Genomic DNA, 115,343 nt, shown 5'->3' with positions numbered 1-115,343 from the left:
TGATCAAATCAAAACAACCATCCTCCAAACCAAACAGACTCGGATCTTCGTTGATGTTATAGAACTGAAAATCAATGAATGGATAGTCAGCAAATTTATCCCTGGCATGGGCAAAGAAATAATCAGACAAATCGGTATATACATACTGACAATTATCCGCAGGTAATCGAGGTAGCACCTGACGCGCAGCACTGCCTATCCCTGCACCAAACTCCAGCACACGGAACGTTGTACCTTCACACTTGGCATTGGCCAGTGCCTCAACCGCATCAGCAGCCACGCGGTTAAAGTGCTGCGATACCGGATTGTCTTCATACCAGCTTTCAACAAAATCAGTTTGGCCTTGCTCAAACATCAGATCGAGCGGGTTGAAATGTCCCTGAAGAAGCTCTTCAATTCGATCAACACAACCCAGATACAATCGCCAGAACTTCTGTTGATAAGGTTTTCCTTTGACGATATCAGAAGCAATCTTTTCCCTCAGGCCGTTGAGTTCTTCAGCCTTAAATGGTTCTAGACAGACGATATTTTCACCCTCAAGAGTAAAATAACCGTCCTGACAAAGTACCGAGAGCCAGCTTTGCAAGATCTTCAAATATTTGTCGCAAACATTCAGTTCGCTGACCAAATCAGCCAGACGACAACTCTGTCCCTTTCGCTCAAACAGACCACTTTGATGTAATGCATAACGCATAACCAAAGTACTCAACAGCTCCATCTCTTGATAATGCTGTTCATAGCTCTGTGGAACAAAATCATCAGCTATCACCTGGCAAGAAACTTGTCCACCCAACTCTAAAGCTTGCCACTCTGCATCAACTTGCTGACAACAAACGTCATTTATTCTCAGCAATTCACTATCAGCTAAAGAGCTTTGCTCGGTATCTCGCACACTCTCTTGTGACCGCGTAACAAAGCCATGCAAACGATCATTGTGAGTTAAGACAACCGCCTGATTAACCAAAGGATGCTTCTCGAGAGTGCTCTCAATTTCTCCCGGCTCAATACGAACCCCGTTAATCTTCACCTGGTTATCCATTCGGCCAAGCAGTGTCATCACACCGTCTTGATCCAGAACCGCCAAATCGCCAGTGTGATAGAGTGTACGCCCAGAATAAGGATCAACACGGTACTTTTTCGCTGTCATCTCTGGGTCGTTGAGGTAGCCCTGAGACATAGCCAGCCCCCCCATGCAAATTTCTCCTACCACACCGACTGGCACCGGTTGTCCGGCGGTATTCAATAGTTCAAGGTGTTGGTTCGGCAGCGGTCTGCCATAAGGAATGCTTTCCCACTCTTTATCAACAGATTCAATGTGATACCAACTGGATACCACAGCAGTTTCTGTTGGGCCACCAATACTGTAAATATCGCAGTTCGGTGCAAGCGATTTAATTCGATCCGGCAAAGTCAGCGGGATCCAGTCTCCGCCAAGCATGATCTTGCTCAACCTTGACAAGTGTTCTTTACCTTGTTCGTCGCTTTCTGCGGCTTCAACAAGCAACTGCATCAAGGCCGGAACGCTATTGATGACAGTCGCTTTATGCATACTCATCAAAGATAACCAATGAGATGCAAAATGCTGTTTTGCATCCGGCATCACTACAGCGCCGCCAGAAATCAGCATGCCAAAAATATCGTACACCGACATATCATGATGTAACGCACACAGTGATAACGTTCTTTGACTGCTACCAACAGCAAAGACATGGTTCATCGACAACAAGGTATTAAGTGGACAACGATGATCTAGGAGAACGCCTTTTGGTGTTCCGGTACTTCCCGAGGTAAAAATGATATAGGCAAGATCATCGGGTGAAACAACCGGCAACGCTGTACTGATTAACTCACCGCTATCAAGGAGTTTTTCTAAGGAGCAGCACTCTGCGTTAGTGAGTTCAACCAAGCGACCGGACATTGACTCTGAACACAGGATCAAAACCGGATCGACCTCAGCCAACACGTGCTGTAGACGCATATCGTCATAATCCGGGTTTACCGGCACATATACACAGCCCGCCATCATGGCACCTAATGCTGCGATCACCGCTTGGTCTCCTTTAGGAAGCAAGACAACGACATTCTTTGCATTTACTGTTTTGTGCTGCTGTATGGCACGCGCGGCAATTTGACTCTTTTCCGCTAACTGCCGGTAAGTAAGCTCACTTGTCGGTGTAAGTACTGCCGGAGCTTCGGGTGTTAATTCCACCTGTTTTAAGAAACAGTCATGCAATGTCGACTCAGGATATGGTTGCTGCCAATCGTTAACATTGGCCAACAGTTGCCTGTCTTTTTCATCCCGGGAATCACTATTTAAGCTATCCCAGCATTCAGGTTCTCGAGCCAGTTTTTCTAATTGACTTGTATATGCCGCAAATAATCCTTCAATCAGACGGGCTTCGAAGATCTCATCAACAATAAACCAACGGTTAACCAAAGCACCGCCATATTCGGTTGCCTGATAATCCAGCCATACCTGAGGTGTTTGGTTAATTTGAAACACCTGCTTACTCATCAGCTCCCAATCCGGTTGGGATGGATCGTCAAAGTCCATTCCAATCATGCTGGTGAATACTACTGGCATGTTGATTTGGTCTGCTGCCGCGGAGTTGACTCGCCCCATATCCCGCATGACCTGAATACCGCTGTAATCGCGATGCTCCAGAGCATCCCACAAATCCTGCTGAGTACGTTGCGCTGCTTCTGTGAATTGTTCGTCGCCATCAAACTCAACCGGAAGCAACATTAGTGAAGTAAAATCACCACACACAGACATCACCTGAGGGTGGACATTCTTTCGGTTGAAATACGTGATATTTAACGTAAACGCAGACGATTTACACCACTGGGCCAACACTTGGGTAAATACAGTAAGCATCACAGCACTCGGCGTTAAACCATGAGCTTTTGCCTGTTGCTGAAAACGCTCCCAAAGCATTGGAGACAAACGGTGATCCAACGTTCTGAAAGTCGGTTTAGCTAATAACTCAGCATCACAACGCAATGGCAGTTGCGGTGCACCAGGCATTATCTCGACTTTATCCTTCCAGAATGACTGCGATTGCATATACGCAGTAGTTGTTCGCTGACGAGATTCCGCCAACACGTAATCTCGGAAAGAAAGCTCCAGCGGTGGTAGCTCAGCCATAGGGTCTTTCAGTAATTGATTGAGCTCGCCATAAATAATCCGAAAACTCTGAACATCAAATACCAGCAGATCCATATCTAAGTGAATACGAGTGATTCCCCCAGGCAGCAAAGAAGCTCTCAGCTCAAACAACGGCCACTGAGAAGGGTCCATCACCTGATAACTCATCCTTTCCCGAATAGCGCTCAATTGCTGTTCAGACTCATCATCTGGTAAGTGACGCATATCACTGACTGATACCTGATAATGCGGAACCTGCTGCAAAATTTGTTGCTGGCCGGACTCTAAAATAATGCAGCGCATCATTTCATGACGCTGAATTAGTCGATTCCACGCCAGTTCTAATCGCTCCGGATGTAAATTATCAAGCTCGATTTCGATATACTGATGACATGCAACGTTACCGAGCTCCAGGCTGTCGTTACGTCCAATCCAAAATGCCTGCTGCAGATCTGTTAGCGGAAATGGCGCATAGCGATTTTCAATATCCAGTTCTATCATCGCAGTACTGCTTTGCTGCGCGGCAGAGAAAGCGATATCGCCACGTTTCTGGCACTGCTTCTGTAAATAAGCGCTCAAAGCAGCAACGCTGTCATACTGAAATGCATCCCGCACCGAGATTTCAAACCCACACTGGTTTCGTAACGTTGAAGTCAATTCGATCAAAAGCAATGAATCCAGACCTAAACTCGGAAATGCCTGTTCTGGTGCTGGTGCATCGATTTTTAGCAATTGCCCAACTAAATCGCTTACCATTGCCCGTAGCTTTTCTTGCTGTTCTTCTAGCGGTAAATCAGCCAGTTGGCTCAGTGTCAGTACGCCACTATCCACTGTTCTTATGAAGTCTTTATTCGCTGTCTTTGCGATGCCGTGTTCAATACAACGAGCAAACATCGGCGAGCTTGCAACCAATTTTTCTAACGCCCGGCTAAACTCAGGCTCACGGTTCTCGAACACCATAAGTCCATGAGCATTAGTCATTCCTAATACATTTAGTGCTGTATCAGGATTTAATAAACTCAGTCCGCTAGCCTCAATTTGATCGACAATTTGTTTTTTCTGGGTTAGACCGCAATCCCATGGGCCCCAAAGAACAGTAACGGCAGGCAAGCCTTTCGCCTGTAGCGCCATTGCTGCATGCTCCTGCCAACGGTTCGCAGCTGCATATGCTGATGTGAATGGGCTATTCAACCAGCTGACAATCGATCCAAACAAACAAAACTGTTTGAGCGAACACTCTTCTGTCGCTTCTGCTAACGCCATAACACCATGAGTTTTGACTCGTAACGTCTCATTAAAGGCTTCTTCTTCAGCATCAAAAACAGAAAAGTCTTGTCCGGAGTGGGCGGTATGGTAAACCAGTGTCGGGCTAATATTGTGATTATTCAAAGCCAGCTTTAGTGCTTGTGGCTCACAAATATCAGCCACAATCACCTGAACTTCTGCTCCCCTGTCACGTAACGTTTCAATTTCTTTCTGCTGCTCAACCGAACAAGGGCGGCGGAGCAATAAACCAAAGCGTCTAATGCCTTGTTCTGAAAGCCATTTTGCGACTAACTGACCAAGCCCACCGTAGCCGGCAATTAATGCTGTATCCTTGTCTGTCATCGCCATCGGCGTAAGAGATGAAGCATTAGTAGACTCAACAACAGGCTCAAAAAACTCGGTTCCGCGCAATGCCAAAACAGGGCCAGAACCTGGCAATTGATTTAACATTCCACAAGCTGTGGCAATAGACTCTTCAGAGTCGATATCCAAGCACAGGTAACGTTTAGATTGCTCTTCATTGCACGCTGCCTGATAGAGAGAAGTTAACGCAGCATATGTCCAGTTATTTTCACTGGAACCACCATTCACTGACAACGTTCTCGGCAGGATAGAAATAAGTGGCAATGACGCGTGAAGATGCACCCTGTGTAGCAACTGTAAGTGCTCTTTCGTAGCAACATCAAAGCTAGCAGCCAACTGCGTGTTGTCAGAGACAGGTGATTGCAGATAAATCACCAAATCAAAGCCAGATAAGTCCTTCTCTTCATGCAAATCAGACATGCTGGTTGTTTGAAAATCGAAAGACGATAGATGTTCTAACCAGGCATCACGCTGATACTCACCAATGAGCAAGATACGTAAACCATCAACCGTTTTACTTGCCTGACGTATGCTAGATAGCAGTGATGATTGCGGTTTCCAACAAACACGCTTAAGCGATGGCAGCACAAGCTCATCTGTCTCAGGCCAAACACGAGAAGCTTCAAATTGTTTGGCCGGGATCCTGACCCAAGGTGCCGAGTGCTGGCTGTAATGCTCCTTCAAGGGTTCATCAATACCACATCGCGTAACGAGCTCTAATAAAGAAGCAAACTCTTTATCGCCTTTCTGAATTCCCAAGAATTGTACGTCATCACTAAATAATCCTTGATGACGGGCAAGGCGCGCGAAACTGCCATCCGGGCCCAAATCGACAATCACTTCAGGTGCAAATGTCTCTGCACTCTTCAGCGCTTGAGCAAACAGAACCGGCTGGCGCAACTGATGCCACCAGTATTCCTTATCCATCTCGCTGACGCTTAATGGCTGCCCGGTTAAAGTCGATATAAATTCAATAGAAGTTTCTGTCGTTGGGGGATTATTTTCCTCAAGCGATAATAAAAATTCAGCTTTAATCGGCTCCATACTTTGTGAGTGGAATGCTTTTGAGACAGACAACATCTTGGCTTTGTCTGCATAAACACCAACAAACTCACTTACTGAAGCCCTATCTCCACTGATAGTAATACGTTCCGGGTGATTAACAGCAGCAATTGATACCCCCGGCCAGTTCGCCCCTATAGCGTCAAACTCAATTGGCGACATATTCACAGCCGCCATTGCGCCGTCTTCTGTTCGGCTCTGCATCAGTTGCCCACGACGGGCAACAATTGCCACCGCCGCTTCTAAAGTCAGGAAGCCCGCCACAACTGCAGCCGCGAACTCACCAATGGAATGGCCTAACACCGCTTTAGGTTTCAATCCCCATGTTCGCAACTGTTGTGCCAGGGCATATTGATAAGTAAACAAAGCTGGTTGAGTGATGTCTGTTTGATCCAGGGCGGAATTATCAGATGATGCAAACATCTCCCCTTTTATATTCGCCACACCATGCTGAGTAAACAGTTCGCAGCAACTGTCAGCAACACGACGAAATTCAGCACATTGGCTATATAAACGCTTACCCATTCCAGCAACCTGGCTTCCCTGGCCGCTGAATATCCAAAGTCCGTGATTATCTTCCGGAGCTTTGCTTATCTCGGCATGCGCCAGTGCTTCACGTAATTCTTCACTGTTTTTGCCACTAACGACCACACGGAAGCACTCAGGAGTACGACGTAATACTGCCGTTCGGGCAACAGAGTCTGCACTTTCACGACTTAATGTCTCACTATAAAGCTGGCGCCCTTTTTCCAACGTCTCATTGGAATGCGACTGAACCAACAATGTGTGTATTTCATCATCAATTTGCTGACCACCAGATGAGCTGGCTGGCGGTTGAGCAATAATCATGTGACAATTTGTACCGCCAATCCCAAATGAACTAACAGCGGCCAACCGTCGCCCTGGTTGCTTCCAAGGTTGGGTGTCATTAATGATAAAGAATGGAGTATCTTGCAGTTTTAAATGAGGGTTAGGCGGTGTTGCTCCCAAGGAGGCAGGTAAAACAGCATCCCGTACACTAAGTGTTGCCTTAACAAGGCTGGCAATACCAGCTGCAGATTCTAGGTGCCCCAAATTTCCTTTAACGGAGCCAATGCCACAATACTGGTTTCGCTGAGTTTCTTCACGATAAACACTAGTCAACGAGTTGATTTCGACAGGGTCACCAATTAAAGTTCCGGTACCATGAGCTTCTATTAAACCGATTTCATCAGCTGATACATCCGCAGCTGTTAGCGCTTGGCGAATTACATCTTGTTGCCCCAAACCACTGGGTGCTGTAAAACCGACTTTGTCGTTGCCGTCATTGCCGACCGCAGAGCCGAGAATTACACCATGGATTTGATCATTATCAGCAATTGCATCTTCTAATCGCTTAAGAAGAACCACGGCTAAACCATTGCCTGTCACAATGCCACTTGCTTTTTCACCAAACGGTCGGCAACAGCCATCATCGGCAAAAATAGAACCTTCCTGACGATAGTAACCCAACCCTTGAGGGAAAGAGATACCAACTCCGCCCGCCAAAGCCATATCACACTCATCATTTTGAAGGCTGCGACACGCATAATGAACGGCCACAAGAGAGCTTGAACATGCTGTTTGAACCGTTAAAGCGGGGCCTGTCAGACCAAGCTTATAAGACACCCGAGTCGCCAAATAGTCCTTGTCATTACCAAGCAATTGCAACATCGTTGTTGGCGTGGTGACTTGTTCGGCATATGCTGTTGGCAGGTATTTTTCATAGCTGCTTTGGCGTGTTGCGCCAAAAATGCCAACGCATGCTTGTTGCCACTTGGGTAATAAAGCGTAAGGATAGTTGCCGTCTTCCAAAGCTTGAACACAAGCCTCTAGAAATAAACGCTGTTGGGGATCGATCAATTCAGCTTCGTGGTACGAATATTGAAAAAATTGATGATCAAAATTTGCAACCCCATCAACCTTAGTTCCTGCCCTCACAAAGTCAGGAGAACGCCAGACTGTAGGGTCAATCTGCTCACCAAGGAAATCTTGCTGAGAGTAATCCTGAATCGCACTAGTTCCATTTCTGATATTTTCCCAAAATTGAGAGATATCATTAGCTTCAGGGAAACGGCAGCTCATGCCGATGATGGCGATGGGGTTATATGACATACACACTTCCTAAGTCAGTTAAGGCGAGGAATAGTACGTCAACAAATTACTGAACAATGCCAGTTAACGGAGCATTTTCACGGCAAAACGGATTTTTGAATGAGATTTATTTACATTACTGAGGCTTTACGCTTAAACCTGAGGAGCCACCTGTACAGAATACCAACATCGGACAGCCCTAACTTGCCATCAGTTCTCTACAAGTTGCTCCACAAGCATAGACGTAAAAACATGCTCTCCAACCACTTGATAGCCAACATTTAAAATATCACCAGCCTTCCACTTCACCGAAAGATCTTTCGTTAAAACAAACAACATACAATGATGATTAAACTCAATCATCATTGCGGCATCAAAACCAAATATATAACCAACGTCTTTATATATCGCTTTAAAAATCGATTCTTTTGCTGAAAAAGCTAACGTTACAAATAGCTCTTTTGGCAAAGCCTTCTCTTTCAATAAATACAGCTCTTTAGTAGTTAAAATTTCAGATGCAATGCTGGCACATACTTCACGACTTAAAATACTTTCGGTATCTATTCCAATATTAGAATGTGTTTCTGTACTTGCGATACAGGCAGCAGCCACCGATGATGTATGTGTTATAGAGCCAATAATGCCACGTGGCCAACAAGGACTTCGGTCTGAATCAATACCTACATCAAAACATAAAGAAGAGTCATGTTGATTCAAAGCTATCTGAGCACAAATTCTTCCTGCTAAAAACTCACACCTCCTCTTCGCCACCATTTTTGAAAAAGCAGGTGGTAAAGCTATCCGATGATAGAAAAAATCATATTCATCTATATCCATTATGTTAAAATTTATTTGAGAACATAATACGCTTCTACTGACAATGGGAAAGCATGGTTGACGATATGAATATTGAAAATTACTTGATATAGAATGCATTACAATAAACCAGGGCTAACATTAACTCAGAATATGAATTTTGTGAACTAAACGAAGATTCCATGCTCAAACATTTCGACTAAGAATGAATAATCATGGATGAATATTTTAAAACAAATTAATAGAGTTATCTTTTTATGTCGAGAACATTTACAATTTCTCATCCTTACATCAAAATCACAGTCATACTCCATTCGGCAGTTGGCGCAAAAACCAAAGCGAACTCACGAATCACTTGCGCACATAAAACCAAAAAATCAATTAGTTACCACCAAGACAACGAGAGCCGTATGTATTTTACATATTGAACACTTCACTTTGTAAAAGTCATCAACTTTCATTCATTATTTGATCTTATCACCACCTTTACTAAGTAATATGACTTTTCGATATTAACGAATTCTATTTATCTTAAATCAATTTAAAAAATAAAGAATGGCACACCGTATAAGAAGATGGTTCTAATATTGCAATTGCACAAGATGTTTAATTAAAGAACAAACAACTCCGAATATATAGCAATTAACAGGCCACTTATTCTAGAAACTTGCTTTATTAGCCAAAGCAATGCTTTTGAAGCAAGTAGTATTCAATCAACAACTGCAAAAAACACAGAAAGCATAGTAAAGCTCGAACATACAAAGTGCGTAGAAAAACCATCTTGAGGCTGTTTAAAATATAACCGAAGAATTTATAACCAAGCTAGGTCATCAAGATGATCCGACAGGAATGATAGACATAATGAGAAGTACGATAATGAGCAATCTTGAAGGCTCAATAAGTGTCATTGAAGCCAATTGGAGAAACCATCCTTGATGGGCCAACTTCGATACGCCTAACAGCCGAGTCAGTATTGATAAACCGGATACCCGATGCTTGTCGGTCATTTAACGAATGTTACTGATTGCCGATATGACAACAAAAGCAATAAGCGGTGCCCTGAGGTTCTACATTGAATAAGAGCACAAATCACTGCGTCGACGAACAAAGCGGCTTAACTTACCTCATTCGCCACTAGCAATTTGTGTTCTTAACCTTATCAATGTAACCACCAATGCATATTGGCAATTATGTGCTCGCTTTTTAAAGTCCTAGAAACACAATGGCAAAAATATTTCCTACCAACACCGGCGACCAGATAAAGCCGCTAAGAAGAGGAATAAAGGCAAACACCAATACTTTCCGTAAGCTTTCCCCTTTTCGATAACTGCGCCAACTTAAAATCAGCCCTAACAGATAGTAAATCGGATAGGCCACTATCGAGGTATCTATATACTGAGTCACGATATTTTGAATGATTGATGCAGTAACTTCAGGTTCATCTAATCGAAGCAGCATCACTATGGCTACCGGAAACCAAGCGACAAGCAATGCACCAAATATGATGTTAGGAACCCAAAAACTTATGGGTGAAGTAGGTCGATTCAACAAACTATCCCTTTCAGGTTGGTAAAGCTTTTCATACGCATAGTCTAAAAGTACATCTATAGCTTAATGGTTATAATTTCAATTCATTAGCTTCTGTTGAAACCATTTGGCTGATAACCCAAGCCAGAACAAAACCGCAAATCAGGCCACCGGTATTGGCTGCCATATCCAGCCATTCACCATAACGGTTAACATAGGGTTGTATAAGCTCAATCATCCCGCTCCAGCCAATAAATAACAATCCGAACAGCGGCCATTTTTTCGGTTTTCTAAAAGCAACCGGAAACATTAATGCGGCATAAGCGATGAAATGGTGAGTTTTGTCAGTACCCGGAACTTCAGGCAATTCAGCCATTGGCGTCAATGATAAAAACGTAATGGAAAACAGGATGAGCAGTGTTATCGCAGCCCAGTATTTATGGATAAATCGGATCAAAAAAGTCATTTAATCGCCAATTAAATATGAATGAAATCGCCACCAGCAGAGGTGCGAGACTCATGGTAGGAGTTAGCGCAAACAGTTACAAGTTGGAGGCGATAGAAATTTCACAGCATTCCAATCTGTTGCAAGGATCACGTATTATGCTTATAAAAATGACTCAAGATACTTGAGTTACCAACAATCATTCAGCCTGAGATTTTAACTAAGATGGATTTTTTCCCAGCCTTTTTGCGCCTGACAGACAGGCAAGTGCTCGTTGTCGGCGGTGGCGATGTAGCCTGCCGAAAGGTCGATTTATTACTTCGCGCTAACGCCAACGTTACTGTGCTCTCCCCAGAGCTACATCCGTTTCTTGCCAATTATGCTGATAAAGGCAGGCTGGCTTATCTCTGCAAAAACTATGAAGAAGGCGATCTGGCAGGCTTTGATCAGATATGGGCAACAACAGACCAAAGGAAATTAAATCATCAGGTATATAGTGACGCCACAGCTCGTGGTTTATGGGTAAATGTGGTTGATGATCCAAATTTCTGTCATTTTATTACACCTTCCATGGTGGATCGTTCCCCGATCCAGGTCGCCATTTCCAGTGGAGGCGCTTCCCCGGTTTTAGTCCGTTACCTGCGTGAACGTTTTGAAACCATGCTGCCTCAGAATCTGGCTATGCTTGCAAATTATGCAGGAAAACAACGAGATCGCATTAAAGAGCACTTTAATACCGTTGATGAACGAAGAAAATTCTGGGAGCGTTTTTTCCGACTGCCGGAAGTTGAACACGCCAAACAAGTGGAAGAGCTTGAAAGCGCCTTCAGCCGTTTGCTTGCATCACCGGAAGCAACAAACCAGACAATCACCATTGTCCACATCGGCCGTGATCCGGAGCTACTGACATTAAAAGCACTGCGTCTGATGCAGCAGGCAGAGTATGTTCTCTACAGCCATGACTGCCCTGATATTTTTGTCGATCTATGCCGTCGTGATGCCGAGCGTGAGTTAGTGCAAACGCATGAACTGATTGAAAAAGCGGTAGACCTTGCCAAACAGGATATCAGAGCCTGTGTACTCACTTCAGCCCTTCCAACGAAAGAAATGATGCAGGCAGCATCGCAGTTATCCAATAAGCCGATTTTTGTATCGGCAAGCGATACCAAAGCCTAAATCGCGCATTGAGTTAAACAGGTGAAAAGCTGTTATTTTTAGCCTGTTTATTCCTTTACAACGTCTGCCAGATCAACCATTTGTTAACAAACACCTTCAAAATCATACAACTACCCCTTTAGGGTAGTATTTATCTGTAATTGATTTACATCATGTATTAACTTTCCTTCACAACTGAAAATCTCTGACAGTTTTTTGCTTTCGGTCAGGATTTTCTATGAGTAGCAAGATGAAGTTGGTCATCATCGGAAACGGTATGGTTGGCCATCGTTATATCGAAGATTTAGTCGAGAAAACGGATGTCTCAAATTTCGAGATCACCGTATTTTGTGAAGAGCCACGGGTCGCCTACGACCGCGTTCACCTCTCTTCCTATTTCTCCCACCATACCGCTGATGAGCTCTCTCTTGTCAAAACCGGTTTCTATGAAAAGCACGGTATCAACGTTTTAATCGGCGAGCGTGCTATCAACATCAACCGCAAAAATCGCATCGTTTATTCCAACTCAGGTCGTGAAATCGCCTACGACAAGTTGATCCTGGCAACAGGTTCTTACCCTTGGGTTCCGCCAATCAAAGGTTCTGAAAACAAAGACTGTTTTGTTTACCGCACCATTGAAGATCTTAAAGCCATTGAAAATACTGCGAAGAAAAGCAAGAGCGGCGTTGTTGTCGGCGGCGGCCTGCTAGGTCTTGAAGCCGCAGGTGCACTGAAAGCACTGGGTGTTGAAACTCACGTTATCGAATTTGCACCAGTGCTGATGGCTGAGCAGCTTGACCTTCACGGCGGCCTGCAACTGCGTAACAAAATTGAGCGTATGGGCGTTCAGGTTCACACCAGCAAGAACACGCAGGAAATTGTTGCAGAGGGAACCTCGGCCCGAAACACCATGAAGTTTGCCGACGATACTGAACTGGAAGTTGACTTCATCGTGTTCTCAACCGGTATCCGCCCGCAGGATAAACTGGCTCGTCAGGCCCAGCTCGACATCGCGCCTCGCGGCGGTATTGCCATTAATGACCACTGTCTGACTTCCGATGAAAACATTTACGCAATCGGTGAGTGTGCTTCATGGAATGAAACCTTCTTCGGCCTAGTTGCGCCGGGCTACAAAATGGCGACCGTTGCCGTCGACCACCTGCTGGGCAATGAAAGTCAGTTTGAAGGGGCTGATATGAGCGCCAAGCTGAAACTGCTAGGTGTAAAAGTCGGCAGTATCGGTGATGCCAATGGCCGCACTCCGGGCTGTAAGAGCTATGTCTACCTCAATGAGGAAGAAGATGTTTACAAACGCCTGATTGTTTCTGAAGACGGTAAGAAACTGCTGGGTGCCGTCTTAGTCGGTGACACCTCTGACTATGGCGACCTGCTGCAACTGAAGCTGAATGAAATCGATCTGCCTGAACATCCGGATGCGCTGATCCTGCCAGCTCACGCAGGTGCCGAAAAGCCGTCGCTGGGTGCTGATTCCCTGCCGGAATCTGCGGTGATCTGTTCTTGTTTTGATGTCACCAAAGGCAAAATTGCTCAGGCTGTTGCCGACGGTCACCACACGCTGGCAGATATCAAAGCCGCGACAGGTGCAGGTACCGGCTGTGGCGGTTGTATTCCGCTGGTAACTTCCGTGCTGAATGCCGAGCTGGAGAAAGCCGGTGTCGAAGTCAGCAACGATATCTGTGAACACTTCGCTTATTCCCGCCAGGAGTTGTTCCACCTGATCCGCATTGAAGGCATCAAGAGCTTCGATGAGATGCTGGAAAAACACGGTAAAGGTTACGGCTGTGAAGTCTGTAAACCGGCTATCGGTTCTGTTCTGGCATCATGCTGGGGTGACCATGTCCTGAAACCGCAACATGTCAGCCTTCAGGACACCAACGATAACTTCCTCGGCAACATGCAAAAAGACGGCACTTACTCAGTGATCCCTCGTATGGCCGGTGGTGAGGTAACACCGCAGGCACTGGGAGCACTGGCGAAAGTAGCCGAAGAATACAACCTATATACCAAGGTCACCGGTGCTCAGCGTATCGGCCTGTTTGGTGCACAGAAAGATGACCTGCCTGCTATCTGGAAAAAACTGATTGCTGCCGGTTTCGAATCCGGTCAGGCCTACGCCAAAGCACTGCGTATGGCTAAAACCTGTGTCGGCAGCACCTGGTGCCGCTACGGTGTTCAGGACAGTGTAGGCCTCGGCGCAATGATCGAGAATCGCTACAAAGGCATCCGTACCCCGCACAAGATGAAGTTCGGTGTTTCCGGCTGTACCCGCGAGTGTGCCGAAGCACAAGGTAAAGATCTGGGTATTATCGCCACCGATGCAGGCTGGAACATGTACGTTTGTGGTAACGGCGGAATGAAACCTCGCCATGCCGATCTGCTGGCCTCGGATCTGGATCAGGAGACTCTGCTTAAGTACATCGACCGCTTCATGATGTTCTACATCCGCACCGCCGACAAGCTACAGCGTACCTCTGTCTGGCTGGACAATATGGAAGGCGGCGTCGACTACCTGCGAGAAGTCATTGTTGATAACAAGCTGGGTATCAATGAACAGCTTGAAGCCGATATCAGTAATCTTATCGACAATTACAGCTGCGAGTGGAATGACACCATCAAAGACGAAGATCAACTGAAGCGCTTTGCCCACTTCATTAACAGTGATCAGCGAGACGATAACGTGGTGTTCGTACCTGAACGTGAACAACACCGTCCGGCAACTTTCACAGAGAAACACCCTGCCGCCAAAGGCGACATTCTGCACGTAGAACTGGAGAACTGATGATGAGCAAATGGCAAACAATCTGCACGCTGGAAGACATTATTCCCGGTACCGGCGTCTGCGCGTTAGTTAATGGTGAGCAAATAGCCCTGTTCCGCCCTAACAAAGATGAGCAAGTTTTCGCTATTCACAACATGGATCCGTTCGCTAAATCTAACGTGCTGTCTCGCGGCCTGATTTGCGAACACCAAGGTGAACTCTGGGTCGCCAGCCCGCTAAAAAAACAGCGCTTCAACCTGAAAGACGGCCGCTGCCTTGAGGATGAACGCTTCAGCGTGAAAGCCTTCGAGGTTCGCATCCATCAGGGCATGGTTGAAATGCCGGCGGTATAAATCGCCTGTTGCCCCCCTCTTTCGGGGGCAACACCTTCAGCGACAAGCACCAAAGTTAAAACATCAATAGAGGTTTCCGGATCATCGCCGGAAGCAAGCCCTTATTCATGTCTTAATTTCACTGTTTTAAGGAAATAACAATGTTTGCAGATCCAATTAAAAAATGTGGGGACACCGCAGCACGTATTAAGCGGTTAGCTGAAGATAATCCTGTAGGATTCTGGATTAGTTCAGCCATGGCAGGAGCTTATGTCGGACTGGGTATCATTTTAATCTTCACTTTTGGCAACCTGGTTGATCCGTCAATTCGCCCTATCGTTATGGGTTCCACATTCGGTGTTGCACTGACCTTGGTGATCATGGCGGGCTCTGAGCTTTATACCGGTCACACCATGTTCCTGGCTTTCGGCGCAAAAACAGGTCAGATCACCTGGATGGATAACCTGAAAATCCTTCCGCAAACCTGGCTTGGCAACCTACTTGGCTCGATTGCTGTTGCTGCGCTGTTCATGTATGCCGGTGGCGGTAAGCTGCTTCCAGATGCCACCAGCCTAGTTCACAAAGTAGCATTGGCGAAAACCTCTGCTCCGGCAATGGTGCTTTTCTTTAAAGGCATTCTGTGTAACTGGCTGGTTTGTCTGGCTATCTGGATGTGTCAGCGCGTTGAAGGTACCGGTCGTTTTATCGCTATCTGGTGGTGTCTGCTGGCGTTCATCGGCTGCGGCTATGAACACTCCATTGCCAATATGACTATCTTTGCCCTGTCCTGGTTCGGTAACAGCACTGAGGCTTATACCCTGGGCGGTATTGGCCACAACCTGCTTTGGGTTTCTCTGGGTAACGCCGTTTCCGGCGCGGTATTTATGGGGCTGGGTTACTGGTACTCAACACCAAAAGCTGAACGCCCTGTGGTAAACAGCCAAACTTCAGAAGCGACTACAGCAGCTGCAGTTAACGCCTGATCCGTCAAGAAAAACTAACGAAGAGTGGAGCAAATCAATGTCACCGTTTTTGTCATCCGAACATATTGATATCGACACCAAAAAGCAGGGATTTGTTTCACTGGTTGGCGCAGGTCCGGGCGATCCAGACCTGCTCACCGTCAAGGCATTTCGCTTGATCCAGCAAGCTGATGTCGTGGTGTACGACCGATTGGTTTCAGATGAAATCATGGCTCTGGTTAACGCTGATGCCAAACGCATTTACGTCGGCAAACAGCTGGATTACCACTGTGTACCGCAAGAGCAGATAAATCAGATCCTAGCGGAACAAGCCGAACAAGGTAAGCATGTTGTGCGCCTTAAAGGCGGCGACCCTTTTATCTTTGGCCGCGGCGGTGAAGAGCTTGAGCTGCTGGCTGAACGCAATATCAATTATGAAGTCGTGCCGGGAATAACCGCCGCTGCCGGGTGTACTGCCTATTCAGGGATCCCCCTGACGCACAGGGAGCACTCGCAGAGCGTGCAGTTCATTACCGGTCATGTAAAAAAAGATGGCGAGAATATCAACTGGGCATCTCTGGCAAAAGCAAACCATACTCTGGTGTTTTATATGGGGTTAAAGCAGTCGTCAGTTATCAGCCAAAAGCTGTTAGAGCATGGCCTCGATGCCAGTACAGCTTGCGCCATTATTGAGAAAGGAACCACGCCGGAACAGCGTGTATTCACCTCATCACTGGCTGAGTTACCAGCGGTTGCCAAGGATGCAGTCAGCCCGTCGCTTATTGTTATTGGCAGTGTCACCTCTCTTCACCATAAGCTGAGCTGGTTTAATCAATAACGTTTTCGCTTCATTGAACCAAAGAGCCACTTTCAGTATTAAGACTAAAAGTGGCTCTTTTTATTATCTAACTCTCATTTAGAAATGATATTAAATTTAGCAAACCAGCCCCAATAACTAAATTCAACTCGCTAAAGTTGATTTAAATATACACCATTCGATTTAAGCTAATACTCTAAAAATCACACCCATGAGAGTAACTTGAAAATCATTCTTCATAAGTTTTAAAACAACAGAATAATATTTTAATCAATTGTCATCCGACCATGCACCAGCAATAGATGCGTTATAATGCTTTCATTAATTCCAACAAAACATAACAAAATCACAAAGCATGCTTAAATGGGCTTTACTTGTTTGTATCTTTTTTGCACTAGGCTACAAAGCAATCAAACACCATTACATCGATTACTCATTATCGCTTAACACGGATTTATCAGAAGGGGTTGTAACATCGTCGATTGACGATCATGATGAGTCACACCGCCATAACTGGTGTGCGGACGTTCACCGCCGCGCAGTAGTCGCAATGAACCAACCTTAAGATGTTCACATGATTAGCCGGAATTTCTGGCAGTTTACAGATGATCTCAAGAGTCGTTCTGAAGAAAAGTAAGCTGACAACTATTCCGGCAGTTATCAGCAATCGCCATCAAAAAGCTATGTATTTGATGTTTTACCGACGCTGGCACGAAGTACACCCACGGCAAGCCGAACGAGTGTGGCGATCCAAACGGCTACGCTGTACTTTGCAATACGCATTTTTAAGCGCACGGCGAGCAGAAAACCAGTCATCCGGCTTTGAAATCAACAAATAACCGTTAAAGCGTTTCACTAACTGTGTACGGTATTCATCAATAAATTTACTGTCGAAGTCTATTTCAAAATAGTCCAACGCCTGCTCTATTGAAGTAAAACTCGCGATAGTTTGTTGAATATCGTTTTGGCTCATAATCTAATCTGACGGTACTCTTTCCGGCAGTTTACCAAAGCGCGAGAAGTCTATCATTATGTAACACGTGATTTGCCCATGTCTTTTCAGGCTGATGAAGAGCACTGGCGCAAAGATACCTTTATGTGTTCTCTTCTAGCCCACTATTATTATTTGCTATTCAGCGCAGTTTGGGGCATATGTGAATTAGTATTAATATTCAACTCACCGAATTTGGGGTGTTAATTGAGCCCAACGTATTACGATTAAATTTTCATACAAACACACACCAGTATCCCCTCCAACTCCCCCCCCTTTTGGAACTTTGAGTATTTCTGCATTGATTTTGTGAATAAAGGGGGAGAGTTTTGTATCGTGCAGTAAGTTCTGTCCTAAACAATACGCACGACTATCGCATTTAATCATTTTAATTTGTTTTAAATAACCCCAGTTGTCCTACGATGTTGTCTGTAACTTCACTAAGGTAGTGCCCTTGTTGTTCAAGCTCAGCACAATCATTAGCATTAGAACTAGAGAGCGTTTTTAATGCTTCAATCTCTTTACTGATATCTCTGACCAACTTGTGAATATAAAGAATATCAACACTATCACTTTCACTATCTTGTCCAATAAGGGTCAAGATTTCATTAATATTTTCACAAGCCACATCGAGCCCTGATTGGCTGGATGTCGTGTAGTGAGACAATGATGCTATCGCCGCCGACTGAGATTTCATCTGCTCACCAGCGTCAAGAACCGCTTCAGATATCCCAGCAATTATCTGGTTGATCTCATCCAGGCTTTCCTGAGTAGATTTAGCTAAGTTTCTTACTTCATCCGCCACTACAGCAAACCCTCTTCCATGCTCCCCCGCTCTGGCAGCTTCTATTGCTGCGTTTAAAGCCAAAAGGTTCGTCTGATCTGCCAGGTTATTGATGACCAATACTACTTTTTCAATAGATTGCGTTTGCTTAGATAGAAGGTGAAATTTGTTATGAAGCGCATCATTGTTTTGAATGTAAGTACCTATCTCCTTTACCATCATTCCCATAGTGCTGTTTGAATTAAGTAAGTCATCCCGAGTCAGTTCGACTTTTAAGCGCGTTTCTTCTGCTTTGGATTGAAGGGATAGTGATGTCTTATCCAGAGTCTCAACTTGATTTGTTATAAAGCTGACTCGATTGTCTTGTTCCTGAATCCGGACTGAAATGTTCTGTGCTTTGACTTTGAGTAAATCGGATATTTCGTCAGAAGTACTGGCCTGTTGTTGTATATCTACCAGAGCACTTTTCACATTCTCTCTGAAAGTATTGATGACATCGAGCACATTGCCCATTTCGCTGTTGTACTTGCTGTTTATTTCGCAAGGCACAGAAAGGTCTTTTCTTTCGAAATTCTTCATATAGTTTGTGATATTTTTCAAAGAGTCGACACCCCAAAACTTTTCATCGATGTCATGAACAATCAAAAATACAACCACAATATATTGAATAATTTGTGAAAATAACACATCAGTGAAAAATGTAGCATTAGCCAAAAGTGCAATCGCACCTAACCAGTGAATGAACCTCATTCGAATAAAGAGTGAACGCATATACAGCCCCATTGTAAGTAGTGTTCTTTTTATTAGGGAATTCGGCATCTCTACTGGCTTTTATCCATTGTTAAGCTTGTGTGCTTGTCCTTTTTTCAGCGTGTATTGAGATGTTAGCCGCCTCCATATCGCGAAACATGTTATATAACATGCATTAAGGATGCAAGTTATAGTTGGCGCACATCAGGCACGACAAAAAGTATGGGGTAGGTCTTGCCTTTTGTTCCACAAATTAGCTTATCTATAGGAAAGGCCAAATGTTCAGAATGCGTATAAGTTTTCACCCTTACAAGCTTGGTGCATAAGCGAGATAGGACTTAAAACAATTACCTAACCATCTACGATACACCGAAAAAGCTTCTTTCACCTTTGCCACTATGTATCGAAATTTCATAAAACCTAAAACAAAAGGAAGACAAAAATGAGGGGATTGCTCGTCATGAAAATATTAACCTTCAGCTTGTTGTTCATTCACTTCCACCACGCAAATCGGGTAATTCCCCGGGTTTTGCCCACCGCCAAGATCTAAACACTTATCGAGATATAAAAACTGTTCAAACTTCATACCGGCATAAAAAGCACAGACGACCAAAATAAAAGTAAATAAAATCCGCTTAGACTTAACCATTAATATTCCCTGCTGAGTTCATTATTAACTGCATTGTTATTTTGAATCACATCTCAATCAACTTGAGATTATCATCACAATTCAGCTGGGCGAAGCGCGCTACCCTATTCGCCCCCTTTAATAGCTTATTTGTCAGTTAGTTATGGACAAAGTATCTGAGCATCCACAACAATTTGATGCCACTCATTTTCGTCACCATCTTCACCAGCACCCAGAGCTGTCATTGCATGAAGCTGACACCTCAGCTCTGATCACTAAACAGTTACACACCTTTGGCCTGGAGCCAAAAACCGCTATCGGTGGACATGGTATTGTCTGCACCATCGACAGTGGTAATCCCGGCGTCACTACTCTGTTTCGTGCCGACTTCGATGCATTACCTATCCACGAAAAGAACAACCATAGTCACTGTTCAAAGCATGACGGTGTGATGCACGCCTGCGGTCATGACGGCCATACAGCGAGCCTGATGGCTGTTGCTGAACAGCTATCTTTGCATCCACCAGCATCAGGTAAAGTCCTGTTGCTGTTCCAGCCCGCGGAAGAAATTGGAACCGGCGCTGCCAGTATGCTTGATAACAGCTGGCTGTCAGAGCAGAATATCGATCAGGTATTCGCCTACCATAACCTTCCTGGTTATCCGCTCAATTCTGTCATCATCAAACCCGGCACCTTTGCCTGTGCTTCAACCGGTGTAACCATTGAGTTAGAAGGCAAAACCTCCCATGCAGCCAGACCGGAAAACGGCATCAGCCCAACCACAGCTATGCTGGAGATCATTCGCCACCTGCAAGCCATGCCTGAAAGGCATACTGAAGCATTCACTTTAGTCACGGTGATCCACGCAACATTAGGCGAAGAAGCATTTGGCACCTCACCGGGCTATGCAAAAATCCTCGCTACCCTGCGAAGCGATAACAATAATGTCTTCAACAATATGAAGCAGGACTTATGCGAAACGGTTTCAGCTATTTCGGCCAAAGAAGGGCTTGAGTGTGGCGTCAGCTGGCAAGAGTCATTTAATGCCGTCGTTAATGCAACAGAACCATACGAAATCGTCTGCCAACAAGCTGAACACATTGGCCTTGATATAGAGAACATTGATGCGCCTATGCGCTGGTCGGAAGATGTCGCCGAATTTCTTCTGAAATGGCCCGGTGCCCTGTTCTGTCTCGGCAGTGGGGAAGACCACCCTGAACTACATAACCCCGACTACGACTTCCCTGATGAACTCATCGCAACCGCCAGTAAGTTGTTTCTGAGTATTATTCGTCGTCTGCATGGTGAATAAGAACACGGTACTAATCCACGGGTTAGTACCAATCCCCCAGCTGAAAACGCACACAATAAATACACTCGATCACACTTTTCCTCTGCGTAATCTATCTTTTCAACCGGTAATTGGCCTGTAACTCTGCTGCGCTTCCGCGTACAATCCCAGCCCGTTTTTCCTGACGATCCATTCGAGGCAAGCTGTGTATACCGAACAACTGATGATGCTGCTGGCTGTATTTGAGCGGGCGGCATTATTGCTGATGGCTCTTTTCCTGCTCACCCTGACCCACCCTTTCCAGCACATAGTGAAAAAGCGCCACCGCCGTCCGGTCGAAATCGCGATGATTTCAGTGCTGTTTATACTGTTTGCCGTTTTCAGTACTTATACGGGTATCAAGGTTGACGGTTCCTTGGTGAACGTTCGGATCATTGCCGTTTTATCCGGTGGCATCTTATTTGGCCCCTGGACTGGTATCTCTGCCGGGCTTATTGCCGGTGTCCACCGTTACCTGATTGATGTCGACGGTCCGACCTCAGTTGCCTGTCTGATCACCAGTATTATTGCCGGTCTGCTGGCAACCTGGATCCACAGAAAATGCCCTAAAAAAAACTATGCCCGCCTCGGCATCATGGCCGGCGTTTTCTGTGAAATGCTGACCATGGTACTGATCGTTGCACTGTCTGAAGATAAAACGCAGGCCTATAACATTGTCTCCCATATCAGTATGCCGATGATTTCCGGCGCGGTATGTATCGGTCTGATCATCCGCCTTGTTCAGGGGCTGGAGAAAGAAAAAGATCTTGTCGCAGCAGAACAGGCAAAACTGGCACTGGATATTGCCAACCGAACCCTGCCACATTTTCGTAAGAACAGCCGAGAGTCGCTGGCAACTGTCTGTAATATTATCCGGGAAGAAACCAAAGCAGATGCCGTTGCCATCACCGATACTAATGATGTGCTGGCTTATGTCGGTGCCGGACAGGAAAACTATCTTGAAGCGCATCAAATCAGCGATATGACCCAACAGGCGGTTCGCACCGGACAGCAGATCATCAGCAACAGCCTTAATGTCCATGACTTCCATTCCCTGCTGATCATTCCGCTGTGGGAGAATGGCAAAGTCAGCGGCACCTTGAAGATTTTCTACCACCAGCCTCACCGAATTCGCCCGTCACTACGGGAAATGGCGATTGGTCTTTCACACCTGATTTCCACTCAGATGGAAGTGTCGCGGGTTGAACACCTCAAGACAATGGCAAGCAAGGCAGAATATTCAGCCTTGCAGAGCAGAATCAATCCACATTTTTTGTTCAACGCCTTAAATGCGATTTCAACCCTGATCCGGATCCGTCCGGATCAGGCCCGTCAGCTGATTGCCAAGCTGGCTGATATTCTGCGCTATAACCTTGAGCGCACAGAGGAATTAATCGACATCCATGTTGCCCTGCAACAAGTCAGGGACTATGTCGCCATTGAACAAGCCCGCTTCGGCAACAAACTGACCGTTGAATTCGATATTGATGACGTCCATTCTATGATCCCTTGCCTGCTGATACAGCCACTGGTTGAAAATGCAATTCTGCACGGCATCCAACCTTCGCGTACACCGGGTAAAGTCTTTATCACGGTCAGGCAGGCAGAAGAGCGAGTAAAAGTCATTATTCACGATACGGGTGTAGGGATCAGCCAAGAAGTGATCAACAAACTTTACAGCGGTACCATGGACTCCCGTCATATCGGCCTGACCAATGTGCACCAACGCCTGACCATGCTGTATGGGGAAGGCCTAAATATTAAGCGCCTTGAACAAGGCACCGAAATGTCGTTTTACATTAATGAATCAAACAAGCAGGAACAACAATGCTAAAAGCGCTGATCGTCGAAGATGAGTATCTGGCAAAGGAAGAACTGACCTACCTGATCGAAACCTACAGCAATATAAAAATTGTCGCGGCTTTCGAAGACGGTCTGGACGCCTTTAAGTACCTGCAAAGTAATAAGGTTGATATTGCGTTCCTGGATATCCAAATCCCGTCTATTGACGGCATGTTGCTGGCGCGAAACATCCACCAGTTTGCACAAAAACCGCATATTGTTTTCACTACGGCTTATAAAGAGTTTGCTGTGGATGCTTTTGAGCTTGAGGCGTTCGACTACATCCTTAAGCCACTTAATGAGCAACGGGTGATCGGACTGCTCAACAAGCTGGAAGCCGCTCATCAGAGCCAGACGTCAGTGGGACAGGAAACAACGCGACAGGAAACAACGCGACCGAAAACAGTCAATCTGACCAAAAACAACCGCATCCGGATAACACCGGTAGATGAAATTTACTACGCCGAAGCCTGTGAGAAAGTCACCAATGTCTACACCACTGACGGTGTATTCATCGCGCCATACAGTATCAGTGAACTGATGGAGCGCCTGCCGGAAGAGCGCTTTTTCCGTTCTCATCGCTCCTACTGCGTCCAGCTGGAAAAAATAAAAGAAATAATCCCTTGGATGAATAGCACCTATATGCTTAAAATGTGCGACCTTGACGGGGAAGTCCCTGTCAGCCGGAGTAATATCAAGCGTTTCCGTGAACTGATGCAATTGTAATTCATGCCGATATATTGCATTTCATTCCGCTATTGATACATCTCATTTTATAGTTTTTGCAACCTATTGTTATCGCCAACGAGCCCCGTATTTTGGAGGCATAAAGGGATGGCCAATGCGCCATCTTAAAGATTTTTAATTCGTTGGAGATTAACCTTATGGCCAATCCGGTAGCTAGCCGAACTCGTGCCTTTACCCTGCTGGGAACCATTATTACCCAGTTCGCTCTGGGCTCTGTGTACACATGGAGCCTGTTCAATGCTCAACTTGCCGACAAACTTTCTGAGCCGGTAAGCCGTGTTGCTTTCTCATTTGGTATTCTGAGTCTGGCACTGGCGGTGGCTTCTTCCCTTTCAGGCAAAATGCAGGAACGTTTTGGTATCCGTAAAGTGACTATCGCTTCAGGTCTGATGATTGGTATCAGCCTGTATCTGACAGGTCACGCAACCAACCTGATCATGCTGTATATCTTCGCCGGCCTGCTGGTAGGTTTCGCCGACGGTACAGGCTACCTGATGGTGCTATCGAACTGTGTGAAATTCTTCCCAGAGCGCAAGGGCCTGGCTTCAGCCTGTGCTATCGGTGCTTACGGACTTGGCGCACTCGCTTTCAAATACATCCTGATGTACCTGCTGACCACTACCGGCCTGGAAATGACCTTCGAAATCTGGGGCTTCATTTGTATGGTGATGGTGATCATCGGCGGCATGATGATGACAGATGCGCCTAAGCAGGAAGTTAAAAACAACAATGCCGCAGGCAGTCGTGATTACACCCTTGCTGAAGCGATGAAATGCCCTCAGTTCTGGATGCTGGCAGTAATGTTCCTGACGGTATGTATGAGTGGCCTGTACGTAATTGGTGTTGCAAAAGATATCGGTGAAAACTATGTTCACCTATCAATGACAACAGCTGCAGCGTCTGTTGCGATTATCGCAGTGGGTAACCTGGGTGGCCGTCTGGTACTTGGCGTACTGTCTGACCGTATCGCCCGAACCAAAGCAATCGCCCTTGCTCTGTTTGTCTGCCTGCTTGGCGTTTGCGCCCTGCTGTTTGCTCCGGCAAGTGCAATGAGCTTCTACTTTGCTGTAGCCTGCATCGCTTTCTGTTTCGGCGGCACAATCACGGTTTACCCGTCACTGGTAAGTGATTTCTTCGGCCTGAACAACCTGACCAAAAACTATGGTTTCATTTACCTGAACTTCGGTATCGGCAGCTTCATCGGTTCGATTGTTGCTTCTCTGTTCGGCGGCTTTGCAGCAACCTTCTACCTGATGCTGGGCCTGCTGATTGTGTCACTGGCTATCTCACTGACGGTGAAAGCTCCGGGTACAGAACAAGACGATTTTACTGCCGAGCCGCTGGCAGTAAATTAAGGGGAGTCCCAACCCCTTAGCGGCAAACTCAAAAAACTGATAATGCTAAGACCAAAGGCCCGGGAAACCGGGCTTTTTTTATGAGCTTTTTCTTATACATTGCTCGCAGAATAAGTCACCACCTGATTTACAGGCTTCCTGCTCTTCTTTTCTAACTTCATCTGATAAAGCGACGCATCAGCTCGGGATATCCCTTCTCTCAGCTCACGCCTGTCGACATTTCGAGCAATACCATAACTGTACTTTATTTTTGTCGCTTCCAGCTCTTTCGATATCTGTTTAAGAAACTCTTCAGTTCTTGATGGCCTTAGAACAGCAATAAATTCATCGCCACCAAACCGGATAATCATTTCATTATTTACACATTGCTTATTGAGATGATGACTGAATAAAATCAATACACTGTCACCAAACTTATGTCCCTGATTATCATTCAGCCTTTTGAAATCATCCAAATCAAAAAACACCAAATCAAAACGCATCATTTTGATTTTATTAAACGCTTTACGATTAAAAACCGTGGTCAGCTCATCAATACATTCCGACATTTCATAAAAATGAAGAATGTGTTTTACCCCAACAGCAAGAAACACAATACCCAGCAGTAATGAACCGTCATCAATCAGCACCAGAAAAAGCTCAGGCAAGGATTCTACTTTTTCCCGAACAACTTTCACTTCCACAAGCGCGCGATAAGACTTTTGAAATATAAACAATGACATACCAGCCAAAGCAAACGGTTCCAACCGAAACACTGAATAGCTAGCAATGGCTATAGCGCTAATCACTACGACACTGGTGAGCTCATAGTAAAATTCCATTGATGAATAAAATATAGATTTATCTAAATAAAGATAAGCACTGATTATCAACAGCATTGAAAATAGTAAAAAAAACAATACTGGCTTTATATTCAATAAATTTAACTCGGGCAAACGCATCAGAATCTCCGACAATAAAAAGGCGAAAGATCAAGTTTATATTAGCAAGCCGTCTAAACTGGATGAAATCTATTTATGTGATGAGTTTCAAGAATAAAAAAGTATAGATTGTCAATCAAAAATAATGCGGGTGAAAATTAACTGTTTTTATTGAGCCTAAATATTAAGTATATTCGTACCGTAAAAAAGCCGGGTATAACCCGGCTTAATATAGAGCAAATTATCAATTGAACTGATGTTTATACTTTGCTTTTGGCAATAGAAACGGCTTTTTCCAGATCCGGAATTGTTGTCAGTTCCGGAACACGCTGGATGTGAACAATCTTATTGTTCTTATCAACAACGATGATGCTTCGTGCCAGCAGACCCAACTCACGGATCTGAACGCCAGTCTTCTTGCCAAATTCATGATTAATGGAATCTGACAGGAATAGGAAGTTCTTTTCCAGATTTTCCTGCTGGCGGAAACGCATTTGGGCAAAAGCCGTATCTGCACTGATTGCAAGCATCTCAATGCCGGCAAGCTCTTCATTGTGCTGCGCAATGTACTGGCTCAGATCTTTTACCTGCTGAACACAAACAGGTGTATCAACCGAAGCAAGAACGTTATATACCCTTACCTTGCCCGCATTTTTTGAAGTATCAAAATTTGCCAGTGATTCATCCATCAGCATCATTGACGGAAAATAATCACCAACTTTCACCTCATGCCCACTCAAGTTGAATGTGTTTTCCTTATTCAGGGTAATCACATTTCCCTCACCCAACGCAGAGTTTGCCTGAGTAGTTGCAAAGTCACGAGCCATTGAAGTATTCGCCGCCAGCATGATAGCCGCTGCAACAAGTAGTTTTTTCATCGTTGTTACTTCCTTAAACAGACCGATTACGAAATTGCAGCCAGCGCAGCGTTGTAATTTGGCTCATCAGTGATTTCTGCAACCAGTTCGCTGTGCAGAACAACACCGCTTTCATCCAGGCAGACAACAGCGCGAGTCGTCAGGCCTTTTAGTGCGCCTTTAGGGATTGCAACACCGTAAGCTTCAGCAAACTCAGGAGAACGGAACGTTGATGCATGCTGAACATTGGCAATATTTTCGATTTCGCAGAAACGACCAGTCGCAAAAGGCAGGTCAGCAGAAATACAAACCACAACCACATTATCAAGCTCAGCCGCTTTCTGGTTGAAAGTGCGAACACTTTGCGCACACACTGGCGTATCGATGCTTGGGAAGATATTCAGTACAACTTTCTTGCCTGCCAGAGATGACAATTCAAGCGCAGAAAGATCGCCAGCAGTCAGAGAGAAGCTCGGAGCAATAGAACCAGCTACAGGTAGCTGTCCAGAAATGGCAACAGGATTTCCTTGGAATGTTACTTGAGACATGACTTATTTCCTCTTGTTATTTGTTATATCCACTTTATGTGGTGAGGGAATAATATTGAAATAAATTTACAAAACCACTCCGACCAGTTCACAACTATAACCAAAAAAAGCGATTTTGTTTCAATCGCAATTTCGCAACTGTAAATTTGTTACAAACCATTTCGACAAGAGAAATAAAAAACACGGGTGGAAACATTTAAACACCTCCACTCCGTGTCTATTTTTCTAGATGTTAAACTGGGCTAAAGTCACCCTGAAATTTACCACTCAAGAACAAGCTTACCCTTCGCTTTTTGTGACTCAATATGCTCGTGGGCACAGCGCAAGTTTTCGGCATTCAGCTTTCCATAGTGATTGCCAAGGGTGGTTTTGATGACACCAGCATCTATCAGTTTTGCTACTTCATTAAGCAAGTAATGCTGTCCAATCATATCTTCAGTCTGGTATAGCGAGCGGGTATACATAAACTCCCAGTGAAGAGAAATACTCTTTCTCTTCAATCCCATAACATCCAACTGCGACGGATCATCAATCAAACCAAATTTGCCCTGAGGCGCCAGCGATTCCACTATTTCCCCGAAATGTTCTTCGGTATTATTCAGGCTGACCAGATGTGTCACTTCTTCTACCCCAATTCGTTTCAGTTCCTGACTTAACGGCTTGCTATGATTAATCACTGCGTGAACACCTAGCTCTTTCAGCCAGGCTTGAGTTTCAGGACGAGAGGCTGTACCGATAACTTTCATTCCTGTCAGGCGTCTGGCCAGTTGAACCATCACAGAGCCGACACCACCAGCCGCACCAACAACCAGCAATGTATCTTTTGTTGCGTGCTTACCCGGTTTCACCTGTAGCCTTTCAAACAGCATTTCCCAGGCAGTAATCGCCGTCAGAGGCATCGCGGCCGCTTCAGCAAAACTCAGCGATTCAGGCATACTACCGACAATACGCTCATCCACTAACTGATACTCAGCATTACTACCCGAACGAGAGATATCGCCTGCATACCAAACCCGATCACCCGGTTTAAACAGGGTGACTTCAGGGCCGACAGATTCAACCACACCGGCGGCATCCCAACCGATCACTTTCCACTCATCATTTTCTGCAGAAACATTGGCGCGAATTTTCGTATCAACCGGGTTAACCGATACCGCTTTTACATTAACTAATACGTCACGGCCTGTTGCTTGCGGAATTGGCAACTCAATATCCTGTAATGATGCCGGCTCGGTAATCGCTAGTGCCTGCTTATAACCAATCGCTTTCATTACTTAATCTCCCCAAATATTCATTAATCTGTTGTCTGTTCGATTATTCACTCGCAGGCGCTTTAACTACCGCTGCTCTGGCTACCGATATAGGCCGGATAATCGCTGTAGCCTTTTTCAGTGCCGCCAAAAAGGGTCGTGCCATCAAATTGGCTCAATGGGTAGTTGTGCCTGATTCGCTCCGGAAAGTCCGGGTTAGCGATAAACGGCCTGCCGAAGGCAATCAAATCGGCATAATCTTCAGCCAGGATCTGATTGGCTTTTTCTTTGTCATAACGGCCTGCAACAATCAGAGTGCCGGAAAAGTGCGCCCTCAGCTGACTACGGAAATGAAGCGGCACTTGTGGAGCATCATCCCAATCGGCTTCAGATAAATGCAGATAGCCGACACCCTGCTCATCCAGTTCATTAGCACAATGCAAAATCGTCGGGATGATTTCCGGGCAATTCATACCACGGGCTGTAATATAGGGAGCCAGACGCACGCCGGTACGCTCCGCACCAATTGCTTCACAAACCGCCTTGGCTACTTGAATCAGTAAGCGAGAGCGATTTTCGATGCTACCGCCATATTGATCGGTACGAATGTTAGAAGTAGAGCGCAGAAACTGATCCAGCAGATAACCGTTAGCGGCATGGATTTCCACCCCGTCAAAACCAGCTTCCATGGCATTGATGGCAGCCTGGCGATAATCTTCAATAATGTCTTCGATTTCTTCCAGGGTCAGTGCTCGTGGCATTGGGCAATCCACCATGGAACCATTGCCGGACTCATCCGCTACCCAAACTTGTGCCTGAGGCAAAATGGCAGAAGGAGCTACCGGGACTTCACCTCCGTGGAATGAAGAATGGGACATTCGACCGACATGCCAGAGCTGAAGATAGATCACTCCACCTTTTTGATGGACAGCATCAGTAACCAATTTCCAACCTTCTATTTGTGCCTGGGTATGAATGCCTGGGGTAAAACTGTATCCCTGTCCCTGAGGGGAAATCTGTGTTGCTTCGGTAATGATCATCCCGGCACCTGCGCGCTGGACGTAGTACTCCGCCATCATTTGATTAGGAATATTGCCTGGTTGAGTTGTACGGCTGCGTGTCATCGGCGCCATCACAATGCGATTATCCAACTTGTGATCGGCTAATTGATAAGTGTTGAGCAAATCCATTTTTAGTCCCTTCAATGACTGTTTTAAGAATGAGCTCAGTCTATTTGACGGCTACCGTTTGAAAAACTAGGATTGACAAAAATTACTTTCAAAAAAATTTTGAAAATGAAAGCACTTCAAGACTTCAGGATTTTCATTAAAACAGCCCGGCTTGGCAGCCTTTCAGAAACTGCACGCCAGATGGACTTAACACCGGCCGCCACCAGCGCAGCAGTGAAACGACTGGAAGCCGAAGTCGGCACCGCGCTGTTTATCCGTTCAACCCGAAATCTGCGGCTGACACCGCACGGTGAGCTTTTTCTCTCCCACTGCGAACAGGCCGTTGAAGCTATTGAAGACGGTTTTGCTTCAGTAAAAAGCGGTCAGTCAGAACTTACTGGATTACTGCAAATCGCTCTGCCCTCAGATTTGGGGCGACGACTGATGCTCAGGTGGATAGATGAGTTTATTGAACAAAACCCGAAACTCTCAGTACGGTTGCACCTATCAGACAGTATTGCAGATATGTACCGACAACCTGTCGATATAGCACTGCGTTACGGCAATCCGCCGGATTCCAGCCTGATAGCCTTACCTGTTGCCGCAAAAAACCAGCGAGTATTGTGCGCTTCCCCTGAATACCTTGAGAAATTCGGTGCTCCGACGCATCCCGGCCAGCTGACCCGACACAACTGTTTGTGCTTCGCCTTAAGCGACAGTCTTCATGCCCGCTGGCACTTTTATCGGGATACTATTGAAGAGTCTGTTCATGTATCCGGTAACAGAATGGCCAATGATGGTGATGCCGTTAGACGCTGGGCAATCGCCGGACATGGCATTGCCTATAAGTCATTACTTGATATTGCTGAAGATCTGGAAGAAGGAAAGCTTGTTCGGGTATGTCCTGAATGGCAGGGAGAAACCGCCCCCCTCAATCTGATTTGTGCCAGCAGAAGACAATTAAGTCCTGCAATTCAGGCTCTTAGGGAGCACCTGAGCAGCAAAGCTAATACGCTTTTGCACAGCTTAAATTAGAAATCATATTCAGACCTGTTGAAATCCTGTTTTTGTACTCATGCCCTCCTCTGTAACGAATTGCGGCGGTCAATTGACCGCCGACTGCCTTTCGTAAGTTGTTCTTTTCTTTGAAATCTTAGATTTATCAAGATTTTTATCAATTTGAACACTGCGTCACAATTCTCTCCCGCACCCAGCAATATCATCCGATCGCTCTGCTTTAAGCCAGATAAACAAAACATATCACTGGCAAAACTTTGCTCACCCAATATAAACATTCAATCAATTGTTCTTTCTTGGTCATTCTTAATGTCGAGGTAACATGCTATCTATATTAATTGCTCTGGTGGTCACCATTTTTGTCGCCAGATTTGTCCTTAAAGGCTACAAAGCACAGGCTGTCCTTTTGGCCGGTGGTATCGTTCTGATGATTGCCGCTATCCTGATCGGTCAGGATCTTCCGCTGCCGGAAGCATCTTCAACCGGTTCAAAATGGCTGGATATTTTCCAGTTCATTAAGAACACCTTCTCCAGCCAAAGCGCCGGTCTGGGCCTGAAGATCATGGCCATAGCAGGCTTTGCGGTTTACATGCATGAAATCGGTGCTTCTGAAGCTCTGGTAAAAGTATTAACCCGTCCGCTGGCGCGAATCAAACACATGCCTTACATGTTCATGGCAATGTGTTTCATCATTGGCGAATTCCTGTCAATTTTCATCACCAGCGCTTCCGGGTTGGGTGTATTGCTGATGGTTACCTTGTACCCACTGATGCGCAGCGTCGGCCTGAGCCGTCTTTCTGCCTGTGCGCCAATTGCAACCGCCGTGGCTGTTGAAATGGGACCGGGCCAGGGTAACGTTAACTTTGCTGCCGATATCATCGGCATTGATGTTGTCGACTATGTGGTTGACTATCAAATCTATGTCGCGCTGGCAGCACTGGCTGTGGTAGCAATTCTACACATTATCATCCAGAAACATTTCGACTTGAAAAACGGCCATATTGCCAGTGAACACCGCCACTTAGGCGAATCAGAAGAAATGAAGATCAACTCGGATGAAACTAAAGAAGAAGCTCCGGCCATTTACGCCATTCTTCCGGTTATCCCGCTGGTGCTGATTTTTACCTTCAGTAAGTTAGTGATCACCTCGATTAAGATGGACGTTACCACAGCGATGTTTGTCTCTCTGGTTATCACTCTGGTATTCGAATTTTTCCGACGACATAGTGCAATGGCTGTCGTTGACTCCATCCAGCACTTCTTCGATGGTATGGGCCGTCAGTTTGCCAACGTCGTCACCTTTATTGTTGCCGGCCAAACGTTCGCTCAGGGGCTGAAAGCCATCGGTGCGATCAATGTCATTGTTATTGCTGCCGAAAATGCCGGATTCAGCCCAGTTCTGATGACCATAGTTATGGTATTGATCATCATGACTTCTGCGATCCTGATGGGTTCGGGCAACGCTGCCTTCTTCTCGTTCGCCAACCTGGTGCCTGATATTGCGGGCAAAATGGGCATCGCCCCAGTAATGATGCTGTTACCGATGCAGTTCGTGGCAGGTATGAGCCGTAACATCTCGCCAATTGCGCCAAACATGGTAGCAATTGCCGGTGTGGCTGATACCTCACCGTTTGATCTAGCCAAACGCACTGCCATCCCGATGCTGGGCGGGATCGTGATCTCCGTTATCGTCAGCATCATGAGTTTTTGATTTATAAAACGTTCACAACGTTTTACGTACTGAAGTACGTCTTGTTAATTAACCAATCCATGTGATTTAGCACATGCAAAGGAGTATTGTTCATGGACATTATGCTGTTTAGTAATGGTCAGCTACCTGGAAACACCAAACCGTTAGAATACGGCCTTGATTGGATTGAAGGGGTGGTTGAGCGCACCGGCGTGAAAAAGCTGGTCTTCATTCCATATGCAGTGATCCGTGCAAGCCATGACGATCGAACCAAAATGGTACAAGAAAGCCTGGGCCGCTTCGGCTGTGAAGTTGTGGGTATCCATCAGGCTGAAGATCCAGTTAAAGCCATTGAAGAAGCGGACGGCATTCTGGTCAGCGGCGGCAACACCTGGGTACTGAACAAAACCCTGCACGACAAAGGGCTGATCGGTCCGATTCGTAAAGCCGTACTGAAACAGAACAAACTGTATATTGGCTGGAGCGCCGGTACCAACATCGGTTCACCAACTATCCGCACGACTAACGACATGCCGATTGTTACTGCCGCGGTTCTGCCTTCACTGAACCTGATCCCGTTCCAGATCAATCCGCATTACATCGAAGCGTCGATTGATGGTCATATGGGTGAAACCCGTGATGAACGCATTGAAGAGTTCCTGTTAGTTAACCCTCACGAAATTGTGGTGGGTATTCCAGAAGGTACAATGCTGCACGTACATGACGGCCACCTCCACTACTACACAGCCAACGGCAAACCACTGAAGCTGTTCCGCAACCAGCAGGAAGCAGAGTACTTCAATGCCGATGATGATATTCAGTTCTTAATGGAGCACAGCTGCTAAGTTCATAGCACAATATGGGGAGAGTCAAATCTCCCCAAACCTTACAGAAAAAGTTAGAGTAAAATAATCTAAAAAATAATCCCACGCCAAACTTTTAACACTTCATTAAAAATCAACCACTTCCTTTTCAGTCCGCATTTTTACTGACATTCACAACATCCGACCACGCATTTTTTTGTCACAAAACGGTCAAAAGTCACAATTCTGTAACCTGGTTTTGAGTATTCTTCGGACAGAGAATTATTCACATTCCAAATAAAATAATCATTATATGCAAACCAGGTAGTATAAAGTATGAGCCTTACTATTCGTAACCGACTATATGTGCTGTCGATCGTCCCCTTATTAGTTGTGGCCTTGGGTATGATGTTCTTCACTTACTCAGAGTCGCATAAGCTAAACCAAGAGCAGATGAACACCACTCGCTCCAGCATGATGGAGATGAAACGCGCTGAGCTTAAATCTTATATGCAGATTGCTGAGTCAGCACTGAAGCCATTAATGCAATCAAACGCCCCTTTAGGAGAAGCATTAAACACCCTCAGCCAGATTAAGTTTGGTACCAGTGGGTATATTTTCGGTTACAGCTCTGACGGTACCCGACTGGTGATGGGCCAGAATACCAATGGAATAGGTAAAAACTACTGGAACCTTCAGGATAGCCACGGCAATTACCTGATCCAGGATCTAGTCAATAATGCCAAAACCGGTGATTTCACGACCTATTATTTTCCCAAACCGGGAGAGAGTAACCCTCAGCCAAAACTAAGCTACTCTGTATACCTGCCACAGTGGGATCTGATGATAGGTACCGGTTTTTACACCGATGATGTCGATGCGGTGATTGCTCAAATGGAAGATCACTCCGCTGACATGTTGAGTCAGAGCCTTACTACCATTGCTATTATCTTCCTGATTATCACAACGGTTGTCGTTGCCTTTGGTGTACTTGTCAGCCGTAGCATCATGCGCCCGCTGGATGTATTTGATGCTTCTATTCGTTCCTTTGCCAACGGCGACGCCGATCTGACTGCGCGAATGGAAAAATTCAGCGTGCCTGAATTTGCGAAACTCAGCGACAACTTCAATACCTTTGTAGCCAGCCTGCAGAACATCATCCAAAATGTCAGCCAGGTGGGTCGTCAGGTCGTCGATGAAACCAACAACATGTCTCAACGCACCATGCGTGTAGATAAGCTGGCTTCGGGTCAGCGTGAAGAAACCGATCAGGTTGCCACTGCAATGACCGAAATGACCACTACGGCAAATGAGATCTCCAACAACGCCAGCCAGGCGGCACAAGCAGCGAAAGAAGCCGATGACAATGCCAAAGACGCACACGGTATTGTATCCTCTGCCGCAGACTCAGTAACTGCACTGGCTAATGAAGTAGCCGAAGCGAACGAAGTTATCTCGAAACTGGAAGGTGATGTGAAGAATATCTCTTCGTCACTGGAAGTAATTCAGGACATTGCCGAGCAAACCAACCTGCTGGCACTGAACGCAGCCATTGAAGCAGCGCGAGCCGGTGAACAAGGTCGCGGGTTTGCTGTTGTTGCCGATGAAGTTCGCCAGCTGGCAAGCCGCACTCAGGCCAGCACCGGTGACATTCACAAAATGATTAATCAACTGAAATCTGCATCAGATGAAGCGGTCAACGCCATGAACTCCAGCCAGGAGAGAAGCGTCAGCACGGTAGAAGAAGCCAACGCAGCCAGTGAGGCACTGATCCAGATTCAGGAGTCAATCAATACCATCATGGACATGAACTCACTGATCGCAACTGCAACAGAAGAACAGAGCATTGTCGGCCAGGAAATATCCCAGCGTATCGTGGTTATATCCGATCAAAGCAACCAGTCAGCTCAGCTTGCCAACGAAAACCGCGCAGGAAGCCAAGAGCTCAACCGCAGTGCCAATGAGCTTTATACCCTAGTCGACAGGTTTACAGTCTAAAAAGGTCCATTAAAAATCTAATGATTGGGCAGTGGCAGCGTAGTTCGTTGTCTCTGCCCATTTATTGCTTGAACCTTACCCGAATAAAGCCTACAGATATTTCTTTTTATAATCCGCAGCCTTAGCAAAAAGGCCAAACGGTAATATCGGCAGTATCATTCCACCAACAAACCCGACGTCCTCGGTTTCCAGCAATAAATAACTGCTAACAACCATGGTTAGAGAAAAAGTAAGAATAAACATCCAATGTAATATAGGGTGTTTATTTGAGAAGACAGCGTACTGCTTGACCATAAGCACAATCCCAAACAACTTTTAAACACCAATAAGCGAAATATCAATAATCGCCAACAAGTGAAACACTATGATTCCGTTTCAGAAATAATACAACTCAAATCAAATATCTAAAATTTAAAATACGAAGCAGATCAATAAACTAAGCGCAATGAAATGCAAAACAACTTTCATATAACCAAAAACAAAAAAGCGACCGACTCATCGATCGCCAACATGTTGATTAAACTAGAGGAAAGGCATTAGCTATACCACAGGTGCTCTCTTCCTGCTCCTCTCCTTGCCAGAAAATCATTAATCATTTTCTCGGCAATATGCTCTACTCTGAACTGACGTGTTAATCGTTGTTTATTCTTGCGGCTCCAATGTCGCATGACTTTCATAACCCCCTGCTATGCTTTTTCACTCCTCCTCGATGAGGAGCCTTTCACAGCAAACCCCCCTTTGGTATCCGTTGCGCCTTCATATCACTCAACAACAACCAACGGAGATGTTTAGACATCAATATTAATTGTAGCTTCCCGACACCAGCCAAGATGACTTTTCTGTTTAATTTTGATTTCTGTCAACTAGTACATGTGTCATTGAATAACCCATAAAAAATGTATTTTCCCGACTAAATTCACAAGCCACAAAGAATCACAAAAATGTAACAAAGCATAACAAATTGCTCTGATGCAGAAGTTGTAATTATGCAAAAGTCGACCTATGTTTTTGCAGACATGGGGAAAAAGTAAGTGAGTGTTCCAAATGGAATTTCTAACCAGCCTGATTACAACAATTAACACCCAAGTATGGGGCGTTCCCATGCTGATAATGATCCTTGGTGTCGGCTTATTTTTGACTGTCGGTCTCAAACTTATGCCGATCGTCAAACTTGGAGCCGGTTTCAGGTTGCTTTGGTCGGGCCGTATTCCGGAGAAAGACGAAGATATCCAGGGTGAAATCAGCCCATTCAACGCCCTGATGACCTCACTGTCTGCCACTATCGGCACAGGTAATATTGCCGGAGTCGCCACAGCAATCTTTCTCGGCGGACCGGGGGCTCTGTTCTGGATGTGGTGTACAGCTCTGGTTGGCATGGCAACAAAATATGCCGAAGCGGTCTGCGCAGTGAAATACCGGGAAACTGACGAGAAAGGCAACCATGTTGGCGGCCCCATGTATTACATCAAAAACGGCCTCAGCCATAAATGGGCTTGGCTCGGCACTGCCTTTGCCATCTTCGGCGCTATTGCTGGTTTTGGTATTGGTAATACCGTCCAGTCCAATTCTGTATCAGCAGCCATGGAGTCTAGTTTTGGCCTACCACCAATGGCAACCGGACTCATCATGATGATTCTTGTCGGGCTGGTTCTGATGGGTGGGATCAAACGAATTGCCGATGTCGCCGGTAAGCTGGTACCACTCATGGCAGCTTTCTATATTGCATCGGGTCTGCTGGTACTGGGCGTCAATATTAGCGAAATACCAACAGCCTTTAGTTTAATCGTCACCAGTGCCTTTACACCGGTAGCTGCCCAAGGCGGTTTTGCCGGTGCCGCAGTGTGGGCCGCTATTCGATTCGGTGTCGCGCGCGGCATTTTTTCCAACGAAGCCGGTCTTGGCAGTGCCCCTATCGCCCATGCCGCAGCGCAAACCAAAAACCCCGTAGCCCAAGGGTTGGTTGCCATGCTGGGAACATTTATCGATACAATTATCGTTTGTAGCATTACCGGACTGGCGATTGTCGTTTCTGGAGCCTGGCAAAGCGGTGAGACTGGCGCGACATTAACTTCTGCCGCCTTTGCCTCTGTTTTACCCGGCTTAGGAAACTATGTTGTTGCGATAGCGCTGTCTATATTTGCTTTCACCACAGTGCTAGGCTGGAGTTTTTACAGCGAGAAATGTATCCAGTACCTGTTCGGTGTCAAAGCCATTATCCCCTTCCGTGTACTCTGGATTATTGCTGTTCCGATTGGTGCCACCAGCTCACTGGAGTTTATCTGGCTACTGGCCGATACCTTAAATGCCATGATGGCAATCCCGAATCTGATTGCCCTGGTGTTACTCAGCCCGGTTGTATTTAAGCTGACCAGTGAGTATTTTGCGCAGCAGAAGAATCAGAACAACAAAAGATAAATAAACACAAAAGGTCGGCAAAAAAGCCGACCTTCTATATTTGAATTCGATAAACGTTGAGAGCTTTAAGCTCTTTTTATTCTTTACCCAAACCAACCATTGGTGAACCGTCATCACCGTAGCTGAGTTCACTCTTCACGACTTCGCCCTGAAATTCCACATGGGTATAACCGCCCTGCGCGTATTTTTTCGCTGCCGCCGGAGTCAGCCAGTCACCGTAACCGCAAACATCTGCCCATCCAATTTGCATCACTTTCATAATCATTCCTTATTATGTGAATTGTATGATAAACCATTCACACTAAGTATAGTTCTCGCCAAAGCCCGATATTCTACAAAGCTCACAATTATAACCAATCCTGAAAAACGTCTGAAATTTCTATATTTGCGTTTTCCAATAACAGGCTTCGAATACAGGTTGTATCCCGTACCAACTGCTTTTTTTCCGCGCCAACTAGACTGATTGCCAACACGCTTCGCTGCCATTTATCGCGATACCCGACCTCTGCCACAGAAGCGTTAAACCTGTGTCTGATCTTCTGTATCAGACTCTGTATCTCACGCCGCTTTTCTTTAAGAGACTGAGCCGAAGGGATCACCAGTTCCACTGTAAGGACTGTAATAAAGAAGGACTGTTCACTCATAAACTAAGCATATATCACCGTCCATCAAAACGACTTACACCTCATACACTGACTGATAATGAAGGGAATCATCTACTCCAGACAGTCTTAGCTAGGTCATTACTCAAACTGATCAATAAAGGCTTTAAGATTGTCCATCTCAACAATCCGGATCTCATTACCCTGCTTTTCAATCAATCCTTTATCAACCAATTCTTTGACCGCACGGCGGTACACTCTGCTTGAAGTACCGAAACGTTCAGCCTCCTGCCCGGCTTTACCGAATGAGCCCAGCATGACTTGCTCCTGGTTTCGGTGCCACAGGTCATAAGCAATATTGTAAGTGATGGGATGCAGCAAACGATAAGTGTAGATATCCAGCGAATCCTGATAGTCATAAGCCAGCGCGCTGGCAAAAAACAAGGTAAATTCAGGCCGTTCAAGTAACAAATCTGCGACTGCTTTCAGGCAGATGACGTCGACTTCGATCTGCTCTTCGGCAACCACATTCCACTGGCAAAACGTATCATTAAAGAACTCCATCTCACCGAAGATATGGTGATCACAGTCGACCTCTCCCAGTTGAAAACGACGCCCGTTAACAGCCGAGATATTCATTGATACCCGACCCACGGAGACCAGATAAAGATGGTCAACCACCTGCCCCTGACGCAATATTTCTTCTCCGGCCTGAAAGAACTTGCTGTGAAGCTGACACTGATAAAACGCCTGACGAAATTCTTCATACAAGGCATTAAGATGCGCAGTGAACCGGCCGGTCTGATAAGGTTTTAATTGCATAAAAGAGTCAATAGCAGTCTGGTAAGTGGCAAATCCTAGCTAAACACTGCTCGCAGAACAACATCCAGCAATAAACAGAAGTCACAAATAGTACAAAGCCCGGCCAAAGCCGGGCTTAGATACAAGTAAAACAGTACTTATACTGCTATCAAATATTGCTACGGTTGAATACAAAGAGCATGAAGCGCCGCTTTGGCCGCAGTGATCTCACCCTGCATCATGACATCATCTGCATTGACGTACTGGTTAACACCGTCCTGAACATCCTGCTGGTACAGCACAACGTTATTCAGCACCGATGCCACTTTAACGCCACGCAACTTACCGACAGTCAGCAGCGCAGAAGTTTCCATATCGGCACCCAGTACACCTTTCTTATTCCAGTACTGACAGAGCTGATCTTCTTCATCGGTATAGAAGCTATCATGAGAGCGAACAATACCGTAGTGAGCCGGATAATTGTGCTCATTCAGGTAAGCTTCCATACCAGCCACCAGCTGATGATTCGCTACCGCAGGGAAAGCTGTTTCAACATAAGCTTTCGAGCCGCCCTCATCGCGCACTGCCGCCTCAGCTACAATTAGCTCACCCAGAGCAACTTCTGCCTGAAGTGCACCGGCAGAGCCGACACGTACCATGTATTTAGCACCACACTGTGCCAGTTCTTCCAAGGCAATGATCGCCGATGGTGAACCGATACCGGTACTGCAAACAGTGATTTCCTTGTCGTGGAAGCGGCCGCGCATTACACGGTATTCACGGTTATCAGCTAAAAGCTCAGGTTGTTCCAGCAGAGCAGCAATGCGGTTTACACGATCAGGCTCACCACAAACAATCACTCGCTCCGTAACTTGTTCAGCACTGACCGCAATGTGAGGCTGCTTGTTCATACCGTCACCACTCATGCTGTTACCTCTTCAGCAGTTACGTCAGCCTGGCTCTGCTTTGCTTTGTTGCTCTTGGCTGTGTTCATCCACTGACGTGTACCGTTAGCAGCAATGAACAGCAGAATTGCATACTCGATAGAAAGCGCATACACGCCCTGCGCAGCATAAACACCGACACTGATTACATTAATAACAACCCAAAGAATCCAGTTTTCTACATATTTACGGGTCATCAGGATCTGAGCAACCACAGACAATACCGTCATTGTTGAATCCCAGAACGGGAATGCATCCGGTTCAAGTGCAGGGCTTGCCAGCTCGGCTCCGAACATATTCAGACCATCAACGGCAATATTCGCCAGAGCAAAGAAGAACGGGTCGATGTAGATTGTCATCAGGCCGATTGCCAACACACTGACAGCAGCGGTGAACGCCAGCTTCTGCTTATTTAGCCAGCGCACTTCAAGCATATCGCCCGAGTCCGATGTCGGCCGTGTCCAGGCGTACCAGCCATAAACGTTAGCGCAGAAGAAGAACAGCTGCAGCAACAGCAGACCGTACAGCTGGATCTGGAAGAAGATCACAGCAAACAGCGTGACGTTAATCAGGCCGAACAGATAGTTAATTGTTTTTTCCTGGCTGGCATACCAGATACACAGTAAGCCAAACGCAGTACCGATAGCCTCGATCCACGACATTGCGTAACCGTCGCCGATCGGAATATTTACCAGGGTGTTGTTGATATCAAACCAAGCTGCAAAGTCCATCCCGTTGTCCTTTTCTTGTAGTTGTTGACATGATTGCCAGAAGTTGCAGCCATTGTAAGAAAAGCCACAAGGCACCAATGAGGACATTTGTCCCATCAGATTTGGCGACGGTCATAGTTTAAGGATTAATGTTCACTTTATTACTAATCAGCAAGCACCTGACATGTCCCTGAGCCACTCAACAAACACTTTCACCCTCGGGTTATAGTCCCGGTTTGGTGTGACCAGATAGTAATTATGCTGGCAATCTATCTCCAGCTCAGGGAAAGGCTTCACCAACTCCCCGCTCTGTAGCCGCTTACCGATCAATGTGCTTCGCCCCATAGCAACACCTGCATGATGAATAGCAGCTACGATAGACAGATCTGAACGATCAAACCCGATCCCGGCATGGCATTCCATGTTCTCCAGTCCGAATGCTCTGAACCAGAACTGCCATTCGTCAAAACCAGAGCGATAATCCCATGCCTGCTTATCGTGCAGCAAAGTGCAATTTTGCAGTGCGGAAGGGTTATCAAACAACTCATGCTGCTCGGCATATTCTCGGCTGCATACCGGCACAATGGATTCACTCATCAAAGGCTCACAATTCAGACCTTCCGGAGGCTGGTTATCGTAGTAAATCGCGAGATCGATATTGTAGTTACTAAAGTTGATGTTCTCGTTCCCAGTCAGTATATCCAGGGTGATCGAGGGATGGCGACGATGAAAATCAGCCAGCTTGGGTACCAACCAGCATTGAGCTATAGAAGGACGGGAATACACCGTCAAAGCACCGGAGATCTCATTGTTGCGGATCTCAGCAACTTCCTGATTGATCAATGCCAGCGATGACTGCAATGCGGTGTAAATCCGTTCTCCTTCACTAGTCAGCTTTATTCGACGATGAAAGCGTTCAAACAGCTTAAAACCGAGCTCCTCTTCAAGCCCGGCGATCCTATGGCTGATAGCGCTTGGACTTAATGACAACTCTTCTGCCGCCATTGAAAAAGAAAGGTAGCGAGCCGCAACTTCAAAGGTATGCAACTTAGATAATTGGTAGCCGTTTAACAGCATATTTCCTGTTAAAGGGAGGTTTTTCGTATACATGGTATTAACAATCAGGCCCTGTTAAGTGGCACTAACAGTACGTCCTACATCAATCTCTGTCGCGGTTTCATATTTATTTGTGTGAAGCATATCGTCACAAACACCCCATTTTTGAATCTCATCACCTTTTTGTATGAACTGAGCTCAACCAAGAGCTGAATATTGATCGTTTGTCAGTCATTTACCCGCCGGATTTAATAGCAACCGAAACAAGAGCCAGAAACAAAAGCTACAAGACAGACAAGGACAAGTATATGTACTCAGACATGTGGATATTCGGCACATTAATCAGCTCGATTGCATTAATTGTGTTCACCATAATCAAACTCAAAATTCACCCTTTCCTGGCGTTACTCTTCTCCAGTTTTTTTGTCGGCAGTGTGATGGGAATGAACCCCGTCGAAATGATCAATGCTGTTGAAAGCGGAGTTGGCGGTACGTTGGGCTTCCTTGCCATCGTTATTGGTCTCGGGACTATCCTGGGTAAAATGATGGAAATCTCCGGTGCCGCCGAACGGATCGGTATTGCCCTGCAGCGCCTTCCTTATGTATCGGCAGATGTGGTCATGGTGCTGATAGGCCTGGTTTGCGGTATCACCCTTTTTGTTGAAGTCGGTGTGGTTCTGCTGATCCCTCTTGCTTTCTCTATCGCCAAGAAAACCAATACCTCACTACTGAAGCTGGCAATCCCACTGGGAACCGCACTAATGACGGTTCACTGCATCATGCCTCCGCACCCTGCTGCGCTGTATGTCACCAATGCCCTGGGGGCTGATGTAGGTACAGTTATCCTTTACGGCTTCCTGCTTGGCCTGCCAACCGCACTGATTGGCGGCCCACTGTTTCTCAAGTTTGTCGGTAACCGCCTGCCGTTTACTGAAGTTCCGGCCGAACTGGCATCAAACAACGAAATCGACGAAAAAGATCTACCGTCGCTGGGTGCAACCCTGTTCACCATTTTGCTGCCTATTGCACTGATGCTGCTGAAAACCGGTGCAGAACTACGACTGGAAGAAGGCACTACGCTGTATACAGTTATCGAATTTATCGGTAACCCAATTACTGCGATGTTCATTGCCGCGCTGAACGCCTATTACCTATTGGGCCTGAAGCAAAATATGAAGATGACTCAGTTGCTGGATAAAACTGAAAACTGTTTCTCATCAATTGCCAATATCCTGCTGATCATCGGCGCGGGCGGTGCGTTTAACGGCGTGCTGAATGCAAGCGGACTGGGTGATGGCCTGGCAACTATTCTGGCGGGCTGGCACATGCATCCGATTCTTTTGGCATGGCTGGTTGCCCTGGTAATGCACGCAGCAGTCGGTTCAGCCACAGTAGCCATGATGGGCTCAACTGCCATCGTGTCACCAATGCTGGCTCTGTACCCGGACGTATCCCCGGAAATTATTACTCTTGCCATCGGCTCCGGTGCAATTGGCTGTACAATCGTGACTGATTCGCTGTTCTGGCTGGTCAAACAGTATTCCGGAGCGAGCCTGAATGACACGTTCAAATATTACACAACAGCAACCGCCATCGCCTCCGTTATCGCTCTGGGCGGAACATTCCTGCTGTCTTACATCATCTGATTAGAAAAAGAGAAATACTGTGAATAAAGAACAAATCGCCAAACTCATCGAACAATACCCCCTGGTTCAACAGCTGATCGATTTAAAAGAGCTGGTATGGTTTAACCCGAACATCACCACACTCGAAGAAGGTCTGCCATATGTCGGCCTGACGGCTGAGGATATTAAAGATGCCAGTGACCGTCTGAAGCGTTTCGCACCTTACCTGTGCAAAGCATTCCCGGAAACGGCGGTATCAAAAGGGATCATTGAATCTGAAATCCAGCCAATCCCGACCATGCAGGCAGAGCTAGGTGCTCGTTACAACACAGATATCAAAGGCAAAATGCTGCTGAAAAAAGACAGCCACCTGCCAATTTCAGGCTCAATTAAAGCTCGTGGCGGGATCTACGAAGTGCTCAAACATGCTGAAAAACTGGCGCTGGATGCCGGCCTGCTGTCTGAAGACGACAACTATGAAAAGCTGAGCTCAGACGAATTTAAACAGTTCTTCAGCCAGTACAGTATCGCTGTCGGCTCAACCGGTAACCTTGGCATGTCGATTGGCATCATGAGCGCCAAGCTGGGCTTTAACGTCAGTGTTCACATGTCGGCCGATGCCCGTGAGTGGAAGAAAAACAAACTACGCTCCCACGGCGTTAACGTCATTGAATACCAGTCGGACTATGGTGTCGCCGTTGAGAAAGGCCGCGAGGAAGCTGCTCACGATCCTATGTGCTTCTTTATCGATGATGAAAACTCGAAGAACCTGTTCCTGGGCTATTCCGTTGCCGGAGAGCGACTGAAAAAGCAATTTGCTGATATGAACATCACAGTCGACAATGACAACCCACTGTTTGTTTACCTGCCTTGCGGTGTCGGCGGTGGTCCGGGCGGTGTGGCCTTTGGCCTAAAACTGGCTTTTGGTGATAACGTTCATTGTATCTTTGCCGAACCGACACATTCACCTTGCATGATGCTGGGTGTGTACACTGGCCTGCACGATAAGATTGCGGTACAGGATCTGGGTATCGACAACATTACCGCTGCTGACGGTCTGGCAGTAGGACGAGCTTCCGGTTTTGTCGGCCGGGCAATGGAGCGTCTGCTGGACGGTTATTACTCTATTGAAGATCAGGAAATGTACAACCTGCTGGGGCTGCTGAGCAAAACTGAAGATGTTCAGCTTGAGCCGTCAGCACTGGCCGGAATGGTTGGCGCGGTACATGTTGAACAAAACAGCGAATACCTTACACGCATGGATCTGACACCAGAGAAATTGCGAAATGCCACGCACCTGGTTTGGGCTACCGGGGGCGGCATGGTTCCGGCGGCCGAGATGGAGAAATACCTGGCAACAGCCGAGTAAATCATCGGTTAATTCCCTAAATCGATTCCGTTCAAAACTAAAAAAGGCTGCAAAAATGCAGCCTTTTCAATGAAATAAATCAAATTGTTCTGTTATATAAATCTGGCCGGGCTCAACGCAAAAATCATTACACCGAACATACTGACAAGAATAACCGACGTCGATATTGCACATGTCAGTGCCGGCTTTATTCTCATTACACGACGCTCTAATTCACCGTGATAACCATTAAATAACTGCCAGCTAATAAATACCGCCAGTAAGAACATACAGCTAAAAGCACCAAACTTTTCACCGGCGATGAAAAAATTAAAACCGGAAGCTATAAAGTTATATATTAATACCGAAAACCAACATACCGCTTCCACTGCAAGGCGCTTGAAGGTGAACTTCACCCGGGAGAACAGATAAAAGTAAATCAGTACGCCCTGTGAAATCAGCACCAGCGGTATAGATACAGTATCGAAGGCATATGGAAAATCCAATATGGCGCCTAAGATAATATAAATAACCGGAGTGACCAGCAGGCCCATAATGATTGCAGTGAGTAACCTTGCACTCCATTCATTGATTAGCGTCTTCATATCATTAACTGTATCAGTGGAAAGTAATATTAAGGACAATAGCATGACAGACTGTAGCTATTAGTTAATTACAGCCGTATTTTTTTAGGATCAAAATCGCAAAAAATAAAATACCAATCGATTAGAATAATAGCAAGTGTGACATTCCTTCATATTCTCCCACCATTTAATATCAGTCAGATAGCTCACCAATTGCCGCTATTTTATAAATAAGTACCGCTTTTATTATTTCCGATTAGCCCACCTGTTATTACTGAACAAGCATCACAAGACGCAGAAGTATTCGTTGTACAAATACAACCCCGGTGAGATAAATATTACAAATGCAAAAAGTTGCTATGCATTGATTTAATATTAATAACAATAAGGATTTAGGTATGAATAAAATTCTACCTCTGGCAGTGGCGATGGGAATGCTTGCGGTTCCTTGTGCTCAGGCCGCCCCGGAAACAGCTGTTAATACTTCATTTGATAACACAAGCTACAGCACTCATTCTTCTCAATTTTCTACTGCTGAAGCCAAACGGGACCTCGCTTATAAACTCAGCGGTCAATACAAACAGTTGGCACCATTACTGCACCAACAAATCGACCAGTATCAGTTAAATGCGCCACTGAAAACCCTGAAGCGCAGCAAGCGCTCTGCAGCCTTCGCCCGCAACATGATGGAAACTGACATGGTGCTGCGGGACAAAAAAGGCATCACAGATTACACCAATGAAATCATGGAACTGCGCCTGGCAGATCCTCAGATGCTAGCTCGCTGGCAGGCTGGTCAGTCACCACTGTTTGCCTGGGAACCGGACGGCAATGATGAAGACTGGCAATACATCGAAGCCTACGACGTTGATGGTAATATTCACCTGCTAGATGTTTACGAAGCACCGGATCGTCCGGTACTGGTTGTCGACACTAACAGCCGTGAAGAACTTAAAGCCGGTATCAAAGCCATGAATGACGAAATCAAGCGTCTTCAGGGCGAACAACCAGAAGCAGCTCCTGCACCACGTGCGATGGCAATGACCATGGATGCAGCAACACCTTCAATCTCAACGACTGTACTTAAGAAGATCCGCCTGAAAGATGATCACGAGCCATGGATCTCAGGCAAAGCGGAAATTTATGCCATCGTTACCGGTGTGAATCCAAGCCGTGACGAACCAGTACTTGATATTGTCGACATGCCTTATCTTGATTACAGCGAAACCGACTACAGCCCAGAACAAATCATGATTTACTGGGATCGCTACCGCTGGTCTGCGGCAGATGTACTGCTAATGGAAAAAGACGACGGCACTAACTACAAAGAGCTGGCCAGCACCCTGTTGGATGTTGCTAAAGCAGCACTGAGTGCTTACCCGGATCCTGAAGTAAAAGCCTATGCCATCATTCCTGAGCTGACTAACAAGGTACTTGCAGCAATCCCAGATAGCTGGATGACCAACGATGACGACTTTGTTGATGTTTACTACACCATTCGTCAGGGTAAACGCTATAAAGATCGTCAGGGTGCCAACAACAATGCACAGGCAACGTTCGCACCGCTGACCATTGATCCTACTAAATAAAACCCTTTTTCATTGTCACACCGATCGTGTGACATATTGAAAATGACATAAAAGAAAAGACGCTACTTCAGGTAGCGTCTTTTTGTATTACCACACTGATCACTCGATCGTGATCCGTTTATGAGCAATGCCGGTATGGCAGTTGATACAGGTCTCCCCGCGGCTTTCCATCAGCTCATGGTTCAGGCGAGCCCGCTGCGGCTGGCGACTTAAGTCGAAATTATCACCGACGTGACAAGTCCGGCAGGCTTCCGAGTCATTCGCCACCATGTCGTCCCACACCATTTTTGCCAGTCGCGGACGATGCTGTTCGAAATTCTCCTTGGTTATCGTTCCTTTGAACATATGATAGATATCTGCTGTAGCCGCAATCTTCACTTTCATCTTATCGACAAAGCCCTGGGGCACATGGCAGTCTGCGCAAGTAGCCAATACCTCATCATCACTGATGTAGTGCGGCGAAGCCTTGTATTCCTGGACAATGGTATCCATGGCCAGGTGGCAACTGAAACAGAATGAATTTTGATTGGACGCAACCATCACACCCTGAAATGCTCCCACCATCAACACCGCCACGAAGACCCCGATCGGGATCCCCCATAACAGTGGCTTCTTCAGCCATCGCCACAAGCGTTGCGTCCGAGATAATTTTTCTCCCATAGTTCCTCACTCAGGAGTCAGGCCGGTTTCCCGGCCTCCCCGGATATCATTCCTTACTTTCGCTCAAATAGCGGGCCTTGAATTCAGCCTGAGCTTTCTTACGGGCTTCTTTCACCGACTCAGGCTCTTTACCGGTAAACCAGGCATGTTCAGGCCTGTCGAGAATTTCCTGCAGCACCTTACGGGCACGCTCTGCTCCCTCTTTATTGCCTTTATGCTCTGCTTTTTCCACCAGCTCCAGGTACTGAGGCACCATTTCGATATAGAAGCGTTCAGCAACTTCATACATACCATGCCACTGGACATAATCCGGCGCCTGCATGGCTGCACCGTGGCGGGCCCGACGGCCTTCATGGTGCCAGAGATAGAACCAGGTCCATTCAATCTCTTCATCAAAACCGGTTTCAGTGATCATGCCCTCTTTGCTCAGGGTGGTCATCAGTGCCTTACCCGGACGGGCAAACTTATCGTTGTAGAGCTCAACCAATGAATCAAACTGGATATAAAAACTGTCGATCATTGACTTGGTATGACAGGCCTGACATACATTGCGCATATCTTTACGGCGATCCTGCCAGCTTTTTGTCTTTTTACCCATGGCGATATCTTTGGCGTCAATTTTCTCAGAGATAGCCGGGCGCAGAGTCCATGAAATCCGATCCCCCACATCATGGGTTACCGGCAGCTCACGGGTTGCTGACATATGACAGGTTGCACAGGTAGGAGCGGCATCGTAATCCTCACCGACGATCCACTTCGCTGAATCCATGTTCATCCGATCAACATGGGCATAGAAATTAATGCCATGCTTCGATTCTTCATAGATTTCTTTTTGCGGATGGTCTGGTCCAAGATGACATTTACCACAAGCTTCAGGACGGCGAGCCTGCACCATATCGAATTCATGCCGCTGGTGACAGGCGCTACAGGCACCAACAGAACCGTCAGGGTTAATCCGGCCAATACCGGTATTTGGCCAGGTGGTCGGATCCAAATCACCGTTTTCCATCACTTTGACCTCTGAACCGTGGCACTGCCAGCAACCGTTAACCGCTGCCGGTGACTCTCCATTCAGGGTTAAAGCCCCTTCTACCACCTCCGCAAGAAAATTATCCAGTGAACCGATAATCTGCCCGGCTTTGGCGTGGTGGCTCTTGGCAAACTCATCCACTTCCTGATTGTGGCACTGACCACAATCCTTCGGCGAAACGATTACTGCAATATGATGGCCTTCGTGTTTAATTGCATCTTTATCGCCAGGATCAGCTTTGTGGCATTCATAACACCCGACGTTGGCACCATAATGTTTCGAACGCCCCCATTGGGCGTAGATAGACGGATTATTTTTTTTATGACAGGCTGCACACTCCTTACTTTGTTCACTCAACTGTTTGAATGGTTTCATTATTAACGCTTTGGGCTCAGCATTTACGGTAGCCGACCAGAAAAAACCAACGATCAGCACCATCACCGACAGGATCCAAAGCCAGTATCGTATAGCCAACTTTTCATTGTCCATAACCAACCCTCATCCACGTACATTGCTTTTGTTTATTTGCTTCTTTGCTCCGTTACATGACAGCTAACTATGTAACCCATTATTTTCGTATCAAGCTTAGATGAGGAATTGATACCCATGTTCTGTTTATGGGATTTTTGTCCAAAAAAGAGACCCAGGTTAAATAAACCACATAAAAGTAGAGGCTATATCGAAACTAACCCGCGGTTATCAAGAGCATGTGATTGCAAATAGCAATGTGGCATATGCAATTTCATTTTCATTTTGGAACCGCTCTTGTTCCGGTACTGAGAATTATCCTTACTTTCAGCACACTAGGCTCAATTCTAAGAAGTGGTCGCACTTTTGCTATGTCATTTCCATAGCGACAAGGAGAGTGGCATGGAAAAAATAATATCTATCAGCAAAGCTATCGGCATCTGTACTGGGTTATGTACAGGAATAACCGGGTGCCAATCCACCCAACATACGGTGCATACCTTCAATGACCCGGCCGCAATCCATGGTTATCAGTTGCCGGTTTTTCCTGATGGTGTCGAAATTAAAGCCAGTTACAAACAACAACGTAATCAGCAAGTCTGGTTCTGGTCTGAGTTAGAAAACAACACCTATCACAGTGGTGAAAATGTCATAGTTCAAATTGTGAGTAACACCCCTGTTGAGACTCCACCTTCTTTGTTTTCATTTTCGCTTCCTCAAACACAAGGGGAGAAAACCCACAATGCTATCGGTCCCTACACCCGCTGGGTATCACCGGAAGCTAATGGCGAATCGTGCGTCTATGCCCGCCAATACACCCGCAAAGAAGACAAATGGCTTTCCGTTTTTGCCCAGTACTGCACACCGGAAACTAAACCAGAACACTATGCCTGGTTAGATGCACTTAAGCCCAGCTTCTATCTAGAGGAACTCTGAAATGGAAAAAACAAGTTCAATGAAATGGGTAAAAGTGCTGGCTGTGCTCTGTATTATTGCTGCCATCGGTTTTCTGGCGACACTGAAAGTCACGGTAGAAGCCCATCTATGGCTATCCGGCAGTGCCTTACTGATTGCTTTAGTCGCCATGACGTCAGGTGAAAGAAAACTTCTTCACCTTGTTATGTTGATCACCGGTGCTGTTATTTCCTTACGCTACCTTTGGTGGCGATTTACTGAAACCCTGCCAGTCGAAAGCAGTATGGACATGCCTTTTGCCATCGCGCTACTTGTCACAGAATGCTATGGCATCACCATTTCCTTGCTGGGTATGTTCATTAATGTCAGGAAACGAAACCGAGATGTAGTACCAATTGACACCACACTCCCGGTTCCCACTATTGATGTCTTCATTCCGACCTATGATGAATCTATCAAGGTTGTTTCGCCGACCATCTCTGCCGCGATACAAATGGACTACCCCGGAACAGTCAATGTCTGGGTGCTGGACGATGGCGGAACACAGCAAAAACTCAATGACAATGATCCAGTGAAAGCACAGCAGGCAAAACAAAGAGCTGACAGCCTGAAAGTACTATGCCGCGAACTCGGCGCCAATTACCTGACCCGCCCGGCTAACATCAGCGCCAAAGCAGGTAATATCAATCATGCCCTTGAGCACAGCAATGGTGAATTAATTCTTATCCTGGACGCTGACCATGTGCCATCACGAGACTTCCTGTTAAACACAGTCGGCATGTTCCAACAGCAACCCAAACTTGGATTTGTTCAAACACCGCACTTCTTCGTCACTCCCGGACCGATTGAGCGAAACCTCGGCCTGGAAGACAAAATGCCGTCTGAGAACGAGATGTTCTACAACCGTATTCTGTCAGGGATGGATTTCTGGAATGCTAGCTTCTTCTGCGGTTCCGCCGCTGTAATGCGAAGAACCGCTCTGCTGGATGTCGGAGGGATTGCAACCCGAACCATAACTGAAGACGCTGACACCGCACTGGATATGCATGCCAAAGGTTGGAACAGCGCCTACTTCAACCGTGCGATGATTGCCGGTCTGTCACCAGACACCTTCGGCGCTTATGTCACCCAACGATCACGCTGGGCACAGGGAATGGTACAGATATTCCTGCTCAACAATCCATTGTTCAAACGCGGGTTAAGCTGGCCACAAAAGTTCAGCTACCTGAACTCCACCCTGTTCTGGTTTTTCCCGCTATTCAGAATGATGTACCTGTTAGCTCCACTTTGTTATTTGCTGTTCGATCTGCAAATTTTCGTCGGTAATGCCAATGACTTCCTGGTCTATGCCATACCGCACTTGCTCATCAGTATGTTGGTTACCCAGCACCTGTTCGGGAAAACCCGCCACACCCTGTTTTCAGAGTTCTATGAGACGGTACTTTCAATCTTCCTTTTCATCCCTGTACTCTCAGTTCTCGTCAGCCCGAAAAAGCCCAGCTTTGCAGTCACACCGAAAGGGGAAACCACCGACCATACCCACTTTTCAACCTTAGCTCCGGTGATGTTCGTCCTGTTCGGACTTATAGCTACAGCTGAAGTCTGGGGCATTTACCGGATGATCAACTATCCAATCGAACAGGGACAGCTTGCGGTCGTACTAGGATTCAACACCCTCAACTTGCTGCTTTGCGCAACCAGCCTGGGAGCGGTTCTTGAGAAAATCCAACGCCGTTCTGAGCCCCGTATTCGCTGCGACATACCGGCGCTTTTAACAGCAGGAGAAGAAAAATTGCAGGCTAAAGTTCATGATGCCTCCATTCACGGTGCCCGCATAACAGTCAGCCGCAACATGCCCGCACTGAAACCTGATCAGGCAATCAAGCTGACCTGTTTTATCGACCCAAATCCCGGCAACTCAAACAGCAAACCCAAACTTAAACCACATACCTTTACGATGAAAGTGCGTAATAGTCAGCCAACCACTGAAGGCCTGTCTGTCAGTTGCACACTTCTGAACACAGATAGCAAAGCACTTAGCACCTTCACCGGAATTGTGTTTGCCCACAGTGAACGATGGCTGCAAAGACGAAACTTTGAAGAGTCACAACGCAAAGGGATTTTGGGTTCACTGATGCATTTTTGCCGCGTGGCTACGTCCAGCGTAACGAATGCCCTTGGTGCGATTCACACGCTCAAAACAAAAAAACACCACGCAAACCAACCTCAAGCTGCAAAGGAGCTGAGCTTATGAAACAGTTAATCCTGATATTACTCAGCTTTTTGATTGCCTTTCAGGTGCAAGCGGAAACTATCAAAGTCCCGCTGTCATATCTGCTGCCCGATGATCGTAAACCGGTATTACGCGGGCAGTGGGACAAAATTAGTTTTCCGCTTACGGTATTGGATAACCAACAAGCTGAAAACATCCGTATAGCCCTCACGCTTGAACAGTCCATGAACATGCGCCAGGCAACCCTGTTGCTTCACATTGGCAACAAGCCTCTGGCTACTGTCCAATTTGATTCCAGCCAATCTCAGAAACAAGTGATTGCAGAGCTGACACCTGATCACCTTGTCCAATACGGCAATCAATTAACTATTTCAGTAAACCATTTGCTGCCATCAACTATGGCGGTATCCGAGCAAAAGATCGAAGCCTCAGAAGCCACAACCGAAATTCTTACAGACAAATCCTACTTTGAACTTACATACAGCCCAAAACCTTATGATCCAAACTTGTCCGGCTTCAGCAAACTTATTAAAAGTGGTCAGTTCCACCAGCACCCTATCAGGCTGGAAAGTGCGTCTCCGGGCTACAGTGATGCCTCGCTTTCTGTCGCCAGCTTGCTGGTACAAGGGTGGACACTTCGCAGCCATTCAGACAAATATAAGTTCAGCTATTTTCCGCTCAGTACAGGCTCACCAGTTTCAAAGTCCGATGTACGCCTGATTTACGGCACCCAGACACAACTTCTTTCCATCCCGTCATTACCGGCTCAGTTGCTAAACGAAATTCAAGGTCCATTCCTTGGTATCCACCATGATGTCAAACAGAAAAGCAGAGTACTCATTGTCTCGGGTCGTGATGAAAATGAGCTGCTTCATGCAGCACAACATTTCGCTGCACCGAATTTCGAGTTACCAGCTCAAACCTACACATTAGTCGGGCATTACCAACCGATTCAAAAAGCCAAACTGATCAGTAACCATAAATACCCAATCGAACATTTCACGAACCAGCTGCAATTTGGCGGCACACCATTAACTATACCCCTGATGATACCGGCTAATATTCTGGTCAATAAGGAGGAAACAGCCCAGATAAACCTACTGTTAAACCACCCTCACATCAAACCTGGTGAAGCTGCGATGGTTGTCAGGATCAATGGTGAATACGCCAACAGCACACCGTTACGAACCAGCTACTGGCGTGATTCTCAACACTACCGCCTGACATTTCCGATGAACAAATTACGTCCCGGGCTGAACACACTAAACATTGAGCTTTATGGCCCAGCTCAAAAACATCACCATAAAGAGGGAGTCAGCTTCCATCCCTTTACTGCATCCATCTCTCCGACATCCAATGTAAAGCTCGGTGCCTGGGTGACCTATCTGCCGGCAGACAAAAGACAAACTATGGCGAAAGAGCTACTGGTCATCGCAGCACATAACGGCAGCCGTTCACAACTGACAATAAACTACCCAGAGCCTTCAACGTTATCTGAAATCTGGCAGCTAATCAGCTTTATCAGCCTGAAGGCTCGTGAGCCTATGCCTGGATTACTGCTGACCACGAACCCGACTCAATCCCGACCACTTAATCTCAGTTTTACTGTCGGTGCCTATCAACAACAGGCTACTGTCAATCTAAACGAGGAAGCCGGATACCTGAATCAATTAAGACGCTATTTATTGTCAAAAATGAGTGATGCTGACAGGCCTGAGTCCCCTGTAAATAACGACTTTGTGTCGCCTTTTTTTCAGTTTGAAAACAACACATACAGCCATGCAAACTCTTTAAATTTGTTCGGGCAGCTATCTGCTTTGGATGAATCAGGCTGGAGCCGGATCAGCTTTAACGCTCAATCCAACACGGAAATGAAAAATAAGTTAGACAGCTACCTCAATAAAGATGAAAACGCTAAAAACGGAGCCATACGTCAGGCAGTACCGAATTATCGTGACGACATCCAACTCGCTCGGGCCGGATTCATTTACCACCCTTACCTGCTTCCCTTGCTGATATTCGGGCTGATTATTCCTCTGGCCATTTTTATACAGCGACAATTAGGAAAGAAATCATGAAAAAAGGTTTAGTCCCCCTGATACTCATTGTCTTTTGCTGTATGCCCGTTGATATCGAGGCAGCTGTCACGGCCAAAGTACAAGGCTGTGATACCCGCAGTGATGACAAACTATGGTCATTTTACAAACGGCAGTTTGTCAGTTCCGACGGGCGAGTAGTCGACAACGGCAATGAAAATATCAGCCACAGCGAAAGCCAGGGTTATGGCATGTTAATGGCTGTTTTTTTCAACGATCACTATTCCTTTCGCCAACTCTGGAAATGGACGAAAACCAAGCTGCAAAGACAAAGTGATCCTCTTTTTTCGTGGAAATGGCAACAAAAAACGCCTCATATACCAGATCCGAACAATGCTAGTGACGGTGACATTTTTATTGCCTGGGCCTTACTGAAAGCAGAGCAAAAATGGCCGGGGAATCACTATGCAAAGGAAGCAAAATCCATCATCAGAGAGCTGTCCGACACTCATATCATTAAGGTTGATCAAGAATATGCGCTGTTACCAGCCAGCTATGGCTTTAAACAATCAGAATCCACAATCATCAATCCGGCCTATTGGGTTTACCCGGCTTTCAATGACTTCGCTCTCCACAATCCAGTCTGGGCAAAGCTGAACCAAAGCGGGCAGTCAATTCTGAATAAAAGCCGCTTCGGTGAATATAAGCTGCCGTCAGACTGGCTTGAGTTCAACAACACACAGTGGCACCCGGCAAAGCAGTTTCCCGCCCGATTCAGCTATTCCAGCTACCGTATTCCCCTGTATCTGATCTGGGGGGGATACGATAACGGAGTCAACCGTAATTTCAACTCATGGTTACAGGGTAACAACTCCGCATGGATTAATGTCACTAACAATGATATGGCCAGCTACAACCCTCCGACCGGAGCTCATGCTGTTGCTGCCCTTATCCAACTCAGTCAGCAAACCTACAAATACCGTAGCGCCCTACCTCATCCGGATTTCAAAGACGACTATTACTCAGCCAGCCTAATCCTGTTCTCACACATTGCCTTTCATGAGAGGTACTGCCAATGAAAACCTTCTATTTTGCCCTGCTCGGAGCACTGCCTGCCGTAGCCAGTGAAACACCAAATGACAACTCTAACATTCAAGTACTTGAGCAAGGCGTCACAATAAAAGTACAGTCTGCCAACCGCGGGCATTTTGATGAAACACCAATCTGGCAGATCCTCGAAAAACAAGGCTGGAAAGCCGCTCAACAAGCAGCAAAACACAAGCCTATTTCGGAAAACCTCGCAGGAGAACTGCAATACCAGTCCCAACTGGCGGCACTAAGCTCGGCGATGAAGAAGCGAAACTATCAAACCGCAGGAAACTTATTAAACAAACACCCGAACTGGAGCAACTGTCAGCGAATCCAATGGACCTGGCTTGATCTCAAACATGAAACCCGAACAGGATTTGGCCCTGAGGCTCAAAAGAAATACCAGAACATTGCCAATAACTGCTCGCAATATGGCTTCAGTACAACACAAAAAGTTATGTCGTGGACCGCAAAATCAACCTGGCCCGCTGTTCTGGATCAATATCGCCAAAGCAAGGCGTATAAAGCTTCCGGCTATTCAAGCCTCGCCTATCAGCTTCATCTGGAACAATTGTCAGACAACAGTAACGATCCCAAACTGCAACAGCAGGTAGCAAAGCAAGCCAAGAAGGTTCACTGCCCGCTCGGCTCAGAACTGTTAGGCTGGCAATATCTTGAAAAAGAAGATTACGATGCCGCCCTGTTGTGGTTTGATCGCACTGTGAACTGGTCGCGTAAACCCAGTCAGAAGCAAATTGAAGGAAAACTGCTTAGCCTGAATGGCCTCAACCGAACTGAAGAGTATGATGCCGTCTATAACCAATGGGTGAAACGCTATCCGGGACTGAAAAAGCACACACCAGATGCGCAATCCAAGCAACTGGCAAGCACTTGTGAGTCACAGCCTGTGGCCTGCCTTAAGCTGCTGGAACAGCAAAAAAGCATGACTGCGGAACAACACGCACTTGCAGGCTGGCAATGGTATAAGCTCAAACGTCCGCTCACAGCGAAGCGTGATTTTGAAAAAGCACTTCAGGGGTTAAAAGCAGACACAGAGGAATATGAGAATGCATTGTTCGGTTATTCACTGTCACTAAACCGAGCCGGCTTTCAACAACAGGCAGAAACCTCAGCGGAAAAACTACAACAGCCGGAAAATAAAGCCTTGTTTGCCAAACAGCGCGCCTCTCAGAACATACTGAACGCATACGAGCGACAGGATTATCAGTTCGTCATCGAACAGAGTAAGAATTTCGAGCAACAGTTTGGCCCGGAAATCGGTATGACCGAGATGAAAGGCTGGGCGTACTACAACCAAAAACAAAACACCCGGGCAGTAGAAACCTTCCAACAATTGGTTGACGCCTACCCTTACGATGAAAACTACAAAGAGGCGCTGAAAACAGCGCAATGTGCACAGAAAAAATCCTATAAACAATGTAACTAAAACCAATTACGCAGAGGTCATTCAGGTATCAGAGTATATCTGCGTGACCTCTGGTGTTTAGGGATTAAATCCCTGACAACAGTCTCAAATACACAGTGCAATCTGTCGTTTTCAAAAAAAACTACTATTAATAGTGGTATATAGCTAATTTTCGGCAAAACTTAGTAATAACAATGCCATTCACTGTGGAGATTGACATGTCATATCAACGCCTGCTATTTCCAATCGCCCCAAAGCAGACTGTCAGCACAGCCTTCCACCAGGCCTTTTTGTTCGCCGACAAGCAAAAAGCAACCGTCACACTTTTTACCGTCATAGCCGAACTGACTGAAATGAAAGAGCTCAGTAAGTATTCGGTATCGACACTGAATCTGCTTGATCACGAAACCAACCAATGTGAGCGACAACTGGAAGACTATGTAACGGAACTAAAAAGCCAGTACCCTCATATCACCTTTGAAACCAAAGTAATCGTCGGTATTCCATTTATCGAGATCATCAAAGAGGCAGCCAGCAGCAACACTGATCTGATTGTTATTGATGCTCATAGAGATAACAAAGAAACAGCCTGTAAATGGGGTACGACAACTCGTCACCTGATGCGCAAATCACCAACCCCAATCTGGGCTATCCGTTCATTACCGGACAAAAAAGCGGAAATCAAAAAAGTTGCCGCCTCTATTGATGTGACCGATGCTGAATGCGCCGAACTCAATAAAAGGATCCTTCAGGTTGGCCATGACTTTGCCGCAATCAATAATGCAGCACTCTACCCTTGTCATGCATGGCGACTGGAAAGTGAAGGTTACCTGCGCGAGTGGAACCGCAGTACAGATCTTGAAATCGCAGTTATTGCAAAACAAATGCGCGACGACCGCACTGTCCGAATGGAAGCATTGACAACACCCTATGAAAGTTCAGAAACCCCAATTGAAATCACGTTGCTTGAGGGGAATGCCAAACGAGTACTGCCTGATTACATCAACAGTCATGACATTGACCTTGTCATCATGGGGACGGTATCCCGAACCGGTATCGCCGGCTTCCTGATGGGTAATACCTCAGAATATATGCTGGATAAAATCCAATGCTCGGTTCTTACCCTGAAACCGGAAGAATTTGAGTCGCCGGTACTGAAAAAATAATTAGCTTGTAGAAACAACAAAGGCCTCAGATGAGGCCTTTGTTTTAACATTGAGAAATATTTCCGCCTAAGGCACACCGTGACCTTTAGAAGCACCCCAGACTCGGAACCACTGCTCACGAGTAAGTTCAATATCCAGCGCATTTACCGCAGCCTGCACCCGCTCAATCTTTCCTGAACCAATAATTGGAAGCGGCTTTGACGGCAGACGGCGAACCCAGGCATAAATCACCTGATCAATACTTTCAGCGCCGACTTCCTCACGAATCAACTCCAACTCATTCCTCACCCGAACCTGTTGCTCAGACTGACCGGAAAAAATATCTCCGCCCGCCAGACATGACCACGCCATCGGCTTAATGCGTTTCATCTGCAACAGATCCAGCGTTCCGTCATGGGCCACCTCAAAATTCAGCGGGTTGATCTCAACCTGATTCGTCACCAAAGGCGCGTCAAGGCGAGATTGCAACAAATCAAACTGTGCCGGTGAAAAGTTCGAAACCCCGAAATCATTCACTTTCCCCTGTTGCTTCAGCGTTGCAAACGCCTCAGCCACTTCATCGGCATCCATCAACACATCTGGACGGTGGATCAGTAACACATCAATGTTTTCAACATTCAAACGGGACAGCGAGTTGTTCACCGACTCGATGATATGTTCTTTGCTAGTATCGTAATGATTGATTCTACGCAGCGGGAACGTTGAAGAACACAGCTTGATATCACACTTGGTGACGATCTCAATCTGATCGCGCAAACTCGGCTCTAATGCTAAAGCTTCTCCAAACAGAGCTTCACAATGGTAATCACCATAAATATCGGCGTGATCAACGGTTGTGATCCCCATTTCAATATGCTGCTTTAAGAAAACAAGCCGTTCTGCCGGGGTCATATCCCAATCAGCAAGGCGCCAGTAACCCTGAACTAATTCAGAAAACTGCGGCCCCTTAGGCACTATCTCAACTTTGCTTACCATCTTGGTCAGGCTCCATCTAGCAACTATCGATGGCGATCATCGTAGGCTTGTTAACCTACCGGCGCAATGCTATAACCCAATAGCCTCGAACCGGAGTACGAACTATGTCATTTGCACAACGCCTTAAATCACTAATTGGGGAAGAGAGTATCAGTGGCTTTGCCCGCCGCGTTGATATCAGTGAAGCTCTGCTGCGCAAATACCTCAAAGGCAGCGAACCCAGCCTGAACAAAGCCAACCAGATTGCGATGAAAGCTAACTGCTCGCTTGAATGGCTGGCAACCGGGTGTGGCTACCTGTATCGACAAGCAGAAGTGGTTGACCGAATGGCGCTGAACTCAGCTTATGAGCATGTCAGTGGCCACAAAGCCGATGAGGCAACATCAGAGAAGATGGTAAAGATAGTTTCCGGTTACCAATATCTCAGAACCCATAAGAAAGCAGACGGATATCTGGATATCAGTGGAATGGCAAGCTTCCTGTCACTGGCTCAAAAAGATGAACCCGAAAAAAATAATAGCTAACCATTGGGCGGAAAATAACAAAGCCAGCATCAGTGCTGGCTTTATTGAATGTAGCTAATCTGTCAGAGCAAACTTACTCTTGCGATTCCTCTGACGTCATAAACATGGTTTTGGCAAGACGAGCCAAATTATAGGCATCATCGTAACCCGAGTGCTGGCGACCTTCCCATCCAATACCGGCCATTTCCATTGCTGCACGCTGACCACAACGCTTGTTGTTAACATGACGCTGCAAACGGAACAGAGTCGCCAGATTCAGATACTCTGTAAAAGGAACCTTAATGCCTTTTTCTTCACATTCAGCCTGCAGGATTTGATCATCGCGGCCCCAGGCAGCATAAATCTTATGTCGACCACCGAATTTCTTTTCAATAGATTTAAGAATGGTTGCCAATGGCTTACCGTTTTTCTTAATCACTTCCGGCTTAATGCCTGTCAGCTCGGTACAAAACGGTGAAACTTCATCATGCTCCGGCTTCACAAAATGTTGTGCACGCCGCACTATCTCACCACTGACCAAATCAAGCTCGGCGACTCCGATCTCGATAATTTCACCGGTTCTCGACTCACGACCATCATTCCAACAACACATTTCGAGGTCAAAGCAGACAATACGATTAAAATTCATTACTTTTCCGGGCACAACGCTAAAACTGGGCACGAAGGATACCATTTCGTGACCGGATAGCCAAAGCGGGGGAAGCCGGAAAAACGCGTTCAGGCTGCTGATGACAAGACAACTTGCTGTAATTAGCAGGGCGATAACCATGATTCAGCAAAACGAAAGTCCGGTACTGTGTCATTGAAAACAAGCCAGCGATACAGAGCCGTGGGAAATGCCGATTACCTGAAGCAAAGACTGGTTGATGGCATTAGAAGTTACAAAGACTTTGATGATATTCGGATGACATCTCGCCTCATCGCCAGTAGTGAACTAAGTAGCGAGCGAGAACAACATCACTGGTTTGCATCTGGAGACCAGTGTATAAACCTTAACACTCCATCTCCGCAACGATACGCCCCAGGCAGTGATTCCCCTTTCGCAAATACCCAACTAGGAATTGAAGCGATTTCAGAGCCATTACAGGATGCCGCATATCCAAGCTTTTGCATCTCAGAAAAGTCGATTTAAAACAAACGAACAGAGGAAACTGGGATATCTTTATCCATGAAGATTTCGATGGAAACTCCGTTAAAAACTCCAACTCCATCCGTGATGTGCCGCTTATAGGCGGAGCCTATGGTTTTGACCATCAATCCTTCTTAGCGGAAGTGGTAGAAAAACTCGACAGCGATCTTAAACTTGCTAATACGCGCTTCTACTCAACCCTTTAAAATACGACGTTCATTTTAATTAAGGTGTATTTAACGATGATTTAATTAACGAACATTTCAGCAGAAATTTTAATTACATCGCATACAATCACCATTCAATTAAACATCTACGGATGTGATATAAATCCACACCGTTTTAAAAAGGGAAACTGGATATAAAAACAATAGAAAATGTACACATGATTTCTTATGGCAAATTCTATTGCGTACATCAAAGTTACAAAAATAAAAAACTACAAAGGATTGCACCAATCCCCCTAGCAATGAGAAACACTTAATACCTAAAGCGCCAACAAAATCCCAACATAGCATATCAACAAGAACCATGAAAAGCGCCATCATCAATCATGCTCAAGCACACAAAACACGCCAATAGTTTGACCCTCATTCCAAAATAACACCAAGATCCAAATTATCTCTTGACAAACACACGCCGCACAATGTGACAAGGATCACAAAAGCAACAGAAGGCGACTGTATTTTGACGAATGTACAGACAAATAGCTGACGCTCATCTAGATATGCTAAATGTAATCAGTAATATTTATAACTATCTATACAACAAGAGTGAACAGCCAGTTCACCATTATAAATTCAGCCGTATTTGCGAAGCCTGCTGACAAAAAATTAAAAAAACAATTTGGCTAGAGTTATACCCAAAGAGAATACAATGATATTTAATAGAAAGTGTCCAGCATGTACACATATCACGAACTACACTCAAGTACATAGAACATTTATAGAAAAACATATAACACGTAGAGACTGGGGTAAGCATATTTGTTGCAATTGTAATTCAGTTGTTTACGCTCACAAGAGCAAAAAAGTTCCTTTAGAAGTGAACAAAAGCAAGCATTATGAAATGACTGAATAAAACAATTTATCGATAAATAATTGTAGAATATGGATTACATTACACTTAAAAACCTGCGTTATTTTAAAATAATAAATGATGAACAACTAAAACCTCTTTATCTAGAAGTAAAAAAGAACACAAAAACAGAGCGCTACTTTCCATTAACACTTCAGATGAAATAAACTAAATTATTATTAAACAATGATTGTTTAACCAGATTTATATTTATTGCATGATAATCATCTAGCAAAAAAGTAAAAGGCGAATCAATGAGTTCGCCTTTAAACTATCAAATCATCTTTCAAATTTATTAGCACTGTTCTGTTCTCATCCTAGAAATAGTCGACTCACACTTGTTGATGATTTGCTACACAAATGCTTGCCCAAGGTTAGCAATTAAAAGAATGTTCACAACTTCATCTGTATCAAGTACAAAGAAATAAGATGATATAAGTCTACCTTGCCAGTAAAATTGCTCGTATCCTCTATATATCCATTCACTATTCAAGCAAGTCAAACATGATTAGAACAAACTCAGTTTTCTAAATCTTCAAATACAGAATAAACCTTACTTATCAAAAACCTAAGAAGTAACTCTGAAAATCGGCACCAAGAACACCACACAATTAAAATTCATTTTTTTTCCTGGGACAACGCTAAAATTGGGCATGAGGTATACCATTTCGTGACCGGATAGCCAAAGCTGGAGGAGTGAAGCATCTACAAAGGGCACAAACCCATACTTATGGAGACAATGGCTAAGCGTCCCAATAAAAAACGACTTCTATACTTAACCCTAAACTCACCAATGATAACAGCCAGTTATCATTTGATTGGATTTTTCGATTAGAGCCATCAGTTTTTTCATCATTTTTTCCCCGCTTAGCCAGAATAATCAGATGTATATTTTACTTGTATCCTTAACATAATGGGTGAAACTATGTTTAAGCAGACAATCCCTCTATTTGCTGCTTTGGCTATTTTCCTGTCACCAGTACTTCTGACCAATGATGCAAATGCTCAGGCCCAAGCAAAGTCTAATCAATTTTGGTGGCCTGAAAAACTCAACCTCAATCCTCTCCGACAGCACTCGGCAGCCTCAAACCCGATGGGCGAAAACTTCAACTACGCAGAAGAATTTGAGAGCCTAAATCTGAATGAGGTAAAAAAAGATCTGGAAGTTCTGATGAAAACATCTCAGGACTGGTGGCCAGCAGACTATGGCCATTATGGACCACTTTTCATTCGAATGGCCTGGCATAGTGCCGGTACCTACCGTATCAGCGACGGACGGGGTGGTGCCTATGGAGGAATGCAGCGGTTTGCCCCTCTTAATAGCTGGCCCGACAACACAAACCTTGATAAAGCCCAGCGTTTGCTTTGGCCAATTAAACAAAAATATGGACGGAAAATGTCCTGGGGGGATCTGATGATCCTTGCCGGTACCGTTGCAATGGAATCAATGGGTTTCAAAACCTTGGGCTTTGCCGGTGGTCGTGAAGATGCCTGGGAACCAGATATGGTTTACTGGGGACCTGAAAACAAATTCTTAGCCGACGAGCGCTACAGTGGAGACAGAGATCTGGCGCAACCACTTGCCGCCGTTCAAATGGGGTTAATTTATGTGAACCCTGAAGGGCCCAATGGTAATCCAGATCCAATAGCGGCAGCAAAAGACATTCGCGAAACATTCGGCCGAATGGCTATGAATGATGAAGAAACTGTTGCACTGATTGCAGGAGGGCACACATTTGGTAAAGCTCACGGTGCCGCCGCTCCATCCAAACATGTAGGTCCTGAACCAGAAGCCGCCAGCATTGAAGAACAAGGACTGGGCTGGAAGAACAATTACGAGACCGGTAAGGGAGCAGATACCATCACTAGTGGCCTCGAAGGCGCATGGACTGTCAACCCAGTTCAATGGACCCACAGCTACCTACAAAACTTATTTGCCTTCGACTGGGTTCAAACCAAGAGCCCGGCAGGAGCCATTCAGTGGATTCCTGATGATAATAATGCATCGCAAATGGTGCCTGATGCTCACGATCCGTCGAAAAGACACGCTCCAATCATGTTTACAACGGATCTTTCGCTCAAATTTGATCCGATATATCAGAAAATTGCCAAGCGTTTTCTCGACAATCCCAAAGAGTTTGAACTTGCTTTTGCCAAAGCCTGGTTCAAGTTAACTCATCGTGACATGGGGCCTAGGGCGCGCTATCTGGGTGACCTTGTTCCGAAAGAAGAAATGCTATGGCAAGACCCTATTCCGGCTGTTGACCATCCTCTGATTGATGATAAGGACGTTGCAAGCCTCAAAAAGACAATTCTTGCTTCAGATCTCTCTGTTCCTGAGTTAGTCAAAACCGCATGGGCATCTGCATCAACATTCCGCAGCACTGACATGCGAGGAGGTGCAAATGGGGCTCGTATAAGTCTTGAACCTCAAATTAACTGGGCAGCCAATAACCCCAAAGAGCTGAGCAAAGTATTAAAGGAACTAAAAACAATTCAAAATGACTTCAACAACAAGCAGCCCGGAGAGAAGAAAGTCTCACTCGCTGATCTCATTGTTCTTGGTGGTGCAGCAGCAATTGAACAAGCGGCTAAACAAGCAGGACATCAAATCCAGGTTCCGTTTACACCAGGCCGTATGGATGCGGCACAAGAACAGACAGACGTAAACTCATTTGCCGTACTGGAGCCAACCGCAGATGGCTTTCGCAACTACTTTGCCAGCGATAATCAACGCTCGCCAGCTGAAAGCCTTGTTGATAAAGCTGATTTATTAACACTGACAGTGCCCGAAATGACGGTCCTTGTTGGAGGAATGCGTGTGTTGAATGCAAATAGCGAACAGTCACCACATGGAGTATTAACAAGCAAACCAGGGACACTGAGTAATGATTTCTTTGTAAATCTACTCGATATGTCAACACAGTGGCGAAAGTCATCTAAATCAGAAGGCATATACGAAGGTGTAGACCGAGAGAAAGGCAATACAAAGTGGACCGCTACATCGGTTGATCTCATTTTCGGAGCGAATTCTGAGTTACGTGCTGTTGCAGAAGTCTATGCAGCCAATGATGCACAAAAGAAATTTATGGAAGATTTTGTAAGTGCCTGGACGAAAGTCATGAACCTGGATCGCTTCTAATTAACTGAAGTGGATCACAGCGCATCAATAAACCACCTTCTTTTCAGAAGGTGGTTTATTGAATTATTGGTTTAGAAACTTCCACAATGAACATCATTTCGCCCAACCGTTCAACCAATAACCGTCAATTCAAATAGAAATCAAGCATCAACAGCATAAGTTAATATGCAACCAACTTGATTGGATTTTAAGCAACTCGTTTTATAGAAATCAGATTGCATTATTGATAGTCAAACGTGTTTTTTCTGCATTCTTATTCCAGCAAAGAGCATAAAAGGGGATATTTTATTCTCAGCAAGCCATATGGATAATATTTCATTCACTATTCATAGCTGATGGCAAAATATACACTCATACAAAATGAGGTATTGATCACTTTATTGATGAAATTAATAGTCGAAGATATATATAGATTTTGAGATACATCACTAAAGAGTACCTTTTATATGCCTTACCTACATTTTATCTTTGGCCTGGCTGTTGTCGGCGCTTTAGCATTATTAGCCAGCAAAGACAGAAAGAGCATAAAAATCCGTTATATTATTCAGCTTCTCGTTATTGAAATGGGCCTTGCGTATTTCTTATTAAACTCTTCTGCCGGTACAGGTATCGTCACCCAATTTTCTGATGCCTTTAACAACCTAATGAAGTTCGCAGCACAAGGTACAAATTTCGTATTCAGTGGCGTAGTTAATATCGACCAGTTTGATTTCTTTATGCAGGTATTAATGCCGATTGTATTTATCTCTGCATTAATCGGTATTCTTCAGCACATTAAAGTTCTTCCTGTCGTAATTCAGTTTATTGGTTTTGTTCTCTCTAAAATTAACGGCATGGGCAAACTGGAATCCTTTAATGCTATTAGTGCATTGATGGTAGGCCAATCTGAAAACTTTATTACTTATAAAGATATTCTTGGCAAAATGTCTGAGCGCCGTATGTATACACTGGCAGCAACAGCAATGTCGACAGTATCTATGTCTATTGTTGGCTCATACATGCAGCTGATTGCACCAAAATATGTGGTTGCCGCACTTATTCTTAATATGTTCAGCACCTTTATTATTCTGTCACTAATTAACCCTTATGATCATGACTCAGAAGTCAATTTCGATGACATGATGAAAAGTTCAAGTGAAGAAAAGCTGAGCTTCTTTGAAATGCTGGGTGAATACATCATCACAGGCTTTAAAGTTGCAGTAATTGTTGCAGCAATGCTGATTGGTTTCATTTCACTTATTGCGATGATCAACCAAATCTTTACGTCTGCATTTGGTATCAGCTTCCAGGATGCAATTGGCTACCTGTTCTACCCTATTGCCTGGCTAATGGGTATCCCTGCTGGTGAAGCACTGCAAGCAGGCAGCATTATGGCAACCAAGCTTGTTTCTAACGAGTTCGTAGCAATGATGGCTCTGCAAGACAAGATGGCAACTATGTCCGCACAAACTGTTGGCACGCTGTCTATCTTCCTGGTTTCTTTCGCAAACTTCAGTTCTATCGGTATTATTGCAGGTGCAGTTAAAGGTGTGAACGAAGAAAAAGGTAACATGGTTGCACGTTTCGGCCTGCGCCTGCTGTATGGTGCAACACTGGTTAGTGTTCTGTCTGCAATGATCGCAAACCTTATGCTTGCTTAAGAACAAATAAAACTCAGTTATTCCCCCTTTCAAAAATGCTGGTTTAAATACCAGCATTTTTATTTTGGGTAGAATATATACCTTTAAAATACCCCAATAGCATATACGCTATAACATTAACCAACTAATAATTAAAACAATAAAGATTCAATACACCCATGATAGTATCCTCTGCCTTATTTATCTCAGAGGTACAAAATGAAAAAAGGTCTATTTCGCCTTTGTATGGCTGTTTCACTATTTCCTGTAGTTGTGAATGCTCAAGCTTTCGACAATTATTATTTCGGCATTTCAGCAGGTAAAGCTGAGTTAGACGCAAACGCTTCATCTAACCACAACGATATTAAGCCTGAAGGATTTTATGATATTACTATTGATGATAGTGATACAGCCTTCAAAATTTTTGGCGGTGCTGAAATCAACGACAACATATCTCTGGAAGCTTTTTATACAAACTTAGGTCAGTACACAGTAAACGCTGATTTTACTAAACAAAATATTACGGCTAATACTGATATTCGATATGACATTGAATCAGTTGGTATTGACCTAGTTGGCTCGTTTCCCCTTTCTGAAACTTTCAACATATTTGGTAAAATCGGAATGCAGTATTGGTATGTAGATTCCATTGTGGATGTTTCATCAAACACTTCTGCCTATTATATTAAACACCAAAGTGACCTTGAGACAGGTTTTGATCCAACTTACGGCATTGGGATCGCTATGAACATTCACCAATTCTCTGTCCGCGCTGAATATGAAGTTTATAAAATTGATGAAGAAGACATTAATATGATGTCTGTGGGTGTTGCTTACCATTTCTAATCGATAACTCGTAAATATCAGGAAAATACATCCTTACTCGCTTTACCGAATGAGTTGCCTCAGCATAACGGTTTGGATCCTTCAATCCCAAACAGCTCCAAACCGTACTCACATCCTGTTTATATTTAGCACTCTCATTTATCCGATCGTCCTCAACAAAATACATTGAATATATTGCTAGCCTGATTGTTGTGACAAAAACAATAATGGTAGTACACGTTACTTTAAGATAGCTGGCTGTAAGACAGAGAAGAACATGGCGATTTTCTGAGTTTTGATCAGGGAGAGGCAATGAGTACATTTTCTGAGTTACAAATCGATCTTCGACAGATGATCATTGCAATCGAAACCGCAGTATCACTGGTTGGTATGAATGACACCAATCACGGCAAGCGTGTTGGCTACATTGCCAGCCAACTGGGACAACGGCTCGGGTTTAGCGAACAAGACATTCAGTTCGCCTTTGATTTAGGGCTGCTGCACGATTGCGGCGTTTCAACAGAACAAATGCATTCCAATCTGGTAAATCACTTTGACTGGCAGGATTCACATATCCACTGTCAGATTGGTTACAACCTGCTGAATAACTTTGCCCCTCTCTCGGCATTTGCTATTCCGGTTCTTCACCACCACACACCATGGGAAAAACTACAAGACATCAATATCAGCATGCAAAACGCGCGCATGGCCAACCTCATCTTTCTGGCAGACCGTATTGATGTGCTCGCTGCTCCCCATTACGAATCAGACATCTTGCTGGCTCGCAAAGAAATAGTCGAAAGCCTGCTGAAACACTCTGGCAGTTACTTCGATCCAACTCTTGTCGAAGCGTTTGTAGAAGCAGAAAAATGTGAATCCTTCTGGATAGCACTGGAAGATCGCCATGTAACCCGTTTTACCTGGGATATGGGAAAGTACAAGAGCGAACGACCACTGACGATTCCCCAGCTCAAACAGCTGTCGATGATCATGGCATACATCGTTGACCAGAAAAGTCCATTTACGGCTCAGCACTCTCTCAGAGTCGCCAATTTAGCAAAATACCTTGGTATAAGTTACGGCTTATCACATCTGCAATGTGACAAAATTGAAATCGCCGGCTTGCTGCATGACCTAGGAAAACTACACACACCGGATCATATTCTGGACAAACCGGGGCCACTCAACAATATTGAGCGCTCAATCATGAACCAGCATAGTTATGAGACCTACGAAATCCTCCGGCATATACAAGGAATGGATGAAATAGCCCGCTGGGCTGCTTACCACCATGAAGGGTTGAACGGCGCAGGATACCCGTTCCATCCGAACGAAAAAGATCTCAGCATTGAAGCCAGAATCATAGCCGTCGCTGACATTTTTCAGGCTTTAGTGCAGGATCGTCCTTATCGAAAAGGAATGTCACCGGATGGTATTACTGCCATACTTGATAACTTTGTGCAAAGTGGAAAACTTGATGCGAACATTGTCAATCTAGCTAAAGAACATCAAATGAAGTGCTTTGAAATTGCCCGGGGAAATATGAGTGAAAACAGCATAACGGCAGAGAGATCTCATTAAAACTATAGGCTTGTGGTATCAACGGCCACAAGGCTACTGCTGGCAAATAGTATCCATAATAGCCAGCCAATTCAGTCAGATACCACGAGGCAATAAGGCGCATTTAAAATGTACTTTTTGCTTTAACCTAGCAATATCTATGCTACGATATTAGTATCAATAGTAGTTGCAGGTGCTTTCATGGGTAAGATCTCTAAGTACAGTTTACAGCTTTCCGTTATGCTTTTAGCATCAGCGCTTACCGTTTATATATCTGCAGCTTACCCTTCTCATGGACAAATTGAATATATAGAGATCTTCACAGAAGGAGGAATCGCATCAGGATGCCTTTTCCTTATGTTCTGGATTGAACGCCTGAATACTGATTGCTTCAGGAATATCTACCGCCTACTACTACTCTCTACCTGCTTCCTCTTCCTTGGTCACCTACTTGATGCCATTGACGAAATTACTGTTGAGCTTGCCGTTATCGACTTAATGGAAGATATCTTTACTCCTATCGGCTTCATCGTCTTCATTTTCGCCAATTTTCGCTGGGTGAAGCACCATGAAGAGCAAGCAAATATAATGAAAAAACTGGCCAAGACCGATCCGTTAACTGGCTTGTTAAACCGACGAGCATTTACGGAGAAAGGCAACGCCATCCTGAGGCAGAGTGCTGATGACTCAGGAAAAAAGATCAGCATCATCATTATGGATATTGATTACTTCAAACAAGTTAATGACAGATATGGTCACCAATTTGGCGACCAAGTGCTGATAAAAATAACATGTAAAATCAAATCAATACTGCGCAAACATGATTATATTGCCCGACTGGGCGGTGAAGAATTCATCGTGCTATTACACGACACAAATGAAAACGAAACTAAACTTGTAGCTGAAAAAATCCGAGCCTGTGTTGAGAGCCTATACATCTCTCACAAACATGAAAAAGTCAGGTGCACCATAAGCCTTGGCGCAGCAATCGAACACGCCCAAACAAGCAATTTAGACAAGCTCATCGGACAGGCAGATACTGCACTTTATAAAGCCAAAGCAAATGGCCGAAACTGCTGGGAGTTAGCCACGGATCCTATCTGAGATCACTAGTAACACAACGAATCATGACGGTTTACTCAAGGTACCAATTCTTTGCCCCTGATGCACTTTTACCCCCTCAAACACGCCCGGCTCAAACAAAAGAATATTGAGTGAGCCACCATATTTGAAATGCCCGAGCTGCTCACCTTTATAAACCATAAGCGGATTATGCTCGTCGATCTTTTTGTATTTATTTACCGTGTTTATCGAGCTCATGTCCGCGCCGATTTTACTTATGGTGTTCAGCCCAACAGCCACCATTGCGACCTGCCCGAACTGCTCTGTCTGAAAGACAAAGATAGCCCGATGGAATTGTTCAAAAGCACTGAATTTTGCATCGCTGGCACCAACATTGCCGTCATGGAACCAGGATGGCGCCTCTTCCAGTCCGAAATACACCTTTCCTGCTTCTTCATAATGAACCAGCTTTCCTGTTACCGGAGAATGATAATGATGGTAATCAGAAGGTAACAGCACACAAGACAGTGCTGTTCCACCGATAAAACGGTCCCAACTGTAATAGCCATTCAGCAATTGTTTTACATTCAGATGGCGGTACCCTTTTGTCGGGATTTCGGTCTCATCTGTCAACTCTGAATCAATCATATTGAGCTCACTGTCCGCCGGAGCAACGATAACGGAATCATCATCAGGAGCACAAACAGGTCTTGCGCCAGGCTTTAACTCACGGGTAAAAAATTCATTAAATGTTCGATATCCGTCAGCTGGCATCTGAAAGTCTTCAATATGCGTGTCAGGTTCACTCACCCACTCGTTTATCACCTGCCGGACTTCCTGACCAGGAGTATCCATAAACTTGCCACGCTCAGTGATAAACTTTACTGTCCAGTCGTAAATTACCGGCCGACCATCCAATTCAAAGTTGTTAAGGAAATAAGCGGCTTTCTCATTGTTGTAGTAAAACTCCGTGAAATGCATGATAAAGCCAAGTCCCGAAGCTGACGGTGAGGCAAGGTAGTGAAACCAATTATTAAAATAATCACAAAATGCCAAATAATCCTTACCTGACCAGATATTTTCTTTTGGCTTGAGAGGCGGTTCATCTGGGAAGTCTTTTACATGACTGATCGCTTCATCGAATGCCGACAGCACTTCCGGGTTATCTTCGAAAAGGCCTTTGAGCTCTTCCACAATCGGACATAAAGGCTTCTTTTCAAACAACAGCATTTCATCTCTTGTCATCAGTGACGTCCTCACTTTAACTTTCGACACACGCCAATTTTAGAGTATATTCAAACTATCGTTATTGCTTAAAACTAATTACTTACGTTTCGTGCAATTATAGCAACCCATATTAAACACCCCCCTCGAAGATAAAGCTATTCTGTACTGTTACCCTAGCAGATATCATCATACAAAAAGCTATTTTCGCTAATAACAGGATGCTTTTTACGTGTCACACATCAAAGCATTATTATTATTATTATTTTTAATTCTTGTCTCATCACAGGCTTAAGCCAAACCAAATGACATTTATGACCCGACAAGGATTGCAATTGACGACTATTACAATGCATTATCTACAGCAGCAACCAAACATAAAAATATCTTTGTAATTGCTGAAGAAAACTGGTGTAACTGGTGTTATAAGTTCGAAAAATATTCACATAAATTAGGGTATGATAAAACCATTAAGAGTAAGTTTGTTTTCATGAAGGCAAACTGGAGTGAGGAAAATGAGAATGAAGAATTTTTCAACTTATTCTCTAAGTTTAATACCTTCCCTCACATTATGATTATTTCCAATCCTGGTAAGTTGCTTGAGTCGCGCCCTGTAAACTTTAGCGAAAAAGAATTTGTGGCAATTCAGAATAAATTCTCTGATGCTACATAATCAACAATTCCAGAGAAATACATGGCGAAAACACCTCACCATGCACAACTTAACGTTGAACAACTTCATCTTATATCAACGCATGAATTCAATCGTCAAAAAAATGCCGCAAAGACCTGGCAGTGACAAAATAAAATCAAATTAGAAAATAAAACCTACTAAAGAAGAGCAACATCAAAAAATAAATGTATATTCAGTGACAAATAGATTTCAAAAGCGCATTTTATACATGCATCTTAAGCATGAACAATTAATAACAGTTCTAACATTTATGGCGAAAGCCATTTTTACTCTAACCATGGCAAGAAGGTGATCTTTGTGAATATTTCCTCAAAAACATAAGCGGATATTTCTTACTTCAGAATGTTTGCCTATTAAATTCGTCGTGACAGTTAAAGGATAAATCAACAGTTATCACTTACTGTGATTATTGTTAGTAACATTTATTTTATCAGGGATATTGCACAATGAAGTTTTCCCACAAACTAATAATTTCAAGCACCTTGATCGCAACCGGTGCTATTGCTGCTCTTTCTGCAATTCTTTATTACAACTCATACAAAGACATTACCGATAATGTAACCAATAAAATGGAAACTTATTCAGTCTCCATGGCTAACCATATTGGTACCTGGTTACAGGGAAAAGAAAAACAGATCCGAATGCTGCGCCAGGGAATATCTCAGGCTACAAGCGATAACGACATACAAAGGCTGATAGACCTACCAATTCTTAAACAAGAGTTTTCGGTAGCCTATGTCGGTTTGGAAGACAGACCAAATCTCATCATCAACCATCCGTTTAATGACAAAACCTACGATGCCCGTAAACGCTCATGGTACAAAGAGGCCAGAGCAAAAGGTGATATCAATATCAAAAAACCATATACGGACACCAAAACACAAAAGCTGATGATTGCAATCGGTGCCCCTCTGACTGACGCGCGTGGCATTCATGGTGTTGTAAACGGCAAAATTGAACTTGATGCCCTGCTTGATATTCTGCGGCACCATCCACTTGGAAGCGGCGGCTACGCATTCCTTGTCGGCAATGACGGTGTCATCATCAGTCACCCGAATCCGGACTTCAATGGCAAACCGCTGTCACAACTGTTCGATCGCGTACCGACACTGACTAACCAATTACAACCTGCATCCATTAATGGTCAAAAACAATTGCTGTCATTTGCGCCTGTTGCAATTAACGGTGCCAAATGGAAAGTCGGCTTAGTCCTCAACTATGAGGCCGCATATGCCTCTGTTAACCAGATGCAAACTTTCATAGTGGTATTTACTTTGGGTACAGCGCTGCTGTGCTGTTTCTTCTATAGCCTGATAATTAGCCGTCTGCTTAAACCAATGCAGTTAATCGGTAAAGCCATGCGACAAATTGCCAGTGGTAAAGCCAATCTTGGCCAGCGTATTGATTCAAGCAGCAATGATGAATTCCAGGAGTTAGCCGAAAACTTCAATCACTTCATGGCGTCGCTGCAAAAGCTGATCCTTGATATCCAGAACATTGGCGGCTACCTGCTGGAAACCAGCAAAACAGCACAAACCAATGCTGGTGATTCAGCTAGACACATAGCGGGCCAACAACAAGAAATTGATCAACTGGCCGCTTCAATCAACGAGATGGCCATGACTTCTCATGAAGTTGCTAATAATGCCCAGCAAGTAGCGCATCACACTGAAGATGCCAGCAGCGCCACCATTGAAGGTAACCAAACCGTTGAGAATACAGCGCAGGCAATTAATGCTCTTTCTGAGCAGCTGGAGCAGGCTCGTCAAACCGTCAATATTCTTGCTGAACACAGTGAAGGCATTGAGTCCATTACTGACGTGATCAGCGGTATTGCTGAGCAGACAAACCTGCTGGCACTCAATGCCGCAATTGAAGCAGCACGAGCCGGCTCGCAGGGACGAGGTTTTGCCGTTGTGGCCGATGAGGTCCGTAACCTGGCATCAAGAACTCAGGATGCAACCCGCGAAATCAACAACATGATTGGAGTTCTACGCGATAAAACCAATGAAACCGTTGAAGTTATCGAGTCAAGCCGTGTTGGCGCACGTCGATCTGTTGAAGAAGCCGAACATGCAAGGGAATCTCTGGATAAGATCAGTCAGGCTATCGAGCAGATATCTGGAATGACATTGCAGATTGCCAGTGCCGCGGAACAGCAGAGTTCAGCAACAGAAGAAATCAACCGAAACTCGGAAGCTATTCTGGCTGCCTCATCAGCACTGAATCAGACCGCACAAGAAACCCATGAGATGAGCCAGTCATTGCTGGAGCAATCTCAGCAACAACAGAAATTGCTCGGTGAGTTCAGTCATTAATTGTTTACTACACTAAAACGCAAAAGCCCGGGTGAAACACCGTTCTCCGGGCTTATCTGCTAAGCAGGCATCATAATCGGAATTTTAAAAAACTTCTCCGGTAGCTGCCCGGCCCTGATATTGACCTGGACCGAAGGGTAAAGCAGTTTCGGCGCAGACAGATGGCTGTCTCTCTCTTGTCGGAACTGAATAAAATCATCTCTGGTAACATCATCACTAATGTGAATATTGTCAGCTTTACTTTCTGCTACCGTTGTCAGATAGGCCAGCTCCCTGCCACCTGGCTGATAATCATGACAGATCCACAATTTAGTCTCATCCGGCAACTCATAGATCCTTCGAATACTGTCATATAGCAGTGATGCATCCCCGCCGGGAAAGTCGCAACGTGCCGAACCAAAATCAGGCATAAACAAGGTATCACCCACAAAAGCGTTACCTTCAATAAGATAAGTCACACTGTCGTTGGTATGCCCCGGTGTGGCGATAACTCTTCCACTTAATAATCCAAAGGAAAAGCACTCCAGATCTTTAAACAAGTGATCGAAGCCGTCGCGACCATCAGTAAAGAGTTCATCATTGAGCGCAAGCAGCGGCCTAAAAAAGCTTTGAACTTCAGTTATCCCCTTACCTACAGCAATCTTTCCGCCAACCCGCTCTTTAAGATAACTCGCCGCAGAAAGGTGATCGGCATGAGCGTGGGTTTCTAAAATCCAGTCTGTAGTAAGGTCATTATCATTAAGAAATGCGATCAACTGATCAGCAAAGATGCTACCTACCATGCCTGAATTAACAGCAAAATCCCTTACGCTATCAATAACAACAGCATGACCTCCAATCTGATCAAAAACGATATAACTTATAGTTGATGTATCTTGGTGATAAAACGCTTTTACTTGTGCTGTCATAAGTAATCCCTCCTGTTACGGAGACTGGCTGTAAGGCGTAGTGCCATATGTACGTAAGTCTAGCTGTTACACGCCCAGACCTATCAGGGTTCTGTTTTCATCAATTACTTGCCTGAACATTACTTACAAAACTATTTCTTACTGAGCAATTTCTTGCCAAACGACAACAGGCTAATTAAGTTAACCTGAGCTCGGATAAAAATCTTGGGAACTAAACACTGGTTCCATGATCAGACCTTTCGACCAAGAAGAACTAATCACAAAGAAACAAATTAGTGGGCTTATTTTGCCATGTCGATGACTTTTGAAAAGTTTTATAGCTCAATGGGGCTTTGTTAATCAATTCAAATTTTGAACAAACAACTCCCATTTTTACTCGTTATTAATCTATTCGACGAGTATCCGGCATACCTAGCCTTGTTAGCTTATTTAATGCACTGCTACTTGTTCATCATCTCTCATCGACAACGAGGGGTTTATCAGTTTCTTATAACGAGACATAACGGTCTCGAAAATTGAGCGAGAGTGATAACCACAGCCATGAATTCGTTTGTTCGCGACCGCAAGATTTATTGGCTGGCCATCTTCCCAACATGCTGCACCTGTTCTCGGCGGTATCAGTGCTATGTCTTTTTACTTATGATTACTTGATAACGCCGAAGAGAATCATAGGCTCCGTTACCCAATATCGCCTTTATTTTCCGGTGAATTTGCTTAAGTAACCCTAGTAGTGCTTCACCATCAGCGACATTAGACAGGGACATTAGACAGGGACAACTCGACCTCGACGTTCGTGGTGAACTGAACAGTTCCAGCGGCTTCAATAGCCTCTTCACCGCTCCAAAAGGTGGGAGAACCTCGGTTAATAAGCGCTTGGTTATACACTTTCCCGTTATGTGTTCGGTAAGTTACTTTACTTTTATTCATCTATCACATCCAGTACAAGCTATGCCAGTTCAAATCGCGAAGTAGAAAATAGTTCTGTACGATTTAGTAAACAAAGCCTCTATTGGCTCTAATGCGACTAAACCGAAACGGTAAAATATAGAACTTTATAATCCGAACATTAAGTTGATCGCCATCACAATTGATTAGGTAACAATAAAAACCAAAGAGAAAGTGCGGTTTGCAAGATAAAAAACCAAACCGAACATGCACACATGCCACAAATAAAGGCTATAAGAAACCGTTTTATTGGCTTTATTAAATTACCGCACCAAACAGGTTTAAAAAACCAGTATTAAGAACGTATAAAACCACTCTTATAACTAAGCAAAAAAGCACAAAGAAAATATAAAAGCCCTTATATAACTTGAAGCTCACATATTTTAATCAACCAGTTTGATATAAAAAACTGCTTAACTTAAAATATGCAAACCACAGCATAACTTGATTTGTTATAACGATCACAAAACCTAATCTGCGTAACAATATAAAAAGGAAAGGCTGAAGTGTTACATTCACAAAACATCAAAACACTTCAACTAAACACAATTAATTCAATAGGTTAAACCCAAGCAGCGTAGCATTAAAGTACATCTCATCCCTAATTGTTACGAAACAACGTTACGTTAAACTTACATAACTCCATTTTTTTGTTACCTAAAGAAACTATAAATTACACTATGTTACATCCAGTGTGACGTACAACTCGTAATTTTTTTAAAACCTCGCCTATGATAAGCAACATGAATTGGAGGGAAGAAAACAAAACTCCAAGGAGTAAAACAAATAAACATGAAAATCATATAAAGAGCTAAAAAAGCCATATTTAAGACGACGTGTTTATTTTATAAAAAAGGTTATCAACTGATATAGATAATAGATAACCATGCAAGTAAAAAAGTTTTATCGCTAATTATATTTCCTGATTCACTCAGCAGGTGAGTTTTTAGCGAATATAGTTTCAAATCATATATAGACAATACAATACGGATTTAAAAGTTCATAATGAATGGGGGTTCAAATGAACGTTTTTAGTACTATGCAAAAAATGGGGCGTAGCCTCATGCTACCTGTAGCGTGTATGCCAGCTGCAGGTATCCTACTAGGTATCGGTGGTAACTCCGAGGTTGCTAAGTTCCTACCTGATATCGTTGCTCAAGTAATGACGGAAGCCGGTCTAGGTGTGTTCGCCAACATGGCATTGCTATTTGCCATCGGTGTTGCACTAGGCTTTACCAAAAACGACGGTGTAGCAGCACTGGCAGCAGGTCTGGGTTACCTGACAATGACCCGCGTACTTGGCGTTGTCGCTGAAGGTACAGACACCGGTGTATTCGGTGGTGTAATCATGGGTTTGGTGGCCGCACAGCTGTTTAACAAATATCATTCTATCAAGCTACCAACTTACCTTGGCTTCTTCGGCGGTAAACGTTTCGTTCCTATCGTAACGTCACTGGCTGCGTGTGTGGTTGCTGCTATCCTTGCTGTTGTATGGCAGCCAATCGGTGCAGGTATCGCAAGCTTCTCTGAGTGGGCTGCTTACCAGTCTCCAGAAGTTGCATTCGGTATCTACGGTATCGTTGAACGTTCTCTAATCCCATTCGGCCTGCACCACATCTGGAACGCACCTTTCTTCTACGAAGTTGGTGAGTTCACAACTGCTGCTGGTGAAGTTGTACGCGGTGAAATCCCTCGTTACCTAGCTGGCGACCCAACTGCGGGTAACCTAGCAGGTGGTTACATGTTCAAGATGTTTGGTCTACCAGCTGCATGTCTTGCAATGTACGTAACTGCTAAGCCAGAGAACAAACTGAAAGTTGCTTCAATCCTAGGTTCTGCTGCTCTGACTTCATTCCTAACTGGTATTACTGAGCCAATCGAATTCGCATTCCTATTCGTTGCTCCAGTACTGTATGTTGCTCACGCACTACTAGCAGGTTCAGCTTTCGTAGTAATGATTATGCTGGGCATTAAACACGGTACTACTTTCAGCCACGGTCTGTTTGACTTCACCCTACTATTCGGTCAGTCAACAAACGGTTGGTTGCTACCAGTAATCGGTCTTGTGTACGCAGTAATCTACTTCCTAGTGTTCACAACGCTAATCAAAGCACTTAACCTGAAGACTGTAGGTCGCGAAGACGAAGACGAATCTAAAGTTGAAGTAAACACTGCTTCTGATGGCCTGGCTAAAGATATTGCTGAAGCATTCGGCGGTAAAGCTAACATCAAAGACCTAGAAGCATGTATCACGCGTCTACGTGTTACAGTTCACGATAGCTCTAAAGTTGACACAGCTCGCCTGAAAGCTCTGGGTGCAGCAGGTGTCTTCGAGAAAGGCGACAACTTCCAGGCGGTATTCGGTACCCACTCTGAAATCATCAAAGGTCAGATGGAAGCACTAGCTTAATCGATTATTAAAGTCTGAGTGAGACTTTAAACCGGGCCTCAGGGCCCGGTTTTTTTATTTGAACAAGGCTATAAAACCAACTAGCGATTTATCCATTCCAATCCGGAATGATTACCTTACCCAGTTCGACCCAACCGAAATTTCAGGTAACGTCATGACAGAATTCGAAAAGATGATTAACGGTGAAGATTTCAATGGTCTGGATCCCGAGATCTGCGCTATCAGGGACAATGCCTCCTCCCTCAAGCAACAAATCAACAATAACCCGGGCGATAAGATGCAGGAGTTGCTAGAGGAGCTTCTCGGCTCTTTGGGGAAAGGGAGTATTGTTACCCCGCCTTTCCTGTGCGAGTTCGGAAAAACCATTCACATCGGCAGTAACACCTTCCTCAATATGGGTGTGACCATGCTGGATAACACCGAAATCCATATCGGAAACAACGTACTGATCGGCCCCAACGCCCAGTTTTATACACCGACCCATTCACTGGATTACCAGAGCCGCCAGCGCTGGGAAACCACCTGTAAACCGATCACTGTCGAAGATGATGTCTGGATCGGCGGTCAGGTGGTGATCTGCCAGGGTGTCACTATCGGTGCCCGCTCTGTCGTTGCTGCGAACTCTGTGGTCACCCGTGATGTTCCGCCGGATACCCTGGTTGGTGGCTCCCCGGCAAAAATCATCAAAAAGCTAAATTCAGAATCAGCACAATAAGCAACTCCGCCCCGAGCTATAGTTAACTTATGTATTGATAACTAACTGAAAGCTATGGTTACGGGGTTATTCCTTTTTCAAAATGACTTACGGCTGCATGACAATCCGGCGCTGGCACTGGCGGCAAAGGAGGTCAACGAACTGATCTGCATCTACTGCCTGCCCCAGCACAAAGCAAACATGCTGCCGTATTCTGTCACTCAGCTCGGCACTCAGCGTCAGCAATTCCTGTTGCAATCATTAACCGACTTAAACCGTCAGCTAAACCAATGCCGACAGCATCTGGTTATTCTGCTTGATCACCCGCTCAACATCCTGCCGGAGCTAATCACCCAATATAATGTATCTGCACTTTATCGCAGCCAGCATGCCGGATTTTATGAAAACCAGAGCTGGCAGATCCTTAAGAAACGTTATCCGTATTTGCAGTTTACAACGGTCGCAAGCCATACCCTTTTTGACCAACCGGAGTTACCTTTCGATATTGAAGATCTACCACCTACTTTCTCCAAGTTCCGCAAGCAGGTTGAAAACCACCCGATCCAGAAACCCATGCGAAGACTAACATCGCTACCTTCACCACCGAATACTCTGCCAAAGTTTGATGTCATCAGTCCCTTGCTGACTCATCACTCATCCGAATTTACCGGCGGGGAAGAAGCAGGACTGTCGCACCTAACGGCTTATTTTGCCAGTCGCCACCCTAGCCATTACAAACTCACCCGAAATGCCCTGGACGGCTGGGAAAATTCAACGAAATTATCTCCCTGGCTGGCTTTGGGGTGTCTCTCGCCACGAACGCTTATCGAACGTCTTGAAATCTACCACCAACAAGTCGAGCAAAACTCGTCTACAGAATGGATCAAGTTTGAGTTGCTATGGCGAGAATACTTCCAATGGTATTCCCACAACCATCAGCAGAAGCTGTTTCGCTTCAAGGGCATCAAAAACAAATCGCCCAATACCAGCTTTTACCCGGAGCGTTTTAAGCGCTGGTGTCACGGCAATACCCCATACCCCATCGTCAATGCCTGCATGAACCAGCTAAACCAGACCGGCTTTATGTCTAACCGGGGACGCCAACTGGTTGCCAGTTGCCTGGTTAACGAACTCAGCCTTGACTGGCGCTACGGTGCCGCTTACTTCGAACAACAACTTATTGATTACGATGTAGCTTCTAACTGGGGAAACTGGCAGTACCTCGCCGGAGTCGGTGCCGATCCGAAAGAGCACCGTCATTTCAATCTGTTAAAACAAACTGAACTCTATGATCCCGAGCAATCCTTTATCCGTAAATGGAGAGGGAATGAGAATGACGGCAACCTTGATGCCGTCGATGCTGCTGACTGGCCGATAAAATAGGCGCTATTAGTTAGTAGTTGGAAAGGGCAGAAGTTACGAGTAAAAAAAGCGGGTGATAGTAACCCGTGTGGAAGTCAGGCAACAAACGTAACGAGCCTGTTCATAACAAGGAAAAGTAGGATGTCGATAAACAAACAATATCAGACATTGCGGCTGATACTCGGGGATCAGCTCAATGCTTCTCACACTTGGTATAAAGAAAAAGATGACAGCACACTCTATGTTATTGCCGAGCTGAAACAGGAAACGGATTATGTCCGGCATCATATCCAAAAAGTTTGCGCCTTTTTCTCGGCCATGGCCAACTTCGCCAATGCCCTGTCTCAAGCCGAACATCATGTTTTGTATCTGACTCTTGATTATACCCAAGGCTACGCAGATCTTCCGGCACTACTTAATTCACTTTGTGGGCAATACGGTATCTGTCACTTTGAGTTTCAGCGACCGGACGAATACAGGCTGTATGAACAACTCCATACCCTTAAGCTGCCTTCCGCTATAACCATACATGAATACGATAGTGAGCACTTCCTTTTGCCTTACTCGGAATTGATGGAGCAGTTCCCTCAGGGCAAACATATCCTGATGGAGCATTTCTACCGCCGAATGAGAAAACGCTTTGACATCCTGATGTCCGACAGCAAGCCTGTTGGTGGCAAATGGAATTTTGATAAGCAGAACCGCAACAAACTCAAGCCTGACGATATTGCTGAGATACCGGCTCCGCTTATATTCAGTAATCCGATTCGTGACATCAGGGACAGACTTGAACGACATCAAGTAAAAACAATCGGAACCACGACCGATGATCTTCTCTGGCCCGTCACCCGCGGGCAAGCTATCGAGCAACTGGCCTGGTTCTGCCGCTACGGACTTCCCCGTTTTGGTCAATTCCAGGATGCAATGACCGGAAAAAGTGATCACCAATGGAGCCTGTATCACTCCCGGCTCTCTTTTGCACTGAACAGCAAAATACTCCATCCAATGCAGGTTATACAGGCAGCTCTGGACGCATGGCACGACTCTGATGGCGAGATAGATATAGCTCAAGTTGAAGGCTTTATCCGGCAGATCCTCGGCTGGCGAGAATACATCCGCGGTGTCTACTGGGGGAACATGCCATATTACCAACTACAAAATGAATTGGGGGCAAATCGCCCTTTGCCGGAATTCTTCTGGACCGGCGAGACAAAAATGGCCTGCATGAAAGCCGCCATCAACCAATCGCTGAATTATGCTTACGCCCATCATATTCAACGCCTGATGGTTACCGGTAATTTCTGCCTGCTGACAGGGATTGACCCGAATGAAGTGGATCGCTGGTATTTAGGGATTTACATTGATGCCATTGAATGGGTTGAGATGCCAAACGTACGCGGCATGACCCAGTTTGCCGACGGCGGGATTGTTGCCACCAAACCTTATGCTGCCAGCGGTAACTACATCAACAAAATGAGTGACTATTGCGCCGGTTGCCACTACAACGTCAAACTCAAAACCGAAGATAACGCTTGCCCGCTCAACAGCCTTTACTGGCATTTTCTTCACACTCATGAAAAACGTCTGACCCGCAACCCACGAGTTGGAATGATCTACCGAAGCTGGGATCAACTCACTGATGAGCAACAGCAAAAAGTACTGAATCGAGCCCGATACTGCCTGGATAATCTGGACGAGTTATAGCTTCGGCGTTATGCCCGGCATATCTTGTTTCCGGAGCTGATTCGGACTGAGGCCGAAGCGCTTACGGAATACCTTGCAAAGGTAGCTGACATCCTGAATTCCGACTTCATCAGCCAGATATTGCAAGCTATGAGCGGAATTGACGATCCGCCAATGAACATGCTGCATTCGCATTTCAGCCCAATATTCACGCGCAGTTTTACCAAAATGGTCTTTAAACAGACGATCAAGCTGCCGTCGGCTGATGGCCAACGTATCGGCCAGTTCATCCACGGTTTTCTGTTCAGCTAATAGCTGTCGCATCAAACTTATTGCCCGACCGACATGGCGTCCGGCTGTGGTATTGATACGTGACTCTTCATCAAGAGATTTCAGCTGGTGAAGTTGCCCGCGCGCCTCATCGACTAACATATCCGCCAAGCCTTTCTGCGCTCTTGTCCGGCCACAATGGCGCGACAACAGTTCCACCGCCAAATCAATGGCCGCCCGGCCACCGGCGCAACTGATCCGGTTACGATCAATGCAATAAAGCAGCTCGGTACGGATATCAATGCGGGGAAAAATAGTCCTGAACTCCGGCACATGACGCCAATGCATGGCAACACTGTGGTTATTGAGCAGACCGGATGCAGCAAACAAAAAGCAGGCATTATCAATACTGACCAGAGCGACACCTCTGGCCGCAGCCTTACGCAGCACATGACTGTACTGACCTGTCTGTTCCAGACTGCCCCGCGCGCTTCGCCCACCGAACACCACCAGGTAATCATAGTTAGCCAATTCAATCTCATCGATTGTCTTCTGCACCGCCACCGACACACCACAACTTGATGTGATCATTGACGGCTCCAGCCCGGCAATATCCCAGGTGCAATAACGCTGCTGGCTGTGATCTTCCTCATCAGCAGACAAACGGAGCTTATCGAGAAAGCCGCCAAATGGCAGCATGTTGAAATCAGGCAGAGGCAGAAGCAAAAATCTGACGTCAGGATGGCGATTGTTTGAGCTATGAAGCGAATTTAATAGTTCTGATGCGGACATAAGGAAAAAGCGTGGTACAGAATGTCTAAATTATCCCAAAAAACGTCCAAATATCACTAAATTAATATGCAGTTGTCAACCTATACTCATCACCAGAACAGGACAGCTGCACTCTCACAAGCTTGCATTCTTCTCAGCTTTGTAGTCCGGCTATCGACTCTTAGGCTGGCACTGTCCTGTTTTACCTATGTGCGGATAAGCGAGTTACGGAACAACGGAACAGGAACCTCGCTTATTCCGCACATGCCACATTTCCCCGACCTGCTCACAACTATATCGCTATACCTTGTACCTTATTCATCAGTAACTTTACTTCAATAGCTGTTTTTTATCTCGATACATCTGCATCCTCAGTTATTACAAGTTTCACTCAGTGACTTCACAACTGCACATCAACCAGATTCACATCTGAGTGTTTGATTGATAACATCGATGCCCACAGTTTCACATCAGCACTTTATTGCTTAAGGCTTTATCTTCACCCATGACTCACAACGCCTCATCGATTCCTGATACGACAGTCGCAGAAACCGCAACAGCAGGAACGGTTCAAACACCAGAAAATCAACTGAGTCCGGATCACAACCTTCCGTTTTCCAGCATTGAAATTCGGGCTATACGCTCTCCGTGGTGGGAGTTTTTCCTTCATTTCAGCACCTTTGGTATCTATACCTGTTTCTGGATGGTTGCCCGAATAAAAGAGATGAGACTGTTAAGCCGTCACCCTTTTAAGCCATGGCTCTGGTTATTTGTCCCTAACTTTATTCTTGTCCAGCTCTTTGCCTGTCCTACGCTCAATAAGCATCTTAAAGAACTGGAAAACAAGCTGGGTATCAATTATTCAGTGACCACTTTCAGGCTTTGGGCAGTATCCCTCATTTCTGTGACCACCTTGTTTTGGGTCTCATCAAAGTTTGCTCTGCCTGGCTGGGTCGATTTCCTCGCCCTGATAATCTGGTCCGGATTATTCTGTATACTCAGTAAGCGCTTTAATGCCATCAAGCATAAGTGCGCATCAAAGTACGACAATATTCAGTTCAAAGGAAAATCATCCGGCTACAGCTGGAAAGAATGGCTGGTTATCATCCCTATGTTTCCTATTGTGCTGTGCCTCGCCATTTATTCATCTGTCTCCCCATACCTGATTCAAGAAATCAAACCGCTGACTGACAACAGTATCTTTGCTTCAACGGAAAATCACTTCCAGCTGCCGATTCATGGTTCAGGCTGGCGACAAGTTGAGATTGGCAGCTTTTCTGACGGTGAAGCGAAACTGGAGTTGGCAGGAAAAATAGAAGGCTCTTATTTCATTGTTTTCAAATATACCAATCAAGACACGCTGAATAACAAAGTCCGAGAACGAATCCAGATAGTTCAGGAAGATGAGCCAGGCATGCAATGCCGTGAAGAGCGGAGACTGGCTCCAACCAAGATGAGCGTCATTACTTATGTCACTTGTGAAGGTAAGTCGCTGGGCGATCCGCTACTCTACACTATGACAATTTTTGAACATGGCGATGATCTTTATGAACTGATCGGCCACCTCACAGCTCCGAAATATTCTTACCGCGAACGCGCAGACAACTTTAAAAAAATGGCGAAGGAGTTTAGACCTTTATGAAAATGAACCTTCGTCTGTTTTTGTGTCTGACCGCTCTGCTAACCACAAGCCAAGCCACAGCCCAAGAGGCCATTGAGTGGAAACTTTCTGAAAGCGGAAGACTGTTTGATACAGCTGACGCTTATCGCAGCCGAGAACACCGCCCGGATGAAGTCTCTCTGGTGATGCTGGCCAATGACATCCGCTTCAAAAAAGATAGAGTGACTCAGCATATTCGTGAACTCTGGTACTACCCGACCACCCGGGATGTCGAAAACCACGGTGATCACTCTATTTACTTCAATGAGAAAATGGAGAAACTAACGCTACTGTCTGCCGCATCGATCGACAAGCACGGCGTGGTCACTTCACTTACTCCATCTTCAGCGCAAGTGCTGGATACCGACAACTACCGTAGTTTTTCTGATAGCAAAGAAGTCGTTCTCACCATTCCCGGCCTGTCTGATGGCAGCTTAACCGTTCTCGAATATCAAATTGACCGTGATCTCAGCAAACAAGAAGCCGACTGGTCTGAGATATTCTACTCGCAACGAAATTACCCGATTACCACTTTTGAACTGTCTGTTCAGTGGCCTGCCAAACATAAGCTTCACTGGTCATCAAGTAGCCATAATGTGGAGTGTGAAGGCAGCTCCAACCGCATGCGCTGCTCAGGTTCAAACATTCCGGCTTTCGAAGGGGATTCGAATATCTACTGGCGGGATCATATCGACCAGATAGCGATCGGTGAACTGCAAAACTGGCAACAGGTAATCGATACCTCCAACGCCGCTATGCATCAGGCACTGAAAGACACATCAGGAGCTAAAACACTGCTTGATCGTATTCTTCCCGGCACAGAAACAACTGATGAGAAGATCAGCCGCATTCACGAGTTCGTCGCGAGGGATATCCGCTATGTCTCCATGTCTGAGCTTGGTCATGCTATCACTCCGCACAGCATTGCTTCAGTAATCAAAAATCGTTACGGCGACTGCAAAGACAAATCCATGCTGTTGGCTGCACTGCTTCGCCATATCGGCATTCACCCATACCTGACGTTAATCGCCTCCGATCGCACGTCACCGAATGTGCTGAGTATTCCAACCATGCGATATTTCGATCATGTCGTGGTGTGTTTTGATCGCCTTGGAATCCAATACTGCCTTGACGCAACAGATCAAGACACCAACTGGCAATACACGCCATCCTGGATTCAGAACAAAGTTGCGCTGCCACTGAAACCAGCACAAATGCCGACCATCATTAATAACAGCCGCTACCGCTGGCAAATGGATATCAGCACCCAAATCAAATTCAACAGTGAGGGCGGACAAACTGAGCATCAGGAGCGACACTATCATGGTGAATACGCCTCATCCATGCGTGGCCTGCTTTTGAACAAAACAGCTAAAGGGCAGACTGAGTGGCTGACAGCCCAATATCAGAATGAGGTTTCGACCTATGCCGAACCATCTTTTGATATTCCTGACCTGAATGCTATGACGGCTGATTTGGCGGTTTATTCTGATGCCGTTCTCCGCCCATTCCTCAATACCAACACTGAGCTGACTTATGAAGAAAACGATGCATGGCTTAAAAATGAGCTGGAAATAATGAAGCTGTCGAACAAGCAGTTCAGTGAACATTTTCCTGGACTGAAAGTGCGCTCTGAGTTTTTGTACGACACCAATAAGATCTGGAAAATTACTAACACGCCGGCCATTCTGAACTTTGAACATGACTTCGGAACCATGCATCGCCAAGTTTTCCTGAAACCTGACGGAAAACTGTTGCTGACAACCGAGCTGGCAATTCCGGAACAAACAGTCAGGCCGGATCAGATTGAGTCATTCAATGCATTTCTTAACTTGCTCAAACGTGAATCTCTGATTCAGTTTGAAGGCAAGCTATCCCAAAAAGTACAGAAGACTGAAGTTTAATAATCTTTCCTAACTAAAAGGGCAGATTGCCAATAGCAACCTGCCCTTCATTAATTAATATATTTGAATAAAACAGCTAAGCCGCAATAACTACACAGCTCTTTCCCTGCTTCTTACCCTGATAAAGTGCCTTATCCGCAGCATTAATCATTTGTTCCGCTGACGTTGTATTTTCAGTCATCGCGGCAACCCCCATACTGACAGTAAAGCTGAGTGTATGCTCACCGACTTCAACACGTTGTTCGCTGATACATTTAGAAATACGGCGAGCAATAAAAGCCGCCTGATCTATGGCTGTCCGTGGCAGTACCATCACAAACTCTTCCCCACCCCAGCGACCAATAAAATCACTCTTTCGAATACTCTTTTTACAGGTCTTACCAAACAGTTTAAGCACCTGATCTCCAACGTGATGACCATAGCAATCGTTAATTAGTTTGAAGTCATCAAAATCAATCAAAATACAGCACATATCATTACCGTTGCGCTTATCAAACTCGAACTGTTTTTCAAGCAGTTCCATTGTCGCACGGCGATTCAGCAAGTTGGTGAGGCCGTCGAAATTGGCGCGATGCTCCAACCTCTCCTTTAGCAACTGCTGCTCGGTTATATCCATTGCCGTTACCTGCACCACTTGCTCTCCATTCCATATGATGGGGCGTGACAACAAACTCAACCATACCGTTGAACCATCAGTGCGAACCCCTTTCGCTTCCGTTTTGATGGCTTCTTTTTCACCGACCAGCAGTTGAAGATTATCGCTGTAGGCTTGTGGATGATGCTCCATGTCAATAAGCGGCAGGATAGAGCCATGCTCCATCAGTTCCTGAGCATTCGAAAAACCCTGCATCTGTGCATAAGCTTCATTACAAAACAACGGCCTGAAATTTTTGTGAACCAGAATCCCCTGAATTGAACCGTCAACAAGTGCGCGATAACGTTCTTCACTTGCCCTGAGCTGCCGCTGTGTCTCAACATGGTGACGGAGATCGATAATTGTCACCTGCATCGCAGGCTGTCCTTCCCAATCCACAACATGATCTACGGAGAGAACAATAAGCTCACTACCCTGATTATCAATGTTGCGGTAAGTACGCACTCCTGGTCGTTCTTTACCGGACATAACAGCCTGATAGGATTCCACGGCGTTCTGCTGCTCCTGCGGCGCAATCAGCGGCAAGATACTCGCCATCGACAAAATATTCTCTCCGCTTTCGTAGCCAAAATAATGCGCGTAGTTATCATCCGCATACAACGGTTTGAAATCCCTATGGATTACAACACCATACTGAGACTCAATTAATAACATCTCATTTAAGTTCACTTTTGAATTCACAGGCACATCATCTCAATCGATTGTGGACATTTCTTAATCTAATAATGGACAAAAACAGGCCAGTTCGGGCGTAAGGTAACGTAATCCGTACAGAGATGAGTTGATCTTTCCCACAAAAGCCGGAACCAAAATCACAATATGCAGACTTTTTTTAAGCAATCGATCGCACATCAAGCAAATCGAACAAAATCCCCTCATTCGTTAATCAAAGCACACATAAAAAATCCCCCCGAAAGCAAACGCTTACGAGGGGAGAAGGTTTAAAAAAAGACATCAACTCAACAATATTTCATGGTCATCGTATTAAATTGCTTTTTCGATTTTATGCCCTTTAGGTAACTGATGAGCGATCCCCTTGTGGCAGTCAATACAGGTTTTACCCTGATCTTCGGCTTCATCGTGGATCTTCGACGCCACAGGTTTCTGGGTTGTGAAGTCCATATATTCGAAATTGTGGCAATTGCGGCACTCCTGCGAATCATTCGCTTTCATCCGCTCCCACTCACGGGAAGCCATTTCAAACCGGTGTTCTTCAAACTTTTTCGGTGTATCGACAATTCCAAGCACTTTGGCATAAAGCTCTTTACTGGCTTGGATCTTACGCACCATTTTCGGCCCCCACTCCTTAGGTACATGACAATCAGGACAGGTCGCCCTCACCCCACTACGGTTGTTGTAGTGCACGGTCCCGACGTATTCCTGGTAAACGTTGTTTTCCATTTCATGGCAGCTGATACAAAACTGCTCCTGATTACTCATTTCCATCGCGGTGTTAAATCCACCCCAGAAAACGATACCGACAATAATACCGCCGGTCAGGAGGCTGCCTGCCGCAAGATGGCTGGGCTTTCTGAACCAGCTCCAGAAACGCTGAATGAAGCCCGGTAGCTTAATTCCCATATGCTGCCCTCCTTATTCACCGAATTTACCGGCAGGCTCAAAGGTGTTCTCGACCAGAGGAGCGGCATCCGCCTGAGTGACATGGCACTGAAGGCAGAAATAACGACGGGGAGCGACATCGCCCAGCATTTTGTTATCCCTGTCCATATAGTGCGTCGGGCTCACCCGCGGCGCTCCCGCCTTGCGGTACTTATCGACATCATGACATTCTAGGCAGCCGTTATTGCTCGGATTAACCTGCACCTGGTCGGTTGAGTGTGGGATCAGCGGCGGCTGATTGACATAATCTAACGCCAGGCGATCCTGTTTTTTCGGCACCTGTTTAATCGTTGCCACCTCGTTGTTCGCTCCAATTTCCTGATCGCCGCGTAACGAGGTAACCTCGGCGAAGGCCGCAACGCTGACACCGGCCGCGAGCAGCACAGACACAACAAACTTACCCTTCATATTTGGCTCCAATTCTTGTTTTAAATTCCAATACCCTTTCGGAACAGACGTCGATGCAGCGCCCGCAGCTGATGCAGTCCTGGCTCATAACCCGGCGATCGCCTTCCTTCAATGGTTGGCGCAATACCTCCGGCTCAGGACAAACATTGAAGCAATCCATACACTTGTTACACGCTTCCCGATTCGTTGCCGTTACCCTCATCAGGCTCTTACTACCTATGACCCCGTAGGCTGCACCAAGCGGACACAAATGCCCGCACCAGCCGTGTTCCACCAGCAGCAAGTCCAGCAGGAACACCATCAGGATCAGGATCCAACCGGCTCCCAGCCCGAATACCAGCCCCCGGTGCAACGCAGCAACAGGATCAATCCAGCTCCACAACACGGTGCCGGATACAGCACTCCCCAACAGCAATACTGCCAACAGCCAGTAACGCAAACGTGGCGACCAGCGATAACTCACTTTGATGCCCAGCTTTCGCCTTAACCAGGCTGCCAGATCAGTCACCATATTTAGTGGACAAACCCAACCGCAAAAAACACGGGGGCCGATAACGGCATAGAACACCACCACAATCAACCCGCCCACTAACGCAGTCAGCTCAGGCAGATGCCCGGACACCAGGGTTTGCAGCAACAACAATGGATCTGTCATCGGCACCGTATCGAACAAGGTGCTCGATGACAGGTTTCCCCGCAGTACTCCCAAGGTCGGTCCGGCCATAAACAGGCCGATAATCAACAACTGGCAACTACGGCGCAGCAGCAGAAAACGGTGTGCCTTCCACCAGCCCAGAGACTTAACAGCCGCTTTGCCGGCATCTTGAGCACGGTTTTTCGCAAAACGCTTAGCCATTATTGACCTCCCCCGGGGTTATCCGGCTGACGCACAGGCAACTTGAGCTCTTCCGGTACCAGACTACCGCCATGCTCGGCTTTTTCTTCCCAGCCCAGGCGGTAGTGCTGTCCCATCTGACCTTTCGCCAGTGCAGTCGGTACAACTTTGATTGCCGCTTCATCCAATACACAGGCCTGCTCGCATTTTCCGCAACCAGTACAGACATCGGAGTGCACGGTAGGTATGAACTTCGCGTGGTAGCCGGTTCGCTTGTTGCGGATTGGCTCAAGCGTGATGGCTTCATCGATGAGAGGACAGACCCGATAGCAGACATCACAGCGCAATCCCAACCAGTTAAGGCAGGTTTCATGGTCAATCAGTACAGCCGTTCCCATCCGGGCATCATCAATATTAGTGAGTGCCGGATCGAGAGCGCCGCTCGGGCAGGCAACGACACAAGGAATGTCTTCACACATCTCGCACGGTATCTGCCGCGCCGTGAAATACGGTGTTCCGGCAGCCACCGGCGACAGTAGTGTCGCCAGCTTCAGGGTGTCGTAAGGACATGCCTGAACACACAAGCCACAGCGCAAGCAAGCCTGAAGGAAATCAGGCTCATCCAGCGCTCCGGGCGGGCGAACCGGCACACTGGCATCATCCGCCTGACTCTGCCTGCTTTGCAGACCCAGGACTGTTGCCGCTGTACCAACACCCACCGCAGTTCGCACCGCATCCCTTAAGAAGCGCCGCCGACTGTCTGACATATTTCCGCGCGGAGTCTTCATCACTCTGTTCCTAGTCCGTTACGCTTTAACCACTTTCACCGCACATTTCTTGAAGTCGGTTTCTTTGGAAAGCGGATCTGTCGCATCCAGTGTCAGCTTGTTTGTCAGCTGGCCGGCATCGAAGAATGGCATAAAGACCAGTCCCTGCGGTACCCGGTTACGACCACGTGTTTCAATATGGCTCAGAACCTCGCCGCGACGGGATACAATCTTGATCGCGTCACCACGACGTAAACCACGCTCTTTGGCATCCAGCGGGTGCATGTACACCACAGCATCCGGATACGAACGGTACAATTCCGGCACCCGTCGGGTCATTGACCCGGTATGCCAGTGCTCCAAAACCCGTCCGGTCGACAACCAGAGGTCATACTCGTTATCCGGTGCTTCTGCAGGCGGCTCATAAGGCAGCGCGAAAATCACCGCTTTCTTGTCCGGCTTACCGTAGAAGGCAAACTCTTCGCCCTTATTCACATAAGGGTCATAGCCTTCGGAATAACGCCACAGGGTTTCCTTACCGTCGACGACAGGCCAGCGCAGGCCGCGAGACTGGTGATACATATCAAACGGAGCCAAATCGTGGGCATGGCCGCGACCGAAATAGGCATACTCCTCAAACAGACCTTTCTGAACATAGAAGCCGAAGTGGCGAGATTCATCATTGAGCTGATCTGCCGCAAGTTCATTCAGACTGTATTTATCAACATTGCCGTTTTTGAACAGCACCTCGAACAATGTCTTACCTTTCAACTCTGGCTTTTTAGCAATCAGATCTGCCGGCCAGACTTCCTCTACCTTGAAGCGTTTGGAAAACTCCATCAGCTGCCATAGATCGGATTTCGCCTCTCCCGGCGCAGAAATCTGCTGGTGCCAAAACTGTGTACGGCGCTCGGCATTACCGTAAGCCCCTTCTTTTTCCACCCACATTGCGGTCGGTAGAATCAGGTCGGAAGCCATGGCAGTTACAGTCGGATATGGATCTGAAGTGACAATAAAGTTCTCAGGGTCACGGTACCCCGGCAGTCGTTCCTCATTAATATTCGGACCGGCCTGCATATTGTTGTTACACATTACCCAGTAAGCATTCAGCTTGCGGTCTTTAAGCATTCGATCCTGAAGCACAGCGTGATAGCCAGGTTTCGGCGGAATCGTACCGGCCGGAATCTTCCACTTGGTTTCACACATTTCACGATGCTTAGGATTCATCACCACCATGTCTGCCGGCAGGCGGTGGGCAAACGTACCAACTTCACGCGCCGTACCACAGGCCGAAGGCTGACCGGTCAATGAAAACGGACCACAGCCGGGTTTAGAGATTTTCCCGGTCAACAAGTGAATGTTGTAAACCAGGTTATTGGCCCAGACACCACGGGTATGCTGGTTAAAGCCCATGGTCCAGTAAGAGACAACCTTTACATCAGGGTTAGCATACAACTCTGCCAGTTCGTTGAGCTGGTCAACCGGAACGCCGGACAGCTCAGAGGTATATTCAGCGGTATAGGTAGAAACGAACTTGGCATATTCATCAAACGTCATCGGCGTTGACTTCTTGCTGCCCGGATTCTTAGCCGCTTTTTCCAGCGGGTGAGTCGGACGCAAACCATAGCCGATATCCGTGTCGCCCTTGCGGATATTGACGTGCTTTTCGAGGAACGCCTTATCTACCTTGTTGTTGGAAATAATGTAATGGGCGATGAAGTTAAGAATGGCAAGATCTGTCTGCGGAGTGAAAATGATCGGATTATCTGCCAGCTCGTAACTGCGGTGAGTAAAGGTCGACAGCACAGCTACTTTCACTTTATCTGACGACAAGCGACGGTCTGTCAGTCGGGTCCATAGAATCGGGTGCATTTCGGCCATGTTGGAGCCCCACAGCACAAAGGCATCAGCATGCTCCAGATCATCGTAGCAACCCATCGGTTCATCCATACCGAACGTACGACCAAAACCGACCACCGCCGACGCCATACAGTGGCGGGCATTGGGATCAATGTTGTTAGAGCGGAATCCGGCCTTATACAATTTCGCCGCCGCATAGCCTTCCCACACCGTCCACTGGCCAGAACCGAACATACCGACAGATGTCGGCCCTTTTTCTTTCAGTGCCTGCTTGAACTTGTCGGCCATCACATCGAAAGCCTCATCCCAGCTGACCGGGGTAAATTCGCCGTCTTTGTCATACACCCCGTCGGTCTTGCGCAACAACGGCTGAGTCAGACGATCTTTACCGTACATGATTTTGGGCAAGAAATAGCCCTTGATGCAATTCAGTCCTTTGTTAACGGGCGCATCCGGGTCACCCTGCGAGGCAACAACCCGGCCATTCTGGGTACCGACCAGCACACTACAACCTGTTCCACAGAAACGGCACGGGGCTTTATCCCACTTCACTTCCTTGTCTTCGCCAGCAGCACGGGCAACAGACACAGGTATCGTCAGCCCTGCGGCCGTCGCTGCGGCCGCTGCTGCATTGGCCTTTAAGAAACTACGTCTACTGACTTTCATTATTTGCTTCCTTCAGCTCAGATGTTCCATCTTCCTGGTGATACACCAAAGTGACGGCAATAACGCCGGGCAATAATTGGATTTGTTTAAAGCGTTCAGCCAACCCGTCCTTGCTATCCCCTTCCAGCACCACCACCATTTTTCCTGCTTCATTGCATACCGGTACTTCTGCTCCCTCCAGCTTTTCAATTGCCAGCTTGACTGATCCCGTCTGTTCCGGTGCGGTTAACACAACCAGGCTGCAGACTTGGTATTCATCCATTGATAAAACTCCCTTTCTATCTTTCAGGCTTCCACCAGCTAAAAATTCGTAAACCTTGAAAAACAGGCACTTAAAAACACAAACTTGTTTTTATTCTTTTCTCTTATATTCAAGCTGGTTAGCCATCAATTAGCTTCTAATACACACATAAAAAACAGGGCTTAATCTATTGTTAATACCAATAATTCCTCCTGTGCATACCTCTAAAGGGGTAATAGTAAATTCCATTGATACAGGTCAAAAAACCAGCAACATCGAATTCACATTTCGATAAAAAGATAAATAGCGAACTCGCTATGGCTGACAATGCCCGGATGTATCAAAAGAAATAGAATTGAGAAAAAAGAGATAAACAATGAGATGAAAAAATCGAACGGTTGGGACACAGAACTTACGAAATTGCTAATACGGATTTGTTGAGATTTAAACAAGCGGTTTTAAAAGAAGGATGTGTAACTAGATCTGAAAGGTTGCTTCAAGATACTTATGAACCAAAATTTCTGTATCTTAAGCATAATTACTTATTGACCTGTCTACAGCTTTATAGTTTAAGGTCTTTAACCATCAACGGATATAGGACTTATCATTGTGTATAAGATATCTGAGTTTGCAGCGAAAGTAGGGCTATCGCGAACTGCACTACTTTATTATGAAAAACAAAAGCTTATCTCAGGACGAAAGCTTGAAAACGGCTATCGTGTCTACAGTGACGAAGATCTACAACGTGTCCGTTTGATTCAGCAATTACTGGCTGGCGGATTAACACTAAAAGAATGCAAAGTATGTCTCGAGGCAAAAGTTGATAAGCAGCTATTGCAAAAGCGGCTTAAGGCGCTTGATGAAGAGATAGAGCGAAAGCAGGAGTCACGATATCTACTTGCAGCCATGCTTGGTGAAAGTGACCTTAAAGCATGGCACGAAAATTTAGATAAACTGGCTCCAGATGCTCATCTAGATTGGTTAATAAAGCAAGGTTTTAGTGAAAAAGAAGCTTTGCGACTGAGATGGTTATCAAAAGACATGAACGAACACGATTTATATATGGCCGACTTTATGAAGGTTTTCGAAAAGCTAGAACGTTGGGGGCCAGGTAGTGATAGTGATACACGAAAAGCGCTTTCACTGACACCAAAAGCAACAAGTAGCATACTAGAAGTTGGCTGTGGTAAAGGGTTAGCAACCAGGGTGCTGGCTGAAAATAGCGAGGCCAAAATTACCGCTCTCGATAACGAGCAGTCTGCACTCAATCGGCTAGCACAACGATTTGAACAACAAGGTCTCTCAGAGCGAATAGAAACCGTTTGTGCCAGCATGACAAACTTGCCTTTTGCCAAGGAGTGTTTTGACCTTATCTGGGCCGAAGGAAGTGCATACATCATGGGTATCGAAAAAGCACTAACCGGATGGAAGCCATTCTTATGCGAACAAGGTTATCTGATGATCAGTGACATGGTTTGGCGAACTGATACTCCAAGTAGAGAGTCTGTTGAGTTTTGGAACCGAGAGTATCCAGATATTCAATCAGTAACAACACGTATTGAGCAAATGAAGGAAGCTGGGTATCAAATTGTTGAACATTTTCCTCAGAGCGAAGAAGCCTGGTTGAACTACTATGGCGCCTTAGGTGAACGAGTGACTGAGCTTGAACCTGATATGTCTGATTCTGCAGCACTAAAAGACATCAAACATGAAGTAAACATTTGTACACAGTTTGCTAATGAGTTTGGTTACCATATGTTTATCTTAACGAAAATCTAAGCCAAGTATCAGTAAACAACTTAGATGCACCCATCATCATCACCCCCCATCGGACATGGTGGTGGCCATCACGCTTTATTTTTGTTCTCAAAGTTTGCGACCTAGCCACTGGATCTGAAATCGATTTCGCGCCGATAATCACAGCCTCATCAAATATAAAAATACGCCGAACCAATCAACGGCGAATAATTCAATAAAAAAGGATGAGGACATGATTTCTGTCGCCCTGGTCGATGACCATATTATGGTGCGTTCCGGCTTTGCCCAATTGCTTAATGTCGAACAGGATATAGAAGTAAAAGGCGAATTCAGCTCTGCAAAAGAAGCTTATGCCACCCTTTCACGCACTGATATTGATGTTGCGGTGATAGACATTTCCATGCCGGACGAAAGCGGGCTGAGCCTGCTGGAGCGCCTGCGAAAGAACAACCCCGCTTTTCGGGCTATTGTTCTCAGCATTTACGATTCAGCCTCTTTTGTCAGTAAGGCCATTGAAGCCGGAGCCAGCGGCTATCTGTCTAAGCGTTGCGGCCCCGGTGAACTGGTGACCGCAATCCGGACCGTCGCCGCCGGAGACCGTTATCTGTGCGCAGATGCCCTCTTTAACCTCAGTAATGCACCGACTGCGCCGAAAGAACTGGATGAACTGACCAAACGGGAACGGGAAGTATTCGATCTGCTCGTCCAGGGCAAAGGGGTCAAAGAAGTTGCTGCCGAACTGACTATCAGTCATAAAACCATTCATGTTCACCGTGCCAATATCCTAGGCAAACTCGGCCTGTCGAACAATGTTGAACTCATTCGCTACGCCTTGCAGCACAAATTGCTGGTTGAATAATGACGACTGAAAACCAAATTTCCAGCAACTGTTTTTCTTATGCCTTTGCCTCTGTTCTTTTTACCATTAGCTGGTTTTGTTTGTGGAGCATCAGCAATTATCTCTCCCCGGATCTGCTATTGGCCGCTTTGTTTCTTCCCGCGGGATTAAAGCTGGCGGTACAAGTGCTGACTCCGCGCAGATTCTGGTTGCTGTTCCTTAGCTGCGAGCTGGCCATCAGCGGCTGGCTTCTCTCTATTCTCGACAGCCAGCCCCATGACCAGCTTCTGTTCCTCACACCTTTTATCGGTTATTTCCTGATCCTGCCTTTTTCCGGAGTCTGGCAACAGCTAAAAACATACTGGCAGCGATTACTGGCGCTTATCGGACTGGTTCTGGTTCATGGAATGGCAATCGGCCTGATAACAATGCTGCTCAGCAAGCCCATGAGTCTTCCGGCCGGTTATGTCTTTTCTGCCACTATTACCGCAATTACCGGCGGGATCTTGTTAGTTCCGTTTTGCTACCTGCTTTATGACTACCTCAACAAAACCTGGCTGCCACTGACACCCACTCTGATCCACCAGGAAATAACCATTCGTCCGTCAGCCCTGCTGTGGTCAATCGGCTTTTTCACTATCGGGCTTATCGCCGAACTGACTTTCCTTGAACAGCTTGAACCTCTGGTATTGCTGATCATGCTGCTGCCCAATATCTTCATGGCCTACCGCTACGGCTGGCAGGGCGGTGTGTTGGCGGCAGTGATGAACAGTATCTTACTTACCAGTGCCCGCCAGCTGTCCGGTGCATTTTCCAGTGACATGGAGCTGAAAGTCTTTATCACCACCCAAGCCCTGGTTGGCTTGGGGCTTGGCATTGCCATCAGTCGTCAATACCTGCTTGCACAGCAATTACAAATGGTAAACAGCGAGCTGGCCCGAGAGTTAAACAATAAACAGCAACTCGCCCGCCAATTGGTAAAGGTTGAAGAAGATATCCGCAAATCCGTTGCCCGCGAACTGCATGATGAGATCGGTCAGAACATCACAGCCATTCAGATCCAGGCGATGCTGGCCGACCGCACTACGCAGGAAGACAACACCAAAAACATTGCCGAAGCAATTCACTCGCTTTCAATGCGGATACACCGTTCTACCCGCCAGTTGCTCACCCAACTGCGCCCGCAAATCCTTGATGAACTTGGACTGGAAAATGCCCTGCGCCAGTTGGCTCAGGAAATGAAATTTGCCGAACGCCAAATCGACTTCCAGCTCAATATCGGTATTGCCAACCATAAACTCGATGACATTACTGCTGTCACCCTGTACCGCATCATCCAGGAACTGCTCAATAACGTCAGCAAACACGCCAACGCCACTTCGGTTCATCTCAGCCTGATGCCCGGCTCCACCTTCAGTCTGGAGTTACGCGATAACGGCTGTGGCCTGCCGCAGGACTGGCGTAACAAAGGACAGGGACTCAGGGGAATCGAAGAGCGGGTCAGCGCACTGGGCGGCAGTTTTTCCATTCAGTCAGGAAACGGCACCCGGTTTATTGTTAACTTGCCCACAAAAATACCAAGCAGTGAAGATAACTAGGAATTTTTCCTAGGTGTTTAAAATCCTGTCTCATTCATTTCTCCATTCATTTACTTACTATCTATTCAGCAACAGGGAGAACACACCGTCATGATGGGCTTTCTGACATCAGCTCAACCCGCGCAAACGATAACGGATAAACAGCGGATTGATGCCACTTACCAGCACTGGCGGCTGCATTTGATGTTCTCGATGTATATCGGGTACGGGGTATTTTATTTCACCCGAAAAAGCCTGAATTTCGCCATGCCGGCTATGCTGGCGGATCTCGGTCTGACTCACTCCGATATCGGTTTTCTCGGCACCCTGTTTTACATCACTTACGGAATTTCAAAATTTATTTCCGGCATGGTGAGTGACCAGTCCAATCCCAGTTATTTCATGGGGCTGGGACTGATGGCAACCGGGCTGATTAATATCTGCTTTGGTATGAGTTCCTCACTGGCGGTATTCGCAGTGCTCTGGACTTTAAATGCCTTTTTTCAGGGCTGGGGCTGGCCGCCCTGTGCCAAATTGCTCACTACCTGGTACTCACGTTCCGAACGGGGTTTCTGGTGGTCAATATGGAACACCTGCCACAACTTAGGTGGTGCGCTGGTTCCGCTGTTTATCGGCTTTGCCGCCCTCAACTGGGGCTGGCGTTACGGATTTATCATCCCGGGAACAGTCGGGATCATGGTTGGCCTGATGCTCTGTTTCCACATGCGGGACAAGCCTTCCACCATGGGGCTGCCAACCGTCGGGCAATGGCGCAACGATGAGCTGGAGCTGCAACAGGAGCAGGAAGGGAAAGGGCTCAGTTTCCGCCAGATCCTGGCTACGTATGTAGTCGGCAATAAATACATCTGGTTGCTTTGCAGTTCTTATTTGCTGGTCTATGTGGTGCGGATTGCCGTCAATGACTGGGGCAACCTATACCTGACCGAACGCCACGGTTTCGACCTGCTGACCGCCAATACGACAGTCTCTATGTTTGAGGTCGGCGGCTTTCTGGGGTCACTATTTGGCGGCTGGGGTTCAGACCGTTTCTTCCGCGGTAACCGGGCACCGATGAACCTGATTTTTGCACTGGGGATTTTTATTTCCGTAGCGGCATTATGGCTTACACCGATGGACAACTTTGCCGTACTGTCAGGATGCTTCTTTGCTATCGGATTTTTTGTCTTCGGACCACAAATGATGATTGGAATGGCTGCCGCCGAGTGTTCGCACAAAGATGTCGCGGGCACCGCCACCGGGTTTGTCGGCCTGTTCGGCTACCTTGGTGCAGCACTGGCCAGTTATCCGGTATCACTGATTATCGAACAATTTAGCTGGGAAGGTTTCTTCAGCGTTATCACTCTGGCCGCCGCTTCTATCGGCCTGCTGATCCTGCCTTTCATCAAAGCACAACAGCGAACTGTAGCTGCGTTATAGCATTCAGGGCTTTCTTTCCTCCTGCCGCTACCGTTTCGCCTGCGAATAAAGATTTACCGCAAGGTGGCGGTAAAAGCCCGGTGTTTCCTACCTGTGAACTCTGGCATCGGGCTCCAATAAAAAGCAGAGGAAATAATAATGAAAGCAAAAACTAAACGCAGCCTGCTTGCAGCCTGCATTCTTGGTTCAGCCATGGCAGCTCCCCAGGTTATGGCAGAAGGCCGTCTGGTTGTTTACTGCAGCGCAACCAACGCCATGTGTGAAGCTGAAACCAAGGCATTTTCTGAAAAGTATGACGTGAAAACTTCGTTTGTCCGTAACGGTTCGGGCAGCACCCTGGCAAAAATCCAGGCCGAAAGAAAGAATCCCCGCGCTGATGTCTGGTACGGCGGCACCCTGGATCCACAATCACAGGCTGGTGAAATGGATCTGCTGGCTGCCTATAAGTCGCCTGAGCTGAACAACATCATGGAGAAATTCCGTGATCCGGCCAAACGCAAAGGCAACTACTCCTCTGCTGTTTACATGGGCATCCTTGGTTTCGGCGTCAACACCGAACGCCTTGCTGAAAAAGGCCTGCCAATTCCACGTTGCTGGAATGACCTGACCAAGCCTGAGTACAAAGAAGAAATCCAAATCGCTGACCCGCAGAGTTCTGGTACGGCCTACACCGCACTGGCTACTTTCATCCAGCTTTGGGATGAAGACAAGGCGTTTGATTACTTCAAGAAACTCGACAAAAACATTTCGCAGTACACTAAATCCGGTGTGACGCCTTCCCGTAACTCTGCACGCGGTGAAATTGCTATCGGTATCGGCTTCCTGCATGACTACTCGCTGGAACAGTCTAAAGGTGCCCCTCTGGAGCTGATTTCTCCATGTGAAGGTACTGGTTACGAAATCGGCGGCGTCAGCATCATCAAAGGTGCCCGCAACATGGACAACGCCAAACTGTTCGTTGACTGGGTACTGTCTAAAGAAGGCCAGCAGTTGGCATGGCAGAAAGGTAAATCATTCCAGATCCTGACCAACACCACCGCAGAGCAGTCCCCTAACGCACTGGATCCAAGCAAGCTTTCGCTAATCAACTATGACATGGAAACTTACGGCTCTTCCGATGAGCGTAAGCGTCTGATCAATAAGTGGGTTAACGTCGTCAAGATGGGCGAATAACCGCCAACCTCACCCGAAATATGAGCAGCTGACAGCAGCTGCTCATTGCTCCACACGAGAAGTACAAGATGATTTCTTGGGGCTTCGTGCACCCTGAAATCAGCAACACACCAACAAATATAATTGGTATCCAACAATGAATGACTTAGCCGCTGACATCCCGTCAAGACAGCTCCAAAGTTCAGAACGGCGTGATCCGGTGTTTTACTGGCTTATTGCGTTAGTCGGGGCTTTCGTGCTCCTGCCTGCTTTTACCCTTGATTACGGCCTGTTCGAGTCCACTCCGCAAGAGTTCAGGGACGCCATGGGCTGGAGCGGCATGAACATCGCGTGGCTATGGTTCAGCATGCCGCTGGTACTGCTGCTGCGCCCGCTTCAACCACAAAATAAATACGCCAGAACCCGCCATAAGTTTGATATCGGCTATGCCGGATTCTGCATGCTCTTCACCCTGATGTCTTCCTGGTATACCGGTCAGGGCATGGGCTATGCGTGCATCATTTTGTTCATCGCTCTCGGCAGTATCATGACCCTGGCTCTGGCTCGGCTTGAATACCTTGGTGGCGATGTCTTTGTTATCGGTGCGCTGGTCAGCATTGTTTCGCTGATCACTATCTTTATCATTTACCCGAGTATTGCCATTTTCGTCCCGATGTTCGAAGACGAAATGGGCAACTTCGTAATGTGGCAGTTTGCCGATATCCTGACCCGGCCGCAGATTATTCAGATCATCCTGAACTCTATAACCCTGGGTACATCAGTCGGTATCACCGCCACTTTCTTTGGCTTGATCTTTGCCATCTATACCACCCGTATCGCCAAGCGTTCAGCATTCATCGCCCGGATCTTTTCCATCCTGCCGATTGTTACTCCTCCGTTTGTAGTCGGTCTGGGTGTTACCCTGATGCTGGGCCGCTCCGGCTATATCACAGAGCTGATGGTTGACTGGTTCGGGCTACAACACACCAATTGGCTTTACGGTTTTACCGGCATCTGGATGGCTCAGGTTCTGGCTTTCTCGCCGATGTCATTCATGATCCTCGACGGTGCGATGAAATCACTGCACCCGTCGCTTGAAGAAGCGTCTTATACCCTGCGTGCCAACCGCTACCAAACCTTCTTCAAAATCGTGATGCCGCTGCTGAAACCGGCGCTGGCTAACTCGTTCCTGATCATCTTTGTCCAGTCGCTGGCCGACTTCAGTAACCCGCTGGTACTTGGCGGCAGCTTTGACGTGCTGGCAACCCAAATCTACTTCTACATTGCAGGCGCACAGTTAGATTACGCTTCCGCCAGTACGCTGGGTGCGGTTCTGCTGCTGTTCTCGCTGGCAATTTTTGTGGTTCAGTACGTCTGGATCGGCAAGCGCTCTTACGTCACCATCTCGGGTAAATCTTACCGCGGTGATGTCCAGCCGCTGCCAACAACACTAAAACACGGTGTCACCGGTGTGCTGTATTTCTGGATGGCCTTTAATGTCCTGCTCTACGGCAGCATCGTTTACGGCAGCTTCACGGTGAACTGGGGTGTGGATTACAGCCTGACGCTGGATAACTACATGAACCTGTTCGGCTTGGGAATGGGCGAAGGTGCCTGGCCATCGCTGATAACCACCATGACCTACGCCGGTATTGCCGCGCCGATCACCGCTCTGTTCGGCCTGCTGATTGCCTATATCGTGGTGCGCCAACAGTTCCACGGCAAGAAAGTGATCGAATTTGCCACCATGCTCTGCTTTGCCGTTCCGGGCACGGTTGCCGGGGTATCCTATATCCTGGCGTTCAACGATGCGCCGGTTTACCTCACTGGCACCGCAGCGATCGTGGTGATCTCCATGGTAATGCGTAACGTTCCCGTGGGTATTCGTGCCGGGGTGGCCGGACTGGGCCAGTTGGATAAATCATTGGATGAAGCGTCACTCAGCCTGCGCGCCAACTCGTTCAAGACCATTATCCATATCCTGATCCCGCTGTTGCGTCCGGCAATTCTGTCGACGCTGATTTACAGCTTCGTCCGGGCGATGACAACCGTCAGTGCCATTATCTTCCTGGTTACGCCGGAAACCCGTGTAGCAACCTCATACATCCTGAACCGGGTTGAAGACGGTGAATACGGGATTGCTATCGCCTACGGCTCAATCCTGATTTTCGTGATGCTTGGCATCATCCTTACTTTTGATTTCCTTGTCGGCGAAGCCCGTGTTTCCCGCTCAAAAGCCAACAACCAAGAATAAAACTGGAGAACTTCCTCATGGCAAACGACAACTTTGTAGTACTAAAAAATGTCTGCAAGCGCTTTGGTGATAACACGGTCATTGGCAACCTTGATCTAGAAATCAAAAAAGGCAGTCTGGTTACCCTTCTCGGCCCTTCCGGCTGCGGTAAAACCACTGTGCTTCGACTGGTAGCTGGTCTGGAAAAACCCACCAGCGGGCAGATCTTTATCGATGGCGAGGATGTCACCAATACATCAATCCAGCACCGTGACATCTGTATGGTGTTCCAGTCCTATGCCCTGTTCCCACATATGTCGCTACACGACAACGTCGGCTACGGGCTGAAGATGCTCAAGCTTCCGGCGGATGAGATCAAACAACGGGTAGATGAAGCCCTAAAGCTGGTTGACCTAGAGGGGATGGGCAATCGCTTTGTAGACCAGATTTCTGGCGGCCAGCAACAACGCGTCGCTCTGGCACGAGCACTGGTACTGAAACCTAAAGTGCTGCTTTTCGATGAACCCCTGAGTAACCTTGATGCCAACCTGCGTCGTAATATGCGGGAAACGATCCGCGAACTGCAGCAAAGATTCAACATCACATCGTTATATGTTACCCATGACCAGGCTGAAGCCTTCGCGGTTTCTGATACGGTTATCGTGATGAAAGACGGCGATATCATGCAGCAGGGTTCACCGGATGAGCTTTACAAGTCACCAGCATCGATGTTTATGGCTAACTTTATGGGTGATGCCAACATTTTCTCCGGCTATTACGACGGTGAACATATTGAGATTAACGGCTACCGGATTCCGGCAGATCCAAAAGTGGTGGAAGGCAAACTAAAGGGCTGCTATCAGGTCGGTATTCGTCCTGAAGCTATTTTGCTGGCCCATGAAGGTGAACCTTGTCAGCAATGCGTAGTTGAAAGCGCAGTGTACATGGGATCTATGTATGAAGTGTCAGTACGCTGGCATGATCAACAGCTTCTGCTGCAACTGAACTCGTCTCAGTTCAATGCCAACCTGGCCGATCACGCATACCTGACAATCAACCCGACCAACCTGTTCCTGCTGGCGGATTAACGTCTGTTCCAACCTCTGCGGCCCCGATATCCTCTCTGAAAGAAAGGTTTCGGGGCCTTTCTTTTTTCTGATTTTCAAAATGGGCAAAGTAAGATCCTCATACCACAATCTCTTGCTGTCTTTGATAAAATCATTATCCATTACAAATCAAAACAATAACTCAGCAAGGACAGTTACAGTGAGCCAGTCAGCATCAACCGGTAAAACGGTTCTTTCTCAAACGCCGCACTTGTCGCAAATTAATGTATTCCCCGTCAAGTCTGTCAGCGGACTCAGCCTGTCGCAAAGTTGGGTCGAAAAGCAGGGATTATGTTTCGATCGTCGCTTTATGGTAGCAAAAAAAGACGGCAGCATGATTACTGCACGCAAGTACCCACAGTTGGTCAAAGTCAGTGCAACACTTCAGCATAATGGCCTGACCCTAAGCTTTCCCGGTATGTCGCCACTCACCCTGAAATATGCAGAATTCTCTATGAATGAAGCTGATGCCACAGTATGGAGCGACACTTTCAGCGCTTACACCACATCATCAAAAGCTGATGCTTGGTTCAGCCATGTTATGGATGAAGACGTACGCCTGCTCTACACTGGCGAGCAATCCAACCGTGTTCGCAGCAAGATCCAGCAAAATGTCAGCTTTGCCGATGGTTATCCGCTGTTAGTGATTAGCCAGGCCTCGCTGGATGCACTGAATGAACGCAGCATGGAACAGCACACCATGGATCGGTTCCGTACCAACCTGGTCGTTTCCGGCACTGAAGCTTTCGCCGAAGACAGTTGGAAACGCATCCGTATCGGTGAAGTCGAGTTTGAAGCGATTAAACCCTGTGCTCGTTGCATCCTGACCACTGTTAACCCGGAGACCGGTGAACCGCACCCGCTCAAAGAGCCGTTGGTGACCTTATCGAAATTCCGTGCTGACAAGTCGGGTGATGTTTTTTTCGGCCAAAATCTGGTTGCCCTGAATGAAGGTGTGATTAAAGCCGGCGATAAAATTGAAGTTCTGGAAACTAAATCCAAAGAAGTCTACGAAGATAACGGTGATGAAAAACTGACACTAACCTGTGTTGAACGTGAAGACATTGCCCGCGATTTCTGTACTTTCTGGCTGGAACCGACCAAACAACAGTCCCTGCCAACCTACCAGCCGGGGCAGCACCTGCCGCTTCAGTTAGAAATCAACGGTGAGTATGTGGCCCGTCGCTACACCCTGTCTTCCAGCCCGTCTCGTCCGGGACGTTATGCGATTTCGGTTAAGCGCGTTGATGATGGCAGAGTGTCGAACTGGCTGCATGATAACCTGCAGGTTGGCGATACTCTGGTTGCTGAGAAGCCGGATGGCAGCTTCCATCTTGGTCTGCACACCGACAAGTTACTCCTGCTTTCTGCCGGCAGCGGTATTACACCGATGATCTCTATGCTTCGCTACCTTGCTGATCACGACAAGGTTCGCGATGTAGTATTCCATCACCAATGCCGCAGTCAGGCTGATATCCCGTACCGAGAAGAGCTGGCAAATCTTGCCGCTCAGTACCCGCAGCTTAAAGTTATATTTGTGCTTAGCCGACCAGAAGCCGACTGGGACGGACTGACCGGAAGGCTTAGTGAGAGTCAGCTGAAGTACATCCCATCCCTGGCAGAACGACAGGTCTTTGTCTGTGGCCCGGATGCCTTTATGACTGAAGCAAAAACATTGCTGCTTAACACTGGTCTTCCTGAGGCTAACTACCATCAGGAAGCGTTCGGCCCGGTAAAAGGCAACACTGAACAGGCAACCCAAAGCGTTACCATTAGTGTTGATGGCAACCTTTTCCAGGGCGACAACCAGAAAACACTGCTGGAACAGGCTGAAGATGCCGGTCTTACCATTGCCAATAGCTGCCGTGCCGGCTTCTGTGGTGCATGTAAAGTCACGCTTGAGTCTGGTGAAGTGGAGCAACCGGATGTGCCAGCCCTGCTTCCGGGCGAAAAAGAAGAAGGCAAGGTATTAGCTTGCTGCTGCATCCCAAAAACGGATGTAGAAGTGAGATCCTAGGTTCAAGGTAAGAACAAAATAAAAAAGCTCCTCTTCAAAAAAGAAGAGGAGCTAATTAACCAGAACTCGGGATAAGAAGCCCAGAGATAAAAATGAGTTCCACAATCAGATTTTTCTGACCAAGACTACGTTTTAAATCGACAGGATTACACCAGCGATAGCGGCACTCATCAGGTTAGCCAATACACCAGCCGCGATAGCACGGAAACCATTCTGCGAGATAAAGGTGCGGCGCTCAGGAACAAGGCTACCCAAGCCACCAATCAGAATCGCCATCGTAGAGATATTAGCAAAACCACAAAGCGCAAAAGTCACAATCGCAAGAGAGTGTTCGCTCAGCTGATCTTTAACCTCCATCATTTGGATGAAAGCAACAAACTCGTTTACTACAACCTTATTACCAATCAGAGAACCAGCCGTAATAGCCTCACTCCATGGCACACCCACCAGCCAGGCAACAGGAGCAAACAAGTAACCCAGAATCAGCTCAAAGCTCAGCGGAAGCCCAAATACTTCACCTACAGAGCCAAGGATACCGTTGAGCAATGCAATTACACTCACGAAAGCCAGCAGAGTTGCACCGATCGCTACCGCAATACGCAGGCCAGACATAGCGCCGTCTGCCAACGCCTCAACTACGTTTGCTGCGCGTGGCAGTTCAACTGACGTAATTTCATCTTCATTGTGGCTTTGATCACTTGGCGGAACCAAAATTTTAGCCATAAGTAGACCGGCAGGCGCTGACATAAATGCAGCGGCAATCAGCAAGTTAAGATCAACACCCAGTGACGCATAGCCCACCAGTGTACCGCCCGCTACAGACGCCAGACCACAAGTCATCACAGCAAAAAACTGAGAGTCGCTCATGTTCTTCAGGTAAGGCTTAACCACCAATGGCGCTTCAATCATGCCGACAAAAATATTGGCTGTCGCAGATAGCGATTCCGCACGCCCTGTACCAAGTAGTTTTTGCAACGAACCACCAATCAGGTTGATCACTTTTGGCATCAAGCCAATATGATACAGACCGGAGATCAGCGCCGAGAAGAAAATAATGATACCAAGAACATTGATAGCAAACACAAAACCAACACTACCAGATGCCAGACCACCAAACAGGAATGAAATACCTTCCTGACCGTAGTTAATGACACTGGATACAGTAGCTGTCACTGCATTTAGCGCTTCTTTACCAGCCGGTATATACAAGACCAGCAGCGCGAAGATCACTTGCAGAGCAAAAGCCAGTGATACTGTTCGGAGCGGGATATTACGGCGATCTGTCGACAGTAGCCAAGCAAAAAGCAAAATGGTTGCGATACCTAACAAGGACGTCATGAATGAACCTTTACAACGAAATAATGTAGAGGCACGCATTCTATGTCAGATAAAAAAGCATTCAACACCGATTTGTAGCGCAAATGTAAAGAGTGATGTCACATTTAGAGAGATATTGATAAGTATATAAATTAAAAGGCAATTACATTTTGAATGCACTTACTATTTCCATATGGAAAGTATATTTTAGCCACCGCGAAAAGAAGATGTTCGGACATGACTAAATATTCAACATTTTATGCAATTAAAACAAGGAACTGTTTATGTAGCTGTCATCATTCTGCTGCTATGTGCCACCAGAACAACTCAATAATTTCGTGGTCTTATGTACCAAATGAGATATTTCAAAACCATTACGAACAGAAAACCGAAAGGTCATGGCCAAAAAACCGCGCTTTCAACCTCATGGAATGAAAGCATGGTTTTTTAATCCATACCGATAACGTTAAATAATTAAGAGACGTCCCCTAGCTTGCTCAAAATCAGTTGTACCTTCCGCTCGTTTTCTTCAAAGGTTTCAATCGCCTTAATCACTCCGAGACACTGAGGCGTCAACTTGTGAGCATTTTTGTCCTTAACATCAGAATATATCACTTCCGGAAAATCTTCCGGTATACCTACCGGTTCATGGAAATGGCCGTCCGGTACCTGAAAGTCTCGATGATATTTCAGGTTTGGCCAGCTGATAATTTCAACGGCAGCTTCTGCAATACCGCTAGCCCAGTCTTCACGTAATTCTTCCGGAGACTGATCCAGGTAAAAATCCTCCCGATTCCCCATATCTAACCAGCTTTTCACCGTTTCCAGATAGCGCTGGTGATCATAATCGGCAATCAACTCACCCATTACTGAATGCTGGAACGAAAAACAGACATTAAGCCGATATAACTCAGACAGTGTCATACCTTCGAGCGCATTAAGAGCCTTACTGTAAGCTCTGTCATGCAGCCTGGATTCTACAGACTCACGGATCTTTTCTTCTTTGCGACGTTTTTCCTTCAGGATCTGAATACGATGTTTCCCGTCTTCAATAAGTTGCTGGGCCTGCTGTAATATCTCAATTTCAGCCGGGGAATAGAGTTCGGCAAGATCGGACAGAATGACATTTTTGATGATATTGGATGCAGTCGTTGCCTTCGTCTGCTTGCTTTTTAGTGCGTGACTGTTCGCGAAATCGAGCATGATGATAATCCCTCACTATCAATACAACGATGACCAGACCATAAACGGTCTTCCTGGACGAACTAATACGCCTCCTTCAACCAATTTCTCTTTAAGTTTCTATGAAGTATAGTTCAGGCGAGGTTTTAACAACGAAAAGCAACAATAGATTGTAAGTACTCACTTAAACGCCCTTATTTATAATCAGGGCGTTTAATGGGATCATGAAAGAAAGCCGCTCATACAAAACAACCTATTCACACACAGTAACTTACACTAAAAGGCGGTTACCAAGCGCCCGCGCCTGCTCGTCATCAACAACAACCTGAAGTGTGATATCCATCTCATTATTCCACCTCAATGCGTAGGCAGTTACCGCTTCGATATTGTCAGACTCACAGATGGCAATTCCGGTTCCACTTACCAAATCATGCCAGCGGCCAATCATTTTAATGTCATCTCCCATCATCTCCTGATCCTGCTGCTCGGTGAGCTGGGAGAAATGCGCCAGAGTAGGATGAAGCTTACCCTGATGTAACTGCCAGGTTATGAGAAAAGTCATGGTCAGTTCCTCTTGGTTATCATCGCTTGCTTGTCTTCTCAGATGACACTGAGGATAAGTATAGATACCCGCTTCCCGTCAAGTGGCTTTGAGCCCGCTTTCTTGTAGCCGTACCTGTCATACCACAGCAGCTATTTATCCCAAACTCGCCTCTCAACCACCAACACACTAATCAACCCAAAACACAGTAAGAGCCAAACCTGCATTACTTACCGATTTTTCGCTTTCGGATTCGAAATAAAGCCAAAAACAGCAGTGCGGTTACCACCAGAGAAGCGAAAACCAATAGATACAAAAGATCATCACCATGGCCAAACCAGGTAATAAAGAGATAGACGAGGTAAGACGATAAGAAATAAATTCCAATCAGGCCAAACAGCTTGAAAAAGTCTAACTCAGAGATTTTTCTGAACATCTTTTCCTCCCGAACCAAGTCAGGTAACACTTTCCAGCCACATCCAATAAAGCTGGCTTTCAGCCAGCTCATTTCAACAACAGTTTCTTCTATCAAGTATGGTGCATCAATTGTGTGTTATCGCAAAAATACATCTGAAATCAGACAGAAAACCATTGTGATGAATTTTTGAGAGTTTCACTCAGATCTGTTAGTAAAGAACTTACAAACCTGAGTGATCGCCACTCATTACAACAGAAACATAACTATGGTTTATTAACCTACCGTTATCGTACCGGTTATCCCGACCTCCGATACAAAGCTGTCGTCATGACTGATCAGAATCATGCATCCCTGATAATTGCGTAATGCCTGCGCCAGTATCATCTTCGATTCAATATCCAGATGATTGTCGGGCTCATCCAGTAAAAGCAACATATCCCCTTGTTGATGACTAACAGCAAGGAGAGCAATTTTCATTCTTTCACCACCACTTAGGTCTGAAACAGGTAAATGCACCCGCTCTCGTCGAAACCCAACACCGGCAGCCAGTGTCCGCAGTTCAGGTTCCTTCTGTTCGGGACAAAGCCGTTGCAGGTTTTGCAGTACGGTCTGTTGCTCATCCAGCAAACTAAAATGCTGATCCAGATAGCACAAACTGACATGGCAGTTTATCTGCCCCGCTGCCGGGGTCAACGTGCCAGTGATCGTTTTTAGCAGGGTCGATTTACCACAACCATTTCGCCCGATCAGATGAAGCCGATCACCATAATCGACGCAAAGGTTAATCCAAGCATCATTACCAAAAGCTAACCGCAGTTCTTGCAGCACTAATACTCGTGACAAACGCTTATCGGAGGAATTAACTGTCATCTTCTGTGGCTTAATCTGAGTTTGCTGGCGTTTGAGCGCTTTTACCTCCTGTTCAGCTTTATACAACTGATTCTCGAATTGCACCTTACGGGACGATTGCGAACGCTGTGCCGAGTCACGCATTCCATCCAGCAATAGTTTTGACTGGCTACCTGACTTGCGAAGCTTCCGGCCCTGGCTTTCCCTTTGCTGAGCCTTCTCTTGATTGCGCTGATACTGCCGCTGCAACTGCATCACCTTGTTCTCGGCACTGGCCACGCTTCTATCAAATGCAGCTTGCTGTAACTGCTTTTGCTGCCAGTAAAAACTGTAGTTGCCACCGTAATACTTCATTTCATCCGGCGTTAACTCCATGATGCTGTCTACCTGCTCTAACAACTGGCGATCGTGACTGATCAGCAAGATCCCGCCAGAAAAAGACTGTATCTGACTAAGTAACCACTGCCGGCCAGCACTATCCAAGTGGTTCGAAGGCTCATCCAGAATCAGGTACTCATAAGCGGCATTGAAAAGCAGCCAGAGCTGCAATCTTGTCAACTCTCCGCCACTAAGACTGGAGCATGGCTGAAACGGTTCTGGTGGCAACCCCATCCCGACAAGCTGTTCACACAGGTTGTTCCGTACCTCCCAGTCATCACCAAGGATGTCAAAATCCCGGGGATCACTGCTTCCGGCTTCTATTCTCTCTAAGGCCCGTAACTTGCGGGAAATATTCAGGTAATCAGCAACAGTGCCAAATAAGTTCTGGTCATTACTATTGGTAAGTTGAGGAAGATACCCGACTAAGCAGTCACAACGCACTGTCCCCGAATCCGGCAGCCGTTTTTGACACAAAATGCCAGCCAATACTGATTTTCCGGCTCCGTTTCTACCAACTAATCCGGTAACTTGCCGCTGCAATGAAAAGCTGATGTCTGAAAATAACGTATCACCACTGTCATGATGCACTGACAGTGAATTAGCAATGATTAAAGATTGATGTAAGGCCATATTTCCTCCCGAGCAAACTCAGGGGCAACAGACGCCTGTCTTCACGAACTGTATATAAATGTAAGAGTGTGATATCCGGACTGAGCAATAATACCTATCCGATACACAGAGAAGACGAAGTTACGCCCACTAACCCTGAAAAATCCAAAACTAAGAAATTGATAAGGATGTCAGGTGTTAGTTATTCATTACGGCGCAAACTCCTTGGGAAATGTTGGAAGTATTAAGCCAGCGATCTCACTGCATTTCAATGATCATCTCCACCGATGTCATGAAACGAAACCACTGTCACATTTCGGGAGTAATACCAAACTGCATGAACAAGAAAGATAAAAAAAGGATCCCGGTGGGCCGGGATCCTGCGGTCATGAGACTAAAGAATCAATAAGTAAGTAGGAAGGAAATAATCCCAGAGGCATCAAAGATGCTTCAAAGAATGTTGAATCAATTTTGCTGCGAGTTTCGCAGTCTGGTTTTCATAATCAAATTCCGGGCTTAATTCAGCGATATCAAGAATCCGAACCTTGCCGCTGGTTAGTATCTGTTTCAGAGCCATCTCGACGACAGAAAGGCTGACACCATACACCCGCGACATGTTAACGCCTTCTGCCACTGCCGATGAGAATACCGAAAGATCGATACTTAAATGCACGTGATCGACCCGATTCAGGAATGCTTGAATAGTTGCCTGAATCTTCTTACGGTTACGCATCGTCATCTGGCGATCAAGCAGCCACTCCGCACCCAACGACTTGGCATAACTGAACGCAGCCTGAGAGTTCACATGATCACAGATCCCCAAACCCAGATAATTAAACTCTCTATGCAGCTCCCGACAATAGCTGGCAACCGTGTGAAAAGCCGAACCTGCACGCGCAGCCAGTGTCGGACGAAGCTCAAAGCAGGCATCAAAATTTATAATGCCGACCCGGCTGGCACAGGCATTAGGAATTTGAGCAATGCCATCTTCTTCCCAATCATTAGCAGCCTGATGAACCGTATCCGATAACGCCTTATAACTGCCGATAGCAATTTCATGCCCGCCACCCAGCATGACAGGAAAATGCCCTAACTGCAGAACAGCTCTTAACCTTTCGTACTGTCTGGCCTGCATGTCTTCAAAGGTAGCAGCATCGGACTCATCAATAATCCCGGCATCATACAGCGGAAGCGAACATGAAGGTCGCATAGCTTTCAGAATACGATGGATACTATGGGGCCCTTCCTTGGCCCCAAGGTAACCATGATTAAAACCAATACTGAGATCACTGGCCATACCAAGTAATACAGCGCCCCGCTCTCGCTGATCGGCATAGGGCAAAATTAATGAAGAGGCTTTCTGATAACTGGCTCGATCGCTTTCAAACGAAAACTGAAACCAACGCTTGAGATGCTGCACCATAATAAGCCCCTTCTTTTGTTTTGATTAATGATCCGGTGGTAATAACCTTGCGGCTTCTAACACCGAGTAAACGATTTTGTTTTTGTTTTGGCGCACCCGCTCTATCGGCGCCATGATGCTGACCGCACCAACGATTCTGCTACCAGCGAATACCGGCGCACTGACACCGGAAACCCCGAGGTCAAATTCGGAAGAGCTGATAGCAAAACCGTCCTGCTTTATTTGCTCAAGCTCCGTCAACCAACGGTCGACGTCCTCACCCTCGGTAATACCAAAGTGATGTAAGGTGCTCATCAGACGCTGTTGAGGAAAGTTTGCCAGCATGACTTTGGACGACGCACCACGATACAAAGGCTGGCTTTGCCCCTGCTCATAGGCACAACGTAAGGCATGCGGACTGTCGATGCGTGCCACGCACAAAGCCCTGAATCCGACGGGCACCATGTAAGCGGCCATTTCACCTGTCTGTCGTTGCAGTCTTTTCAACACCGGATGCACACCGTCTGCTAACGGAGAAAACATCTGGAAGTTACGCAGCAGCTGCAAAGCTGCAGGACCAACACCATAGGATTTCTGGCTATGGTTCTCTTCAATCAGATTCCATTTTTTTAATATCGCCAGATACCGGTACAGGCTGCTGGTCGGCATTCCTGTCTGTTCTGTTATTTCCTGAGCCAGTAAAGGCTCAGACGACGAGGCAATGTGCATCAGCACCTGCAACATCTTTTCATTTGAGTTAAGTGTGTATTTGCTTGTCATAAAACCATTTTCCTTGACCAAGTCATTAACGCGCATCACAGGGAGGAACTCAAGGCAAATTCTCACAATGTAGGAATGTAATGGAAATCGATAACACCTTTTCTCACTATACGAGAAAAGATCACGCTTACTCAGCATCAAAATCAGATCTGATGCTAATTAGCTTAAGACTTCAGCCCGTGCTCGGATGAGTTTTTCGCTTGATTTGAATTACCATGAGGCGCTTATGCACAGCGTACAAAAATAGAAATAATAAGGAAAAACAATGCGTCAAACTGTTGCCTTCTCATCACAGGGACACAACATCTCAGGCCACCTTTACCTTCCTCAGGATGCGAAACAGCCAGCTCCGCTGATCATTCTGTGTCATGGTTTCTGCGGCGTTAAAGAACTGCTGCTACCTGCCTTTGCCGAAAAATTTGCAGAAAGTGGCTATGCCGCTCTAACTTTCGACTACCGTGGCTTTGGTGAAAGTGAAGGTGAATCAGGCCGCCTGGTACCCGCTCTGCAAATTGAAGATATCCACGCAGCCATCGACTGGGCCGGTCAACAGGCTGGTATTGATGCTGAGCGTATCGGTCTTTGGGGCAGCTCATTTGGCGGGGCTAACGCAATTATTGCAGCCAGCGAGTCAGACAAAATCAAATGTGTTGTTGCACAGCTGACTTTCGCAGATGGTGAGACAGTGATCACCGGTGAAATGGATGATGCTGAAAAAACAAAATTCGTCGGAACCCTTGAACGTATGCGCGACAAGAAAGCGAAAACCGGCAAAGAAATGATGGTGCCTATTGCCAAGGTGTTGAGCGATCCGCAGTCAGTCGAGTTCTTCAATAACTTCAAAGACGAATTCCCTGCTCTGACTATCAAGATCCCTTTCCTGACCGTTTGGGAAACCACACAGCACAAACCGGTTAATGCCCTGCCAAATCTTGATGTGCCGCTACTGGTTGTTGCCGCCGGCGAAGATGGTGTAAACCCGGTGAGTGAATCTGAGCGTCTGTTCGCTGCCGCTAAAGAGCCGAAAAAACTACATATCGAACAGGGTGCCACTCACTACCAGGTTTACGAGGGTCAGCACTTTGAATCTGTCGCGGAAGTGGAATTAGGCTGGTTCAACCAATACCTATAATTCACCGCGACCGAAACGATATACCAACTGGGTAGAAATCTGGTCATCACTGGTCGATGCACTGCCGCTGTAGTAGTGATACCAGTCTACCAGCACGGCCCAGTTGGCATGGAACTGGTAATGGAGCCCAAGGCCGCCATTAATCTGAAAAAACTTGCTGGAGCGCTGTTGCTCCAGCACAGTTTCACCAATTCCCACATTCAGGTATGGCCTTAGTGCTTCATCACTCATAAAGTAATACTGAACATCAAAGCTGTAGTTTTCATAAGTTGCATCTTCACTGCTGCCGGTACGATCAAAATCCGCCCGGGTATAATTCAAGCGGGATGACAACTGAGGAGAAAAATAAACCCCAAGGCTCATGGTTGGAGCCCATTGGTCTTCCAATAGAAAGGCATCATCCAGCATCATATAACGCATACCTACCGAAATACCGACAACACCATAATCAATCGGATCAGACGAGCTCATCGCATAAGATTGACGACGCTTAACCGCAGGACTGGTTTCCCCTTCACCAATTGCGTAGCTAAGGTTGAGCTGAAACTGTGTATCAACCTCACCATTTGGCATCCGAACATCTTTCAAACCGACATACCCTGTACCGGCCTTGATAACATCTCGTCCGAACAGATTGTTTACACCA

90 protein-coding genes (2 of these 90 cut by a window edge) are annotated in these 115,343 nt (G+C 46.1%); 48 read left to right on the top strand and 42 right to left on the bottom strand.

Going from position 1 to position 115,343, the window contains the following annotated elements:
* From C942_RS06275 to C942_RS06260, 4 genes are all read right to left on the bottom strand, one after another.
* On the bottom strand, positions 1–7,972 hold the 5' portion of the coding sequence (locus C942_RS06275) for a hybrid non-ribosomal peptide synthetase/type I polyketide synthase (protein WP_007463717.1). It extends 785 nt beyond the left edge of the window; only the first 7,972 of its 8,757 coding nucleotides appear in the window; it begins with the start codon at positions 7,970–7,972; its stop codon lies off the left edge, out of view.
* Positions 7,973–8,161: 189 nt separating this feature from the next.
* Entirely contained in the window at positions 8,162–8,788 is a 627-nt protein-coding gene (locus tag C942_RS06270; RefSeq protein ID WP_157372570.1) for a 4'-phosphopantetheinyl transferase family protein, read from the bottom strand.
* A 1,182-nt stretch (positions 8,789–9,970) separates the two neighbouring features.
* The gene (locus C942_RS06265; RefSeq protein WP_036798915.1) at positions 9,971–10,315 is read right to left on the bottom strand and encodes a hypothetical protein; all 345 of its coding nucleotides are present in this window, start codon (positions 10,313–10,315) and stop codon (positions 9,971–9,973) included.
* 70 nt (positions 10,316–10,385) lie between these two features.
* Positions 10,386–10,760 (bottom strand): VanZ family protein, encoded by a 375-nt coding sequence (locus C942_RS06260; protein WP_036798913.1) that lies wholly within the window; start codon positions 10,758–10,760, stop codon positions 10,386–10,388.
* Between the two features lie 204 nt (positions 10,761–10,964).
* Here C942_RS06260 and C942_RS06255 point away from each other — a divergent pair, with 204 nt between their 5' ends.
* The 6 genes from C942_RS06255 (at position 10,965) to C942_RS25010 (ending at position 17,349) form a co-directional block, all read left to right on the top strand.
* On the top strand, positions 10,965–11,915 hold the full coding sequence (locus C942_RS06255; protein ID WP_007463710.1) for a precorrin-2 dehydrogenase/sirohydrochlorin ferrochelatase family protein: 951 nt from the start codon (positions 10,965–10,967) through the stop codon (positions 11,913–11,915).
* Between the two features lie 217 nt (positions 11,916–12,132).
* A complete protein-coding gene (gene nirB / locus C942_RS06250) occupies positions 12,133–14,694 on the top strand; it encodes a nitrite reductase large subunit NirB (protein ID WP_007463708.1) in 2,562 nt (853 codons plus the stop codon).
* Positions 14,694–15,026: a nitrite reductase small subunit NirD gene (gene nirD, locus C942_RS06245; protein WP_007463706.1), complete on the top strand. Its 333-nt coding sequence runs from the start codon at positions 14,694–14,696 to the stop codon at positions 15,024–15,026. Before nirB ends, nirD begins: the two co-directional genes overlap by 1 nt.
* Positions 15,027–15,166: 140 nt before the next feature.
* Positions 15,167–15,988 (top strand): nitrite transporter NirC, encoded by an 822-nt coding sequence (gene nirC, locus C942_RS06240; protein ID WP_007463705.1) that lies wholly within the window; start codon positions 15,167–15,169, stop codon positions 15,986–15,988.
* 37 nt (positions 15,989–16,025) lie between these two features.
* Positions 16,026–16,805, top strand: coding sequence for a uroporphyrinogen-III C-methyltransferase (gene cobA, locus C942_RS06235; protein ID WP_007463702.1), 780 nt, complete (start codon positions 16,026–16,028; stop codon positions 16,803–16,805).
* 334 nt (positions 16,806–17,139) lie between these two features.
* Entirely contained in the window at positions 17,140–17,349 is a 210-nt protein-coding gene (locus tag C942_RS25010; RefSeq protein WP_157372569.1) for a hypothetical protein, read from the top strand.
* Between the two features lie 132 nt (positions 17,350–17,481).
* Here C942_RS25010 and C942_RS06230 read toward each other — a convergent pair whose 3' ends face one another.
* The 3 genes from C942_RS06230 to C942_RS06220 all read right to left on the bottom strand — a co-directional run bounded on the left by C942_RS06230 (position 17,482) and on the right by C942_RS06220 (position 19,958).
* Positions 17,482–17,757: a nitrogenase-stabilizing/protective protein NifW gene (locus C942_RS06230; RefSeq protein ID WP_007463700.1), complete on the bottom strand. Its 276-nt coding sequence runs from the start codon at positions 17,755–17,757 to the stop codon at positions 17,482–17,484.
* A gap of 406 nt (positions 17,758–18,163) precedes the next feature.
* Positions 18,164–19,330: a methyl-accepting chemotaxis protein gene (locus tag C942_RS25600; RefSeq protein ID WP_036799103.1), complete on the bottom strand. Its 1,167-nt coding sequence runs from the start codon at positions 19,328–19,330 to the stop codon at positions 18,164–18,166.
* Positions 19,331–19,778: 448 nt separating this feature from the next.
* Positions 19,779–19,958, bottom strand: coding sequence for a hypothetical protein (locus C942_RS06220; protein ID WP_007463697.1), 180 nt, complete (start codon positions 19,956–19,958; stop codon positions 19,779–19,781).
* 142 nt (positions 19,959–20,100) lie between these two features.
* Here C942_RS06220 and C942_RS06215 point away from each other — a divergent pair, with 142 nt between their 5' ends.
* From C942_RS06215 to C942_RS06200, 4 genes are all read left to right on the top strand, one after another.
* A complete protein-coding gene (locus C942_RS06215; protein ID WP_007463695.1) occupies positions 20,101–21,249 on the top strand; it encodes an amidohydrolase in 1,149 nt (382 codons plus the stop codon).
* Between the two features lie 202 nt (positions 21,250–21,451).
* Positions 21,452–23,101, top strand: coding sequence for a LytS/YhcK type 5TM receptor domain-containing protein (locus C942_RS06210; RefSeq protein WP_036799100.1), 1,650 nt, complete (start codon positions 21,452–21,454; stop codon positions 23,099–23,101).
* Positions 23,095–23,835, top strand: coding sequence for a LytR/AlgR family response regulator transcription factor (locus tag C942_RS06205; protein ID WP_007463692.1), 741 nt, complete (start codon positions 23,095–23,097; stop codon positions 23,833–23,835). Before C942_RS06210 ends, C942_RS06205 begins: the two co-directional genes overlap by 7 nt.
* Positions 23,836–23,993: 158 nt before the next feature.
* Complete coding sequence (locus C942_RS06200) at positions 23,994–25,211, top strand: L-lactate MFS transporter (protein ID WP_007463691.1); 1,218 nt, start codon at positions 23,994–23,996, stop codon at positions 25,209–25,211.
* Positions 25,212–25,303: 92 nt separating this feature from the next.
* Here the strand turns inward: C942_RS06200 and C942_RS06195 are convergent, their stop codons facing one another.
* The 5 genes from C942_RS06195 to C942_RS06175 all read right to left on the bottom strand — a co-directional run bounded on the left by C942_RS06195 (position 25,304) and on the right by C942_RS06175 (position 29,976).
* Positions 25,304–26,152 (bottom strand): GGDEF domain-containing protein, encoded by an 849-nt coding sequence (locus C942_RS06195; RefSeq protein WP_036798911.1) that lies wholly within the window; start codon positions 26,150–26,152, stop codon positions 25,304–25,306.
* Positions 26,153–26,391: 239 nt separating this feature from the next.
* Positions 26,392–27,009 carry a thiol peroxidase gene (gene tpx, locus C942_RS06190; protein WP_007463685.1) on the bottom strand — a complete coding sequence of 206 codons (618 nt, stop codon included), beginning with the start codon at positions 27,007–27,009 and terminating at the stop codon, positions 26,392–26,394.
* Positions 27,010–27,035: 26 nt separating this feature from the next.
* The gene (tpx, locus tag C942_RS06185) at positions 27,036–27,536 is read right to left on the bottom strand and encodes a thiol peroxidase (RefSeq protein ID WP_007463683.1); all 501 of its coding nucleotides are present in this window, start codon (positions 27,534–27,536) and stop codon (positions 27,036–27,038) included.
* Between the two features lie 260 nt (positions 27,537–27,796).
* A complete protein-coding gene (locus C942_RS06180) occupies positions 27,797–28,807 on the bottom strand; it encodes a zinc-binding alcohol dehydrogenase family protein (protein ID WP_007463681.1) in 1,011 nt (336 codons plus the stop codon).
* Positions 28,808–28,869: 62 nt separating this feature from the next.
* Positions 28,870–29,976, bottom strand: a complete 1,107-nt coding sequence (locus tag C942_RS06175) for an alkene reductase (protein ID WP_007463679.1) — start codon at positions 29,974–29,976, stop codon at positions 28,870–28,872.
* 105 nt (positions 29,977–30,081) lie between these two features.
* Between C942_RS06175 and C942_RS06170 the strand changes: the two genes are divergently transcribed.
* The 4 genes from C942_RS06170 to C942_RS06150 all read left to right on the top strand — a co-directional run bounded on the left by C942_RS06170 (position 30,082) and on the right by C942_RS06150 (position 35,463).
* Positions 30,082–30,990 carry a LysR family transcriptional regulator gene (locus tag C942_RS06170; protein WP_007463677.1) on the top strand — a complete coding sequence of 303 codons (909 nt, stop codon included), beginning with the start codon at positions 30,082–30,084 and terminating at the stop codon, positions 30,988–30,990.
* Positions 30,991–31,294: 304 nt separating this feature from the next.
* Positions 31,295–32,683: a C4-dicarboxylate transporter DcuC gene (dcuC, locus tag C942_RS06160; protein WP_007463675.1), complete on the top strand. Its 1,389-nt coding sequence runs from the start codon at positions 31,295–31,297 to the stop codon at positions 32,681–32,683.
* Positions 32,684–32,775: 92 nt separating this feature from the next.
* Positions 32,776–33,507, top strand: a complete 732-nt coding sequence (pepE, locus tag C942_RS06155; RefSeq protein ID WP_007463673.1) for a dipeptidase PepE — start codon at positions 32,776–32,778, stop codon at positions 33,505–33,507.
* A 294-nt stretch (positions 33,508–33,801) separates the two neighbouring features.
* Entirely contained in the window at positions 33,802–35,463 is a 1,662-nt protein-coding gene (locus tag C942_RS06150) for a methyl-accepting chemotaxis protein (RefSeq protein ID WP_007463671.1), read from the top strand.
* Positions 35,464–35,553: 90 nt separating this feature from the next.
* On the opposite strand, the gene C942_RS06145 is transcribed toward C942_RS06150, so the two are convergent.
* Positions 35,554–35,757 (bottom strand): hypothetical protein, encoded by a 204-nt coding sequence (locus tag C942_RS06145; RefSeq protein ID WP_036798907.1) that lies wholly within the window; start codon positions 35,755–35,757, stop codon positions 35,554–35,556.
* A 750-nt stretch (positions 35,758–36,507) separates the two neighbouring features.
* Between C942_RS06145 and C942_RS06140 the strand changes: the two genes are divergently transcribed.
* Complete coding sequence (locus C942_RS06140; RefSeq protein ID WP_036798905.1) at positions 36,508–37,878, top strand: alanine/glycine:cation symporter family protein; 1,371 nt, start codon at positions 36,508–36,510, stop codon at positions 37,876–37,878.
* Positions 37,879–37,954: 76 nt separating this feature from the next.
* Here the strand turns inward: C942_RS06140 and C942_RS06135 are convergent, their stop codons facing one another.
* From C942_RS06135 to dsdC, 6 genes are all read right to left on the bottom strand, one after another.
* Positions 37,955–38,137 (bottom strand): hypothetical protein, encoded by a 183-nt coding sequence (locus C942_RS06135; RefSeq protein WP_007463665.1) that lies wholly within the window; start codon positions 38,135–38,137, stop codon positions 37,955–37,957.
* An 88-nt stretch (positions 38,138–38,225) separates the two neighbouring features.
* Positions 38,226–38,522: a DUF503 domain-containing protein gene (locus C942_RS06130; protein ID WP_036798903.1), complete on the bottom strand. Its 297-nt coding sequence runs from the start codon at positions 38,520–38,522 to the stop codon at positions 38,226–38,228.
* A gap of 99 nt (positions 38,523–38,621) precedes the next feature.
* Positions 38,622–39,302, bottom strand: a complete 681-nt coding sequence (locus tag C942_RS06125; protein ID WP_007463663.1) for a Crp/Fnr family transcriptional regulator — start codon at positions 39,300–39,302, stop codon at positions 38,622–38,624.
* Between the two features lie 158 nt (positions 39,303–39,460).
* Positions 39,461–40,192 carry a nucleoside phosphorylase gene (locus C942_RS06120; protein WP_036799098.1) on the bottom strand — a complete coding sequence of 244 codons (732 nt, stop codon included), beginning with the start codon at positions 40,190–40,192 and terminating at the stop codon, positions 39,461–39,463.
* 11 nt (positions 40,193–40,203) lie between these two features.
* Entirely contained in the window at positions 40,204–40,956 is a 753-nt protein-coding gene (pnuC, locus tag C942_RS06115; RefSeq protein WP_007463659.1) for a nicotinamide riboside transporter PnuC, read from the bottom strand.
* 147 nt (positions 40,957–41,103) lie between these two features.
* The gene (dsdC, locus tag C942_RS06110) at positions 41,104–42,045 is read right to left on the bottom strand and encodes a DNA-binding transcriptional regulator DsdC (RefSeq protein WP_036798901.1); all 942 of its coding nucleotides are present in this window, start codon (positions 42,043–42,045) and stop codon (positions 41,104–41,106) included.
* Between the two features lie 254 nt (positions 42,046–42,299).
* On the opposite strand from dsdC, the gene dsdX reads away from it, so the two are divergent.
* Both dsdX and dsdA read left to right on the top strand, forming a co-directional pair.
* Complete coding sequence (dsdX, locus tag C942_RS06105; protein ID WP_007463656.1) at positions 42,300–43,637, top strand: D-serine transporter DsdX; 1,338 nt, start codon at positions 42,300–42,302, stop codon at positions 43,635–43,637.
* A gap of 19 nt (positions 43,638–43,656) precedes the next feature.
* On the top strand, positions 43,657–44,985 hold the full coding sequence (dsdA, locus tag C942_RS06100) for a D-serine ammonia-lyase (RefSeq protein WP_007463654.1): 1,329 nt from the start codon (positions 43,657–43,659) through the stop codon (positions 44,983–44,985).
* A 92-nt stretch (positions 44,986–45,077) separates the two neighbouring features.
* Here the strand turns inward: dsdA and C942_RS06095 are convergent, their stop codons facing one another.
* Complete coding sequence (locus C942_RS06095; RefSeq protein WP_007463652.1) at positions 45,078–45,569, bottom strand: hypothetical protein; 492 nt, start codon at positions 45,567–45,569, stop codon at positions 45,078–45,080.
* Between the two features lie 377 nt (positions 45,570–45,946).
* Here C942_RS06095 and C942_RS06090 point away from each other — a divergent pair, with 377 nt between their 5' ends.
* Positions 45,947–47,137: a DUF3103 family protein gene (locus C942_RS06090; protein WP_007463650.1), complete on the top strand. Its 1,191-nt coding sequence runs from the start codon at positions 45,947–45,949 to the stop codon at positions 47,135–47,137.
* A 99-nt stretch (positions 47,138–47,236) separates the two neighbouring features.
* Here the strand turns inward: C942_RS06090 and C942_RS06085 are convergent, their stop codons facing one another.
* Both C942_RS06085 and C942_RS06080 read right to left on the bottom strand, forming a co-directional pair.
* Positions 47,237–47,767, bottom strand: coding sequence for a NapC/NirT family cytochrome c (locus C942_RS06085; RefSeq protein ID WP_232428137.1), 531 nt, complete (start codon positions 47,765–47,767; stop codon positions 47,237–47,239).
* A gap of 76 nt (positions 47,768–47,843) precedes the next feature.
* Positions 47,844–49,316, bottom strand: a complete 1,473-nt coding sequence (locus C942_RS06080) for a multiheme c-type cytochrome (RefSeq protein ID WP_007463646.1) — start codon at positions 49,314–49,316, stop codon at positions 47,844–47,846.
* A 381-nt stretch (positions 49,317–49,697) separates the two neighbouring features.
* Between C942_RS06080 and C942_RS06075 the strand changes: the two genes are divergently transcribed.
* From C942_RS06075 to C942_RS06050, 6 genes are all read left to right on the top strand, one after another.
* Positions 49,698–50,231, top strand: a complete 534-nt coding sequence (locus C942_RS06075) for a hypothetical protein (RefSeq protein ID WP_007463644.1) — start codon at positions 49,698–49,700, stop codon at positions 50,229–50,231.
* 1 nt (position 50,232) lies between these two features.
* Positions 50,233–52,464 carry a UDP-forming cellulose synthase catalytic subunit gene (bcsA, locus tag C942_RS06070; RefSeq protein WP_007463642.1) on the top strand — a complete coding sequence of 744 codons (2,232 nt, stop codon included), beginning with the start codon at positions 50,233–50,235 and terminating at the stop codon, positions 52,462–52,464.
* Positions 52,461–54,521 (top strand): cellulose biosynthesis cyclic di-GMP-binding regulatory protein BcsB, encoded by a 2,061-nt coding sequence (locus C942_RS06065; RefSeq protein ID WP_007463640.1) that lies wholly within the window; start codon positions 52,461–52,463, stop codon positions 54,519–54,521. The genes bcsA and C942_RS06065 overlap by 4 nt, the downstream gene beginning before the upstream one ends.
* Positions 54,518–55,558 carry a glycosyl hydrolase family 8 gene (locus C942_RS06060; protein WP_007463638.1) on the top strand — a complete coding sequence of 347 codons (1,041 nt, stop codon included), beginning with the start codon at positions 54,518–54,520 and terminating at the stop codon, positions 55,556–55,558. Before C942_RS06065 ends, C942_RS06060 begins: the two co-directional genes overlap by 4 nt.
* A complete protein-coding gene (locus C942_RS06055; protein WP_007463636.1) occupies positions 55,555–57,015 on the top strand; it encodes a hypothetical protein in 1,461 nt (486 codons plus the stop codon). The genes C942_RS06060 and C942_RS06055 overlap by 4 nt, the downstream gene beginning before the upstream one ends.
* Before the next feature lie 197 nt (positions 57,016–57,212).
* Complete coding sequence (locus C942_RS06050) at positions 57,213–58,160, top strand: universal stress protein (RefSeq protein WP_007463634.1); 948 nt, start codon at positions 57,213–57,215, stop codon at positions 58,158–58,160.
* Positions 58,161–58,226: 66 nt separating this feature from the next.
* Here C942_RS06050 and C942_RS06045 read toward each other — a convergent pair whose 3' ends face one another.
* A complete protein-coding gene (locus C942_RS06045; protein WP_007463632.1) occupies positions 58,227–59,135 on the bottom strand; it encodes an aldo/keto reductase in 909 nt (302 codons plus the stop codon).
* 104 nt (positions 59,136–59,239) lie between these two features.
* Between C942_RS06045 and C942_RS06040 the strand changes: the two genes are divergently transcribed.
* Entirely contained in the window at positions 59,240–59,659 is a 420-nt protein-coding gene (locus C942_RS06040; protein WP_007463630.1) for a helix-turn-helix domain-containing protein, read from the top strand.
* A gap of 73 nt (positions 59,660–59,732) precedes the next feature.
* On the opposite strand, the gene C942_RS06035 is transcribed toward C942_RS06040, so the two are convergent.
* A complete protein-coding gene (locus tag C942_RS06035; protein ID WP_007463628.1) occupies positions 59,733–60,287 on the bottom strand; it encodes a 3'-5' exonuclease in 555 nt (184 codons plus the stop codon).
* A gap of 168 nt (positions 60,288–60,455) precedes the next feature.
* On the opposite strand from C942_RS06035, the gene C942_RS25005 reads away from it, so the two are divergent.
* The 6 genes from C942_RS25005 (at position 60,456) to C942_RS24310 (ending at position 70,115) form a co-directional block, all read left to right on the top strand.
* Positions 60,456–60,791: a hypothetical protein gene (locus C942_RS25005; RefSeq protein WP_157372568.1), complete on the top strand. Its 336-nt coding sequence runs from the start codon at positions 60,456–60,458 to the stop codon at positions 60,789–60,791.
* Between the two features lie 1,999 nt (positions 60,792–62,790).
* The gene (gene katG, locus C942_RS06025; protein ID WP_007463623.1) at positions 62,791–65,007 is read left to right on the top strand and encodes a catalase/peroxidase HPI; all 2,217 of its coding nucleotides are present in this window, start codon (positions 62,791–62,793) and stop codon (positions 65,005–65,007) included.
* Between the two features lie 446 nt (positions 65,008–65,453).
* Positions 65,454–66,647, top strand: coding sequence for a NupC/NupG family nucleoside CNT transporter (locus C942_RS06020; protein WP_007463621.1), 1,194 nt, complete (start codon positions 65,454–65,456; stop codon positions 66,645–66,647).
* A 198-nt stretch (positions 66,648–66,845) separates the two neighbouring features.
* The gene (locus tag C942_RS06015) at positions 66,846–67,472 is read left to right on the top strand and encodes an outer membrane beta-barrel protein (protein ID WP_007463619.1); all 627 of its coding nucleotides are present in this window, start codon (positions 66,846–66,848) and stop codon (positions 67,470–67,472) included.
* 291 nt (positions 67,473–67,763) lie between these two features.
* On the top strand, positions 67,764–69,032 hold the full coding sequence (locus C942_RS06010) for an HD-GYP domain-containing protein (RefSeq protein WP_007463616.1): 1,269 nt from the start codon (positions 67,764–67,766) through the stop codon (positions 69,030–69,032).
* Between the two features lie 180 nt (positions 69,033–69,212).
* On the top strand, positions 69,213–70,115 hold the full coding sequence (locus C942_RS24310) for a GGDEF domain-containing protein (protein ID WP_007463614.1): 903 nt from the start codon (positions 69,213–69,215) through the stop codon (positions 70,113–70,115).
* Between the two features lie 21 nt (positions 70,116–70,136).
* On the opposite strand, the gene C942_RS06000 is transcribed toward C942_RS24310, so the two are convergent.
* Complete coding sequence (locus C942_RS06000; RefSeq protein ID WP_007463612.1) at positions 70,137–71,318, bottom strand: phosphatidylserine decarboxylase; 1,182 nt, start codon at positions 71,316–71,318, stop codon at positions 70,137–70,139.
* Positions 71,319–71,607: 289 nt separating this feature from the next.
* Between C942_RS06000 and C942_RS25730 the strand changes: the two genes are divergently transcribed.
* Together C942_RS25730 and C942_RS05990 are read left to right on the top strand one after the other, a co-directional pair.
* Positions 71,608–71,970 carry a thioredoxin family protein gene (locus C942_RS25730; protein ID WP_083882309.1) on the top strand — a complete coding sequence of 121 codons (363 nt, stop codon included), beginning with the start codon at positions 71,608–71,610 and terminating at the stop codon, positions 71,968–71,970.
* Positions 71,971–72,437: 467 nt separating this feature from the next.
* A complete protein-coding gene (locus tag C942_RS05990; protein ID WP_007463608.1) occupies positions 72,438–74,309 on the top strand; it encodes a methyl-accepting chemotaxis protein in 1,872 nt (623 codons plus the stop codon).
* A gap of 59 nt (positions 74,310–74,368) precedes the next feature.
* Here the strand turns inward: C942_RS05990 and C942_RS05985 are convergent, their stop codons facing one another.
* Positions 74,369–75,217 carry an MBL fold metallo-hydrolase gene (locus C942_RS05985; RefSeq protein ID WP_007463606.1) on the bottom strand — a complete coding sequence of 283 codons (849 nt, stop codon included), beginning with the start codon at positions 75,215–75,217 and terminating at the stop codon, positions 74,369–74,371.
* Between the two features lie 1,966 nt (positions 75,218–77,183).
* Here C942_RS05985 and ptsG point away from each other — a divergent pair.
* From ptsG to C942_RS05960, 4 genes are all read left to right on the top strand, one after another.
* Complete coding sequence (ptsG, locus tag C942_RS05975; RefSeq protein WP_036798894.1) at positions 77,184–78,572, top strand: PTS glucose transporter subunit IIBC; 1,389 nt, start codon at positions 77,184–77,186, stop codon at positions 78,570–78,572.
* A gap of 154 nt (positions 78,573–78,726) precedes the next feature.
* Positions 78,727–79,287: a sugar O-acetyltransferase gene (locus C942_RS05970; RefSeq protein WP_007463603.1), complete on the top strand. Its 561-nt coding sequence runs from the start codon at positions 78,727–78,729 to the stop codon at positions 79,285–79,287.
* A 54-nt stretch (positions 79,288–79,341) separates the two neighbouring features.
* A complete protein-coding gene (locus tag C942_RS05965; RefSeq protein ID WP_007463601.1) occupies positions 79,342–80,649 on the top strand; it encodes a DASH family cryptochrome in 1,308 nt (435 codons plus the stop codon).
* A gap of 120 nt (positions 80,650–80,769) precedes the next feature.
* A complete protein-coding gene (locus C942_RS05960; RefSeq protein WP_007463600.1) occupies positions 80,770–82,332 on the top strand; it encodes a cryptochrome/photolyase family protein in 1,563 nt (520 codons plus the stop codon).
* Here C942_RS05960 and C942_RS05955 read toward each other — a convergent pair.
* Positions 82,327–83,373 carry a GlxA family transcriptional regulator gene (locus C942_RS05955; protein WP_051035736.1) on the bottom strand — a complete coding sequence of 349 codons (1,047 nt, stop codon included), beginning with the start codon at positions 83,371–83,373 and terminating at the stop codon, positions 82,327–82,329. The genes C942_RS05960 and C942_RS05955 overlap by 6 nt on opposite strands.
* 484 nt (positions 83,374–83,857) lie before the next feature.
* Here C942_RS05955 and C942_RS05950 point away from each other — a divergent pair, with 484 nt between their 5' ends.
* Both C942_RS05950 and C942_RS05945 read left to right on the top strand, forming a co-directional pair.
* Positions 83,858–84,994: a hypothetical protein gene (locus C942_RS05950; RefSeq protein WP_007463595.1), complete on the top strand. Its 1,137-nt coding sequence runs from the start codon at positions 83,858–83,860 to the stop codon at positions 84,992–84,994.
* On the top strand, positions 84,991–86,916 hold the full coding sequence (locus C942_RS05945; protein WP_007463593.1) for a DUF3857 domain-containing transglutaminase family protein: 1,926 nt from the start codon (positions 84,991–84,993) through the stop codon (positions 86,914–86,916). The genes C942_RS05950 and C942_RS05945 overlap by 4 nt, the downstream gene beginning before the upstream one ends.
* A gap of 76 nt (positions 86,917–86,992) precedes the next feature.
* On the opposite strand, the gene C942_RS05940 is transcribed toward C942_RS05945, so the two are convergent.
* The 7 genes from C942_RS05940 to C942_RS05910 all read right to left on the bottom strand — a co-directional run bounded on the left by C942_RS05940 (position 86,993) and on the right by C942_RS05910 (position 93,989).
* The gene (locus C942_RS05940) at positions 86,993–88,225 is read right to left on the bottom strand and encodes a sensor domain-containing diguanylate cyclase (RefSeq protein WP_007463591.1); all 1,233 of its coding nucleotides are present in this window, start codon (positions 88,223–88,225) and stop codon (positions 86,993–86,995) included.
* Positions 88,226–88,555: 330 nt separating this feature from the next.
* Positions 88,556–89,146, bottom strand: coding sequence for a cytochrome c-type protein NapC (napC, locus tag C942_RS05935; RefSeq protein WP_036799087.1), 591 nt, complete (start codon positions 89,144–89,146; stop codon positions 88,556–88,558).
* An 18-nt stretch (positions 89,147–89,164) separates the two neighbouring features.
* Positions 89,165–89,599, bottom strand: a complete 435-nt coding sequence (locus C942_RS05930; protein WP_007463588.1) for a nitrate reductase cytochrome c-type subunit — start codon at positions 89,597–89,599, stop codon at positions 89,165–89,167.
* Positions 89,589–90,455, bottom strand: coding sequence for a quinol dehydrogenase ferredoxin subunit NapH (gene napH, locus C942_RS05925; RefSeq protein WP_007463586.1), 867 nt, complete (start codon positions 90,453–90,455; stop codon positions 89,589–89,591). The genes C942_RS05930 and napH overlap by 11 nt, the downstream gene beginning before the upstream one ends.
* Positions 90,455–91,222 carry a ferredoxin-type protein NapG gene (napG, locus tag C942_RS05920; RefSeq protein ID WP_036798892.1) on the bottom strand — a complete coding sequence of 256 codons (768 nt, stop codon included), beginning with the start codon at positions 91,220–91,222 and terminating at the stop codon, positions 90,455–90,457. Before napG ends, napH begins: the two co-directional genes overlap by 1 nt.
* Positions 91,223–91,240: 18 nt before the next feature.
* Positions 91,241–93,727 (bottom strand): nitrate reductase catalytic subunit NapA, encoded by a 2,487-nt coding sequence (gene napA, locus C942_RS05915; RefSeq protein WP_007463583.1) that lies wholly within the window; start codon positions 93,725–93,727, stop codon positions 91,241–91,243.
* Positions 93,714–93,989 carry a chaperone NapD gene (locus C942_RS05910; RefSeq protein WP_007463581.1) on the bottom strand — a complete coding sequence of 92 codons (276 nt, stop codon included), beginning with the start codon at positions 93,987–93,989 and terminating at the stop codon, positions 93,714–93,716. Before C942_RS05910 ends, napA begins: the two co-directional genes overlap by 14 nt.
* Positions 93,990–94,577: 588 nt before the next feature.
* On the opposite strand from C942_RS05910, the gene C942_RS05905 reads away from it, so the two are divergent.
* The 8 genes from C942_RS05905 to C942_RS05870 all read left to right on the top strand — a co-directional run bounded on the left by C942_RS05905 (position 94,578) and on the right by C942_RS05870 (position 106,086).
* Positions 94,578–95,747 carry a MerR family transcriptional regulator gene (locus C942_RS05905; protein WP_007463578.1) on the top strand — a complete coding sequence of 390 codons (1,170 nt, stop codon included), beginning with the start codon at positions 94,578–94,580 and terminating at the stop codon, positions 95,745–95,747.
* 211 nt (positions 95,748–95,958) lie between these two features.
* Complete coding sequence (locus C942_RS05900) at positions 95,959–96,585, top strand: response regulator (protein WP_007463576.1); 627 nt, start codon at positions 95,959–95,961, stop codon at positions 96,583–96,585.
* Positions 96,585–98,162: a signal transduction histidine-protein kinase/phosphatase UhpB gene (gene uhpB / locus C942_RS05895; RefSeq protein WP_007463574.1), complete on the top strand. Its 1,578-nt coding sequence runs from the start codon at positions 96,585–96,587 to the stop codon at positions 98,160–98,162. Before C942_RS05900 ends, uhpB begins: the two co-directional genes overlap by 1 nt.
* Positions 98,163–98,252: 90 nt before the next feature.
* A complete protein-coding gene (gene uhpC, locus C942_RS05890) occupies positions 98,253–99,578 on the top strand; it encodes an MFS transporter (RefSeq protein WP_007463571.1) in 1,326 nt (441 codons plus the stop codon).
* Positions 99,579–99,716: 138 nt separating this feature from the next.
* Entirely contained in the window at positions 99,717–100,751 is a 1,035-nt protein-coding gene (locus C942_RS05885; protein WP_007463569.1) for an ABC transporter substrate-binding protein, read from the top strand.
* A gap of 136 nt (positions 100,752–100,887) precedes the next feature.
* Positions 100,888–102,984 carry an ABC transporter permease gene (locus C942_RS05880; protein WP_036798886.1) on the top strand — a complete coding sequence of 699 codons (2,097 nt, stop codon included), beginning with the start codon at positions 100,888–100,890 and terminating at the stop codon, positions 102,982–102,984.
* A gap of 17 nt (positions 102,985–103,001) precedes the next feature.
* Positions 103,002–104,051: a ferric ABC transporter ATP-binding protein gene (fbpC, locus tag C942_RS05875; RefSeq protein ID WP_007463565.1), complete on the top strand. Its 1,050-nt coding sequence runs from the start codon at positions 103,002–103,004 to the stop codon at positions 104,049–104,051.
* A 178-nt stretch (positions 104,052–104,229) separates the two neighbouring features.
* Positions 104,230–106,086 carry a hybrid-cluster NAD(P)-dependent oxidoreductase gene (locus C942_RS05870; RefSeq protein WP_007463563.1) on the top strand — a complete coding sequence of 619 codons (1,857 nt, stop codon included), beginning with the start codon at positions 104,230–104,232 and terminating at the stop codon, positions 106,084–106,086.
* Between the two features lie 132 nt (positions 106,087–106,218).
* Here the strand turns inward: C942_RS05870 and C942_RS05865 are convergent, their stop codons facing one another.
* The 7 genes from C942_RS05865 to C942_RS05835 form a co-directional block, all read right to left on the bottom strand.
* Positions 106,219–107,424 carry a NupC/NupG family nucleoside CNT transporter gene (locus tag C942_RS05865; protein ID WP_007463561.1) on the bottom strand — a complete coding sequence of 402 codons (1,206 nt, stop codon included), beginning with the start codon at positions 107,422–107,424 and terminating at the stop codon, positions 106,219–106,221.
* Between the two features lie 453 nt (positions 107,425–107,877).
* Positions 107,878–108,606 carry a hypothetical protein gene (locus C942_RS05860; protein ID WP_007463559.1) on the bottom strand — a complete coding sequence of 243 codons (729 nt, stop codon included), beginning with the start codon at positions 108,604–108,606 and terminating at the stop codon, positions 107,878–107,880.
* 250 nt (positions 108,607–108,856) lie between these two features.
* Positions 108,857–109,147, bottom strand: a complete 291-nt coding sequence (locus C942_RS05855) for a DUF3303 domain-containing protein (protein ID WP_007463557.1) — start codon at positions 109,145–109,147, stop codon at positions 108,857–108,859.
* 205 nt (positions 109,148–109,352) lie between these two features.
* Positions 109,353–109,658, bottom strand: a complete 306-nt coding sequence (locus tag C942_RS05850; protein WP_036798883.1) for a hypothetical protein — start codon at positions 109,656–109,658, stop codon at positions 109,353–109,355.
* 159 nt (positions 109,659–109,817) lie between these two features.
* Positions 109,818–111,404 carry an ABC-F family ATP-binding cassette domain-containing protein gene (locus C942_RS05845; RefSeq protein WP_036798881.1) on the bottom strand — a complete coding sequence of 529 codons (1,587 nt, stop codon included), beginning with the start codon at positions 111,402–111,404 and terminating at the stop codon, positions 109,818–109,820.
* A gap of 418 nt (positions 111,405–111,822) precedes the next feature.
* On the bottom strand, positions 111,823–112,806 hold the full coding sequence (locus C942_RS05840) for a formimidoylglutamase (protein WP_007463551.1): 984 nt from the start codon (positions 112,804–112,806) through the stop codon (positions 111,823–111,825).
* Positions 112,807–112,830: 24 nt separating this feature from the next.
* Entirely contained in the window at positions 112,831–113,565 is a 735-nt protein-coding gene (locus C942_RS05835; RefSeq protein ID WP_007463549.1) for an IclR family transcriptional regulator, read from the bottom strand.
* 265 nt (positions 113,566–113,830) lie between these two features.
* On the opposite strand from C942_RS05835, the gene uilS reads away from it, so the two are divergent.
* The gene (gene uilS, locus C942_RS05830; protein WP_007463547.1) at positions 113,831–114,697 is read left to right on the top strand and encodes a UilS family quorum-quenching N-acyl-homoserine lactonase; all 867 of its coding nucleotides are present in this window, start codon (positions 113,831–113,833) and stop codon (positions 114,695–114,697) included.
* Here uilS and C942_RS05825 read toward each other — a convergent pair.
* A protein-coding gene (locus C942_RS05825) for a DUF3943 domain-containing protein (protein ID WP_007463544.1) crosses the window boundary here: on the bottom strand, positions 114,692–115,343 show its end. Its footprint extends 722 nt past the window's final position; the window shows 652 of its 1,374 coding nt (coding positions 723–1,374); its start codon lies beyond the right edge, outside the window; the stop codon is at positions 114,692–114,694. The two genes, uilS and C942_RS05825, sit on opposite strands and share 6 nt — an antisense overlap.

The sequence above is a fragment of the Photobacterium marinum genome, assembly GCF_000331515.1.
Classification (GTDB): Bacteria; Pseudomonadota; Gammaproteobacteria; order Enterobacterales; family Vibrionaceae; genus Photobacterium; species Photobacterium marinum.
This window is presented reverse-complemented; position numbering and strand designations above follow the sequence as displayed.

Excerpts from the sequence above, each read along its gene's own strand:
- C942_RS06060 (WP_007463638.1), top strand. The coding sequence starts at position 54,518 with ATGAAAAAAGGTTTAGTCCCCCTGATACTCATTGTCTTTTGCTGTATG.
- C942_RS06150 (WP_007463671.1), top strand. The coding sequence starts at position 33,802 with ATGAGCCTTACTATTCGTAACCGACTATATGTGCTGTCGATCGTCCCC.
- C942_RS05900 (WP_007463576.1), top strand. The coding sequence starts at position 95,959 with ATGATTTCTGTCGCCCTGGTCGATGACCATATTATGGTGCGTTCCGGC.
- pnuC (WP_007463659.1), bottom strand. The coding sequence starts at position 40,956 with ATGGACTTTGCAGCTTGGTTTGATATCAACAACACCCTGGTAAATATT.
- C942_RS06140 (WP_036798905.1), top strand. The coding sequence starts at position 36,508 with ATGGAATTTCTAACCAGCCTGATTACAACAATTAACACCCAAGTATGG.
- napA (WP_007463583.1), bottom strand. The coding sequence starts at position 93,727 with ATGAAAGTCAGTAGACGTAGTTTCTTAAAGGCCAATGCAGCAGCGGCC.
- C942_RS06015 (WP_007463619.1), top strand. The coding sequence starts at position 66,846 with ATGAAAAAAGGTCTATTTCGCCTTTGTATGGCTGTTTCACTATTTCCT.
- C942_RS06055 (WP_007463636.1), top strand. The coding sequence starts at position 55,555 with ATGAAAACCTTCTATTTTGCCCTGCTCGGAGCACTGCCTGCCGTAGCC.
- C942_RS06200 (WP_007463691.1), top strand. The coding sequence starts at position 23,994 with ATGGCCAATCCGGTAGCTAGCCGAACTCGTGCCTTTACCCTGCTGGGA.
- C942_RS06125 (WP_007463663.1), bottom strand. The coding sequence starts at position 39,302 with ATGCAATTAAAACCTTATCAGACCGGCCGGTTCACTGCGCATCTTAAT.
- C942_RS06180 (WP_007463681.1), bottom strand. The coding sequence starts at position 28,807 with ATGAAAGCGATTGGTTATAAGCAGGCACTAGCGATTACCGAGCCGGCA.
- C942_RS06220 (WP_007463697.1), bottom strand. The coding sequence starts at position 19,958 with ATGGTTAAGTCTAAGCGGATTTTATTTACTTTTATTTTGGTCGTCTGT.
- C942_RS05930 (WP_007463588.1), bottom strand. The coding sequence starts at position 89,599 with ATGAAGGGTAAGTTTGTTGTGTCTGTGCTGCTCGCGGCCGGTGTCAGC.
- tpx (WP_007463683.1), bottom strand. The coding sequence starts at position 27,536 with ATGTCTCAAGTAACATTCCAAGGAAATCCTGTTGCCATTTCTGGACAG.
- C942_RS05985 (WP_007463606.1), bottom strand. The coding sequence starts at position 75,217 with ATGACAGCACAAGTAAAAGCGTTTTATCACCAAGATACATCAACTATA.
- C942_RS05855 (WP_007463557.1), bottom strand. The coding sequence starts at position 109,147 with ATGACTTTTCTCATAACCTGGCAGTTACATCAGGGTAAGCTTCATCCT.
- dsdX (WP_007463656.1), top strand. The coding sequence starts at position 42,300 with ATGTACTCAGACATGTGGATATTCGGCACATTAATCAGCTCGATTGCA.
- C942_RS05965 (WP_007463601.1), top strand. The coding sequence starts at position 79,342 with ATGGTTACGGGGTTATTCCTTTTTCAAAATGACTTACGGCTGCATGAC.
- C942_RS06135 (WP_007463665.1), bottom strand. The coding sequence starts at position 38,137 with ATGAAAGTGATGCAAATTGGATGGGCAGATGTTTGCGGTTACGGTGAC.
- C942_RS06205 (WP_007463692.1), top strand. The coding sequence starts at position 23,095 with ATGCTAAAAGCGCTGATCGTCGAAGATGAGTATCTGGCAAAGGAAGAA.
- C942_RS05990 (WP_007463608.1), top strand. The coding sequence starts at position 72,438 with ATGAAGTTTTCCCACAAACTAATAATTTCAAGCACCTTGATCGCAACC.
- C942_RS06230 (WP_007463700.1), bottom strand. The coding sequence starts at position 17,757 with ATGAGCCAAAACGATATTCAACAAACTATCGCGAGTTTTACTTCAATA.
- fbpC (WP_007463565.1), top strand. The coding sequence starts at position 103,002 with ATGGCAAACGACAACTTTGTAGTACTAAAAAATGTCTGCAAGCGCTTT.
- nirB (WP_007463708.1), top strand. The coding sequence starts at position 12,133 with ATGAGTAGCAAGATGAAGTTGGTCATCATCGGAAACGGTATGGTTGGC.
- cobA (WP_007463702.1), top strand. The coding sequence starts at position 16,026 with ATGTCACCGTTTTTGTCATCCGAACATATTGATATCGACACCAAAAAG.
- C942_RS06095 (WP_007463652.1), bottom strand. The coding sequence starts at position 45,569 with ATGAAGACGCTAATCAATGAATGGAGTGCAAGGTTACTCACTGCAATC.
- C942_RS05910 (WP_007463581.1), bottom strand. The coding sequence starts at position 93,989 with ATGGATGAATACCAAGTCTGCAGCCTGGTTGTGTTAACCGCACCGGAA.
- C942_RS05955 (WP_051035736.1), bottom strand. The coding sequence starts at position 83,373 with ATGTCCGCATCAGAACTATTAAATTCGCTTCATAGCTCAAACAATCGC.
- C942_RS06145 (WP_036798907.1), bottom strand. The coding sequence starts at position 35,757 with ATGGTCAAGCAGTACGCTGTCTTCTCAAATAAACACCCTATATTACAT.
- C942_RS05880 (WP_036798886.1), top strand. The coding sequence starts at position 100,888 with ATGAATGACTTAGCCGCTGACATCCCGTCAAGACAGCTCCAAAGTTCA.
- C942_RS06065 (WP_007463640.1), top strand. The coding sequence starts at position 52,461 with ATGAAACAGTTAATCCTGATATTACTCAGCTTTTTGATTGCCTTTCAG.
- tpx (WP_007463685.1), bottom strand. The coding sequence starts at position 27,009 with ATGAAAAAACTACTTGTTGCAGCGGCTATCATGCTGGCGGCGAATACT.
- C942_RS06210 (WP_036799100.1), top strand. The coding sequence starts at position 21,452 with ATGATGCTGCTGGCTGTATTTGAGCGGGCGGCATTATTGCTGATGGCT.
- C942_RS05835 (WP_007463549.1), bottom strand. The coding sequence starts at position 113,565 with ATGACAAGCAAATACACACTTAACTCAAATGAAAAGATGTTGCAGGTG.
- C942_RS06020 (WP_007463621.1), top strand. The coding sequence starts at position 65,454 with ATGCCTTACCTACATTTTATCTTTGGCCTGGCTGTTGTCGGCGCTTTA.
- C942_RS06075 (WP_007463644.1), top strand. The coding sequence starts at position 49,698 with ATGGAAAAAATAATATCTATCAGCAAAGCTATCGGCATCTGTACTGGG.
- C942_RS05940 (WP_007463591.1), bottom strand. The coding sequence starts at position 88,225 with ATGTTATTAATTGAGTCTCAGTATGGTGTTGTAATCCATAGGGATTTC.
- nirD (WP_007463706.1), top strand. The coding sequence starts at position 14,694 with ATGATGAGCAAATGGCAAACAATCTGCACGCTGGAAGACATTATTCCC.
- C942_RS05950 (WP_007463595.1), top strand. The coding sequence starts at position 83,858 with ATGACTCACAACGCCTCATCGATTCCTGATACGACAGTCGCAGAAACC.
- uilS (WP_007463547.1), top strand. The coding sequence starts at position 113,831 with ATGCGTCAAACTGTTGCCTTCTCATCACAGGGACACAACATCTCAGGC.
- C942_RS06035 (WP_007463628.1), bottom strand. The coding sequence starts at position 60,287 with ATGAATTTTAATCGTATTGTCTGCTTTGACCTCGAAATGTGTTGTTGG.
- C942_RS06090 (WP_007463650.1), top strand. The coding sequence starts at position 45,947 with ATGAATAAAATTCTACCTCTGGCAGTGGCGATGGGAATGCTTGCGGTT.
- C942_RS06260 (WP_036798913.1), bottom strand. The coding sequence starts at position 10,760 with ATGACTTTTTTGATCCGATTTATCCATAAATACTGGGCTGCGATAACA.
- C942_RS05970 (WP_007463603.1), top strand. The coding sequence starts at position 78,727 with ATGACAGAATTCGAAAAGATGATTAACGGTGAAGATTTCAATGGTCTG.
- napG (WP_036798892.1), bottom strand. The coding sequence starts at position 91,222 with ATGAAGACTCCGCGCGGAAATATGTCAGACAGTCGGCGGCGCTTCTTA.
- C942_RS24310 (WP_007463614.1), top strand. The coding sequence starts at position 69,213 with ATGGGTAAGATCTCTAAGTACAGTTTACAGCTTTCCGTTATGCTTTTA.
- C942_RS05865 (WP_007463561.1), bottom strand. The coding sequence starts at position 107,424 with ATGACGTCCTTGTTAGGTATCGCAACCATTTTGCTTTTTGCTTGGCTA.
- C942_RS05885 (WP_007463569.1), top strand. The coding sequence starts at position 99,717 with ATGAAAGCAAAAACTAAACGCAGCCTGCTTGCAGCCTGCATTCTTGGT.
- C942_RS05860 (WP_007463559.1), bottom strand. The coding sequence starts at position 108,606 with ATGCTCGATTTCGCGAACAGTCACGCACTAAAAAGCAAGCAGACGAAG.
- C942_RS06010 (WP_007463616.1), top strand. The coding sequence starts at position 67,764 with ATGAGTACATTTTCTGAGTTACAAATCGATCTTCGACAGATGATCATT.
- C942_RS06270 (WP_157372570.1), bottom strand. The coding sequence starts at position 8,788 with ATGGATATAGATGAATATGATTTTTTCTATCATCGGATAGCTTTACCA.
- C942_RS06040 (WP_007463630.1), top strand. The coding sequence starts at position 59,240 with ATGTCATTTGCACAACGCCTTAAATCACTAATTGGGGAAGAGAGTATC.
- C942_RS06045 (WP_007463632.1), bottom strand. The coding sequence starts at position 59,135 with ATGGTAAGCAAAGTTGAGATAGTGCCTAAGGGGCCGCAGTTTTCTGAA.
- C942_RS25010 (WP_157372569.1), top strand. The coding sequence starts at position 17,140 with ATGCTTAAATGGGCTTTACTTGTTTGTATCTTTTTTGCACTAGGCTAC.
- napH (WP_007463586.1), bottom strand. The coding sequence starts at position 90,455 with ATGGCTAAGCGTTTTGCGAAAAACCGTGCTCAAGATGCCGGCAAAGCG.
- katG (WP_007463623.1), top strand. The coding sequence starts at position 62,791 with ATGTTTAAGCAGACAATCCCTCTATTTGCTGCTTTGGCTATTTTCCTG.
- C942_RS06000 (WP_007463612.1), bottom strand. The coding sequence starts at position 71,318 with ATGACAAGAGATGAAATGCTGTTGTTTGAAAAGAAGCCTTTATGTCCG.
- C942_RS06255 (WP_007463710.1), top strand. The coding sequence starts at position 10,965 with ATGGATTTTTTCCCAGCCTTTTTGCGCCTGACAGACAGGCAAGTGCTC.
- C942_RS05845 (WP_036798881.1), bottom strand. The coding sequence starts at position 111,404 with ATGGCCTTACATCAATCTTTAATCATTGCTAATTCACTGTCAGTGCAT.
- uhpB (WP_007463574.1), top strand. The coding sequence starts at position 96,585 with ATGACGACTGAAAACCAAATTTCCAGCAACTGTTTTTCTTATGCCTTT.
- C942_RS06170 (WP_007463677.1), top strand. The coding sequence starts at position 30,082 with ATGAAAGCACTTCAAGACTTCAGGATTTTCATTAAAACAGCCCGGCTT.
- C942_RS06215 (WP_007463695.1), top strand. The coding sequence starts at position 20,101 with ATGGACAAAGTATCTGAGCATCCACAACAATTTGATGCCACTCATTTT.
- C942_RS05840 (WP_007463551.1), bottom strand. The coding sequence starts at position 112,806 with ATGGTGCAGCATCTCAAGCGTTGGTTTCAGTTTTCGTTTGAAAGCGAT.
- C942_RS06050 (WP_007463634.1), top strand. The coding sequence starts at position 57,213 with ATGTCATATCAACGCCTGCTATTTCCAATCGCCCCAAAGCAGACTGTC.
- dsdC (WP_036798901.1), bottom strand. The coding sequence starts at position 42,045 with ATGTATACGAAAAACCTCCCTTTAACAGGAAATATGCTGTTAAACGGC.
- nirC (WP_007463705.1), top strand. The coding sequence starts at position 15,167 with ATGTTTGCAGATCCAATTAAAAAATGTGGGGACACCGCAGCACGTATT.
- C942_RS25600 (WP_036799103.1), bottom strand. The coding sequence starts at position 19,330 with ATGCGTTCACTCTTTATTCGAATGAGGTTCATTCACTGGTTAGGTGCG.
- C942_RS05945 (WP_007463593.1), top strand. The coding sequence starts at position 84,991 with ATGAAAATGAACCTTCGTCTGTTTTTGTGTCTGACCGCTCTGCTAACC.
- C942_RS06175 (WP_007463679.1), bottom strand. The coding sequence starts at position 29,976 with ATGGATTTGCTCAACACTTATCAATTAGCCGATCACAAGTTGGATAAT.
- bcsA (WP_007463642.1), top strand. The coding sequence starts at position 50,233 with ATGGAAAAAACAAGTTCAATGAAATGGGTAAAAGTGCTGGCTGTGCTC.
- C942_RS06130 (WP_036798903.1), bottom strand. The coding sequence starts at position 38,522 with ATGAGTGAACAGTCCTTCTTTATTACAGTCCTTACAGTGGAACTGGTG.
- pepE (WP_007463673.1), top strand. The coding sequence starts at position 32,776 with ATGGACATTATGCTGTTTAGTAATGGTCAGCTACCTGGAAACACCAAA.
- C942_RS06195 (WP_036798911.1), bottom strand. The coding sequence starts at position 26,152 with ATGCGTTTGCCCGAGTTAAATTTATTGAATATAAAGCCAGTATTGTTT.
- C942_RS05960 (WP_007463600.1), top strand. The coding sequence starts at position 80,770 with ATGTCGATAAACAAACAATATCAGACATTGCGGCTGATACTCGGGGAT.
- uhpC (WP_007463571.1), top strand. The coding sequence starts at position 98,253 with ATGATGGGCTTTCTGACATCAGCTCAACCCGCGCAAACGATAACGGAT.
- ptsG (WP_036798894.1), top strand. The coding sequence starts at position 77,184 with ATGAACGTTTTTAGTACTATGCAAAAAATGGGGCGTAGCCTCATGCTA.
- dcuC (WP_007463675.1), top strand. The coding sequence starts at position 31,295 with ATGCTATCTATATTAATTGCTCTGGTGGTCACCATTTTTGTCGCCAGA.
- C942_RS06120 (WP_036799098.1), bottom strand. The coding sequence starts at position 40,192 with ATGAACAAGCAGCCTCACATTGCGGTCAGTGCTGAACAAGTTACGGAG.
- C942_RS06080 (WP_007463646.1), bottom strand. The coding sequence starts at position 49,316 with ATGGACAATGAAAAGTTGGCTATACGATACTGGCTTTGGATCCTGTCG.